122 protein-coding genes and 4 tRNA genes (2 of these 126 cut by a window edge) are annotated in these 115,015 nt (G+C 49.5%); 62 read left to right on the top strand and 64 right to left on the bottom strand.

Annotated elements, in window-relative coordinates; genetic code table 11:
- From J0M34_01185 to ykgO, 13 genes are all read left to right on the top strand, one after another.
- A protein-coding gene (locus J0M34_01185) for a uracil-DNA glycosylase (GenBank protein MBN8542859.1) crosses the window boundary here: on the top strand, positions 1–212 show its 3' end. 628 nt of this gene lie to the left of the window's left edge; the window shows 212 of its 840 coding nt (coding positions 629–840); its start codon lies off the left edge, out of view; its stop codon occupies positions 210–212.
- Positions 213–324: 112 nt separating this feature from the next.
- Positions 325–1,863: a lytic transglycosylase domain-containing protein gene (locus J0M34_01180; protein ID MBN8542858.1), complete on the top strand. Its 1,539-nt coding sequence runs from the start codon at positions 325–327 to the stop codon at positions 1,861–1,863.
- Positions 1,863–2,477: a ribonuclease HII gene (locus J0M34_01175; protein MBN8542857.1), complete on the top strand. Its 615-nt coding sequence runs from the start codon at positions 1,863–1,865 to the stop codon at positions 2,475–2,477. The genes J0M34_01180 and J0M34_01175 overlap by 1 nt, the downstream gene beginning before the upstream one ends.
- Entirely contained in the window at positions 2,474–2,848 is a 375-nt protein-coding gene (locus J0M34_01170; protein ID MBN8542856.1) for a DUF721 domain-containing protein, read from the top strand. The genes J0M34_01175 and J0M34_01170 overlap by 4 nt, the downstream gene beginning before the upstream one ends.
- A 24-nt stretch (positions 2,849–2,872) precedes the next feature.
- Positions 2,873–3,598 carry a DsbA family protein gene (locus tag J0M34_01165; GenBank protein ID MBN8542855.1) on the top strand — a complete coding sequence of 242 codons (726 nt, stop codon included), beginning with the start codon at positions 2,873–2,875 and terminating at the stop codon, positions 3,596–3,598.
- A 57-nt stretch (positions 3,599–3,655) separates the two neighbouring features.
- On the top strand, positions 3,656–3,958 hold the full coding sequence (locus tag J0M34_01160) for an AtpZ/AtpI family protein (GenBank protein ID MBN8542854.1): 303 nt from the start codon (positions 3,656–3,658) through the stop codon (positions 3,956–3,958).
- Positions 3,959–3,966: 8 nt separating this feature from the next.
- Positions 3,967–4,713, top strand: coding sequence for a F0F1 ATP synthase subunit A (locus J0M34_01155; GenBank protein MBN8542853.1), 747 nt, complete (start codon positions 3,967–3,969; stop codon positions 4,711–4,713).
- A 37-nt stretch (positions 4,714–4,750) separates the two neighbouring features.
- On the top strand, positions 4,751–4,972 hold the full coding sequence (locus J0M34_01150; protein MBN8542852.1) for a F0F1 ATP synthase subunit C: 222 nt from the start codon (positions 4,751–4,753) through the stop codon (positions 4,970–4,972).
- 1 nt (position 4,973) lies between these two features.
- Positions 4,974–5,522 (top strand): hypothetical protein, encoded by a 549-nt coding sequence (locus J0M34_01145; GenBank protein MBN8542851.1) that lies wholly within the window; start codon positions 4,974–4,976, stop codon positions 5,520–5,522.
- A gap of 1 nt (position 5,523) precedes the next feature.
- A complete protein-coding gene (locus tag J0M34_01140; protein ID MBN8542850.1) occupies positions 5,524–6,012 on the top strand; it encodes a F0F1 ATP synthase subunit B in 489 nt (162 codons plus the stop codon).
- 116 nt (positions 6,013–6,128) lie between these two features.
- A complete protein-coding gene (locus tag J0M34_01135; GenBank protein ID MBN8542849.1) occupies positions 6,129–6,911 on the top strand; it encodes a hypothetical protein in 783 nt (260 codons plus the stop codon).
- Positions 6,911–8,752 (top strand): glycosyltransferase, encoded by a 1,842-nt coding sequence (locus J0M34_01130; protein MBN8542848.1) that lies wholly within the window; start codon positions 6,911–6,913, stop codon positions 8,750–8,752. Before J0M34_01135 ends, J0M34_01130 begins: the two co-directional genes overlap by 1 nt.
- 35 nt (positions 8,753–8,787) lie before the next feature.
- The gene (gene ykgO, locus J0M34_01125) at positions 8,788–8,913 is read left to right on the top strand and encodes a type B 50S ribosomal protein L36 (GenBank protein MBN8542847.1); all 126 of its coding nucleotides are present in this window, start codon (positions 8,788–8,790) and stop codon (positions 8,911–8,913) included.
- Positions 8,914–8,918: 5 nt separating this feature from the next.
- Here the strand turns inward: ykgO and J0M34_01120 are convergent, their stop codons facing one another.
- Positions 8,919–9,299: a hypothetical protein gene (locus J0M34_01120; GenBank protein ID MBN8542846.1), complete on the bottom strand. Its 381-nt coding sequence runs from the start codon at positions 9,297–9,299 to the stop codon at positions 8,919–8,921.
- A gap of 101 nt (positions 9,300–9,400) precedes the next feature.
- Between J0M34_01120 and J0M34_01115 the strand changes: the two genes are divergently transcribed.
- Positions 9,401–9,477 (top strand) — tRNA-Arg (locus J0M34_01115).
- A gap of 459 nt (positions 9,478–9,936) precedes the next feature.
- Positions 9,937–10,287 carry a helix-turn-helix domain-containing protein gene (locus J0M34_01110; protein MBN8542845.1) on the top strand — a complete coding sequence of 117 codons (351 nt, stop codon included), beginning with the start codon at positions 9,937–9,939 and terminating at the stop codon, positions 10,285–10,287.
- Here the strand turns inward: J0M34_01110 and J0M34_01105 are convergent, their stop codons facing one another.
- Both J0M34_01105 and J0M34_01100 read right to left on the bottom strand, forming a co-directional pair.
- Positions 10,288–17,355 carry a hypothetical protein gene (locus J0M34_01105; GenBank protein ID MBN8542844.1) on the bottom strand — a complete coding sequence of 2,356 codons (7,068 nt, stop codon included), beginning with the start codon at positions 17,353–17,355 and terminating at the stop codon, positions 10,288–10,290.
- 111 nt (positions 17,356–17,466) lie between these two features.
- Complete coding sequence (locus J0M34_01100; protein ID MBN8542843.1) at positions 17,467–18,663, bottom strand: site-specific integrase; 1,197 nt, start codon at positions 18,661–18,663, stop codon at positions 17,467–17,469.
- Between the two features lie 149 nt (positions 18,664–18,812).
- On the opposite strand from J0M34_01100, the gene J0M34_01095 reads away from it, so the two are divergent.
- Positions 18,813–18,886 (top strand) — tRNA-Ser (locus J0M34_01095).
- A gap of 150 nt (positions 18,887–19,036) precedes the next feature.
- On the opposite strand, the gene greB is transcribed toward J0M34_01095, so the two are convergent.
- Both greB and J0M34_01085 read right to left on the bottom strand, forming a co-directional pair.
- Positions 19,037–19,600, bottom strand: a complete 564-nt coding sequence (gene greB / locus J0M34_01090) for a transcription elongation factor GreB (GenBank protein ID MBN8542842.1) — start codon at positions 19,598–19,600, stop codon at positions 19,037–19,039.
- Positions 19,600–20,517 carry a DMT family transporter gene (locus J0M34_01085; GenBank protein ID MBN8542841.1) on the bottom strand — a complete coding sequence of 306 codons (918 nt, stop codon included), beginning with the start codon at positions 20,515–20,517 and terminating at the stop codon, positions 19,600–19,602. The genes greB and J0M34_01085 overlap by 1 nt, the downstream gene beginning before the upstream one ends.
- 75 nt (positions 20,518–20,592) lie before the next feature.
- Between J0M34_01085 and J0M34_01080 the strand changes: the two genes are divergently transcribed.
- From J0M34_01080 to J0M34_01030, 11 genes are all read left to right on the top strand, one after another.
- Entirely contained in the window at positions 20,593–21,000 is a 408-nt protein-coding gene (locus tag J0M34_01080; protein ID MBN8542840.1) for a YcgN family cysteine cluster protein, read from the top strand.
- Positions 21,001–21,077: 77 nt separating this feature from the next.
- Positions 21,078–21,710, top strand: a complete 633-nt coding sequence (locus tag J0M34_01075) for a hypothetical protein (protein ID MBN8542839.1) — start codon at positions 21,078–21,080, stop codon at positions 21,708–21,710.
- 2 nt (positions 21,711–21,712) lie between these two features.
- Positions 21,713–22,663 carry a M48 family metalloprotease gene (locus J0M34_01070; GenBank protein MBN8542838.1) on the top strand — a complete coding sequence of 317 codons (951 nt, stop codon included), beginning with the start codon at positions 21,713–21,715 and terminating at the stop codon, positions 22,661–22,663.
- A 6-nt stretch (positions 22,664–22,669) separates the two neighbouring features.
- Positions 22,670–23,452, top strand: a complete 783-nt coding sequence (locus tag J0M34_01065; protein ID MBN8542837.1) for a rhodanese-related sulfurtransferase — start codon at positions 22,670–22,672, stop codon at positions 23,450–23,452.
- Between the two features lies 1 nt (position 23,453).
- The gene (gene yacG, locus J0M34_01060) at positions 23,454–23,645 is read left to right on the top strand and encodes a DNA gyrase inhibitor YacG (protein MBN8542836.1); all 192 of its coding nucleotides are present in this window, start codon (positions 23,454–23,456) and stop codon (positions 23,643–23,645) included.
- Between the two features lie 139 nt (positions 23,646–23,784).
- Positions 23,785–25,644, top strand: a complete 1,860-nt coding sequence (locus J0M34_01055) for a hypothetical protein (protein MBN8542835.1) — start codon at positions 23,785–23,787, stop codon at positions 25,642–25,644.
- Positions 25,644–26,054 (top strand): DUF393 domain-containing protein, encoded by a 411-nt coding sequence (locus J0M34_01050; protein MBN8542834.1) that lies wholly within the window; start codon positions 25,644–25,646, stop codon positions 26,052–26,054. Before J0M34_01055 ends, J0M34_01050 begins: the two co-directional genes overlap by 1 nt.
- Positions 26,055–26,393: 339 nt before the next feature.
- A complete protein-coding gene (locus tag J0M34_01045; GenBank protein ID MBN8542833.1) occupies positions 26,394–26,882 on the top strand; it encodes a toxin-activating lysine-acyltransferase in 489 nt (162 codons plus the stop codon).
- Positions 26,883–27,109: 227 nt separating this feature from the next.
- Positions 27,110–27,535, top strand: a complete 426-nt coding sequence (locus J0M34_01040) for a hypothetical protein (GenBank protein MBN8542832.1) — start codon at positions 27,110–27,112, stop codon at positions 27,533–27,535.
- A gap of 242 nt (positions 27,536–27,777) precedes the next feature.
- On the top strand, positions 27,778–35,649 hold the full coding sequence (locus J0M34_01035; GenBank protein ID MBN8542831.1) for a hypothetical protein: 7,872 nt from the start codon (positions 27,778–27,780) through the stop codon (positions 35,647–35,649).
- Positions 35,650–35,656: 7 nt separating this feature from the next.
- On the top strand, positions 35,657–35,986 hold the full coding sequence (locus J0M34_01030) for a hypothetical protein (protein ID MBN8542830.1): 330 nt from the start codon (positions 35,657–35,659) through the stop codon (positions 35,984–35,986).
- A 287-nt stretch (positions 35,987–36,273) separates the two neighbouring features.
- Here the strand turns inward: J0M34_01030 and J0M34_01025 are convergent, their stop codons facing one another.
- The 4 genes from J0M34_01025 to J0M34_01010 form a co-directional block, all read right to left on the bottom strand.
- A complete protein-coding gene (locus J0M34_01025; GenBank protein MBN8542829.1) occupies positions 36,274–36,495 on the bottom strand; it encodes an AlpA family phage regulatory protein in 222 nt (73 codons plus the stop codon).
- An 89-nt stretch (positions 36,496–36,584) separates the two neighbouring features.
- Positions 36,585–37,220, bottom strand: coding sequence for a hypothetical protein (locus J0M34_01020; GenBank protein MBN8542828.1), 636 nt, complete (start codon positions 37,218–37,220; stop codon positions 36,585–36,587).
- Positions 37,162–38,382 carry an integrase arm-type DNA-binding domain-containing protein gene (locus tag J0M34_01015; protein MBN8542827.1) on the bottom strand — a complete coding sequence of 407 codons (1,221 nt, stop codon included), beginning with the start codon at positions 38,380–38,382 and terminating at the stop codon, positions 37,162–37,164. Before J0M34_01015 ends, J0M34_01020 begins: the two co-directional genes overlap by 59 nt.
- A gap of 161 nt (positions 38,383–38,543) precedes the next feature.
- Positions 38,544–38,619: transfer RNA gene (locus tag J0M34_01010), tRNA-Phe, on the bottom strand.
- Positions 38,620–38,755: 136 nt separating this feature from the next.
- On the opposite strand from J0M34_01010, the gene J0M34_01005 reads away from it, so the two are divergent.
- From J0M34_01005 to J0M34_00980, 6 genes are all read left to right on the top strand, one after another.
- On the top strand, positions 38,756–39,580 hold the full coding sequence (locus J0M34_01005) for a hypothetical protein (protein MBN8542826.1): 825 nt from the start codon (positions 38,756–38,758) through the stop codon (positions 39,578–39,580).
- A gap of 72 nt (positions 39,581–39,652) precedes the next feature.
- Positions 39,653–40,210, top strand: a complete 558-nt coding sequence (locus J0M34_01000) for a hypothetical protein (GenBank protein ID MBN8542825.1) — start codon at positions 39,653–39,655, stop codon at positions 40,208–40,210.
- Between the two features lie 59 nt (positions 40,211–40,269).
- Positions 40,270–40,671, top strand: coding sequence for a hypothetical protein (locus J0M34_00995; GenBank protein ID MBN8542824.1), 402 nt, complete (start codon positions 40,270–40,272; stop codon positions 40,669–40,671).
- A 227-nt stretch (positions 40,672–40,898) separates the two neighbouring features.
- Positions 40,899–41,159 (top strand): hypothetical protein, encoded by a 261-nt coding sequence (locus J0M34_00990; protein ID MBN8542823.1) that lies wholly within the window; start codon positions 40,899–40,901, stop codon positions 41,157–41,159.
- Between the two features lie 55 nt (positions 41,160–41,214).
- The gene (locus J0M34_00985; protein ID MBN8542822.1) at positions 41,215–41,568 is read left to right on the top strand and encodes a hypothetical protein; all 354 of its coding nucleotides are present in this window, start codon (positions 41,215–41,217) and stop codon (positions 41,566–41,568) included.
- Positions 41,543–41,884 carry a hypothetical protein gene (locus J0M34_00980; protein MBN8542821.1) on the top strand — a complete coding sequence of 114 codons (342 nt, stop codon included), beginning with the start codon at positions 41,543–41,545 and terminating at the stop codon, positions 41,882–41,884. Before J0M34_00985 ends, J0M34_00980 begins: the two co-directional genes overlap by 26 nt.
- Here J0M34_00980 and J0M34_00975 read toward each other — a convergent pair.
- From J0M34_00975 to J0M34_00945, 7 genes are all read right to left on the bottom strand, one after another.
- Positions 41,881–42,147 carry a hypothetical protein gene (locus tag J0M34_00975; GenBank protein MBN8542820.1) on the bottom strand — a complete coding sequence of 89 codons (267 nt, stop codon included), beginning with the start codon at positions 42,145–42,147 and terminating at the stop codon, positions 41,881–41,883. The genes J0M34_00980 and J0M34_00975 overlap by 4 nt on opposite strands.
- A gap of 5 nt (positions 42,148–42,152) precedes the next feature.
- Positions 42,153–42,743: a hypothetical protein gene (locus J0M34_00970; GenBank protein MBN8542819.1), complete on the bottom strand. Its 591-nt coding sequence runs from the start codon at positions 42,741–42,743 to the stop codon at positions 42,153–42,155.
- Positions 42,744–42,840: 97 nt separating this feature from the next.
- The gene (locus tag J0M34_00965) at positions 42,841–43,158 is read right to left on the bottom strand and encodes a winged helix-turn-helix transcriptional regulator (GenBank protein ID MBN8542818.1); all 318 of its coding nucleotides are present in this window, start codon (positions 43,156–43,158) and stop codon (positions 42,841–42,843) included.
- Positions 43,159–43,376: 218 nt separating this feature from the next.
- Positions 43,377–45,776 (bottom strand): endopeptidase La, encoded by a 2,400-nt coding sequence (gene lon, locus J0M34_00960; GenBank protein MBN8542817.1) that lies wholly within the window; start codon positions 45,774–45,776, stop codon positions 43,377–43,379.
- A gap of 105 nt (positions 45,777–45,881) precedes the next feature.
- Positions 45,882–47,147 carry an ATP-dependent Clp protease ATP-binding subunit ClpX gene (clpX, locus tag J0M34_00955; protein ID MBN8542816.1) on the bottom strand — a complete coding sequence of 422 codons (1,266 nt, stop codon included), beginning with the start codon at positions 47,145–47,147 and terminating at the stop codon, positions 45,882–45,884.
- Between the two features lie 140 nt (positions 47,148–47,287).
- Complete coding sequence (gene clpP / locus J0M34_00950) at positions 47,288–47,941, bottom strand: ATP-dependent Clp endopeptidase proteolytic subunit ClpP (GenBank protein ID MBN8542815.1); 654 nt, start codon at positions 47,939–47,941, stop codon at positions 47,288–47,290.
- A 120-nt stretch (positions 47,942–48,061) separates the two neighbouring features.
- A complete protein-coding gene (locus tag J0M34_00945) occupies positions 48,062–49,414 on the bottom strand; it encodes a trigger factor (GenBank protein ID MBN8542814.1) in 1,353 nt (450 codons plus the stop codon).
- A gap of 110 nt (positions 49,415–49,524) precedes the next feature.
- Between J0M34_00945 and J0M34_00940 the strand changes: the two genes are divergently transcribed.
- Positions 49,525–49,609 (top strand) — tRNA-Leu (locus J0M34_00940).
- A gap of 145 nt (positions 49,610–49,754) precedes the next feature.
- Here the strand turns inward: J0M34_00940 and J0M34_00935 are convergent.
- A complete protein-coding gene (locus J0M34_00935; GenBank protein ID MBN8542813.1) occupies positions 49,755–50,738 on the bottom strand; it encodes a sodium-dependent bicarbonate transport family permease in 984 nt (327 codons plus the stop codon).
- Between the two features lie 106 nt (positions 50,739–50,844).
- Between J0M34_00935 and J0M34_00930 the strand changes: the two genes are divergently transcribed.
- The 5 genes from J0M34_00930 (at position 50,845) to hflX (ending at position 57,256) form a co-directional block, all read left to right on the top strand.
- Complete coding sequence (locus J0M34_00930; protein ID MBN8542812.1) at positions 50,845–51,714, top strand: LysR family transcriptional regulator; 870 nt, start codon at positions 50,845–50,847, stop codon at positions 51,712–51,714.
- A gap of 202 nt (positions 51,715–51,916) precedes the next feature.
- Positions 51,917–52,663, top strand: coding sequence for an ankyrin repeat domain-containing protein (locus tag J0M34_00925; protein ID MBN8542811.1), 747 nt, complete (start codon positions 51,917–51,919; stop codon positions 52,661–52,663).
- Between the two features lie 160 nt (positions 52,664–52,823).
- The gene (valS, locus tag J0M34_00920; GenBank protein ID MBN8542810.1) at positions 52,824–55,436 is read left to right on the top strand and encodes a valine--tRNA ligase; all 2,613 of its coding nucleotides are present in this window, start codon (positions 52,824–52,826) and stop codon (positions 55,434–55,436) included.
- Positions 55,437–55,726: 290 nt separating this feature from the next.
- Positions 55,727–55,993 (top strand): RNA chaperone Hfq, encoded by a 267-nt coding sequence (gene hfq / locus J0M34_00915; GenBank protein MBN8542809.1) that lies wholly within the window; start codon positions 55,727–55,729, stop codon positions 55,991–55,993.
- 3 nt (positions 55,994–55,996) lie between these two features.
- Entirely contained in the window at positions 55,997–57,256 is a 1,260-nt protein-coding gene (hflX, locus tag J0M34_00910) for a GTPase HflX (protein MBN8542808.1), read from the top strand.
- Here hflX and J0M34_00905 read toward each other — a convergent pair.
- Both J0M34_00905 and J0M34_00900 read right to left on the bottom strand, forming a co-directional pair.
- Positions 57,249–57,932 (bottom strand): hypothetical protein, encoded by a 684-nt coding sequence (locus J0M34_00905; protein MBN8542807.1) that lies wholly within the window; start codon positions 57,930–57,932, stop codon positions 57,249–57,251. The genes hflX and J0M34_00905 overlap by 8 nt on opposite strands.
- A 91-nt stretch (positions 57,933–58,023) precedes the next feature.
- Positions 58,024–58,398, bottom strand: a complete 375-nt coding sequence (locus tag J0M34_00900) for a lysozyme (GenBank protein ID MBN8542806.1) — start codon at positions 58,396–58,398, stop codon at positions 58,024–58,026.
- A gap of 52 nt (positions 58,399–58,450) precedes the next feature.
- Here J0M34_00900 and J0M34_00895 point away from each other — a divergent pair, with 52 nt between their 5' ends.
- Positions 58,451–59,026 carry a PH domain-containing protein gene (locus J0M34_00895; GenBank protein MBN8542805.1) on the top strand — a complete coding sequence of 192 codons (576 nt, stop codon included), beginning with the start codon at positions 58,451–58,453 and terminating at the stop codon, positions 59,024–59,026.
- Here J0M34_00895 and J0M34_00890 read toward each other — a convergent pair.
- Entirely contained in the window at positions 59,023–59,439 is a 417-nt protein-coding gene (locus tag J0M34_00890; GenBank protein MBN8542804.1) for a hypothetical protein, read from the bottom strand. The two genes, J0M34_00895 and J0M34_00890, sit on opposite strands and share 4 nt — an antisense overlap.
- A 41-nt stretch (positions 59,440–59,480) precedes the next feature.
- Positions 59,481–59,774 (bottom strand): hypothetical protein, encoded by a 294-nt coding sequence (locus tag J0M34_00885; GenBank protein MBN8542803.1) that lies wholly within the window; start codon positions 59,772–59,774, stop codon positions 59,481–59,483.
- A 51-nt stretch (positions 59,775–59,825) separates the two neighbouring features.
- On the opposite strand from J0M34_00885, the gene J0M34_00880 reads away from it, so the two are divergent.
- Positions 59,826–60,197, top strand: a complete 372-nt coding sequence (locus J0M34_00880) for a hypothetical protein (protein ID MBN8542802.1) — start codon at positions 59,826–59,828, stop codon at positions 60,195–60,197.
- A 132-nt stretch (positions 60,198–60,329) separates the two neighbouring features.
- On the opposite strand, the gene J0M34_00875 is transcribed toward J0M34_00880, so the two are convergent.
- The 3 genes from J0M34_00875 to J0M34_00865 all read right to left on the bottom strand — a co-directional run bounded on the left by J0M34_00875 (position 60,330) and on the right by J0M34_00865 (position 65,122).
- Positions 60,330–61,217: a hypothetical protein gene (locus tag J0M34_00875; GenBank protein ID MBN8542801.1), complete on the bottom strand. Its 888-nt coding sequence runs from the start codon at positions 61,215–61,217 to the stop codon at positions 60,330–60,332.
- Between the two features lie 95 nt (positions 61,218–61,312).
- A complete protein-coding gene (locus tag J0M34_00870; protein ID MBN8542800.1) occupies positions 61,313–63,187 on the bottom strand; it encodes a hypothetical protein in 1,875 nt (624 codons plus the stop codon).
- Positions 63,188–63,268: 81 nt separating this feature from the next.
- A complete protein-coding gene (locus J0M34_00865; GenBank protein ID MBN8542799.1) occupies positions 63,269–65,122 on the bottom strand; it encodes a hypothetical protein in 1,854 nt (617 codons plus the stop codon).
- Positions 65,123–65,295: 173 nt separating this feature from the next.
- Here J0M34_00865 and J0M34_00860 point away from each other — a divergent pair, with 173 nt between their 5' ends.
- Together J0M34_00860 and J0M34_00855 are read left to right on the top strand one after the other, a co-directional pair.
- Entirely contained in the window at positions 65,296–65,760 is a 465-nt protein-coding gene (locus tag J0M34_00860) for a hypothetical protein (protein ID MBN8542798.1), read from the top strand.
- Complete coding sequence (locus J0M34_00855) at positions 65,760–66,275, top strand: hypothetical protein (GenBank protein MBN8542797.1); 516 nt, start codon at positions 65,760–65,762, stop codon at positions 66,273–66,275. Before J0M34_00860 ends, J0M34_00855 begins: the two co-directional genes overlap by 1 nt.
- On the opposite strand, the gene J0M34_00850 is transcribed toward J0M34_00855, so the two are convergent.
- The 6 genes from J0M34_00850 to J0M34_00825 form a co-directional block, all read right to left on the bottom strand.
- Complete coding sequence (locus J0M34_00850; protein ID MBN8542796.1) at positions 66,262–66,672, bottom strand: hypothetical protein; 411 nt, start codon at positions 66,670–66,672, stop codon at positions 66,262–66,264. The two genes, J0M34_00855 and J0M34_00850, sit on opposite strands and share 14 nt — an antisense overlap.
- Entirely contained in the window at positions 66,669–67,076 is a 408-nt protein-coding gene (locus J0M34_00845) for a DUF3168 domain-containing protein (protein ID MBN8542795.1), read from the bottom strand. The genes J0M34_00850 and J0M34_00845 overlap by 4 nt, the downstream gene beginning before the upstream one ends.
- A complete protein-coding gene (locus J0M34_00840; protein MBN8542794.1) occupies positions 67,073–67,414 on the bottom strand; it encodes a phage head closure protein in 342 nt (113 codons plus the stop codon). The genes J0M34_00845 and J0M34_00840 overlap by 4 nt, the downstream gene beginning before the upstream one ends.
- Positions 67,411–67,959 (bottom strand): phage head-tail connector protein, encoded by a 549-nt coding sequence (locus J0M34_00835; GenBank protein ID MBN8542793.1) that lies wholly within the window; start codon positions 67,957–67,959, stop codon positions 67,411–67,413. Before J0M34_00835 ends, J0M34_00840 begins: the two co-directional genes overlap by 4 nt.
- Before the next feature lie 207 nt (positions 67,960–68,166).
- Positions 68,167–68,520 (bottom strand): hypothetical protein, encoded by a 354-nt coding sequence (locus J0M34_00830; protein MBN8542792.1) that lies wholly within the window; start codon positions 68,518–68,520, stop codon positions 68,167–68,169.
- A gap of 215 nt (positions 68,521–68,735) precedes the next feature.
- The gene (locus J0M34_00825) at positions 68,736–69,926 is read right to left on the bottom strand and encodes a phage major capsid protein (protein MBN8542791.1); all 1,191 of its coding nucleotides are present in this window, start codon (positions 69,924–69,926) and stop codon (positions 68,736–68,738) included.
- 320 nt (positions 69,927–70,246) lie between these two features.
- Here J0M34_00825 and J0M34_00820 point away from each other — a divergent pair, with 320 nt between their 5' ends.
- Positions 70,247–70,705: a hypothetical protein gene (locus J0M34_00820; protein ID MBN8542790.1), complete on the top strand. Its 459-nt coding sequence runs from the start codon at positions 70,247–70,249 to the stop codon at positions 70,703–70,705.
- On the opposite strand, the gene J0M34_00815 is transcribed toward J0M34_00820, so the two are convergent.
- The 4 genes from J0M34_00815 to terL form a co-directional block, all read right to left on the bottom strand.
- Complete coding sequence (locus J0M34_00815; protein MBN8542789.1) at positions 70,706–71,248, bottom strand: HK97 family phage prohead protease; 543 nt, start codon at positions 71,246–71,248, stop codon at positions 70,706–70,708.
- The gene (locus J0M34_00810; GenBank protein ID MBN8542788.1) at positions 71,241–72,353 is read right to left on the bottom strand and encodes a phage portal protein; all 1,113 of its coding nucleotides are present in this window, start codon (positions 72,351–72,353) and stop codon (positions 71,241–71,243) included. Before J0M34_00810 ends, J0M34_00815 begins: the two co-directional genes overlap by 8 nt.
- Before the next feature lie 186 nt (positions 72,354–72,539).
- Entirely contained in the window at positions 72,540–72,944 is a 405-nt protein-coding gene (locus J0M34_00805) for a hypothetical protein (protein MBN8542787.1), read from the bottom strand.
- 87 nt (positions 72,945–73,031) lie between these two features.
- Positions 73,032–73,526, bottom strand: coding sequence for a phage terminase large subunit (gene terL, locus J0M34_00800; GenBank protein MBN8542786.1), 495 nt, complete (start codon positions 73,524–73,526; stop codon positions 73,032–73,034).
- A gap of 436 nt (positions 73,527–73,962) precedes the next feature.
- On the opposite strand from terL, the gene J0M34_00795 reads away from it, so the two are divergent.
- A complete protein-coding gene (locus tag J0M34_00795; GenBank protein ID MBN8542785.1) occupies positions 73,963–75,249 on the top strand; it encodes a hypothetical protein in 1,287 nt (428 codons plus the stop codon).
- On the opposite strand, the gene J0M34_00790 is transcribed toward J0M34_00795, so the two are convergent.
- Positions 75,246–76,142, bottom strand: coding sequence for a hypothetical protein (locus J0M34_00790; GenBank protein MBN8542784.1), 897 nt, complete (start codon positions 76,140–76,142; stop codon positions 75,246–75,248). The genes J0M34_00795 and J0M34_00790 overlap by 4 nt on opposite strands.
- A 44-nt stretch (positions 76,143–76,186) precedes the next feature.
- Here J0M34_00790 and J0M34_00785 point away from each other — a divergent pair, with 44 nt between their 5' ends.
- The 3 genes from J0M34_00785 (at position 76,187) to J0M34_00775 (ending at position 78,134) form a co-directional block, all read left to right on the top strand.
- Entirely contained in the window at positions 76,187–76,984 is a 798-nt protein-coding gene (locus J0M34_00785) for a hypothetical protein (protein MBN8542783.1), read from the top strand.
- A gap of 86 nt (positions 76,985–77,070) precedes the next feature.
- Positions 77,071–77,343: a hypothetical protein gene (locus J0M34_00780; protein MBN8542782.1), complete on the top strand. Its 273-nt coding sequence runs from the start codon at positions 77,071–77,073 to the stop codon at positions 77,341–77,343.
- A gap of 53 nt (positions 77,344–77,396) precedes the next feature.
- Positions 77,397–78,134, top strand: a complete 738-nt coding sequence (locus tag J0M34_00775; GenBank protein MBN8542781.1) for a hypothetical protein — start codon at positions 77,397–77,399, stop codon at positions 78,132–78,134.
- On the opposite strand, the gene J0M34_00770 is transcribed toward J0M34_00775, so the two are convergent.
- Positions 78,118–78,426 carry a hypothetical protein gene (locus J0M34_00770; protein MBN8542780.1) on the bottom strand — a complete coding sequence of 103 codons (309 nt, stop codon included), beginning with the start codon at positions 78,424–78,426 and terminating at the stop codon, positions 78,118–78,120. The two genes, J0M34_00775 and J0M34_00770, sit on opposite strands and share 17 nt — an antisense overlap.
- A gap of 745 nt (positions 78,427–79,171) precedes the next feature.
- Here J0M34_00770 and J0M34_00765 point away from each other — a divergent pair.
- The 4 genes from J0M34_00765 to J0M34_00750 all read left to right on the top strand — a co-directional run bounded on the left by J0M34_00765 (position 79,172) and on the right by J0M34_00750 (position 80,757).
- Positions 79,172–79,708: a hypothetical protein gene (locus J0M34_00765; GenBank protein MBN8542779.1), complete on the top strand. Its 537-nt coding sequence runs from the start codon at positions 79,172–79,174 to the stop codon at positions 79,706–79,708.
- 128 nt (positions 79,709–79,836) lie between these two features.
- On the top strand, positions 79,837–80,010 hold the full coding sequence (locus J0M34_00760) for a Flp family type IVb pilin (GenBank protein ID MBN8542778.1): 174 nt from the start codon (positions 79,837–79,839) through the stop codon (positions 80,008–80,010).
- 61 nt (positions 80,011–80,071) lie between these two features.
- Complete coding sequence (locus J0M34_00755; protein MBN8542777.1) at positions 80,072–80,242, top strand: Flp family type IVb pilin; 171 nt, start codon at positions 80,072–80,074, stop codon at positions 80,240–80,242.
- A 17-nt stretch (positions 80,243–80,259) separates the two neighbouring features.
- Positions 80,260–80,757 (top strand): GNAT family N-acetyltransferase, encoded by a 498-nt coding sequence (locus tag J0M34_00750; GenBank protein MBN8542776.1) that lies wholly within the window; start codon positions 80,260–80,262, stop codon positions 80,755–80,757.
- Here J0M34_00750 and J0M34_00745 read toward each other — a convergent pair.
- Entirely contained in the window at positions 80,732–81,511 is a 780-nt protein-coding gene (locus tag J0M34_00745; GenBank protein MBN8542775.1) for a hypothetical protein, read from the bottom strand. The two genes, J0M34_00750 and J0M34_00745, sit on opposite strands and share 26 nt — an antisense overlap.
- A gap of 253 nt (positions 81,512–81,764) precedes the next feature.
- Here J0M34_00745 and J0M34_00740 point away from each other — a divergent pair, with 253 nt between their 5' ends.
- From J0M34_00740 to J0M34_00730, 3 genes are all read left to right on the top strand, one after another.
- Positions 81,765–83,414: a calcium-binding protein gene (locus J0M34_00740; GenBank protein ID MBN8542774.1), complete on the top strand. Its 1,650-nt coding sequence runs from the start codon at positions 81,765–81,767 to the stop codon at positions 83,412–83,414.
- A gap of 108 nt (positions 83,415–83,522) precedes the next feature.
- Positions 83,523–84,914, top strand: a complete 1,392-nt coding sequence (gene rimK, locus J0M34_00735; GenBank protein MBN8542773.1) for a 30S ribosomal protein S6--L-glutamate ligase — start codon at positions 83,523–83,525, stop codon at positions 84,912–84,914.
- Between the two features lie 114 nt (positions 84,915–85,028).
- Positions 85,029–85,640 carry an OmpA family protein gene (locus tag J0M34_00730; protein MBN8542772.1) on the top strand — a complete coding sequence of 204 codons (612 nt, stop codon included), beginning with the start codon at positions 85,029–85,031 and terminating at the stop codon, positions 85,638–85,640.
- Positions 85,641–85,687: 47 nt separating this feature from the next.
- On the opposite strand, the gene J0M34_00725 is transcribed toward J0M34_00730, so the two are convergent.
- Genes J0M34_00725 through J0M34_00715 form a run of 3 tightly spaced genes read right to left on the bottom strand, consistent with a single transcriptional unit; the run spans position 85,688 to position 89,309 of the window.
- On the bottom strand, positions 85,688–86,899 hold the full coding sequence (locus tag J0M34_00725; GenBank protein MBN8542771.1) for a hypothetical protein: 1,212 nt from the start codon (positions 86,897–86,899) through the stop codon (positions 85,688–85,690).
- Positions 86,896–88,068: a hypothetical protein gene (locus J0M34_00720; protein MBN8542770.1), complete on the bottom strand. Its 1,173-nt coding sequence runs from the start codon at positions 88,066–88,068 to the stop codon at positions 86,896–86,898. Before J0M34_00720 ends, J0M34_00725 begins: the two co-directional genes overlap by 4 nt.
- A complete protein-coding gene (locus J0M34_00715) occupies positions 88,065–89,309 on the bottom strand; it encodes a hypothetical protein (protein ID MBN8542769.1) in 1,245 nt (414 codons plus the stop codon). Before J0M34_00715 ends, J0M34_00720 begins: the two co-directional genes overlap by 4 nt.
- Before the next feature lie 131 nt (positions 89,310–89,440).
- On the opposite strand from J0M34_00715, the gene J0M34_00710 reads away from it, so the two are divergent.
- From J0M34_00710 to feoB, 3 genes are read left to right on the top strand one after another with little or no spacing between them, the layout of a single operon-like run.
- The gene (locus J0M34_00710; GenBank protein MBN8542768.1) at positions 89,441–89,665 is read left to right on the top strand and encodes a hypothetical protein; all 225 of its coding nucleotides are present in this window, start codon (positions 89,441–89,443) and stop codon (positions 89,663–89,665) included.
- Positions 89,666–89,702: 37 nt separating this feature from the next.
- Positions 89,703–89,936, top strand: a complete 234-nt coding sequence (locus J0M34_00705; protein MBN8542767.1) for a ferrous iron transport protein A — start codon at positions 89,703–89,705, stop codon at positions 89,934–89,936.
- A complete protein-coding gene (gene feoB / locus J0M34_00700; protein ID MBN8542766.1) occupies positions 89,933–91,771 on the top strand; it encodes a ferrous iron transport protein B in 1,839 nt (612 codons plus the stop codon). The genes J0M34_00705 and feoB overlap by 4 nt, the downstream gene beginning before the upstream one ends.
- On the opposite strand, the gene J0M34_00695 is transcribed toward feoB, so the two are convergent.
- From J0M34_00695 to J0M34_00670, 6 genes are all read right to left on the bottom strand, one after another.
- Positions 91,764–92,369 carry a DedA family protein gene (locus J0M34_00695; protein MBN8542765.1) on the bottom strand — a complete coding sequence of 202 codons (606 nt, stop codon included), beginning with the start codon at positions 92,367–92,369 and terminating at the stop codon, positions 91,764–91,766. The genes feoB and J0M34_00695 overlap by 8 nt on opposite strands.
- 105 nt (positions 92,370–92,474) lie before the next feature.
- Positions 92,475–93,128 (bottom strand): hypothetical protein, encoded by a 654-nt coding sequence (locus J0M34_00690; protein MBN8542764.1) that lies wholly within the window; start codon positions 93,126–93,128, stop codon positions 92,475–92,477.
- Positions 93,125–93,346: a hypothetical protein gene (locus J0M34_00685; GenBank protein ID MBN8542763.1), complete on the bottom strand. Its 222-nt coding sequence runs from the start codon at positions 93,344–93,346 to the stop codon at positions 93,125–93,127. The genes J0M34_00690 and J0M34_00685 overlap by 4 nt, the downstream gene beginning before the upstream one ends.
- A 122-nt stretch (positions 93,347–93,468) precedes the next feature.
- A complete protein-coding gene (locus J0M34_00680) occupies positions 93,469–94,629 on the bottom strand; it encodes a calcium-binding protein (GenBank protein MBN8542762.1) in 1,161 nt (386 codons plus the stop codon).
- A gap of 434 nt (positions 94,630–95,063) precedes the next feature.
- Positions 95,064–95,921: a hypothetical protein gene (locus J0M34_00675; GenBank protein MBN8542761.1), complete on the bottom strand. Its 858-nt coding sequence runs from the start codon at positions 95,919–95,921 to the stop codon at positions 95,064–95,066.
- Positions 95,922–95,923: 2 nt separating this feature from the next.
- Positions 95,924–97,930, bottom strand: a complete 2,007-nt coding sequence (locus tag J0M34_00670) for a hypothetical protein (GenBank protein MBN8542760.1) — start codon at positions 97,928–97,930, stop codon at positions 95,924–95,926.
- A 164-nt stretch (positions 97,931–98,094) separates the two neighbouring features.
- Here J0M34_00670 and J0M34_00665 point away from each other — a divergent pair, with 164 nt between their 5' ends.
- A complete protein-coding gene (locus J0M34_00665; GenBank protein MBN8542759.1) occupies positions 98,095–98,709 on the top strand; it encodes a hypothetical protein in 615 nt (204 codons plus the stop codon).
- 360 nt (positions 98,710–99,069) lie between these two features.
- On the opposite strand, the gene arsB is transcribed toward J0M34_00665, so the two are convergent.
- The 5 genes from arsB to J0M34_00640 are packed head-to-tail and all read right to left on the bottom strand — an operon-like array spanning position 99,070 to position 101,954.
- Positions 99,070–100,101, bottom strand: a complete 1,032-nt coding sequence (gene arsB / locus J0M34_00660; protein ID MBN8542758.1) for an ACR3 family arsenite efflux transporter — start codon at positions 100,099–100,101, stop codon at positions 99,070–99,072.
- The gene (locus tag J0M34_00655; GenBank protein ID MBN8542757.1) at positions 100,098–100,679 is read right to left on the bottom strand and encodes a cation transporter; all 582 of its coding nucleotides are present in this window, start codon (positions 100,677–100,679) and stop codon (positions 100,098–100,100) included. Before J0M34_00655 ends, arsB begins: the two co-directional genes overlap by 4 nt.
- Positions 100,676–101,149, bottom strand: a complete 474-nt coding sequence (locus tag J0M34_00650; protein MBN8542756.1) for an arsenate reductase ArsC — start codon at positions 101,147–101,149, stop codon at positions 100,676–100,678. Before J0M34_00650 ends, J0M34_00655 begins: the two co-directional genes overlap by 4 nt.
- Positions 101,149–101,616 (bottom strand): VOC family protein, encoded by a 468-nt coding sequence (locus J0M34_00645; protein ID MBN8542755.1) that lies wholly within the window; start codon positions 101,614–101,616, stop codon positions 101,149–101,151. Before J0M34_00645 ends, J0M34_00650 begins: the two co-directional genes overlap by 1 nt.
- On the bottom strand, positions 101,613–101,954 hold the full coding sequence (locus J0M34_00640) for a helix-turn-helix transcriptional regulator (GenBank protein MBN8542754.1): 342 nt from the start codon (positions 101,952–101,954) through the stop codon (positions 101,613–101,615). The genes J0M34_00645 and J0M34_00640 overlap by 4 nt, the downstream gene beginning before the upstream one ends.
- A gap of 230 nt (positions 101,955–102,184) precedes the next feature.
- Here J0M34_00640 and J0M34_00635 point away from each other — a divergent pair, with 230 nt between their 5' ends.
- From J0M34_00635 to J0M34_00625, 3 genes are read left to right on the top strand one after another with little or no spacing between them, the layout of a single operon-like run.
- A complete protein-coding gene (locus J0M34_00635) occupies positions 102,185–102,544 on the top strand; it encodes a four-helix bundle copper-binding protein (GenBank protein MBN8542753.1) in 360 nt (119 codons plus the stop codon).
- Position 102,545: 1 nt separating this feature from the next.
- Positions 102,546–103,106 (top strand): DUF305 domain-containing protein, encoded by a 561-nt coding sequence (locus J0M34_00630; protein ID MBN8542752.1) that lies wholly within the window; start codon positions 102,546–102,548, stop codon positions 103,104–103,106.
- A gap of 29 nt (positions 103,107–103,135) precedes the next feature.
- Positions 103,136–103,579, top strand: a complete 444-nt coding sequence (locus tag J0M34_00625) for a DUF305 domain-containing protein (GenBank protein MBN8542751.1) — start codon at positions 103,136–103,138, stop codon at positions 103,577–103,579.
- Here J0M34_00625 and J0M34_00620 read toward each other — a convergent pair.
- The 13 genes from J0M34_00620 to J0M34_00560 all read right to left on the bottom strand — a co-directional run.
- On the bottom strand, positions 103,576–105,666 hold the full coding sequence (locus J0M34_00620) for a copper-translocating P-type ATPase (protein ID MBN8542750.1): 2,091 nt from the start codon (positions 105,664–105,666) through the stop codon (positions 103,576–103,578). The genes J0M34_00625 and J0M34_00620 overlap by 4 nt on opposite strands.
- Positions 105,667–105,782: 116 nt before the next feature.
- Positions 105,783–106,040 (bottom strand): DUF2933 domain-containing protein, encoded by a 258-nt coding sequence (locus J0M34_00615; GenBank protein MBN8542749.1) that lies wholly within the window; start codon positions 106,038–106,040, stop codon positions 105,783–105,785.
- Positions 106,041–106,058: 18 nt separating this feature from the next.
- Positions 106,059–106,394: a hypothetical protein gene (locus J0M34_00610; GenBank protein MBN8542748.1), complete on the bottom strand. Its 336-nt coding sequence runs from the start codon at positions 106,392–106,394 to the stop codon at positions 106,059–106,061.
- Between the two features lie 21 nt (positions 106,395–106,415).
- Positions 106,416–106,832, bottom strand: a complete 417-nt coding sequence (locus tag J0M34_00605) for a heavy metal-responsive transcriptional regulator (GenBank protein MBN8542747.1) — start codon at positions 106,830–106,832, stop codon at positions 106,416–106,418.
- A gap of 43 nt (positions 106,833–106,875) precedes the next feature.
- Positions 106,876–107,751 (bottom strand): hypothetical protein, encoded by an 876-nt coding sequence (locus J0M34_00600; protein ID MBN8542746.1) that lies wholly within the window; start codon positions 107,749–107,751, stop codon positions 106,876–106,878.
- Positions 107,752–107,761: 10 nt separating this feature from the next.
- Entirely contained in the window at positions 107,762–108,208 is a 447-nt protein-coding gene (locus tag J0M34_00595; GenBank protein MBN8542745.1) for a hypothetical protein, read from the bottom strand.
- Positions 108,209–108,223: 15 nt separating this feature from the next.
- Positions 108,224–111,346, bottom strand: coding sequence for an efflux RND transporter permease subunit (locus tag J0M34_00590; GenBank protein ID MBN8542744.1), 3,123 nt, complete (start codon positions 111,344–111,346; stop codon positions 108,224–108,226).
- A 2-nt stretch (positions 111,347–111,348) separates the two neighbouring features.
- Complete coding sequence (locus J0M34_00585; protein ID MBN8542743.1) at positions 111,349–112,314, bottom strand: efflux RND transporter periplasmic adaptor subunit; 966 nt, start codon at positions 112,312–112,314, stop codon at positions 111,349–111,351.
- Complete coding sequence (locus tag J0M34_00580) at positions 112,311–113,531, bottom strand: TolC family protein (GenBank protein ID MBN8542742.1); 1,221 nt, start codon at positions 113,529–113,531, stop codon at positions 112,311–112,313. Before J0M34_00580 ends, J0M34_00585 begins: the two co-directional genes overlap by 4 nt.
- A gap of 61 nt (positions 113,532–113,592) precedes the next feature.
- Positions 113,593–114,147: an RNA polymerase sigma factor gene (locus J0M34_00575; GenBank protein MBN8542741.1), complete on the bottom strand. Its 555-nt coding sequence runs from the start codon at positions 114,145–114,147 to the stop codon at positions 113,593–113,595.
- 11 nt (positions 114,148–114,158) lie between these two features.
- Positions 114,159–114,596: a periplasmic heavy metal sensor gene (locus tag J0M34_00570; GenBank protein MBN8542740.1), complete on the bottom strand. Its 438-nt coding sequence runs from the start codon at positions 114,594–114,596 to the stop codon at positions 114,159–114,161.
- Positions 114,593–114,925: a hypothetical protein gene (locus tag J0M34_00565; GenBank protein ID MBN8542739.1), complete on the bottom strand. Its 333-nt coding sequence runs from the start codon at positions 114,923–114,925 to the stop codon at positions 114,593–114,595. The genes J0M34_00570 and J0M34_00565 overlap by 4 nt, the downstream gene beginning before the upstream one ends.
- Positions 114,926–114,976: 51 nt before the next feature.
- Positions 114,977–115,015: the 3' portion of a cation transporter gene (locus J0M34_00560; protein ID MBN8542738.1), read on the bottom strand. Its footprint extends 582 nt past the window's final position; the window shows 39 of its 621 coding nt (coding positions 583–621); its start codon lies beyond the right edge, outside the window — the gene reads right to left on this strand; its stop codon occupies positions 114,977–114,979.

Raw genomic sequence — 115,015 nt, 5'->3', positions numbered from 1 at the left:
AAGCCGTTCTCAACAATAATGTGGGCATCACCCGCTTACGGGGACAGCTATTCTCATATAAGAATAGTTATATGGATAGCGAAGTGCCTGTACATGTCATCTACCACCCCTCTTATTTGCTGCGCCAACCCTCGGCTAAAAAGCAGGCCTGGGCTGACATTTTACAGCTAAAACAGCATCTAAAAGCGATTGGCCACAAGCTAAGCGCTTGATTTTACGTTAACCCATTGATTATTAGTGGAAACCGATTGTTTTTCTGCGTTTTAGGGTTGCATGGGTGCATTGCAACAGCTATATACCGCCCCCAACTATAAAAAAGTGACTATGAACAAAGGCAGAGCAGTAAAAGAAATGGCGCGTTGGCTTAAAGCTAAAAACCGCCTTGTACTCGTGAGCAGTGTTGCAGTGGTAATAGCGGTTTCGCTAGCACTCACACTTCGCGAACCCGTTGCCGCACCTGCGCCTGAGCCAACACCTGTGGTCTACACTGCAACCGCTCATCCAGACCCACTCACCCCGCATGATGAAGGCCTCTACACGGCCATCTACGAAGCACAGGCCGAAGGTGATTTTGCGCTAGCAGACGAGATGATTGCGCGCCTTGATAGCCAGCTATTGCTCGGCCACGTCCTCGCGCAGCGCTACTTGCATGAAGATTATAAAACCGAAGCCAGTGAACTGAAATATTGGCTGCACGCATTCAGCGACCACCCTCAGCGCGCCCGCATTGCAGCGCTAGCGGCACGCAAAGGTGTGCGTACTGAAGTGGCGCAACGTGAAAAGCCATTAAGTGGCGCAGGCTACATTGACCACCTCGGTGCGAAGTCGATGCCAGCAGGCTGGTACCATGGCTTGAGCCTATGGCGCAGCAAGTCATACGACAAAGCGGCTGTGCAGTTCGAGAAAGTCGCAACCACCAGCAGTTTGAACGAATGGCACAAAGCGGCAGCGTATTTCTGGGCGCATCGTTCGTACGAACGCGCTGAGAATGATCGCGCCGAAGACATGCTAGATTTAGCGGCTGAATATCCAACCACCTTCTACGGTATGCTCGCAAACGCGAAGCTCAACCATTCTGGCAATTGGATGGCAGCAGCACCTTACGTTCCTTCTTCACTGCGTCGTCAACCATCTGTCTTGCGCGCTCAGGCACTAGCAAGCATTGGCCGTGAAAACGAAGCAGAGGAAGAGCTGCGTGCAATCTTCAGTACCCTGCCACGCCACGAGCGCAAAGCAATGGTGACACTCGCTAGCGAGTTCAATTTACCGAACCTGCAAGTACGTTTAAGCAAAATGAAAGAGCTGACGGACGAAGAAGCATTATTTGCTTCCTACCCAATGCCAGCAGCAGTGGCTGAAGTGCAAACCACCGTTGATTCCGCCATGATTTTCGCAATCAGCCGTCAAGAATCTGGCTTCCGTCCGAATGTTGCAAGCCACGCAGGTGCCGTAGGCATGATGCAGGTATTGCCATCGACCGCGAACCACATTGCACGCAGCTTGGGCACTGAACTTGCGTCGAGCGATGTTAGCCGCGCAGGTCTGCAAAATGCCGATATAAACGTGCGCTTGGGCGCGGCCTACATCCAAATGCTGATGCGCGAACCGCACATCAATGGTAGCTGGATTCACGCCATCGCATCGTACAATGCTGGCCCTGGCGCCGTTGCTTCGTGGGCGCGCCTAACCCGCAATGTGGATGATCCATTGCTCTACATCGAATCGATTCCCTACAGCGAAACCCGCAACTATGTTGTGCAGGTGCTGGCACATTATTGGGTCTATCAACATCTGATGGGCGAACAATCCATTACCCTGCAGTCTCTTGCTGCAGGCGCGTGGCCACATTACAAACAGAGCTAATGAGCATTACACCTTCGTTTTTTATCGAAGCAGAATGTAACGTCAGCCCCGTCTGCGGGATTGATGAGGCAGGTCGCGGCCCTTGGGCTGGGCCTGTTGTCGCCTCCGCCGTTATTTTCAAAGCACACGAACTCCCTTCTGGGCTTAATGATAGTAAGAAGCTTACCGCCAATGCCCGCGAAGCACTTTACGAAACCATCATGGCGACCTGCCACGTCGGTGTCGGTGAAGCAAGCGTTGAGGAAATTGACCGCCTGAATATTTGGCGCGCAACTGAACTTGCCATGCAGCGCGCAATGGCCGCCCTACCCGTTACCCCGCTTTATGCACTCATTGACGGCAACCGACTTCCTGCACTTGCCATTCCTGCCACTGCGATTGTGAAAGGAGATTCCAAGAGCGCATCAATCGCCGCCGCTTCCGTGATTGCAAAAGTGACGCGTGACCGCATCATGAATGCCTATGCTGAGCAATACCCAGACTACGGGTTTGATACGAACGCAGGCTATGGCACGGCCAAACACCAACAGGCAATTGCTGAGCATGGCATTTTGCCGATTCACCGCCAAAGCTTCGCGCCCATTCGCGCAGCGCTTGCAAAGCGCGCTGTATGACAACGACCAAACCTACCTATCGCAAGCGCCGCCTCTTCCCACGCACGCTGGATGAAGTGGTCAAAGTCACCACAAAACCCATGCTCGATGCGCAAGGAAATTTCACAATAAAACTCATGCGCGATTGGGGTGAAATTGTCGGTCATGACGCTGCAAAATCGATGCAGCCCAAGAAAGTAATTTTCCCGAAAGCTGATGCAACAGGCGGCGTTCTACATTTGAGTGTTGCACCAGAATTAGCGCCAGAAATCACCTATCGCGCCAACGCAATCATCGAACAAATTGCACGCTACACAGGGTTTAAGGCAATTGATCGTATCATTATACACGCAGAAGATATGACGAGTGACAAGTCACATAAACCACTCTAAATTCCGCCACCACAGGAGAAACATATGGCACAAAAATCAAATCGCTTCGTATGGGGTGTAATCATTGCTGTTATCGCATCGGCCGCAGGTATTGGCTATTACAGCAACAGCCTAGAACTGCGCGAAATTGACGCTGCCAACGTGAATGCCAACGCCGCGCAAGCAGAGCCAGATAAAAAAGAGCAGCCAGAAACACCATTTGATGCAAGCGCCCTCACCGTGCGCTCAGATGATATTGTCATCGGCAAGGCAAACGCTGCGAATACCGTTGTCGAATATGCTTCGCTCTCCTGCCCACACTGCGCGCATTTTCACAAAGAAATGCTGCCAGAAATTAAAAAACAACTGATCGATACGGGTAAAATGAAGCATGTATTGCGCTATTTCCCACTTAATCAGCCTGCATTTCGCGCAGCAATGCTCGTGGAATGTGGCGCTAAGGCTGACCGCCTAAAGCTTATGGAAGAGCTCTATGCCAAACAGGACGAATGGGCATTTACCCCCCAGTTCCTTGATAAACTCAAAGAAATCGGTGCAGCCAACGGGATTGATAGTGCCGCATTTGATAGCTGCATCAGCGACGCAGCACTCGAAACCAAGGTACTTGGCAGCCGCAAAGAAGGCATGGAAAAGCTGCATGTTAAGGGAACTCCTAGCTTTTTCCTGAATGGCGCGCCCATGGTCCTCAAAGACGGCCTAACCACTGAAGCCTTCATTAAGGCCGTGGAAGCACCCAAAGAAACGAAATAATTCACAGCGTTAACATGCGCTTGACAGTTGGTGCGTTCCAAGTAGATTGCGCCCGCCATGAGCAAGCCAGATGACGAGCTTCAGGCGCTGGAAGCCAAGATTTCCGCACTGAAAGAGGCGACCGCAGCACCGCAAGGTGCAGGCATCGCTAAAGCCGAGGGTGACGCCATGCGTATTGTCAGCGACTTTGTTGCCGCGACAATCGTAGGGGTGGGACTTGGTTACGCGTTCGACTGGTGGCAAGACACGCTTCCGTGGGGCACCGTCGTCGGTTTGATGATTGGTTCCGCCGCAGGAGTACGGGTCATGTGGCAACGCGAGGGTAACACCTCACGAAAAAAGAAAACGACTAAAACATAGAGGAAGCATTGAGCGCAGCTGAACATAGCCCCATCGCCCAGTTCGAAGTGAAACCACTTTACGAATTAGCGCCGTTTTATGGTCACGATATCAGCTTCACAAACGCTTCGCTATTCATGGTGCTTACCGTTGTAACGGTTTGGCTGTTTTACACGCTCGCTATGCGCAAGCGCGCGATGGTACCAGGCCGCTTACAAGGTCTTGCGGAAGTTACCTTCCAATTCGTGGACGGAATCGTTGTCGAAAATATTGGCCATGGTAGCCGTAAGTATTTCCCATACATCTTTAGCGTATTCATGTTCGTACTGGCCGCAAACCTGCTCGGCATGATTCCATTTTCATTCACCGTTACCAGCCACATCATCGTGACCTTCGCGCTGGGCGCTCTCGTGTTCCTTAGCGTGTTTCTGGTTGGCATTGTAAAACAAGGGCCCGTGAAATTCTTCGCGCACTTCATTCCAGAAGGTTTGCCAATGTGGATTATTCCCGTGGTATTCTTGATCGAGCTTGTCTCGTTCCTCTCGCGCCCATGCAGCTTGGCAATCCGTCTTGCCGCAAACATGATGGCGGGTCACACTCTTCTCAAAGTAATTGCGGGCTTTATTGTGCCGCTCGGTATTTTCGGCATCGCGCCGATGGTTTTCCTCGTATTGCTGACAAGCTTCGAGGTGTTTATCGCCATTCTTCAAGCGTATATTTTCACGCTGCTATCGTGCATGTATCTCGGTGAAGCCGTGCATGAGGAAGCGCATTGAGGAATAGAATTTAATTTTATCAACTTTGGAGTTTGTTATGGAAATGGAAGCATTAAAATTCATCGGTATGGGCCTTGTTGCACTCGGCATGCTCGGTGCAGCGATCGGTGTAGGCCTCGTATTCGGTGGCGCAACACAAGCAATTGGTCGCAACCCAAGCGCGGCTGGTGAAGTTCGTAAAGTAGCGATTCTCGGTGCAGTATTCGCCGAGTTCATGGGTCTGCTTTCGTTCGTACTCGGCATCATGATCGGTGGCTAAGTTGAACGCACGCACCTTCGCATTGATTGCACCGCTCGTGCTGGTAACCACACCAGCACTGGCGGCGCCTATTCCGCAGCTTGACCCCACATGGTTTGCCTCGCAGCTCTTCTGGCTGACGGTGAGCTTTGCGGTGTTGTTGCTCGTTGTGTTGGTACAAATCAACCCAACGATGCGTAAGGTGCTTGATACGCGTGACGACGCTATCCAAAGCGCATTGAAAGAAGCAGAAATGCTTCGTGCGTCTGCGGAAGCAGCAAAAGGTAGCTTTGCCCATGTTGGTGCTGATACGCGCGCTGAAGCCAGCGCGATGATCGCTCAGACATTGGCAGCAGTGAACGCGCAGCTCACGAGCGAGCAAGCCAAGTTGGACGCGACGCTCGCAACCAAATTGGCCGACGCTGAGCGCGCAACCAAAGCGGCAACGCAAAAAGCCCTCACCGAAGCAGCACTGCCAACGGCAGAGCTGGTGCAAGCCATTGCTGGCGCCATCTTGGGTAAGGACATCACAAGCGGTGACGCACAATCTGCTGTGAAGAAGGTAGCGTAATATGTTCGATTGGATCCACGAGCCAAAAAATTGGGTAGCAGTAAGTTTCGTACTGTTTCTCGTTGTATTCGCACGTTATGTATTGCCGCTTATCCTCAAAGGACTCGACGGTCGTTCTGCCGCGATCCGTGCACAGCTTGAGCAAGCAAAGCAACTTCGTGCCGAGGCTGAAGCCCTCCTTGAGAGCTACAAGCAGCAGCAAAAAGAAATGCTCGCGGAAGCTGAAAAGACATTGGCGAATGCAAAAGTTGAAGTTGAGCGCATGAAACAGCGCGCTGAAGTCGATTTGAAGGCAGCAATTACACGCCGTACCGAACAGGCGAATGAAAAAATCGCACGCATGGAAAAAGAAGCCAACGACACAGTGCGTCAGCACATGGTGGACGTTGCAATCAGCGCTACCCGCTTACTGGTTGGCGATCAGCTCAAAGGCGGCAAAGACGACCCGACCATCAGCCGCGCACTGAGCCAAGTCGAAAAACTCCACTAATTCCTCCGCGATTCGCTATGAGTCGCTGGCGCATGGCGCAACCTAAATCCTACTGAATCCCTAAAACGGAAACTTTATCGTTTCTGCATCTGCTGGAATCGATTATCACTGCATCCATGAGATATGTGTGGATTGCAGTGATGCTATTGCCCCTACCCGCTTCTGCGGGCGCATGGCTGCAAGAGGCTGGACGAACACTGCTAAGCAGGCAAGCAACGTTCTACACCACCGATGAATATTTTAACGAAGGCGGCAATGCCACTGCACAGTCACGTTTTAGTAAAGAAGAGCTCAATCTCTATGGCGAATATGGGTGGAGCGATCACCTCACCCTCGGCACGAATCTCTTTCTCAATCGCGTTTCTCAAAGTGGTGAGAGTAATCTGGGTATCGCCGACTCTGAATTTTTTGCGCGACTATTATTGTGGAAAGGAAAACACTCATTAGTATCACTACAACCACTTATTAAACTTCCCAGCCTATATGAGCAATCAGGCAGTCCGCGCGGCGGCACTAACAGTACCGACACCGAGCTCTCCTTACTGATGGGCCATAGTTTCCGCTTACTTAGCGAAACTGACTACATCGACGCACGCTTTGGTTACCGCGAACGTAGTGGACAGAAGGCACAGTGGCGAACCGATATTGCCTATGGCGTGACACTCACCGACCAATGGCAACTTGTATCGGCGATTCGCTCTATTTATGCGGTCGAGTTAGACACCCAATCATTCAGCAATAGCGGCACTTTGGATTATGATTTAGGCAAAGCGGAAATCACGGCGCTTTACCATATTGACTATTGGCAGGACGTGCAGTTTTCCTATTTCTCACATATCGCTGGTAGGCAAACAGGTGGCGGGCAAGGATTTTCACTTGGCCTCACACAGAGGTTCTGATGCAACGATTGGGCGACATTCTGGGTGCAGAACATGCCAGCGCGGTTGCAAAAGCCGTTGCACTGCAAGCACGCTTCAAAACCCGCCTCGGCCATCTGTTGACGCATTATGGATTACTCCCCCAACGCACTATTACCGAAGCCATCGCACGCCAGTATAACTTGCCGCTTGTGTGGCTGGATAACGCACCACGCGCGTACACATTATTGCGCCGTACCGACATTAGCCATTATCGCACGCGGCACTACATACCCTTCGCACTCGAAGGGAATCACCTGACACTGGCTACTTCTGAACCAAGTGAAGAATTAGTTGCATGGGCAACGCGACACTATGCCAAGCATATTACGCTCGCCGTCACCTCGCCGCGCGATATTCGCCATGCACTTGCCACCTACACTTCCACCAGCGCCACACGCAACGCGATACATACCCTGCGCCGTAAATTCAAAAACCTCAGCGCCGACCGCACCATGACACGCAACCAAATCATCAGCACTGCGCTTGCAGTGGCGTTACTGGGCAGCGCACTCTTCATCTCTACCGCTAACCAGCTTTGGTATGTGCTGATCATTCTCTGCAACGGCTTTTATCTCTCCACGCTTGCCTTCAAACTCTATCTCTATCTCATTTGGGCGGAGCTGCCACGCAGTAGGCACGCAATACTAGTGGAAGACGAAGATTTACCCATCTACTCGATTCTCGTGCCCATGTATCGCGAGAGCGAGACCACGATTCGCAATCTATTGCGCGCGATTAATAGCCTCGACTACCCACAGCATTTGCTCGATGTAAAACTGATTTGCGAAGGTGATGATGCTGAAACTATCGCCACCCTAAAAGCGCTTCACCCTGCGGAATATTGTGAGATGGTAATGGTGCCACCATCACACCCACGCACCAAACCCAAGGCCTGCAATGTCGCACTGCCTAGCGTGCGCGGTGAATTCGTGGTGATTTTCGATGCGGAGGATATGCCCGAACCATCTCAGCTTCGTAAGGCAGTGAATCGCTTCCGTGCATTGCCGCACGAAGTCGCCTGCCTGCAAGCACCACTCAATTACTATAATCGCGACGAGAATATGCTCACGCGCCTTTTCGCGATTGAATATAGCGCACTATTCAAACTCATGTTGCCCGCACTTCAGCACATTGGCATTCCAATTCCGTTGGGCGGCACGAGCAATCATCTGCGCACGGAAATACTTCGCGAAGTCGGCGCATGGGATGCATTTAATGTCACCGAAGATGCAGACTTGGGCATTCGCCTTGCCTATTTCGGCTATCGCACGCAAATGCTCGATTCCATGACCTTGGAGGAATCCCCCATCACACTCAACGCATGGTTCAAGCAGCGCGCACGTTGGATTAAAGGCTACCTACAAACATGGCTGGTTTACACGCGCGACCTTCGCAACTTACGCAAACGCCTTGGCCACACTGCTTACTATGGATTTCATTTTTTCATCGGCGCGCCTGCCCTCACCTTTTTGCTCGCGCCAGTCTTTTGGGTGATTTTCGTGATTTCCTTTTTAGGTATTTTCAGCACCCACTTGCCCGACACACTTATGGGTATGTGCATCGTGTCGCTCATCGGGGGCATTGCAAGCCACTGGCTTTATGCGCGCACGGTGATTCGTTATGAAGGCTGGGAGGGTATTGGCATACGCCATGCTGGTGTTGCCTATCCATTTTACTGGTTGCTGCACTCTGCGGCCAGCATTAAGGCATTGAAAGACCTTGTTTTTAGACCCCATCACTGGGAGAAAACCCGCCACGGAGTGAGTACGTTATTAAAAACCACACAAGAGGCTATTGACAGGGCGCGAGCGAGCCATTAGACATGCGCCTCCCGCAAGGGCTAAAGGAGAGATGTATGAAAGTAATGAGCTCACTGAAATCCGCAAAGAAGCGCGATAAAAACTGCCGCGTTGTACGCCGCAAGGGCCGTCTTTACGTCATCAATAAAAAGAACCCACGCATGAAGGCGCGTCAGGGCTAATCAGCCTATCTCACGAATAAATGTATTTCGTCGTATTCGCCGCCACGAACAGGCTGTGCGCGTGTGCTAATGCGGCTTGAGGGCACGCCCATCTCGGTCATGCTTTTCAGAATCGCCTGCGTATTATGGCGCGCGGTGGCTTGCCATTGCGCATCCAGCTTCTCTTGGCCCGTCGTTGGCACGTAGGACACCAAATCAAACATCACCGTTGGCTTCACGCCTACAGCGCGTGAAACGGCTGTGTAGAGCTGCTGTTCGAAGTAAATACGCGGCTGATTAAAGCGAATCACCACCAATGGCTTGCTCTGCGCCTGAGCGTGTGCGGCGACCATCAGAGTGAAGGCCAGCGCCATAGCAACGAAAAAACGTGATTTTGTAAGGACCATAGAGTGGTTTTCGTAGCACGGAGGAAGCTGAGATGCCAAGTAAATTCCTGCTTGAGTTTTGCAATCGACTTGGTTAGGTTGCCGCTCCCCAACGGGACTGCGCACCCGTAGCTCAACTGGATAGAGCACCTGACTACGGATCAGGAGGTTTCAGATTCGAATTCTGACGGGTGCGCCATTATTTCCAAGGCTTTCAGTAAATACATCCAGAAATCCAATCTCAAAAAGTCACCTATAAGTCACCAAACGAACAGCGTTTGATAATAACGCAATACTTAACTACATTCACGCGATGCAAAACATAGCAACAGCAATTAGCGAAAAGGATTATTTAGCAGGATCGCCGCTTGCAAATGCATTATTTGATTATGGTGATAGCGAATTAATTGCGAATTATAGAAATATACTCAATGATTTTTCACCAAATACAAAAAACAAAACCGAAGGTTTCTGGGGCGCATTAGAGGGAATTAGCAACTCACTGCAAAAATATCAAACCGCTAAATATCAGCACGATAAAATTATTACGGAATTAAAAAACCAATTATTACATCGCGTAAAAACAGGTGAATTAATAGTTTACGGATATAAACATCCGCAACATATTGAAGATGCACCCGTAAAAATACCCGTAAATATGTTTATTGCGGGTGAAATAAATTGGGAAAAATCCGAATTAAAATTCAAAAATAATGAATTTACGGGAATTAGAATTTTAGTAAGGTCGCAAAACATTACAAAAAACAGCGAAATAATTACAAAAATAATTCCCGAAAAATGTAGTTTCGCTAAATTGGATTCCGAATTACATATCGACGAAAAACATGCATCTGAATATCTCGGCATTTCCTATCGCACCTTACAAGGCTACCGCACCAAAGGCGGCGGCCCAAAATTCGTAAAAATCGGCAAAAAGACCATTCGCTATAAAGTCAGCGATTTAATCGCGTGGAGTGATGACAATAAGAAGATGAACACTTCAAAATAATTACTGAATACTATTATCTTGAGCCGATTGCTCTCGAATACGCGTTATAGCGGCCTGCAAATCACCCAATGTAAGCGCTGCATTGCCGTCGTCTGATAATGTCTCCAGAGTCCTATTACCCAAAATCGATGGATTATCGCGCAAATATTGCAGAACAATTTCAATATCCGCCGCCTCCAGTTGGTTATCTGCAAGAATTGCAGGAACAGTACGGGCTTCAGTGTCAACATAAGTAACGTTACTAAGCACAGATGAAATAGACTGAATATCAGCAACTAGAGCTGTGGCTTGCACTGAATCAAGGCCCCTGAGCAACTCGTTTTCCTCTAGTTGCGATTGTTGTAACTGCAACGCGTTCTGTTGCGTAACATATGCCTCGGCAATGATTGCATAACCTGCTTCTGAAATAAAGCCTGCACGTCTCGCTTCTTCATAACGATCACCCAGCAATTCCTGCAATGCTCCACGCGTACGGCGGCCAATAATACCGTCCTGCTCCGCTTCAGGAATGCCCGCCATAATCTGTACATGGCGGCCAAGAGTACGCTCTACACTACGCTGTAGCATAGTACCCGCTTCTGGTGTGCCTAGTCCAATTGCTTGGATTTCATCCCACTGGTTACTAGTCAATTGTTCTAGCGCCTCGCTAGTTCTTTGGCCATAAACACCGTCGATTGGCAATTCGCGATTGGCCACTGAAGCCATGCGCTGTAGTTGCATTACAAATTCTCGATTGCCAAGTAACTCAGCATTTCTATGATCACGCGTAGCATCGGCAATCAATTGTTGCCCCTGCTCACTCGCTGGACCTACACGTAAAAACTGTTGCCAACGCTGCTGATCACGCTCAGAAGGCCTATCGCCCAAAATTGCAATACGGAAGGCATTAACAGTCTGCGCATCAACTGTAGTACCCACATTCTCACGACCTATCTGACGGTTAATCTGTAGTGCATAAGCAGGATTAACACGCCAACCTTCAGGCACATTACCACCCAAAGCACTTCGTGCATCGGGGGCAATACTCGCGAACATGGCAGACTCACCAGTAACATCACGAATATTAGTAACATCTACTCCACTCGAGCTCAACAAACTCACGAATTCTTGACCTGTTGGCAATGTTAAACGTGGCGCGTATTCTGGATTAAAAAACTCCATATTACGCAGTTCGCGTATAGGCTGTGGTGGGTCATTTTTAACAATAGTTACTTGCTCGGGGTTGTTTTGCACAAACTCTTCCATCATTTGACGGATTTCTGGGTAAAGCGAGTCATGAATTTGCGACATATTGATAACATAATTGTTACCAACTTGGCGATACGTTGCACCCGTCCCTTCATCAAATATGCCAATTCTCATCATTCTAAAAAGACGTTGGGTCAGAGCGGTCGATTGCCGTGTACCGACTGGAATGACATAAACGTTCTCTTGGTTGGCAGATAGGCGCTCAATTTCTTCTTCACTAAGTCCAGCTTGTCTTTGCAAGTTAGAGTCAGTCAATGCGCGTATAATTGTTGCGCGATTGACTCCCGCACCCATTTGAAAACGATATTGATATTCAAAAACACGGTCGAAGAATTGGCGACCATGCTCTGTTGCCAAAGCATCTTCACTGATATTGGGGCGGCGCTCGTTCGCGCGTTGTTGTAATGCACGACCTTCTAAATCAATAGAGCGCTGAACAGCTGCACTGCCGTAACGGTCATTTAAACGCCCACGATACGCTTCCATCTCTGCAGAGGTTGGAATCGTAAAAGCGTCTGGCAACCCTGAAATGGGAATATTTACAACAGTAGAAGCAATATCTTCACGAGGCGCACGCTCGGTAAGTCTTCGAATTTCTTCTAACGTAAAGCCGCGAGTAATAAGGCGTTGCGTGATAGGCTGCATAACACCCGTGCGCGAAGAGATATCAACATCCGCCATGAATTCCGACCATGTTGCATGCGTAGCAAGGGCCATATTTCTTTGTATTTCTTCTTCGCTAGGTATTCGTGCACGTCGAAGACCTTGATCACGTGAAAGCCTCAAACGTACCTGTTCATGTAGCGCCTCACCACTAAGTCCACGTGTAGCAGTACGTAGCGCAGAGATACGATTAATAGCAGCAAGCGCTTCATCGTGACGCATACCTACAAACCAACGCTGTACATCATCACCGAATGCATCAGCGCTCAATACTGCACCACCAAGACCAGCACCAATACCACCAATAGCGGCTCCCCATGGACCAAATACAGCGCCACCTGCAATACCACCTGCAATACCACCTACCGCACCACCCGCTGCTGCTGCGCCACGTGAACCACTACCTGATTCATAAGCTGCACCCATTTCAAAAGCACTTGCTGCCAGCACTAGCGGAATGGCAGCACTGCCAGCAACACGTAAGACACCTGTACTTGGAATACCTGCACGACCAGCACGTATCCATGCCGCCGCTTCTGCTGCCCCTGCAATACCACCTGTTGCATTGGCAGCCATCGAAGCAGTACCATACGCAAGCTGCTCACCGCCTGCTTCTCTATCAAGCTGGTAAGTAGTCGCATATTGCAATGGTACGAATGCTAAACCAAATGCTGCGCCACCTACGGATGCACCACGAGCTCCTACAGGAATGAAGCCCGAAGGAGCTCGCACAGAATGCTCCAGAACCGATAACAAAGTTCCCCTATTTAATTCAGTTACGGGAATGGCAACGCGATCACCACTGAGAGAAAAGCTGTCTGGATTTACACCAGATCTCGCAAGACTGCTTAGAATTTGACCACGATCAATTGCATTCATGCCTCTAGGGAATGTAACCTCAAATACTTCAGCACCACCTGCATTGTTAAGTGCTAACTGAGTACCGCGCAAAATCTCAGTAAGTGCAGCAGGTGAAACGATTTGAGCATCAGGAGCGATTCTTGGCGGAACAGAACTATCTACCACGCCACCAAGGGGACGACCATCTGTAGGAAAAAGATCTGTGGGTGCAGGACGATGAGCAGCATCTGCCCATGCTTCGCCAACATCAAATGGTATGCGCTGCTCCATATCAACGAATGTTCCGATAGATTCGATAGGTGCGGTTAGTCCCATACGAGCACGCACCTCGCCCAGTTCCATAGGGTTCACCGTATCTATACTATTCCAGTCAATAGCGCTGCCATCACGCTGTCTAAAGTTCTCAACTGCGTAATCATATGCTACAGCACGAGATACGCCGCCTTCGTTTACGACCACGAAGCGTGTTTCATAGAACTGCCGTTGTACACCGCCATCTGTACCTCGATATTCCGCAGGTACACGTACTACATGGAAAGTAATCTTCGCATTCTTACGCCATACATTGCCTTCCACAGGCTCGTGGTTCTTTGGTGTGTTCGTGCCAGGCTCATACATACTCTCGTAGTTCGAACTATAGAGGTCAGGCACAAGACCTTCTCGCGTAAAGTAATTGTGTGCGTCACGCAGCGCACCATCGAACTGCTCGATATTAGCTGTAATCACACCTTCTGCATTAGGCTGACCTAAACGTGCGACCAACATATCATGGAGCTCCTGCACCTGTGAAGTTTCATCCGCAGGTACAATCAAAACGCCATCTGTAAACGGGTAGGTTTGGATATTGTAGTTCGTACCTTCAATCGTGCTCACAACATCATACCCACCGTCTGCACGCTCAGTAAAGTTGACACCCGCACTGTCCTTTGGGTTAATGAAGGTTACAGATTCAAGCGCACCAGTGTTGGGATTACGATTAACACTGGCAATACCCAGCAGCGACGGACGACCATGCGCATCCCTGATCAACCCCGGATTACCGTTGTAGCCAACTACATCCGTTAGATTGATGCGTAGCAACGTACGGCGTGACAGATTTACCGCAGGCACAGGATCAGCAGTCAAGTCATTCGCAATTACCGTGACATTAGAGTGCATGAACGTTCCGATGGATTCGACAGGTGCGGTAAGACCCATACGGGAACGCACATCGGCTAATTCAAGTGGATTCACCGTATCAACAACGTTCCAATCAATTGGGCTGCCATCGCGTTGGGTAAAGTTCTCAACTGCGTAATCATAAGCAACCGCACGTGAAACACCGCCTTCATTCACAACGACAAAGCGGGATTCATAGAACTGGCGTTGAACTCCGCCATCCGTGCCCTGATATTCCGCAGGTACGCGCACTACATGGAACGTAATATTGGCATTTTTGCGCCAAATGCTACCTTCAATCGCCTCATGACGTTTGAAAATGGCTGCTTCCGTATCATACAAATCTGCCATAGTCGAACTATAGAGATCCGCTATAAGACCTTCGCTAGTGAAGTAAGTATGCGCATCGCGTATTGCGCCATCGAACTGTTGAATATTGGCGGTAATAACACCATCCGCATTTGGTTGACCTGTTTGCGCAAAGATCAAATCTTGCAATGCTCGCACTTGGTAAAGTTCGTCTGCAGGAACAATCAATATACCGTCATTAACAGGATAGGTTTGAATATTGTAGTTTGTGCCCACAACGGTATTGACGATGTCATAACCGCCCTCTGGACGCGGGGTAAAACTAACACCTGCACTATCTTTCGGATTAATGAAGGTTACAGATTCAAGCGCACCAGTGTTCGGATTACGATTAACACTGGCGATACCCAACAACGACGGACGACCATGCGCATCTACAATCAAATCAGGATTACCATTAAAGCCCGCAGAGTCAGTTAAATTAATACGCAGTAAGGCACGGCGCGAACGGTTGACCGCAGAAATCGAATTATCTGGCAAATCACTAGCGAGAACCGTAATATTGCCAGTATTTATTGCATCCGCAGCGCTGGACGGCATCGGTACCCTAGCATCAGAATTTAACGCCAATGCTTCTACTGTCTGACCTGCATTTGCAGCAACACGTGCAATCAGCACACCATCAGCTTCAAGGCTTACATGCGAAGCAACCATCGGATGGCGCGCAAGATTCAGCCCCTCATGTGCATAACGCATTTCTGGTAAAAGCTGTGCGGAATCTTCAGGTGTGCCATACCACATCCCTTGAATTTCTGCATTGGCTAGTGGTCCATCTGATTGAAACTGAGCAAATAATCTATGGGCCAGCGTGCGCGCATTATGTTCAACACCATTCACCGTAACTGCAACATCTCGCACTTGCGCCGCATAGTTATGCGTATCAACCGTACCATCCATGACGGCAAAACGCTCTTCGATTTCTAATACACTAAGTACGGCATCAAGCTCAGCTTGTTGCTGTGGATTACGCACAAAATGCCCGAACTCTTCAGCCATCTCGCGACGTAAAGTGATTAGAGGGGTTTCATTACCCTCGCCGCCACCGCCAACCAGACTCAAACCATCGCCCGTGGCAGCATTACGACGCAGAACCACTAAGCGCGATGCTCCATCAGCAGGATGGCTAGGGATCTCAAATGTAGTCGTCGCACCCATTCTTAGTTGAGTTGAGTCTGATTCTGTCAATATAGGATTGATGACACTAGGAAGTACACTGTCTAGATAGTCTAAACCTCGCGGATGTTGCGCTAGTATTTCTTGTAAATGTTTATAACGAAGACGATTAAGTTCGATCGGATCTTGAATATTCTCAAACAATGTTCCAGAATGAGGAATGCCTTCACGACCAAGCAACTCAGCTTCACTGCCACCGAATCGAAATTCAGGATCACCACTTCCAAGATAAATAATTCTCTGGCCATCGACAACTAAACTTACTTCGTGAAAGCCTGATATTTCTCTGCCAAACGCTGTAGTAGTATCGCCATATTTATTGCGCGTAGCTGTTGCCGAGTTTTCACGAATTAATTGTCTCGCATGCTCCACATCTTCAGGAAGCATGGCAAAATAAGTGCCCCCTCTAAATTCTGCAGCAGCGCTCACAACATCTGCTTGTGGTACACTTAAATCTAGGATTTGGTTACGAAATTCAATAGCACTAGTTAGCGTCCGTGAAGAAGAAGGATCACCCACAAAGAACTCGACGCTTGCAACGCCAGCTTCACGAGCAATCGTTCGTCCCATGTATCTAGCAATACTTGCGCGATCTCTTCCAGTAAGAGAATCAGATTCATTTACAGTATAAAACACCGCATACTGTCGGCCGCCACGCTCAATAATCTGATGCGTCATTGGTAGCCCGTGATTGGAGAAGTAACCGTCAATTACAGATTGCACACGCGATGCATCTGCTGCATCAGTTAAGAAAAATTCAGGACGAGAAGGTAACGGCATAATTTCTGCAGCTGTTGGCGATGATTGGCTCAACACCAAAACATCGCGAGCAAATGCAGAGTTATCAATAGCTGCAAGCGATGGGGGTGATTCTACTACACTCGCTACACCCGCTCTAAAATCCACGTTAGCTTGAGATTGCTCACCACCCATCAGACGAACAATTGGATTAATCTCAACACCTGAAGCAATCCGTGCACGCTCAATGGCGGCACCTGCATCCGTCGCAGACACAAGGTTATTGCCACCCCCGATGGCATTGCTTCGAAGTGTTGGCATGTAGAGATTCGTTATACCTGCGGCTTGCGCCGCTCGGAAGGAAGCTTGCGAAGCACTCTCCACCGCAATACGCGCACGCTCCGCCAAAGCAGCTTGTAATTCAGCTGTAGTAGCTGCAGATACTTCCTGCGCTGGCATGAACGTACTAGCAAAAACAATATTGCGGCCATCTACGCGAACAGCTCGCGCCTCACCTAATGGGATTCGTACTTCGATAGAACGGCCATCTGGCATCTCACGAGTACCTACAACGGGTAAATTGCGATAGGCTTCCTCAATAGCATTCGCCAACGATCTCTGTTCCGATGTCAGGTCATAATTCTGACCAGAGACCATGCGAGAAATGTTATTACCAGTTACACCTTCGTAGGTTTGTATTACCACGCCATGCGTAGGGTCCACTGGCATATCGCTTATGATAATTGGTCCATCTTCAAAACGCAGACCAGCAGCGTTATTGGCGGCAGCAGGTGCCGCCGAATTTCTTCCGAAGAAATCCCTAAACCATCCTATGATTCCTGAGCCCTGTGGTGGCATTGCCTAGCCTGATTATTGTTCTATCTCAGGACATTGTGGCTTAAATTAGTTAGAATTTTATTAATATCCGCATTTTTATGCGCGTGCCAAAAAAAAATACAAGCAATTGATTTATAATGATTTTTCCTCTTTTGCCTCGAGCAATTCAATCACGTACTTAGCCCACAAATCTAGGGCTTCACGTTTTTCTTCGAAATAATCGTGGCGATTATAAACCGCAGCAACGCCACTAATAATTCCCGTTTTATGATTTAAAACACTCTCAATCACATGCGGTGCGATTTTTAATCTCGCCATGCCGCTTGCAACTGTGCGACGTAAGTCATGAATCGTCCACGGCTGCATTTCAGGAGGGCGTTTCGCACGCGCTTTATTAATGCGCGCATCAAGCTCAGCCTTATCGCGCGAGAAATTCTCAAACGGGCGAAAACCTGTACTGCTAAATACATAATCGCCAAGATTGATTATTGAATTAAGCACCTCCAACGCTGCATCCGACAACGGCACTTCTTGGCGGCGGTTGGATTTCGTGAATTCTTGCGGAATCGTCCAAATCTTTTCTTTTTTGTCGAAATCACTCCACCGCATCGTCGAAACTTCACCACGACGCTGACCCGTAATTAGTAGAAACTTGATAATCGAGCTAAATGGATAATGCATTTCGTCCACGGCGCCCCAAACTTCGACAATTTCACTATCACTAAGAACACGATCACGGCTTTTTGCACGCGCAGGGCGTTTAATCGCGATAGCAGGCGAATACTCGATTAACCCACGCTCCACACACCACCCGAAATAGCGCTTTAGCGCTGCAAGGGTGCGATTCGCCATAATCCCTGCCCCGCGCTCCATAACATCGTCGAGAATTGTTACCAAATCTTGTCGCTTAACCTCGTCTATTGGCGTTTTACCGATAACAGGTAAAATATCTTTTTGAAAAATACGGTGCGTTTCTTTCCAGTGCTTATTGAAACGTTTCGCATATTTTTCGAGAAACTCGCGATAAACTTTTTCAACAGTGTTTACATTTTTCTTTTTTACGGCCTTACGTGCAAGTAGCGGGTCTTTACCGTCTGCCACCTCCCCTAGCCGCTTACGCGCAATATCCTTAGCTTGGTCAAGTGTAATTTTTCCATATTGACCGATCGTAAGCAGGCGCTTTTTACCATGCTGCCTATAAGACAAAATAAATGCCTTCTTGCCGCTTGGATAAATACGCACGCCGAAGCCAGACATTTCCGCATCCCAGCGAATATCTTTTTTCTCAGACGTTTCAAATGCGAATCCGTCGATTGTCTTTTTTGTCAATTTTATATGCATACTCATCGCTGGTCAGAGAGTTAAAAAGTCACCAATAAGTCACCACGAGAGAACGTAAATGAGCGTATCAAAATTAACAATTAAATTAATAAAATAACATAATTTTACTATTTTTCAGTATTTTAATAAGCACGCGCGCGCACGTGGGAGAACTAGGCTAAACTGACTACGGATCAGGAGGTTTCAGATTCGAATTCTGACGGGTGCGCCATTTAATAAAAAGCCACCCTTGCGGTGGCTTTTTTGTTGAATCGCATGCGTCATCTGAATGTCGAATCTTATTCGACCATACGCTTAACGAGCAAAGCGAGTTTAGCATTGGCGCGCAGGCAACGCCGAGCACATTTTGACGGGTGCGCCATTATTCCTTAATGATTTCATAGTGTATCTTAAGCACTTCGATACTTTCGATACCCACTGGTGTGCGCAACTCCACCATATCACCTATCGTTGATTTCATCAGCGCGCGTGCGACGGGCGATAGCCAACTAATATGCCCGATCTCCGCCTTCGCTTCGTCAACCCCGACAATTTTCACTCTCACCTCGCGCTCGTCTTCGCGCATATAGGTTACTGTCGCGCCGAAAAATACATGCTCTAAATGCTGCTGCCCTTCGGGGTCCACCACCTCCGCACTCTCGATGCGCTTGGTGAGGTAACGCACGCGCTTATCAATCTCACGCAGGCGCTTTTTGCCATAAATATAATCACCATTCTCCGAGCGATCACCATTACCAGCCGCCCATGAAACAATCTCAACTATCTTCGGGCGCTCTTTGTAGAGCAACTCACGCAGCTCTGCCTGCATCGCTGCGAAGCCTGCGGGTGTCATATAATTTTTGGTGCCTCTGGGTAATGCGTCTGCATCGTCCGCATCATCATGCGGTTCGTCGCCATCACCCTCTTTCGTGAATGCTTTGCTCATCAAGAGCTACGTTTACCGATAATCCCCGTCGAGAGCAATACGCCACCCGCAACTAGTGCAATTCCCAGCGCATCGGTCAGTGTGGGGTCTTGTCCCAGAATTGGGATAGCCGTAAGCGTTGCAATCACGGGAATCATGGGAATGAAGGCGCTCGACGCGCTCACACCCAATAGCTCGACGCCACGATTATACGACATCAGTGCAAAGACACTATTGATGATGCCCTGATACACCGCCTGAAACAATGCTGCGTCCCAATTATGAACACTGACATTGATGGGCAAGAACAGAAAATAAATTGGCAGATAAAGCAGCGCGGAATAGACGCAGACTGCTGCCGCAACATGAATGGGGTCAAGCTTCCACGCGCGCATAAAAAGCGCATAAGCCGCCCACATGGAGCCACCAATCAGAAACAGTAAATGCCCCAACGCGATATTGCCCGCCGTAACATCGCTATGCAGAATATCAACGATAACGAGTACGCCGATGATACTAATCGCAATACCAGAAAGTTTGAGTCGCGAGCTTTTCTCACGCAGTAAGAGAATGCCACCAATCGTCATCAATGCGACGCAGGAGCTATTGATAAGCCCCGCCGCGTGCGAAGCAGGTGCGAATTTCATGCCATAAATGGTGATGGTGTTATAGGTTGCACCCATCAGACAGGCTAGCCAAACGCCGCCCCAAATGCCCCATGGCCCAACCCGCCAACCTTTCTTCATCAGTAGCGGCAACATCACCAATCCTGCCGTGCCAAAGCGCAATGCGGTAATGTCATAGGCAGAAAGTGAGCCGCGCACCCCATAGCTGCTCACAATCATCCAGCCACTCCAGACCATGACAGCAAACAGCACGAAGCATATGCCGCGTGTGCGTTGGTCTAAGGCTTGAAATGAGGCTCGGAGCGAATGCATGGTTTTTCATTAACGTGTCGCAGGTTGACCGACAATCAGATTGTTGGAAACATCCTGTTCTACTATCATGCCGCCATGACCCAGCCCGCATTTCTAAAAAAACCGCTTGAAAAAATGACCCCCGCAGAATGGGAATCACTATGCGACGGCTGCGGATTATGCTGCCAAATACGAGTCGAAGACGAGGATACGGGCGAAATCGCGCTCAGTAACGTCGCCTGCAAATATCTATGCTTGAATAGCCACCAATGCACCGACTACGCCAATCGGCAAACAAACGTCGCGGATTGTGTAAAAGTAACCCCCGAAAACGTCGCCGAACTTACCTGGTTGCCACATACCTGTGGCTACCGCCTCGCCTACCTTGGCGAACCTCTCCCAAGCTGGCATCACCTTGTGTGCGGCGATAAAAACCGCGTCCACACTAAGGGCCCGTCAATGAAGGGAAATATCATCAGCGAAGAGGAAGCCGACTGGCAATAATTTCACCAAACTGTCACACTTGAAGTGGCGCAATTTCGATAGACTCAGGGGTGTAGAAAACCGTAAAGGAGCCTGCCATGAGTCAGGAAGCTTTGGCCAAAACCGATGGCGCAGAACCCGTTGCAACGCCAGTTGCAACCACACCGTCCGAGCCGATCGCACTGCCAAAAGTGGAGAATCGTCCACTATTGCTGATGTATCGTGATGCTGACGGAAAACAGCAAGTCATGATTGCTGGCGACGGTAACGGCAGTTGGCTTTTGCCTAAACTCCATGAAATCCCGCGCGACAATCTCGATGCACACCAGCATATGGTCATTCCTAAAGCCAATGTCCAAATCATCGATTTTGGTACCACTAAACCTACTATCTCGCTCGACCATCACGCTGTCTGCTCTTGGGTGCCAATGGATACAGCGCAGAAAATTCTTGGCCGTCAGTGGCAATCCCTTCAAACTGAATCCACCAATCCGAACGAAGCGCTGCAAGCGCGTATCAACCAATTATCTGAAGCGCTCGATGCCGCTATCGCTACGGAAACCAAACCACATGCCTCTTCATGTGGTGGCTGCCATAGCTGCAACGCCGATACGCCAAGCACCACTGCCATGGCGAGTTCTGCGCGCCACTTAGGTTCGAAGACACCAACGCAATCAATGCTAGCAATGCTCTCTGACAAAACACAAACCCAAATTGGTGCCGCATATTAATCATGGCAGGCTTTTTCAGCAATCTGTGGAATGACTTTGCCAAAGCCTATGAAGGCTTTGAAAATCGCATGGAAGATATGTTCCGTGGCAAAGATTTTTCGGGCTATGCGCTGCCACTAGATGCCATCGCCAATGAAATTGACCCTCGCTTTGTACCACGTGTTCCCATGAGCGATGAGCGCATCGATATTCAAAGCAATTTAAGCATGAGCTTTCGCGGCTTCAAACACGCTAAGCTGGTAACCGAACAAACCCATCCCGAATTTTTTGCGCATTGGAAAACGCTATGCAACCGCGCAGGCTTCATTGCGCCTATGCAGCTTATGATTACGGAAAGCGACGTACCTCAGGCTTCGGCTCTGTCAGCAACGGAAATGATGGTAAGCACGGGATTATTGCGCACCCTCACCTACCGCGAAGTCTGCGGCGTATTAGGACATGAGTTGGCCCACGCTAAAAACATGAAACCCCACCGCGACCAAAATGCGGCAACTGCATTGGGTGTGGGAGCAACCGCAGCCATTCTACCATTTCTGGGGCGCACGCCTGCAGGTGCCCGTATTTGGGGACATGTCGCATCGCGCGTCGTAGGCAGTAGCATAAGCGGCGTAGTCGGCGGACGTGCGGCTGAAAAAATTAATGGCTACTCCAGTGAATTGCAGGCTGATTTTGAAGGCGCCATTATTAGCGGTGACCCCGATGCCTTAGCAAACGCACTGATTAAACTTGATAAGACCAAGCCAAAACTTCCGTTCTGGAAAGAAGCACAAAAGCAAATTAACGCGATTCACCCTGAAGTTTCAGAACGCGTAAAATGGCTCAACGAAGTCAAGCAAGAGCTGCAAGCCGCAACATCCAACCCTACCGTTACCAGCACGCCTGCCTTGCGCATCAGCACCGAGCAAAGCAGCGCCGAAAGAGTATCGACAAATCTGCTTGAAGCCGCTATTTAGCGGCATATGAGCACTATTGCCGTAAGCACATTCTATCATTTTGCGCCACTCAGTGAACCAAACGCACTGCGCACACCACTACTTGCGCGCATGAAAGAGCTTGGCATCAAGGGCACAATCACCATCGCGCCCGAAGGCATCAATGCTACGATTTCAGGTGCTAAAGAAGCCGTGGAAGGTATGGTCGAGCATCTGCGTGCCATGCCGCAATTCAAAACGCTCAATCATCGCATCAGCTATTTCACCAACCCGCCTTTTGGCCGCAGCAAGGTGAAAGTGAAGCGCGAGCTGATTTCACTCGGCGCCGAAGCCAACCCATCCGTATGTGTGGGAAAATACATCGCGCCAAAAGACTGGAATGCCATTATCACTGCGCCTGACGTAGTGACCATCGATACACGCAATGATTATGAATTCGACATCGGGCACTTCAAAGGCGCGATCAATCCCGCCACCAAAAATTTCAAGGAAATGGTGAAATTCACTAAAGAACATCTCGACCCGAAAAAGAACAAGCGCGTCGCCATGTACTGCACGGGTGGTATTCGCTGTGAAAAATATTCTGCTTATCTGCTGACGCAAGGCTTTGAGGAGGTCTACCACCTCGAAGGCGGAATATTGGCCTACTTAGAACAAATGCCCAAGACCGAGAGCTTATGGGAGGGACATTGCTACGTATTCGATGAACGTGTCGCCGTTGGACACGGCCTTACCAAGTCCGAAGGTGTGGTAATGTGTATGGGTTGTGGCCGCGCCTTGTTCAAAGACCAAACCTGCCCGAAGTGCTAGCATGACCTGCCCAACGTGCAAAAAGCCTAGCGCTGCTGATTTCAAGCCATTTTGCTCGAAACGCTGCCGCGAGGTAGACCTGAATCGCTGGTTCACGGAATCCTATGCCGTTCCCGCCGTGGAGCTGGATGATATCGACGATGACGCGATGGAAGAAGCACTCCGCACAGCAGACAAAAACCTAAGCGATTGACTTGTATTAATCATCTATGCAACTACTACTGGTTTCATGCACCTTCAAGTATGGAGCCTTTATGGCGCGTATTGCACAACTCTTGGCACACCCCAACGTACATAAAAACAGACAGAGACTACTGAACGCATTTCGTTTTGTGTTTGGTTTTGACTCACAGTGGCGTGACTCACGCCCTTCAGAGCGATCCATTGGCCTTGTGCGAATTGGGCTTTTTATTGCTGTGGGCTGGGTGAACTTGATTGTGCACGACGCAATGTTGAATGGAAATATCGTCGAATTTGCACGCCTTCGCGCAGAAGGGAATTATACGCCTTTTGGTCTGCTGATGCTATTTGGTGATACACCACCCGCAGCAACCTTCTGGTTAGTGGTACAAGCTATTTCATGGGTCAGCACATTCATGGCCATTATCGGTCTTGCCACTCGCCCCGCCATGATACTCAGCACTCTATCGGTACTTTTTCTGGTATTATTGGACGCATCCCGTTTCATCGCCTGGTCCCATCCATATAATGTCATTTTTCTGTGCGCCATTCCCTTTATGTTCGCCAATGCTGGAAAATCACTCTCGCTTGATAAATGGCTGGCCTCTAGAAAACCCAACTATTACTTTGCGCCGAAAAATACGCCCGTCCTGTGGTCGGTGCTGGCTGTACAATATAGTGCCGCGCTTTTCTATTTTGGAGCATTTTGGGCAAAGTTAGTCGTAACCAATGGCGGCTGGGATTACGTATTTTCCGATAGCATGAGGCACATACTAGCCATCACGTGGTATGGTTACGTTGAAATGTCCGTGCCTGCACATGTTGTGGCACTTGGCTCCATCCCATGGTTATGGCAGCTTATTGCTGCCATCCACTTGTTGATGCAGGCTATCGTTCTGAGCGTGATATTCTCGGTACATCGCCCCAATGCTAGACTGTTCGAGGGCGTAGTCTTTGCGCTGAGTTGCATAGGCCTGTATGCGCTGATGAGCGTGAGTGACCCGTGGTGGTTACTGCTTATTATTTCCTTTATTGACTGGGATTATTATCTGCCAAAATTACGGCAATGGGCGCTCATAAAACTAGACGCCACCTCGCACCAAACATCACACGCACCTATCCCACAGCAAGCGGCTGCCCGCCCCAGAATTTTAATGGCATGGCTTGCTGCTTTCTATGGAGTGTATGCGGCTGGATTCTTATCACAAAAAGCAGACGAGCTTGGTATTTATCCGTTTTCCGACATGAACATGTACGCGGCTATCTATGCCTTGAAACCGTATGATCAGCACCTGCCATATGTCGACATTATGCGCGGGAACATTACCATTGAGCTACCTTCAAAAGAATGGAGCATGAACATGGAAAATGGTCGCTGGATACGCACCGATCAGATGAGCCCAATGATACGCCAGCAGATGCTGCCTCGTATCTCAAGAAAGACAACGCGGGAAGACCCTGTATTGATATCCAAAGATGGTGCCACCCTTCGTTTCTTGAATATACCTGATAGCTACCCGCTACTGGCAAGGGAAACTGATCTTGAAAAACTCGAATACAGTATGAAAGAGTTTTTGAATTGGCTCAGCCCTCTGCCACAATTACCTAAAGAATCTATGTTAGTCTTGCGTCAGCAGACCGTAGCATTTAGCGCCTACCCGCAGCCACTGGGAGAAAAATCGATATTCCATTCTGGTATACGGGCCGTGTATGAAATTGGCAGTGGCCGCTTTGTCGGTGCTTCCCCTACGTTCGATGTGGCAATGCGAAGAATATACCTCAACGGCGTCGGCATTACGGATGTAGGGCCTGTCGAAGTGAGTGCAGGCGTGCTTGAAGTGCCGTCACCATTGCCTTATGTAACTGCTAAAGGGCACTGGGTAGATGGTAATACGTTTGAAATTGATAAAGATTTCTACAAGTCATTTGAAGGCAAGCTCGTGAATATATTGATACATGCTAAAACAGACTTAGGGCCTCAGGTTATTGATGGTCCGTTAGTGCGGTGGTAATGAGCGCAACCCTCGATTACTTCAACACGACCTATGGCGATGCTGCCATCATCGCCTATGATGGCGATTGCCCGATGTGCAAGCGTTACGTACGCTGGGTGCGCCTCAAACAATTGGCCAAACAGTTGCACATGGTCAATCTACGCGACCTTCCCACCGATGTTCTGTCGGCCATTAGCAACGAATATAATCTCGATGACGGCATGCTCTTTGTCATGGATGGCAATGTATATTACGGGCAGGACGCCGTACATCGCCTCGCCTTACTTTCCAGTGGCAGCAGCCTGTTTAATCGTGTGAACCGTTCGATCTTTAAGCATGAGCTTCTTTCCAAAGCCATTTACCCATGGCTCGTGCGCGGACGCATCGTGCTGCTTAGGTTACTGGGTCGTAAGATGATTAATGAGTAAAATGGTGGCCAGAGACGGGATTGGCGCGCTACGCTTGCCTTACCTCGGCCTGTTGGCCTCGGGTTGAACAACGTTCGCTCCCGAACTATTCATTATTTCCAAAAAACAAAAGGGCGCTGCTGCGCCCAACCTTTGTTTTTTTTGGAAATGGTGGCAGAGACACTACCGAATGCAACTGGCAACCGTTTGTTATATAATAATATTTATTTATTCGACAATTCTATGTACCCAGATATGTACCCATATCAATTCACCATGCCCTCCTGCCCTTACAAATCAGCCTCTTCCTTTTAAGGAATTTTTCAGGCATCTGTGGTGCAACCACCTAAACAGGCGCGTATGCCCAATAAAGCACCCAAACCTCAATTCCCCAAAGGCCAGTTGGCGAAGATGACGCCGCAGAAGCTGCATCTGCTGATTGGTGAGATCACGAGCCTCATGCTCGTGTCCAAAGTTCACCGCCAATATCAGGTGCGCGATATTGCGGATATTATTCTGCCCGCCATCAACCTCGGCCAATACCGCATTTACCGCAACAAGAAGCGTGAACCTATCGCTCTCGTCACATGGGCGATGCTATCAGCAGAAGTTGAGAAGCAATATATCGGCGGCAAGATGGTGTTGAGTGAAAAAGAGCGCACAAGTGGTGATAGTCTCTACTTCACGGACTTCATCGCGCCTTATGGACATATGAAGCAAGTGAAGCAGGATATTGAAACGAATCTCTTCCCCAACTCAGCGGGAAAATCTCTAAGGTTTGTGGAGGGAAAGAAAGAGCCAAAGCTGCTCAAATTCCACGGCGTGAATTACCGCAAACCTATGAACTGAGCGCATAGTCACTATGCACGCAACACCTGTTTATAATTGATTGTTTATTCTTGCCCTCAGATTGAGTGCCTGCTTTTCTGCGCACGCAACTTATTCTGGGTTGGCATGTCACAGCACGCATCACCATCTAACCATAAGACTTCCCCACTATTCACTCGTATGACGAGCGGTAACGCTTCAGCACTACGCGCAGCGAATGATAATTGGCTGGCAGAAAAGAGGGCGGGATGATTGGCCTCAAAACATTCGTTCAGGATATTGTAATTATTTTGGCGTTCTTGGGTATTTATACTGGATTCCAGTTTGACTTAATCAACGACGAATACGCTATTAGCAAATTCATAAGGGCAACTCTTCTTTATATGATACTTTTTGGCATTCCGATGTATTTGTGCTTTGCATTTTCTATACGTTTGCTGCGATCTAACATTTTGCTTTTATTGCTGTCTTGCATGATTGTTTTAGGAAATGTTTTTCTTAGCATGTATGCTGCTTCTGAGCAGGGAATGGATTATACGCTAGGCGGTAAAGTTATTTATGCCGATGGGAAAATAACGCTTTATGGTTTTTTGCATAAATTAGTTTCGCCTTTTTTATTCTTGGTATTTTATGCAATTTTTAGACTTGTGAAATTTAGATTCTCTGAGAATTAGAGGAGAAATTTATGGCGAGCGTTACAATCAATTCTGCTAATACTGGTATAATTTATACAACAGTGAATAATCAGCAAGTCGAAGTGATTATACCAAATTTCTCTTCACTCGGTATCAATCCAGCTATAAATACGGGTCCAAATAGATTTCATTATTATAATGAAACTGGGAAAGTATCTTTTTCTGATACTATTCCGAATCCAAACATCATAATTAATAATTTCTTTGAACAACCATTCCCTATGTTGGGGCCTTTTGGTAGTAATGGCACGCCTGTTACAAATGGCGGAACTTATAGTATACCATTACTAGGAGATATTAAGACATATTTACCTTCGGGTGGGTATATTGTGGTGAATGTGACTCAGCCCAACCACTTGTTGGGTCCAGGGCTGGTAGTAAGAGAATTGCACCCCGTCTCAGGTGATGGCTATCACATTAATACTATAGGAATTGGAAATGGCCCAGAAGCAGACTTAAACGAGAGACTTGCTGATTGGTTGTGGGATGATAACGCGCACGACATTGGCCTCGAATCTCTTAGAGAATACATTCAGAACCCAGAAGATAATTCTCGCAGCACATACATAAACAAAGGTGATGCTAATGCGATTAAAAATGATACAAACGCTACTATAAATGGAAATTACGAAGTTCTCGAAGGACCGAACGGAGTTAAGATAACTCTACTTTCTCACAGCGCCACGATGACTGTGGGTGAAGAAGTAAATCCTTTATACAAAGTCATGCAAGGATTTAGCGACGCTGCCGATGCCGTTACTGAATTCGTCAGCAACCAAGCTGGAGCGTATTGGGATAATCTGACGGACACCTATAATATTCACCAGTCAATGGTGAGCTTCTTCGGACAGTATGGTCAGGATTTAGTGGCTGGCAACGTATCAGTTGCGGATGCGCTGAAGTATTTCGTAATTGAGATGGCGGAGAATGCTCTGTCGGATACGGTCGCACAAAATCTCATGTCACCTGCGATGGTTGCGCTGCGCGATCAGATTCGCAATAACCAGACACCATTGCCATGGCAAGTGAGTGACGTTGAAGCGCAAGACTCGCTGGTGAAAATTCTCGATTATATGGGCGTGAAAGAGCCCATCGGTTTGGCGAGTGGTGTGTATGATGTATTAGGCCGCATGGCGGTGGATTTCGCGCTGCATTCGAGTGGCTGGAACAGTGCGGATTATATCCGTGCGGGCAGCTCGGTGATCACGGGTGTGGCAATTCAACATATTGTACATGCGGAATGGGGCATTGATGGTGCAGTAGGTGGTGGCACCGCAGCCGCACTTACCAGCCTCGCGCATGGTATTATTAATGGTAATCTCGATTCTTCGGGTTGGGCGAACCTAGCTGCATCCACGGCGGTATCCTTCGGCTCGATGTATGTTGCGGCATCGCTTGTCAGCTCCGTGTCTGGTTACTCTGCGCTGGTTGCCTCCACCTATGGGCCTGTGCAACCTCTATCTGCATATTTGAGCGCGCAATTCGGATTGGTGAGCGGAGCGATTGTTCCCGTCGTTGGTTTAGTCATAGGTGCATTGGCTGGTAAAGTGATTAGCGGCTTATTCGGCTCTGTCAAACTCGGTGCTGGTGAGTTCCAGACGGCGGCGGGGGTTATGAACAGCATCTACCAGGTGCAGACGATTACGGTGAATGGGCAGTCGGTTCCTGCGCTCGTTGCCGTCAATGCGGAAGGCTCGACCATTCTCGCTTCAGGCACGGGCATTGGTTACATCCTCGGCAATGTCGGTGCAGATGTGCTGGTGGGTGATAACAACGTGCAGACCATTTCGGCCAATGGCGGCGCGGATTATCTCGAAGCGCGTGGCGGTAACGACAACCTGCTCGGCGGCACGGGTAGCGACCACCTGAATGGCGGCGACGGCAATGACGTACTGCAAGGCGACGCGGGTGAGGATATATTGTTCGGTGAAGATGGAGCGGACACCGCACTCGGCGGTGCGGGTCAGGATTTCATACACATGGGCAGTGGTGATGATGTCGCCGCAGGTGGCACGGGCAATGATTACATCCTCGCAGGTGGTGGCGCGGATGCCGTGGCGGGTGATGCGGGCAATGACACGCTGGATGGTGGCTATGGTGATGATTCGATCGACGGGGGCGAAGGCAACGACCTCGTGCTGGGTAATTTGGGCAATGATTATATTGATGGTGGCGATGGCTCCGACACACTGTTTGGCGATGTTGGAAATGACCAGATTTACGGCGGTAATGGCAATGACTTCATCGATGGTGGAGATGGTATTGATATTCTGCATGGCGACGCGGGACGTGATTTGATCGTCGGTGGCGCGGGGGATGATTTCGCAGAAGGCGGACTGGGGGATGATAACATCCTCGGCGGCGCGGGCAATGATGTGATGCTCGGCGGGCTGGATGATGATTACCTGCGTGGTGATGAGGGCGATGATTCCATCACGGGTGGGTTTGGTAATGATATTATGGTGGGCGGCGTGGGCAGCAACACGCTCACGGGTGAGGATGGCTCGGATGTGTATGTCATTGGCTCGGATGTGAATGAACATCACAACGTGATTGTCGATAGCGGTGCGACGGCGGGGGAAGTGGACACGATGCTGCTTTCGTGGATGAGCAGTGCGAACGCGAATACGGGTCTCAGCTTGCTTAAGCAGGGCGATGATTTGCAGGTGAGTTATAATAGCCGTGTGCTGGCGACGATTACTGATCAGTTCGTCGCGGGCAATGGGTTGGAGCGGATTGAGTTATCGAATGGTGATGCGATTGATCTTTCGACAGTGACCTATGACCCTGTGACGCATCTGGGGACGTTTACGGTCGGCAGTGCGCCACTGGATAGTGTGCTGAGCACGGTCAATGCGCGTGAGGCGGAAACGAGTGAGAATATCCTCAGCAAGCAGCTTTACTGGAATAATACCTTCCTCAATAAACTGTCGCAGATTGCGTATGACGAACAGTTGGCCGACCAGACGGTCTATACTTATTATAACGGCACGCAGATTGAAGCGTCCAAACGCGCGCGCGGAAAATTCGGTGGGCATTATTCGGTCTATAAACTCGCGCAGCCTGGGAATATCGAGGGCACGGAGTTTGTGCGTCTTGAATATGTAGTGCTGGATACGGAAGATCAAACGGCTGCAACACCTTTTGGTAACCATGAAGCGGGTATGGCTGGGCCATATGAGACATTCTATAACGGCGCACAGGTGATTTACAGTACCTTTGGCGGCAAAAATATCCAAGATATTGTGCTGAATGGCACGGTGCTTTCTACCAAAGTGGAAGGCGAATCCACGCTCTATACGGCTGGGCAAACCGTGTATGGCGCGACCTTCGCGCAGCGCCAAGCGGCAGGCACGACTGCGACGACCGACATCGCTGTTAAAGAATTTGGTAGTGATTTGCTGGTCGGCGCTTATTGGAACGAAACCCTCAACGGTAAATCAGGGGATGACGTACTTGTCGGAAATAACGGCGATGATGTGTTGGTTGGTGGGGATGGTAATGACTGGGCTTTCGGCGGCGAGGGCAACGATACGATTTACGGTGATGCAGGAGACGATGTGCTGTTCGGGGGTGAAGGCTATGACACCATCTATGGCGGTACAGGGGATGACGTAATTCTTGGTGGCGAAGGTAATGATTCACTCGACGGTGGTGCAGGAAACGACTGGATCGACGCGGATGGTGATTATGATACCGTCAATGGTGGCGATGGTAATGACGTAATCCTTGGTGGTGCGGGAGATGACTCGCTCAATGGTGGTGCGGGAGATGATATTATTCATGGGGATGATGGAAATGATATCCTCAATGGTGGCGATGGTAACGATACGCTTATTGGTGGATTAGGTAGTGATACCATCAATGGTGGTGGAGGAAACGACGTTATCAATGGTGATGGTGGCGCATTGTTTCTCGATGGTGGTTCTGGCCAAGACACGATTGTATTCAGCAATGCGACGTCTGGTGTCGTGGCAAACCTGCAGAATAACACCTATGGCGGTAGTGCCGCTGGTTTAAGTGTTACGAACTTTGAGAATATCACAGGTTCGAATTTCAATGATTTATTCTATGCCAGTGATGTTGCGAATGCGATGGATGGTGCGGGTGGCACTGATACGGTCTCTTACACGGACTCTTCTGCTGCGGTAACCGTTAATCTTACGTCGGGCATTCATTCGGACGGCTACGCGCAAGGCGATACGCTTCTTAATGTCGAGAACGTCACGGGTTCAATTTGGAACGATTCCATTACTGGAAGTGCCAGCAACAACCTGCTTGATGGTGGCAGTGGCAATGATACGCTGAATGGCGCTCTAGGCACAGATACACTGACGGGTGGTGCAGGTAGTAATCGTTTTGTGATTCATAGCCGTGCGACCACTGCGGTTGTTACGGACTACACGGATGGCAATGACACTATTGATGTGAGCGGCTTCCTGTATGCGACTGGCTTCTCTGACCTTACGGTAGCACAAGCGGGTGCAGATACGACTGTAAGCATTGTACGACCAGGTGGTACATTCACGCTTACCTTGCAGAACGTTGCAGCTAATACGCTTGGTGCTGGTGATTTCATCTTCAACCCGAATCCTCACTATGTCTTGAATGGTACGGGCGCTGCGGATGTGTTCACGGTGAACACCAACGAGATTTATTCGGCGCGCGTGAGCGGGTTTAACTTCTCGCAAGGTGATAGACTTGATGTGGCGGCCTTTGGCGCAAGCGTGGACGACATTTCGGATATTAGTATTGAACAAATTGGTTCAGATAGCGTTCTTACCTTCCCACAAATCAACGGTAATGTTGCGACTATCGTGCTGCAGGGGATTACAGCAACCAATATCACAAACAGCTATTTCCTGAGCAACCATATCACTTATGGTTCTGGTTCTACCTATAATGGTACGGGCAGCGCCGAAACAATCAACGGTAGCGTGGGTGCTGATCTTATCTATGGTTATGCGGGTAACGACACCATCAATGGCGGCCTTGGTAACGATTATATCCTTGGCGGGGATAACAATGACAGTCTCCAAGGATTCTACGGTAATGATGAACTTGATGGCGGTAATGGCGCAGATACACTCAATGGTGGCTCAGGTGTTGATATTGCAACCTATGTCTATTCAAGCGCGGCAGTGAACGTCAATCTTGCAACGGGCACCCATAGTGGTGGTCAGGCGGCAGGTGATGTTTTGATCGATATTGAGCGCGTCTATGGCTCGCAATATAACGATACGCTCACAGGCAGCACGGGTAATGACTATCTCTGGGGTTATAATGGCAGCGATAGCATTAGTGCAGGGGATGGTAATGATACCATCGAATCCGATGCAGGATCAGACACCATCAATGGTGGTAATGGCATCGATACGATTGATTATAAATATTCTGCTGCGGTGAGCGTAAACCTTGCGACTAATACCCATAGTGGTGGCGAAGCGGCTGGCGATAATCTCAGCAATATCGAGAATGTGAATGGTTCCGCCAACAATGATACCATCACAGGTGATGGCAATGATAACACGCTGCGTGGAGTCGCGGGCAATGATAGCTTAAGCGGTGGCGCGGGTGCAGACACGCTTGATGGTGGTACGGGTAACGACACCATGGTCGGCGGCCTAGGCAATGATGTATTCATTGTCGATTCAACATTGGACGTCGTAACCGAAGCTGCAGCCGAAGGTGCAGACACGATTCAATCTTCTGTCACTTATACGCTTGGCAGCAATATTGAGAATCTAACACTGACTGGCAGTGGCAGCATTAATGGCACGGGTAATAGTCTCGATAATATCATTCTTGGTAACAACGCCAGCAACACCATTAACGCAGGCGATGGTAATGATAGCATCAGCGGTGGCGATGGTAACGATACACTCGAAGGCAGCGCGGGCAATGATACGATTGATGCGGGCACAGGAGCTGACACGATTCGCACTGGCTTAGGTAGTGACGTAGTGACAACAGGTGCAGGTAATGATCTCATTGTCGTGGATTACGCTGCCACGGCGCTGACTATCACTGACTTTGAGCGCGGTTCAGATCGCATTGACCTCAGAGCCTTCCCACATACGGACGTGGATACACTCAGTGACATGACTATTACGCAAGTAGGCCAAGATACTACCATCAGTGTTCCACGCGCCGTTGGTGGTCCTATCGTGATTACACTTACCAATTTTGTGGCGAGCACATTGTCGGATAATGACTTCTACCTCAATTTCACACACCAGACACTTAACGGTAGCACCGAGAATGATATTCTTACAGGCGCTGGTGGTAATGACACTATTACTGGCTATGAAGGTGACGACAGCTTGGTTGGAGGATTGGGTAACGATTCGCTACTTGGTGGTGATGGAAATGATACCCTTAGAGGCGGCATGGGTGCTGACTATCTTCATGCAAGCGATGGATACGATTTTATCTCCTATGTTGACTCTTTCGGCGGGGTAAATGTCAACTTCTTGAGCGGCACGTTATCGGGTGGTGATGCGAATGGCGACACCATGGTTGGTTTTGAAGGTGTAACTGGTTCTGCTGCTAATGATACAATTAGCGGCGATGGATGGACAAATGCACTCTATGGTCTCGCAGGCAACGATTACATCTTCGGCGATGCCGCTAATGACACGCTCAGTGGTGGTGCGGGTGCAGATACGCTCGATGGTGGTAGTGGTGCAGACTATATTGATTATGCGAGCTCAACGGCTGCTATCAGCATCAATCTTGCGACAGGTTCGGTAAGTGGTGGCGATGCTGCGGGTGACGTAATTTCTAACGTTGAGAATATCATCGCTTCTAACTTTAACGATACGTTGGCGGGCACATTATCTGGCAATATCTTCTACGGTCTGAACGGTATTGATACGGTTACATATATTAGCTCCAGTGCTGCGGTGAACGTCAATCTAGCGACTGGCACGCATACAGGTGGTCACGCTGCAGGTGATACGTTCAATAGTATTGAGAATATCTCTGGTTCTATCTATGCCGATACGATTGCTGGTGATGCAGGTAATAACTATCTAAGCGGTATTGATGGTAATGACAGCCTCAGTGGTAACGAGGGTGATGATACGCTCGATGGTGGTATCGGCGCAGACACACTGAATGGCGGTAACGATGCCGATATACTGAACGGTGGCAATGATGCTGACACCCTCAATGGTGGCGCTGGCAATGACACGCTCAATGGTGGTGATGGAAATGACAGCCTAAGCGGTGGTGACGGTAACGACATCTTAAATGGCGGTAATGGTGCGGATACACTGGATGGTGGTAATGGCATCGACACGGCTATTTATACCAACGCCAATGCGGGCATCTATGTCGATCTGGGTACGGGGCTTGGCTATTACTATAGCGAAGGCGCGGGGGATGCGATTCTTTCCAATGTTGAAAACGTCAATGGCTCCTCGTTTAATGACAGCATCTATGGCGGTTCTGGCGACAACTATTTGTTCGGTGACGCAGGTAGTGACCAGTTAAGAAGCGGCCTAGGAGCAGACACGGTAGATGGTGGCGATGGTTGGGATCATATCGATTATTACCACTCCAATGCTGCGGTGAACGTCAATCTCTCAACCAACACCCACACAGGGGGCCACGCTGCAGGCGATAGTCTCCTCAATATCGAAGGTGTTTCAGGCTCCAACTCCTATAACGACACACTCATTGGTGGAAATAATAACGACTATCTACGTGGCTATGGCGGGAATGACAGCATCGATGGTGGTGCGGGTAATGATGAACTGGATGGTAGCGATGGCAACGATACGATAATCGGTGGCGCAGGTGCAGATAGTCTGACAGGTGGTGCGGGTATTGACACATTTGTGTTCGCAGCCCTTTCGGATTCGACGAATGCGAGTTTCGATACCATCAGTGGTTTTACTGCTGGTACCGATAAGATCGACGTGCGTGGCTTGGGCTTCACAGCACTACAAAGCACCGCAACCCCTTCGGCTGGCAATCTGGGTTTCTACACTAGTGGAGGCAATACCTTCGTTACCGATGGCATCAACTTCAATATCAAGCTGGTGGGCAACCTCACTCTTACCAATACGGATTTTATTTATAGCTGATAATATAATGGAAGTTGAATGGCGCAAACCGTTTATTGCCGATCCGCGCCCTGAAGCTCAGGATGAAGTGGTATGGGTGGATGTAAGCAAAATTGATTGCGCTTGGCGAGAGGCAGAAGAAAATTATATTCACCCTTATAATTGGGGTGCCCAACCTTCTCCCAAATACGATAAGTTTGGTATGTGGTTTGTTACTAGAACAGAAGCGGTAAAAATGCCTGAGATATGCCTGCGATCTGACAATACACCAAATCGTGTTGGTATTCCTAAACTTGCTATATCCTTATTTGACATCGACTATCCTTTATTCTTTCTGACGCTCACAAACCATTGGTGAGACTCTTTGTTTTGGCATAGCTCACCCATCCCCAGCAGAGCCGAGGATGGAGCTAACCTCACGATTTCCAAGTGACTCAAACCATCGGAGCCGACCCATCGCTTGGCCTCCGCGATTGGAATGACCATCGTGGAGTTGGTTGCCGCTTGACGTTCGTGTCATTCACGCCGTTGTGCTGGATCTCAACCGTTCGCTCTATCCTGCCCCGTATGCACAAATCCAAAAGTGAGGGCTTAATATATTATTCAACGCTTCCGTCTTGCCCAACCGTTGAACAATCAGATCATTTAGCATTCTGTTTTTACTAATTTGTCCATCCATGCGCGCACATCTTCTGCACGCCATGCCGTGATGCGCTCAGATAGCTTTACAGGGCGTGGGAATTCACCAGATTTAACTTTTCGCCACAGTGTTGCCGCAGAAAATGGAATGATTTCTGGTATCAACTCTGATTGACGTAAAAATCCTGATCTGGGCAGGTCGTATAAATCACTAAGTTTTGTTTGCATTGATGAGTCTCCATAAAGTCATGTGTGACGCTATGGATATAAATGCTTGGCGGTGATGTAGAAAATCCTGCTAACGGTTGCAGTAGTTTTTAAGTGGTGCTTTCTAAGTGTTGAGAAGCAGCTTTATATGCTTCATCATATAACTCTATAAGATTTTGGCTAATGTGATTGTTAGCTGAATTAAGTGGGCACTCACAGATCCAAGCATAGAACGTGTTGTGACTAGCTACCCCCGTCAAATCTTGCATGGCGCATAAAAAAGCTTTCTTATTTTTATAATATATTTCGCCTCTACTCCAACGATCTAAATGTTCGAAAAAAACTTTCTTTTCTTTTGAATAGCGCGGTTTGCTTTTCTTCCCCCTCATTGATTGAACATAGGACTCGGCTTCATTCTGCAACACTTGTTCTCTTACAAGCCCCATAACCGATATAACCACTAGACGGCTAACTGGTGGCCCTGAGGCAAAAGTCTCAAGATCAGTTTCTTTAGCCAGTTTAATAAGAGCATGCGCCACATCATCAGATTTTTTATAATCCGCATTAGTGTAAGCAACCTTCACTACTATTTCCGTTGCTTCTTTTTGGGCTATTTTATCACCATTGTTCAATTCTTTGGATAAATGACCCAAAAGCCCACCACTATTTTTATACTCTCTGATTAGATTACGCGATTTTTTTGATTTTACTGACATCGCTAGTGACTTTCTTGCTGGCTTTTTCAATATAATCTCCCCACCACTGCATCATGGTGATGCGCTCTTGAAGGTACTCGCCGCGATTATAGGGCTTGCGGCTATTGTTTTCTTCGATATGAGCGAGTTGCGCTTCAATCACATCGGGACGAAACAGCGCGCTCTCATTAAGCACTGTTGAGGCGATCGCTCGAAAGCCATGCGCCACCTGCCTATCTTTATACCCCATCTTTTTCAGCACCATGTTGATGGTGTTTTCGGACATAACGGGATGCTTGCGTCGCTGCTGCGAGGGGAACATATAGCGGCCATAACCACTGATTTTATGAAGTTCTTTAAGTAGTTTCATCGCTTGCTTAGAGAGCGGCACAATATGCGCGCGGCGCTTTTTCATGCGCTCAGGCGGGATATTCCAGAGCCGATTATCCCAATCAATATCCGACCATAGGCCGTTACGCAGCTCCCCAGGGCGTAGAAATGTCAAAAGCAGTAAGCGCGTTGCCAGCTTGTTGATAGGGCTTGTTTCTACAATTTCTAGTTTCTCAAGCAATTCGGGCAACTCAGAGGGGTGAATCGCTGCAAAATGCTTTTTCTGTACGGGCGCAACGACACCGCGCAAATCTGCCGCAGGATTTTGTTCAATAATACCGCTATGCACAGCGTAACGAAAAATGACGTTTAGCACCTGAGCCAATCTTCCCGCCGTTTCTGGTGAGCCTTTTTTCTCAAGGTTACGCAATAATGGTATCAATTCAGGTGTACGGATGCTGGTAATTGGGCGATCACCAAGCTCGGGAAAGCCGTGCAACTCCAGCCTACGCCATAAACGATGGGCATGATCGGCTGTCCATTTCGACTTATTGGTTTTATGCCAATCAGCAGCCACGGCGCGGAGGGAGTTTTTTGCATCCAGCATAACGCGCTGCTTATCTTCACGCTTCTTCGCATTCGGATCAATACCACTGGCCAGCAACTTACGGGCTTGCAGCCGCTTTTCGCGAGCCTCTGCTAACGACACTTCAGGGTATGTACCCAATGCCAGCACATTCTCTTTGCCATAGAAAAAGTAGCGCAACCGCCAGTATTTGGCTTTGGAGGGGTGAACTTGAAGGAATAACCCATCCCCATCTTTAAGGCGGTATAGCTTGCTTTTGGGCTTGGCATTACGCACGGCAGTTTCAGAAAGGAACATGATTCACCTGCTGGGTACCTTCAAAATGTACCCAGATTTGTACCCAGATATGGGTGATATGTCACGATTTATTATGAAATGACGTGATTTGAAAAATCGGCCATTAGCCTAAGTTTTATAAGGATATTTGATGTTTGGTGAGATGAAGCGAAATGAGGAAATGGTGGCCAGAGACGGGATCGAACCGCCGACACGGGGATTTTCAATCCCCTGCTCTACCATCTGAGCTATCTGGCCATTCCTGAACGGAAGCGACTCTATAGCCAAAGCGCAAAGGCTTGGCAAGCCTATAGATTTGGCGGAAATTGGCGCTTTTTAAGCTGTCACATAATCTTCATTGTACTTATTGCGAATCTTTCGCAATAAATTGCATATGAGCTCAACCACTTCATTACCACCGCATAAGCGGCAAAAACTCGTGCGTGAAACCACCGCCCTTGCTCGCGCCTATCTAGCGGCTGGCAAAACCGTGAATGAAGCAGTCGCACATACGACTGAAGTACACGAAGCACTGCATCAAGCGATCGACCCAAATGGGAAATTCACACATCTATTCGCGGTTGAGATCGAGAAGGAATGGAACAAACTTCTACCTCTCTATCCGCTACCACATGCTGAGGCCACGCGTTGTGCGCGTAATATTCTGACGAATCGCGCCGCCGAAGAAGCGGCATATGTCGCACTCCTCAAATCGCCTGATTTCACGACTCAAGAAGTTGAACAGGCACTTGCCAATAATACTGTCATGCATCAAGGCAACGTGATGCCAGAAGGCAAAATCAAAGAAATCGCTGGGCGTTTGGTTCAAGAATCTGACCCACACGGCCCTGAAGGTGCAACCCACGTTGCAGCAGGCGCACTCGGCCAACGCGTAATGCACGAAGCACTCGCAGCAGCGTTTACGCCCAATGGCACACTGGCACAGGCACTGATTGGCAAGCTGCAACCACATCTGCCAAACGCTAGCCCAGATACGTTGCTCTCGATTGCCAATGGCTGGCTGGAAGATCGTTACCGCCCTGCGAAAGCTGTCGCGGAAGCCATGCAGTTTGATGGAGCTGCCTACCAAATCGCTGCAAAACGCGCCGATGAACTGCAGCAGGCAAAAATCACTACGCCCCCTGCAAAACAGGGCTTTACTGACCGCATTAAAGCGCAGGCCATTGCTGCTAAGGAAATCGCCTTAGACAGCCTCTAATTCCCCCATTTCTTCACAAAACTGTCATGTTTCTTGGGCATCTAGGCGCTATAATAAACCTAGAGAATACATATGGCACATGGTCAACACAGTCCGAATAGCGAGACATTAGGCGTTGCAGCAACCCCGCTGATGCGCAAGCAAACCCAAGCCTATGTCGAGAATCAGAAGAAAGCGGATTTTAGCCGTAATATATCTCAATACATGTTTTGGGGTGCGACCTCCATTCTAGGCGCTTTGGCAGCTACCATTGGTCTTGGTGGGGGCTTAGGCGCTTTGGCAACCATTGGCTGGCCAGTCGTGATTGGAGCATTAGCTGTTTCAGGCGTTACATTTATAGGAAGCTTGATTTTCTCCAACCGCGCCACGGAAATTTCTGAGCGCAGCAATGTGCTTTATTCGGATATTGATTCGCAGAACCAAGCACATCGCATGGTGCAAGCATTTGCGAAGGCACAAACCCAAGGTCGCGTGCAGGCCGATAATTCTGCACCGATGACATCTACCGCACCAAGCTTTGTTGAACGCTATGCGAGTTCTGGCCCATCGCAAGCAGATAGCTGGCAGGCACGTGTAACGGCACAAGCATCGCTTGAAGAAGCGCAGTCGCTTGCTAATACACGCGGTTAACCCTCCCCCTTCCTGATAACGCGAAATCATGCCTAACTCTTCCATCATAGGAGAGACACATGACACGATCACGCTTAACTGCTGCCGAACGCGCCGAACGCGAGCAAAAACGGCTGATGGATTCGATACGTAATGAATTGCGCAGGACATTAGAGCGCGACACGCAAAAACTATTGAGTGACGCACGCCAACAACTCACCAAAGAACTGCAATCTCTCGTGACAAAATCCGCGCGCCAGAACAACGCGAGTAACACAAGTAATGCATTTGGTAGCGTGGGAAATTTATCGCGCATCGTGACCAGTATTGTGCAACTTGCTTCACGACCACGCATGAGCTCCTCCACCAATTCAGTTGAAAGTGCGCGCTCACAAGATGCGGCAAATCAGTTTCGCGTCAGCCGAGGACAGCTCATGGCGGATAGTTACGCGGAATTAAGTGATGGCGAGAAGAATTTATAGTCTACCAGCAAAAAGCCCCGCCAGTTTCCTGACGGGGCAAATCTGCGAGACATACAATCAACGTATGCCGCAGTTATAAAGGCGAAGCGGATGAGCGAGTATTGCGAAGATTGCATAGCCCATATGCATCCGCACACCGAGCCTGTGGATAACTTCGATAAAACCATACGTTTTCATAAAAATGTCATACAGAAATCAGCAGAAATTTGTTACATTCTGTAGGTGCTATGAGTCACAATGAACCGGAATATACGATGTTTAATCCGCATGATTACATTGAATTGATCGACGGGGGCTTTGCCCAGTGCGTCAATCCTATGGCGGATGGCGGGCTTTCTGCAATCACCGTCAATACGACGTTATTCGGCGATGCGCTGCGCAATTTTGAATCCAGCGTGAAGCGCATGGTCCTGCAAAAACTGGTATCGCCCAAATTCGGTGAAGTCATCTTAACTGCAACACGCATTGGCAGCTCGCAAGTAGCCTAGCTGTTTTTCCCCTAAGAATCTTGAAACACACGCCCAAGACTGCTATCAGCGCTGGATGACCCAGAAATCCTACGAAAAATTTGGCATCCAGATCGAAGAGCAAGGCCAAACCACTCACGTGTTCAAAAACGGCACGTTGATTGGCTCTTTCACTATTGATGTGGTCAATAAAACGCTCAAGTTCAATTTCCCAGGGCACAAGTTTTTCAACTATTTTGCTTACATCGCCAGCGACCGCCCATCTAACCGCGTCAAATGGGTAAATGAAAATCTAGGCGGCGATACGATGGATAATCTCCAAGCGGGTGTGGCGTTTTTGGGGTTCTCCAAATTCGAAGAGTTCATGGCACTTGCCATGGTGACACCTGAGGGGGGCGCGACCAATGAGCACAAACCCGCCATCCATTAAACCCTCCGACGACGCCGAAGACATCCGCACCCTGCCGACCTTCGAGGAAATGGATCAAATGTCGCACGAGGATTTGGCCGAGGCGCTAAGCCAGCTAGCCGAAACCGTCATCACCAATCCGCTAGAATATAAGCTTACCTACGGGCTACAGACACTCGATCCCAAAATGCTCGACGAGGTGGACGTAAGCACCCCTGAAGGCCGCAAGAAGCTTGCTGCATTGCTGAAAATGCTGGCGCGCATGGTCATGCGTAGCAAAGAGCAGTATCTAGGAACCGTCAAAGAAACGGGAAAAGACCAAAGTCGCGGGCGTTAAGAAACTATTTCTTCTTGATACATACCATATTTTTCACGCAGCATCGCCTTTAGCCCGTCTTCAGGCTCATTCCAGCCTCGGTGAATAATATCGCCGTAATCCTCTAGTCGAAACCCTGCATCCTTCTCAACTGCGTGCAAAAAGGCAGTGCGTTTGGCAGGTGAAACTTTCACTATAAAATAACGCTTCTCGCCATTAACCATCGCTCGCAAATCGTAGACTAGTGCCTTCTCGCGGGTAATCTGCTGTGCATATATCTTCATCGCTATTATTTCTCCACTTGCTGCTGGGCGGCAAGCGTTGCAGGACTGCCATCTACAATCTGCGCCTCTGCACCTGCTGGTATCACAGTGTTGCTATTCAATTCAGGGTATAGCGATGTATACAACGCATCGATTTCTGCACCTAAATCGCTGGTAGCGACGGCATGTAACCGTGTAGCCACTTCAGTAGCTGCAAAACCACCTCTCACAATCGCATTCAATTTATCCTGACGCGTATAGATTGCGTCGATTGCTTCGGCGATATGCGCCCCCGCGCCATTAAGCATACTGGACAGGCTTTTCGCATCGAACGTGCCAGCATCGACCATTCCTTTCAGCTTGTCTTTATTCGCGACTAGCGCCTCAATGCCCGTGGCAATATGCGCCCCAGCGCCATGAAGCATACTGGACAGGCTTTTCGCATCGAACCCCGTTGCTTCCATCAGCGCAGCTAAATCATCTGCCCTTGCGGTGAGCGTCTCACGAATAAGTTGCAGTGTTTTAGGCGAGTTTCTTTTGCCCCGCCCAACGATGCTGGAGATGTTCTTTTCAGTGAAGCCTAAGCGCTTCAATATGTCATCTGCGGATTCTGTCACAACATGCTCATTAGTTGAGCAATGATTATATCCCATTAATCATGACAGTATGATGACAATTAAGTAAGTTAGAGGGTATTGGAGACTGGGGCGTTAATTACGCCTGTAGTTTATCGCGAGTTGGCGCAGATTGCGGAACGAAATCCACCATCACTTTTAATAGGCTGAGCACGCTTGGGTCGTTGATGGTGTAATAAATCTGGCGACGGTCACGACGAAACGAAACAATCCCAGCGCGGCGCAATTTGGAAAGATGCTGCGACAAAGCGGGCTGGCTCACTGAAACATGTTCATTGATCTCAGTCACGTTCTTCTCGCCCGAAATCAATAAATCGACGATTTGCAAACGATAGTAGTTTCCAAGCACTTTAAGGAAGTTTGAGGCGTTTTTGATGGTCTGTTGGTTATGTAACATGGGTACTCTTGAGGTCTGTTCTAGCTAGAATTTAATTAATGATTCTTAAGGGTCATGTAGGTGCAGTACTGGCCTATGTCAAGGTGCGTTAACATGCGGAATGTCTTATAAAATAGGCAAGCAGCGAATGTGCAAACTTATGCGAAAGTAATGCGGAAAACGCACCATCAATGGTTGCAAACAAGCGATATGAAAATTGGTTTAGAAGTACACGTCGATTAATGCGGTCTTACGCTAGTATCTTCGTCTTCGTCTGACTTCTTGAGGACATTTGCATCCTCAACCTCTACCCAATCTTTAATAGGCTCCGGCATGCGCACTAATGCATGTTTCAAGACTTCATCCACATGCTTCACGGCTATAATCTCAAGACCCTTTTTCACATTATCAGGAATCTCTTCGAGATCTTTGACGTTCTCATGCGGGATGAGCACTTTAGTAATGCCGCCACGCAACGCCGCCAACAACTTCTCTTTGAGGCCGCCAATAGGCAATACTGTGCCACGCAACGTTACTTCACCTGTCATCGCCACGTTCTTGCTCACAGGAATGCCTGTCAGCACCGAGACAATCGTCGTGCACATTGCAATACCTGCGGACGGACCATCTTTAGGTGTCGCGCCTTCTGGCACGTGCACGTGAATATCGGTTTGCTTGAATACTGGCGGCTTAATACCGAAATCCAACGCACGCGAGCGCACATAACTCGACGCCGCTTCCACAGACTCCTTCATCACGTCACCGAGTTTACCCGTGACGGTGAATTTACCTCTGCCTGGCATCACCACTGATTCAATCACCAGCAGGTCACCACCCGTTTCGGTCCATGCAAGACCCGTCGTTACGCCCACTTGGTCTTTTTCCTCTGCCGCGCCATAGCTGTATTTCTTCACGCCAAGGAATTTACCGAGATTCTTGAGGCTAACGTGAACAGATGTCTTCTTGCCCATCATGATTTCTTTGACAGACTTACGTACCATCTTCGAAATTTCACGCTCTAGGCTGCGTACGCCCGCTTCACGCGTGTAGTAACGAATGGCGCCACGCAACGCGTCTTCGGAAATCGTCCACTCGTCCTTCTTCAAGCCATGGTCTTTGAGGACCTTCGGAATCAAGTGCATCCGCGCGATATTCACCTTCTCGTCTTCAGTGTACCCCGACAGGCGAATGATCTCCATACGATCCAGCAATGGACGTGGCATATCGAGCGAGTTGGCGGTGGTGATGAACATCACGTCCGACAAATCATAATCCACTTCGAGATAATGGTCGTTGAAGTTCTTGTTCTGCTCAGGATCAAGCACCTCCAGCAATGCTGAGGCAGGATCACCACGGAAATCGTGGCCCATTTTATCAATCTCATCCATCAGTATCATTGGATTGGATGATTTTGCCTTCTTCATCGACTGAATGAGTTTGCCCGGCATCGAACCGATATAGGTACGACGATGACCGCGAATCTCAGCTTCGTCACGCACGCCACCCAACGCAATCTTCACGTAATTACGACCCGTTGCCTTCGCAATCGAGCGTGCCAACGATGTTTTACCCACACCTGGAGGGCCAACAAGGCAAAGAATGGGTCCTTTGATTTGCTTGGTGCGCGCCTGCACCGCAAGATATTCCAAGATGCGCTCTTTTACCTTCTCAAGACCATAGTGGTCGTCATCGAGCACTTTTTCGGCAAGCGTCAGGTCAGTCTTGATCTTAGTTGCCTTCTTCCATGGAATCGTCACCATCCAATCGAGATAGTTACGAATCACCGACGCTTCCGCCGACATACTGCTCATCGTGCGTAGCTTCTTAAGCTCAGCTTCACACTTCTCTTTTGCTTCTTTGGAAAGCTTAGTTTTCTTGAGCTTCTCCTCAAGCTCTGCCAATTCGTCACGCCCTTCGTCAAGCTCACCCAATTCTTTCTGAATCGCTTTGAGTTGCTCATTCAAATAATATTCGCGCTGGGTTTTCTCCATCTGGCGCTTCACGCGGCCACGAATACGCTTTTCCGTGTTGAGCACGCCGATTTCCGACTCCATCAGCGCATAGACATGCTCTAAACGCTCAGCGATCTTGGTGAATTCAAGAATTTCCTGCTTTTGCGGAATATCAATCGCCATGTGCGCTGCTACCGTGTCAGCCAACACAGACGGCGAGGTAATTTTAGAAACTGCGCCCAATGTCTCGGGCTGGATCTTTTTGTTGAGCTTCACATATTCTTCGAACTTCGCAATGACCGAACGGAACATGGCTTCCGTCTCGACTGGGTCGCCCAAGAACTCTTCCATTTCCTCAGCAGCCACTTCATAATATTCTGCGTTGTCTTTGAATTCTAAGACTTTTGCGCGGCTAACACCTTCAACCAAAACTTTAACTGTACCATCTGGCAGGCGCAACAATTGTAGCACGGTAGCAATCGTACCCACGCGGTAAAGGTCTTCTTGGGTAGGAATATCCTGCGAGCCATTACGCTGCGACACGAGCAAAATCTTGTTGTTGGATTTAACAACCGCTTCAAGCGCTTTCACGGATTTTTCACGACCAACAAAAAGTGGCACCACCATGCCAGGGAATACAACGATATCACGCAGTGGGAGTACGGGGTAAAGGCTTGGTGTGCTCATAAGACCTTGGGGTTTCGGGTGCGAAGGAAGTCAGAAGAGATATAGGATTAGTTTACGCGAATAAAAGGGGATGTGAAGGAAAATCAGTGCCTAAAATTTAGCCTTTTAGGCGCCTTTTTTGCCCGTCGTCTTCTTACCACCATCATGCACAATGACAGGCTGAGCCTTGCCATTCACTGCATCGGCGTTGATGACCACCTCCGAGATATCCTCGGCACCTGGTACGTCATACATCAGATCGAGCAAGATTTCTTCCAAGATAGCCCTAAGACCGCGTGCACCTGTTTTACGCGCAATAGCTTTTGCAGCAATCGCACTGAGCGCATCGTCTGTGAACTTGAGTTCGACATTTTCCATCTCGAACATCTTCTTGTACTGCTTCACCAGCGCGTTCTTTGGCTCGGTCAGAATGTTGATGAGCGCTGCCTCGTCAAGGTCATCGAGCGTTGCAATCACTGGCAAACGACCGATAAACTCGGGGATAAGGCCAAACTTCAACAGATCTTCAGGCTCAAGCAACTTAAACATTTCGCCAGGCTTCGCCTCGTCCGTATTACGAACGTCAGCACCGAAACCGATGGACGAACCTTTTTGACGACGCGCGATAATCTTTTCGATTCCCGCAAACGCACCACCACACACGAAGAGGATGTTGCTGGTATCAACCTGCAAGAATTCCTGTTGTGGATGCTTACGACCACCCTGCGGCGGAACCGAAGCTACCGTGCCTTCCATGATTTTCAGCAAGGCCTGTTGCACACCCTCACCCGACACGTCACGGGTGATAGATGGGTTTTCAGACTTGCGCGAGATTTTATCAACCTCATCGATATACACGATACCTTTTTGCGCACGCTCAACGTTGTAATCAGCCGCCTGCAGCAAACGCAGGATGATGTTTTCAACGTCTTCACCCACGTAACCTGCTTCGGTCAGCGTGGTAGCGTCCGCCATCGTGAACGGTACGTCAAGAATGCGAGCCAAGGTCTGCGCGAGCAAGGTTTTACCCGAACCCGTAGGACCAACAATCAAGATGTTCGACTTGGCAATCTCGATTTCTTTGGATTTCTCCATAATCGAAATGCGCTTATAGTGGTTGTGAACTGCCACCGAGAGCACTTTCTTCGCGCGCTCTTGGCCGATCACGTAATCATCCAGCACCTTGCGAATCTGCTGCGGTGACGCAACTTCTTCAGGCGACTCAGTCGTTACGGTCGATTTGTCGGCGGTGCGGATAATATCAACGCAGAGCTCAACGCACTCGTCGCAAATAAAGACCGTTGGGCCCGCAATCAATTTGCGGACTTCATGTTCGCTCTTTCCACAGAACGAGCAGTAACGGGTGGTTTTCGATTCGCGAGGTTTGCTCATAACACGCTTCCTTTTGCCCTACTCTAACGACCTTCATGGCACATCTGGTAGTAGCATTGATTCATATTAGACACGAAATGGTTAAAAAATCGTATCCTGTTGCCACCGCGCCGCAACATCATCCTGCGGTGCGGCAATCCTTATTTTTTCACCTTTTTCTCAGCATCGCCGCGATTCGTGACGATTTCGTCGATCAGACCGAACTTCAGCGCCTCTTCTGCACTCATGAAATTATCACGATCCATCGCTTTTTCGATGGATGGCAGCTTCTGGCCCGTATGCTTCACATACATATCATTCAAACGACGACGCAGATTCAAAATCTCCTGCGCGTGAATCTCAATGTCAGATGCCTGACCACGGAAACCGCCGCTTGGCTGGTGAATCATGATACGTGCATTAGGCGTTGCATAACGCATGCCAGCCGCACCGGCGGTCAGCAGCAAGGAACCCATCGAGCATGCTTGGCCAATGCAAAGCGTTGCTACTTTTGGTTTAATATATTGCATCGTGTCATAAACCGACAGACCCGCCGTCACCACACCACCAGGTGAGTTGATGTACATAAAGATTTCTTTATCGGGATTTTCCGATTCCAAGAACAGCAACTGCGCCACAATGAGCGAGCACATATGGTCTTCGACTTCGCCCGTAAGGAAAATAATACGCTCTTTAAGCAGGCGCGAATAAATATCGTAGGCGCGTTCACCTCGGCTGGATTGCTCTACCACCATTGGCACGAGGCTGGCGGTTTCATGATAGCTGTCGAGCATATCGTTCGTATTGAATCGCATGAGTATCTCCCTGAATGATTATCTGAGCCTAGACCGTTTATAACCAGTTGGTCAAGACAGCTATCAGCAGAAAGATAGGAAACAGAGCGTGCGAAAAAAAGAGGTGCGCCTTTTAAGCCACTACTTTTTCTTCTTCTTTGACTTGGCGCCTTCGCCTTCAGCGCTCTCATCGCCCATCAGATCATCAAGCGTCACTTTCTTTTCGGTGCGCTTCACTTTCTCTAAGATGAAATCCACTGCCTTCTCTTCAAGGATTGGGCCCTTGAGATCATCCAGCGCTGCTGGATTCGAGCGGTAATATTCGAACACCTTATCTTCTTGGCCTGGGAATTGACGTGCATGCTGCATCACGGCTGCGGAAAGTTCCTCTTTGGTGATTTGCAGTTTATTGATGCGGCCAATTTCCGAAAGAATGATGCCAAGACGCACGCGACGCTCAGCAATCTTTTCGTATTCTTTTTTCAGCTCAGCATCGGACTTGCCTTCAAGTTCCTTGTCGCCTTGCTTTTTCGCTTCTTCAATTTGCTTCCAGATGCTGTCGAATTCGCTGCTCAGCATTTTCTTTGGCACCTCGAAATCAACTTTCTCATCGAGAATATCAAAGAGCTGCTTCTTCGACTTCTCACGACCCGCGCGGCCAGCTTCTTGCGCCATTTGGGTTTTCACTGCATCGGTGAGCTCAGCAAGGGTTTTGAAGCCAAAACCTTCTGCCAATTTGTCGTTCACATCTGGCGTGTGCACGCGGTGAACTTCATGTACCGTTACTTCGAATACAGTTGGCTTACCCGCCAAGTCTTTGCTGTGATAATCTTTAGGGAAGCTTAGCTTCACATCTACTTTATCACCCGCTTTGGTGCCAATCAGTTGGTCTTCAAAACCTGGGATGAATTGGTTCGAGCCAAGCTCCAACATGTGGCCTTGTGCCGCACCGCCTGGGAATGCCACGCCGTCAATCTTGCCCAAGAAGTCAATCTTTACGACAGAACCTTTCGCTGCCGCTTTGCCTGCCTCTTCTATATGTAAATGCTTACGGGTTTCTGCAAGGCGCGTCAGGCTCTGCATTACTTCTTCTTCGCTGATTTCCACGTTGTACTGATCCACCGTGAATTTCTCGAACTTAATTTCGGGAACTTCTGGCATCACTTCCACGTCGATATCAAATTGCAAATCACCGCCTTCTTTGAATTCAGTGATTTTGATGTCTGGCTGAAGCGCTGGGCGTAGCTTGTTTTTCTCAACCACTTCTTTCGTCGCTTTATTCACTGCGAGCTGCAGCACATCGCCCATCACGTCTTTTGCATAACGCTGCTTGAGTACGTTCATTGGAACTTTACCAGGACGGAAGCCAGGGATTTTCACTTTCTGGCCGAGGCTTTGCAGCTCGCTTTCCATATGTGTTTCGAGTTGTGCGGCAGGAACCGTCACGCTGTAGCTGTAGTTAAGTCCCTTATGTGCCTTGGCTGTTACTTGCATGGTCTTCTCTATGGTTGGAATGATTGAGCGCGCTAAAAAGCACAAGAGTCCACTACCAGCAAGTAAAAAACCTTGCTAAAGTGGATACCACTCTATAATGCAGAGTCTGCGCGGATGTGGCGAAATTGGCAGACGCACCAGATTTAGGTTCTGGCGCCGCAAGGCGTGAAGGTTCAAGTCCTTTCATCCGCACCATTTTACACTCGGCCCCCAATACGGCAAAATCAATAAAAATCAATTAATTAAGCCTATTATTCTGGTGCGTGGAGCAAAGAGGCAAACGCTGAATCTCGATCTATCGTGATGGTCTTCGTTATAGTTTGTCCCTTTACGTAAGTGATTAAGTAAGAAGTCTCTCAGCCAACGCAAAGTAGAGCGGTATGCCCAGCGTCACATTGAAGGGGAATGTAATAGAAAGGCTCATCGGCACGTAAATCGCAGCTCTAGCTTCTGGTAGCGCAAGGCGCATGGCGGCAGGCACAGCGATATAAGACGCACTGGCACATAGCACGGTGAACAAAGTTCCTGTGCCCACATCCAGCCCTATCAAACGACTGGCGACTAAGCCGATGCCCGCACCAATAAGCGGCATATAAATTCCGAACAGCGCCAGCGACCAAGTGAAGCTTCTCAGTTGGTGGAGGTTTCGCGCCACTAACAAACCCATATCCAACAGGAATAAGCAGAGAATCCCCTGAAACGGCGCATCTAAGAAGCCAGCCACCTTATTCATGCCTGGCTGACCTGTAATCCAGCCGACAAGGAATGCGCCAGTCAGAAGCAGAATGGCACCATTAGTGAATATCTCGCGACTAAACAGTCTCTTTTCTTCGCGTGCATGCTTGGTCTGTGGTGACGCACGGTGAGCAATGAATAATCCAGAGATAATGGCAGGTGCTTCCATCAACGCTAGAACAGCAACGATATAACCCGCATAGACAACTTCGTTGGCTTTAAGAAACGTGGCGGCAGTTACAAATGTCACCATGCTAATCGAGCCATAATGCGCAGCGACTGCGGCAGCAGTTGGGCTGTCCAACTTGGAGGTTAGACGCAACAAACCATAGGCAAGAAAGGGTTGTAGAAAACCAATGAGCAAACCCGCACCGATCGCGGCAATCACCTCGCCGTTAAGGTCATGCGTATTGGCAATCGCTACACCACCTTTGAAGCCAATCGCCATCATGAGATAAAGCGACAAGTAGCGGCTGATGCTGTCTGGTACTTCCAAATCGGATTTTAGAAAACCCGCTATAATACCCAGCGCAAAAAACAGGATGGCGGGCGAAAGTACGTTTTGTGATATGAGTTCCAAAAATTCCATAAGTTTCCTTGCTGTGTGTATTGGTGTGCTGCCAATACGATAAATATATTTATATTGAAAATTGATAGTTATTATATATTCTATAAGAATTACTTATAGGTAAGCGATGCCATTTCACATCGACACACATGTTCTCAAAAGCTTTATATCAATTGCTGAAACAGGCACATTCAGCAGCGCCGCAGAGAGTATTGGGCGCACACAATCTGCACTTAGTTTGCAAATAAAGAAGCTTGAAGAAAGCTTGGGATGCCAACTCTTTGACCGCTCTAAACGCAAAGTGCAACTCACCGAGCATGGTGAAATCTTCCTTGGATACGCGAAGCGCATCATGCAGTTACATTGGGAAGCATATAGCCGCCTTAAAGAGCCAGACATAGAGGGTGACATTCGCCTTGGCACGCCCGAGGATTTCGCGACACATTACCTACCTGACGTGCTTTCCACTTTTCGCCAACATCATCCACGCGTGAAGTTGAATGTGTCGTGCGACCTAACACTGAACCTCATAGAGGGTTTTCGTCGCGGTCATTACGATGTTGTGCTGGTTAAGCGTGATCCCAAGGCGGCAAAGGGCGGTACTAAAGTTTGGCGCGAGCCTCTAGTCTGGGCAGCGGCAGATCACCACAAAGTCGAAGAGCCTCTTTCGTTGGTATTATCACCTCAACCATGCATCTATCGCGCGCGAGCACTAGCGGCGCTGGATAAAATTAAGAAGCCATGGCGTATTAGTTATACCAGCCCGAGTCTCGCTGGTACAATTGCAGCAGTGAAAGCTGGATTGGGCGTCACCGTTTTGCCCGCCAATATGTTGCCTAGTGGCATTCATCAGATTCGCAAAGAAATAAAATTGCCAGAACTCGCTGATGCAGAAATCGCCCTCCTGAAACGTGACAACTTATCTAAGGCTTCAGAAATGCTGGCCGAGCATATCGTACACAGCTTAGAAAGCGCACAATTAAGTCTCGCGCGCTGAATAGTGCATGAACTCTCCATTTTCCCAGAAGTAAAAAAACCGCTTGCTTGACTTAGGTCAATTGCTTGCACTCAAACTTATATATACAACCTGTAATTAATAAAAATTTAATTTTAAAATTATTAGTTGCATATTTAGTGAGCGAAGAATACAACCCTAGATGGTATCCAGCTCAATAACACAACCCAAAACAGGTGGTCAAATGACCTTACTGGAACATGGAAGACCCTCGAAAGATGCCACAAACCAAGCCTATGCGTGGTTCAGTGCCGTAACCACTGCTGACTGGAATACGATGCGCAGCCTCCACGATGGTGGGCTGCCGATCGACGTTTCGCACCCCCTTCGTCAGACAACCGCTCTGATGGAGGCTACTCGTCAGAGGCGGGCGAAAGTGGTGGAGTGGTTGCTCCATCATGGTGCCTCCCCTGTCCTTTTAGCAGGTACACGCGCCACTACTGCACTCCACATCGCATTGAAGATGGAACATCTGCAAATCGCTGATCGCCTATTGCTAGCCTCGCCCAGCGCTGCAAGCTGTGATTATGCAGGCCACACGACGCTGCACTTGCTCTGCGCCAACATCATGACCGAACCGCGCCAAATCAGCCTTGCCACAAAAATCGCAGAAATCATTCTCATGAAAGGTTGCCACATTGATGCGCTGGATAACGAGGGCATCAGCGCACTACATTATTGTGTTATCAATGGCCTCTACGCGCTTGCAAAACTCCTGCTTAACCATGGCGCAAATCCCAATATCATGTCACCTGAAAGCAAGGTGACCCCCCTCACTATCGCAGCGCTTGAGCGCCAGCGCGACATGGTTGAATTGCTGATACATTATGGGGCCAATCCCAACATTTGCACGCAAGACGGCAAATCACCACTCGAACTCATGCCAGAAATTCAGCAGTGGGTAGCCCAACCCGCCTCGCAAATGAATTAGAGGAACTGTGAATGGGTACACTGCGTAGCGCCGTAGCTGCGCGAGCCGCTTGCGGCGAGGGAGCGTAGCGGGGGCAAAGCGCCCCCCGTGCCGAAGGCACAAAAATCATAGAGGCGAAGGGGTTGCACCTACCTGTAAAACCATTTACACATCACGCCCCATGAGCACCTACACACATAAAATGACTCCCCTGCCCGAACAATACGACACGGCAGCAATCGAGAAAAAATGGCAGCAGCATTGGCTGAACCATAAAACCTACGCGTGGGACGCGAATGAATCGCGCGCGAATTCCTACGTCATCGATACCCCTCCGCCAACGGTGAGCGGCACGCTGCACATGGGGCACGTATTCAGCTACACGCAGGCGGATTTCATCGCCCGCTTCCAACGCATGACAGGTAAAAACGTCTTCTACCCCATGGGGTTTGACGATAACGGGCTGCCCACCGAGCGCTTGGTCGAGAAAACGAAAAAAATCCGCGCCGTGGATATGTCGCGCGAAGACTTCATCAATGTGTGTCTTGGTGTTTCTGAAGAAGCGCGTAAAGAATTCCGCGCGCTGTTCGAGAGCATCGCCCTCTCCGTTGATTGGGCGCAAGAGTATCACACCATATCCGACGACTCGCGCCGCCTGTCGCAACTTTCGTTCTTGGATTTAGTTCAAAAAGGCCATTGCTACCGCGCCCTGCGCCCGTTTTATTGGGACCCTGTTGATCAAACCGCCATCGCGCAAGCCGAAATCGTCGATAAAGAAATGGCAAGCCACCAGAACATTATTTTGTTCGAAGTCGATGGTGCGAAAGTCCCTGTCATGACCACACGACCAGAGCTGCTACCCGCTTGCGTCGCGCTCATGTATCACCCCGATGATGCGGCGAAATACAAAGGCAAAACCGCACGCACGCCACTCTTCAATATCGAAGTTCCCATGGTGGCGGACGAAAAAGTCGATAAAGAAAAAGGCACTGGCCTCGTTATGTGCTGTACCTTCGGCGACGACACCGACAAAGAATGGTGGGACAAGCATAAGCTGCAAACCCGCGTGATTCTCAATAAATACGGCAAGCTCGACCCCGCGCTTCTCAAAGCTGCAGGCATCGCCGATGCGCAGATTGAATTAATTCAAAATAAAAAGACATCCAACCCAGACCCAAAAAATCTGGGCGCGCGCGAAACCATCATCGCGCTGCTGAAAGATGCTGGCTTGCTGACCGAGCAAAAACCAATCACCCATGCCGTGAAATGCGCTGAACGTTCGGGCGCGCCGCTGGAGATTCTACCAAGCGAACAATGGTTCGTGCGCGTGATGGACAAAAAAGATGCGCTGACCGCAAAAGCAAAAGAGTGTAATTGGAATCCAGAGTGGATGCGCGTGCGCATGGAGCAATGGATTGAAGGCCTGTCGCAAGACTGGTGCATCTCGCGCCAACGCTACTTCGGCGTGCCGTTCCCTGTGTGGTATGAATTGGGTGTAGATGATCTCGAAGCATTCGCACAACCAATCAAATTAGTTTACGCTTCGTCAGAACAATTACCCGTGAACCCGCTAGTGGATTCACCAAGCGGTTATCAAAAAATTTCCGATGCCGAGGCCGCTTCTAGAGGACATAAAGTTTCAGGAAATTTTCATGGAAAAATCCATATCAATCCCGAAGGCAAGCTAGTTGCACTATTTCCCGATATGGACGTGATGGATACATGGGCGACATCGTCGATTTCGCCGCAACTTTCTGCGCATGCGATTGGTGGTGATAGTGACCGCTTCGCGAAACTGTTCCCCGCTGATTTGCGCCCACAAGCGCACGAGATTATCCGCACATGGGCATTCTACACCGTGGTGAAGGCGCATCTACATAGCGATAGCGTGCCATGGCACAATCTCATGATTTCAGGCTGGTGCTTGGCCGAAGATAAATCGAAAATGTCAAAATCTAAAGGTAACGTGGTAACGCCCGTTGCACTCATCGAAGAAAAAGGAACGGACGCGGTGCGCTACTGGGCAGCGACCTCGCGCCTCGGGCAAGACACGGCCTTCTCACCCGACCTGCTGAAAATCGGCAAAAAACTCGTCGGCAAACTGTGGAACGCGACTGCATTCGCCGCGATTCATTTGAACAAAATGACCGACGCACCAAAGACTGCCGCAACGGATAAAGCGATTACCGAAGTGCTCGACCAATGGATTCTCTCGCGCTTAAGCGAAACCGTGACCGCCGCAACCGAAGCCTTCGCGCGTTACGAATATGCCGACGCGCTCGATAAAACCAACGCATTCTTCTGGGCAGACTTCTGCGACAATTATTTGGAGCTGATTAAAAAGCGCGTGTACAACGAAGATGGTTCGTTCACCGCTGCGCAGCAGCAATCGGCTATCCGCGCACTGTATTATTGTTTGAACACCATTCTCAAACTCTATGCGCCCTTCGTTCCACACGTGACCGAAGAGCTTTATTCCCACATCTTCGCCGATGATTACGCTGCCAAAGGTTCACTCCATGCTCGCGGCACATGGCCAAGCAAGAAAGACTTCAGCGTGAAAGCCGAGGCACTTGATGCAGGCAAACAAGCACTCGAAGTGCTCACCAGCATCCGCGACGCTAAATCAAAGGCAAACGTATCGATTAAATTCCCTGTGAAACTACTGACCGTAGCCAGCGCATTCAAACCCGATGCTTGGATTGGCGATGTGTGCGGTGCAGGTAACGTGAGTGAGTGGAAATCAGGCGCCTCGACCACAGTCGAGCTAGCCGAACAATCCGATGCGGCCTAAAAAAAGTGGGTACCATTTTCATGGTACCCCAAGCTCTCCTCGCACAGAAGAAATCATGTATTTCGTATAGGGTGTTGTTAACTTCCTATGTTCTGACTATAGCAAAGGAACGGGTTAATTTGTGTTAAGATATGGTTAAGGTTTTAGGGTGTCCCCCTAGGCCTAGAGCCAAAAATGGGTAAAACACGCTTCCCCTATTGCCTTTTTAATCGGGTTTTGTATGGTGCCCCCAGTCTCGCGGTGCGAGCTAGCCACTAATAACAACAGCAAAACCAAAAGGAATAAGAACCATGGCAAGCGAAAAAAATCAGAATATTCAAGACGTTTTCCTCAATACCCTGCGTAAAGAAAAAGTCGCCGTTACGGTGTTTTTGACCTCTGGCGTGAAGCTTCAGGGCAATATCTCGGGCTTCGACAATTTCTGCGTCGTTCTGCGCCGCTCACCGCAAGTGCAGCTGGTGTATAAGCACGCAATTGCCACCATCGTTCCTGGCCAACCCATCAGCCTCTATAAAGGCGAAGATGATGGCGACGATGCAGCACCTGCTCAAGAGTAGTATCTGACGCTACGAACCTTAGTTATCCACCCCGTCACCACCAAATCCGACGACGAGCGGAGCTTACTCGCACGTCTTGAAGAGGGCGTGGGCCTCGCTTCGGCCATCGATTTGCAGGTGGTGGGCGCGCATATCGCCAAGCTGCGCTCCATAACTCCCGCAACGTTACTCGGCAAAGGCAAGGTTGAAGAATTCGCAGCAATCGTCGAATCGGATGACATTGGTTTAGTGGTGATGGATTGCGCATTAACGCCCATCCAACAACGCAATTTGGAAACGAATCTGGGTTGCAAAGTCATTGACCGCACCGCGCTGATTCTCGAAATCTTCGGTGCCCGCGCACGCACGAACGAGGGAAAGCTGCAAGTCGAACTCGCCTCGCTTACCTATCAAAAATCACGCCTCGTGCGTAGTTGGACACACCTTGAGCGCCAACGCGGTGGCTTCGGATTTTTGGGCGGTCCGGGTGAATCGCAGATTGAAATTGACCGCCGCCTCATCAGCGAGCGCATCGATAAAATCAAAAAACAGTTGGAAAAAGTCGTGCGCACGCGCGAACTGCACCGCGCCAAACGGCGCGATATTCCCTATCCGGTGGTCGCTCTTGTTGGCTATACGAACGCGGGCAAATCCACGCTCTTTAATCGGCTCACGCAATCTGCCGTCATCGCGCAAGACCAGCTATTTGCAACGCTCGATCCCACCATTCGCTCCCTCACCTTGCCTTCAGGTTTGAAGGTCATGCTATCCGACACGGTGGGTTTCATTTCCAATCTTCCAACGGAGCTGGTCGCCGCTTTCCGCGCAACGCTCGAAGAAGTATTGGAAGCCGATGTATTGATTCACGTGCGCGATATTAGTTGCGAAGATACACTCGCGCAAAAACATGATGTCGAGAAAGTGATGAAGAATTTATTCGGCAATGAAAGCTATTTTGAACATCTCATCGAGGCACATAATAAAGTCGACAAGCTCGACCCATTGGCAGCAGCCGAAGATACCACATTGCCCATCGTGCGTGTTTCTGCATTGAGCGGCGAAGGTTGCGCAGAACTACTCGAACGCATCGAGGCGATGCTATCCGAACACCTTATGGAAGCACATCATTTCACGCTAGACCCAACGAATGGCAAAGCGCTTGCATGGCTCTACGCGCATGGGCAAGTCACCAATCGCAAAGATGAAGAAGAGAAAATCCACGTTCACGTGCATCTATCAAATGCTGATGCAGAACGCTTCAAACGAATCATTCAGATTAACTGATTGCTGCAGCAGCCTTAGTAGCATTTTGTAGGTGTGCTCTGCCAAGCAACAAGGCAGCAGCAGTACCAAGCGTGAAAATGGCAATCTGACCACCGCGCATCAAGATACTGCGGTCTTCACCATCTTTGGTTTTTGAGTTGGTAATACCATTCACAGCACCCACAGCACACAGCGCCGTAGCACCCATGCGAGCAAATGCAACTGGACCATTCTTCGGATTAAGATTTTTAACAGCAGCGCCCACCAAACCTTCGGTTTGCACCATACCTGTCATACCTTTTAGCGCTTTACCAAGACCAGCAATCTTGTCCGCCGAACCTTTTTGGCCTTGTAGCAAACTATGAGATTCATTCAAACGCGCAAGCTTTGCTGCATCATCACCTAAATCAACACCTTCTTTCGCAGCAAAAACACCATCTGTCTCAACGATTTTATTGCCCAGTTCTTTCTGAAGTTTTACGAAATCGTGCGCAGCGTCTTTTACATCATCCGAAAGGCCTTTGAATTCCTCTACCGAAAGCTTAAACTTATCATTAAGCTTACCTTTGAAATCATCTGCAAACACACTGTATGGCTGAATGGGATTGCCCTTAGCATCTTTTGCACCACGCGGATCAAGCTCCACAATGGCTTGTGCCATTTCACCAATCGTTGCTGCTTTTTTTTCTTTTGCCATACACGGCTCCCGTTATTTCCTACTCACATCATAGCAAAATGAGCGTGTATGTATGTGACAGTTTTATGAAAATTTGCCGTGCCCGCAATGGCTATAACACGCTGTTTTTCATATAAAGTTTACCTTCGGCCTGCCGCCTCCTAACCAAGCCTGAGAGCCGCTTTCCGCCCGCAAATACCCATTTCGAGAATTCACGCGCAGCCGCTTCATGCTCGCCTCGATTTATTTTACGGCGCAACGTCGAACGCTGTAATGCGCCAGAACCCAGATTAAACGTAAAACTCACGAGCGCATCAAATTGGTTTTGCGTCAGTGGCACATGGATAAGGCGCATCACTGCTTGTTCTGCAACGCGCAGATCTTTGCGCAGCGCATCGATGCGGTAAAAAGCCTCATTCACCGTTACTTCCTTTTGCGCCTGTGACTGCTCGAGCAACGTCATGCTTAAATGTGGCGTATTCGCCATGTGGTCCTCCGTTAGTGTTTGGTTTGTGTGAGAAGAATGCTAGAATCATCGAATGCCGACGATTGATCAGATCTGGAAACAAATTAACGGGCTGCCGCACCGCTACGTATTTTATACGAAGAAAGAAATTCGCTATCTGCCTGAAGTCCTTGCGGAGGGTGAACGTATCCTTGCACTCACCTCTGGCTACATGAACACGTCAACGTGGCTCTGTGTCTGCACCGATCGCCGTGTTTTGTTCCTTGATCGCGGCATGTTCTTTGGGCTGCGTCAGGTACAAATGTCGCTTGATCGCATTCAGTCGATTGATTCGAGCTACACCATCTTCTTCGGTGCTCTACGGTTTTGGGACGGCGCATCCTCCATCACCATTAAAATGGTTTTGAAATCCAGCATTCACCCCTTTGTAAAAACTGTCCAAGAGGCGATGGACATCTATAAACGCCAGATGGTCTATGATTTGGCGGCAAGCGCCACCAGCGCCCATCGCACGGCGCAATCGAGCGGAACTTTGAATGCTACTGTCGATTTAACGAGTGAGTTAGAACGCCTTGGAAAACTGCGCGATGCAGGTCACCTCAGTGACGCCGAGTTCCAACAAGCAAAATCCAAATTATTGCAAAATTAGTGCGTGTGATTCAGTAACGAGGTCACACGTGCGCGCAGGTTGATATCCAACGACTTCATCGCCTCAGGATAGAGGTGATCAAGCTTATTCACATACGCTGAGAAGCTAATCTCATTCGCTTCCACCAAATGCACCAAGCTATCAAGAATCACTTGTGTACGCGTATCACCAATACGCATACCCAAACTAAGCGCCAACTGACGCGCGGTATTATCGCGAATCTTTCGCTCAATATCAAAAGAGCTCGTTTTCTGCACTAATTGCGAAAGCGCCTGCTTTGTAATCATCGGCGCATGATATTCGTGCGGAGCTTGGGGTAATGTTTCCATCCAGCCTCGCCATTTCTTGCTACCAGCAAATAAGCTGGTGATACGACGGGTCAAATCAGCAGTGGATACGTTCTGGAAGTTCATATCTCCACTATACCCACCAATTCTTAACAAACCGTTACTGATTAGAGGATTGTTTCAGCAACCTGTCCGCGCCCAACCAATGACGAAAGTTGATAAATCCTGACCGTAAAATCACTAGGAATACTGCCAAAATCAGACGTTTGTTCTGCTGACGTATAAAGCTGTGTTGGCACATTCACTCGCCAACTTCTTATAACATTTCCGCTATAGATAATTTCCACATCATATTGTTCGGTTGTTTCCATGAGTGGCACGTCTACTTCAGCGCGCCATTCACCGCCGTGGCACCCACTTTCATATTGCAGTGCACGGCTATCTGGCAAAACAGCCAGCATAGCGCGCAATAGTTAACGAATCCTTAACGAATCTTGAGTTATATTGAACGCATGTATAGGCCGATTCATGCAAACGCTGGGCCAGCCTTGCCAATATCGAATAAAGGAATCACGATTGGCGGGTTGCTCGCCGCAACCTTTTTTCTCCCCGCCTGCGGCATGATGGACCTCTCCATCAAACATTTGAACTTCGACAAGACGAAGGCAAAATCGGGTCAGCTCGCCGTCTTGGATATCGACTACGACCAAGATGAATTCACCGAACCTTATCAGCTAGAACTTGTCCGCTTGCGCGGCTCTCGCAAGGGTTACGCTTTACGTGCGCCACTTTACGTCGAAGAAAAAGGCGGCGTTCATTTCATGGTGGCTAAGCAAAAAGAATTTAAGTGGTTTGTTGGCTTACAAGGTCGCTGGGAATTCTAAAGACCTGATCAAACAGCTCTGGCCATTTTTTATAAAAACTATTCTGGCCCACCCGATGAGCCATAACTAATATCGCTCGGGAATTGCGTTTCCACGAAACTCATTGACGACTCCTGAAACTAAATTGAAAAACTAAACGACGCGGCCTTGCGTAGGTGCAGTAGCACGTTGTGAATTGACTTGCTGTGCCCAGCTACCTTGGCGACCACCACGCGAACCATGACGAGCAGTAAACTGCCCAAATGCTTGTTGCTGTTGGCCAGGCGATACCATAATTAAATCTTGATGCTTAAGGCGACCAGTATTTACTGCCTGCGCATCACGATCCGCCAACTGATACAAATCAGGCATCGCAGCTAATACAGAACGCTGCTCTACTTCGTTCATTTTATGCAGTGGCTTCTTAAATTGCTTTTGGATTTCTTCTTGCAGACCTTCATCTTGCGCAATACGCAACAGCATCACATCAACAGCTTCGATTGGCGCACCTTGTGCGGTCTTTTCATCAATCACTGAAACCACATCTTGTACGGTCAGCGTATCCTTGTTGAAAAGCATCGAAGCAAAACCACCAGCAACACCGCTCACTGCTTCTGTTACACCTTTTGCAGCAAGTCCAGATCCTGGAATAATCCCGCCAAACGTTGCTACTTTTGCCGCACCGTTGCTCATATGACTTGCGCGATCAGCGCGCTCTTTTTCTAGATCAACCTTGCGTACCAATTTTGCAAAAGCAGGATTGGTCTTTGCCGCCATATCCAATTCGCGATGGCCAACACTGTTAGGATCAATTCCAAGCTCAGCAGCGATTTGCGAGCGATAATATTTTGCTAAAACTTTTTTCTGATCTTTAGCGACTTCAGCATTGCGATAAAGATCAACGCCCCACGAAAGGAACAATCCAGCAGGTATCAACGCAACAGCAAAACCAGCGACCGACAAAGCAATCGCTTTCGGACTCCAATTCTTGCCATCAATCTTTTTACCAAGATTGCCGACTGCTGCGATAGTTGACGCCATAATATTACAATTCCTCAGCCTTTATTTTAACATACTGAGTAGTAAGGATTATGAACCTTTTGTGACATTTGGCCCTTTAGATGGGCTGCCCTAGCTTAGTGTGCTTGGGCCTTCTGGCGGGTTTCCACCATACCTTCATGCGATGCTTCGGCCATGCTTACCTGCTTAGCAGGTGCCGCAGCCATCTGCATGGAAGGCAATTCTTTGGTCTTTGGATGATCAGCTTCCGGTGCTGCATTCTTCTTGGTTTCTGGCGCTGCATCCTTCTTGGCTGCGGCCACTCTTTTGGCTTCCTCGGCCTTCTTAGCAAGCGCCTCGGTTGCCTCACGTGCCAGCGCAGTCATCTGTTCTGGGTTAGCAATCGCCTGTAGCGTTTGGCGCGCATTCAACCCCTTGCTCACCAACGCTTCTGCCATTGGCTCCACAAGGCGGTTATCTACGCCCATATTCTTAGCAATGCCAGGAATGCTGGCAATCATGAAGCGAACAAGTCCAACGCGCTGCTCAGGCGCTAATTGCACCTTACCAGCATCGGCATCCTTTAAGTGTTGATATGCCTTGATCGAGCTATTCTCGCCAATCAGCATATTGTGCGACAATTGTTCCAAACCAGGCATATTAGGCGCGCCATACCAAGGCATCGCCGCCACACCTGCCATACCTAACCCCTTCATGGTTGATACGTTCAGGATTTCAAAGCCCGTATTCAATGCACCATAAATGCCGCGTCCACCTTTTGCTTTAAGCGCCGTCTCAGCCGCCTGCTTAACAAGCGGGTGCGCATCTTTGCCCAACATCATCTCTTTAGTAACCTGCTCGGCAGAGACACCATATACATCCGCCGCAAATTCTTTTACCAAGCTCTTCTCAAGCTTCGTATCACGGCTCAAATCCATCAACTTAGCGCCAGCCGTTAAGGTAGCACCCACACCAAAGAGCACATGGAAAATGCTCGCGCGTCCCAAACCTTTTGGCAGTGCGCGCATCGTTCTGGCAATCGCGCTACCACCTTCAGCACCAATATCTTTCCAACCTGCTGCTGCCGTTGCCGCCGTTGCACCGTGACGAAGCTGAACGCGCACCTTGTGATAATTCGAATGCTCAAGCCCACCAAGCGCTGCATCTGCAACCGTCTTGTTTGCCGTGTGGCGCACGCCATCAATACCTTCATGCAGCGCGGTTTCTAATGCACGCGGATCGTGTATATCCTTGAGCTTTACAATGCCTTCTTTCAGCACATCATATTGTGTAGCCGTGGAAACGGCACTTTTGCCCATCAAATTCTTACCAATGAATCCAGGCTCCTTCGTTGCAGTACCCGTCATCAAATCTGGCAATTCCACAACTTGCTTATGCGCCGCATCGACCAATCGTTTTGCGCGCCAATTCGCAAATTTTCTTACCTGATCATCGAGCCACTTAAGCGGACCTTTTTCCACCAGCTTGCCCGCTTTGTTCTCAAGTGCCTGACCAAACGAGCTACCAGCAACCTTGCCGTCTTTAATTTTGAGGTGCTTGCCTGTTTGTTCATACCACGCATCAAGCTTTGCATTCTCAACACCTTGGCGCATGTTGAATTCATGGCGCTTGAGTTGAACGCGATTACCAAAATTTTTCCAGTCACGCAGTTCCGTATCTTTGAGTGCACGAATCGGCGCGCGCAACACGCCGTTCACTTTTGCTTCCCACGAACCTTTAATTAATCCATTCAGCGTCAGTGCTTTTGCAAGCAACGCAGTTCCCAAGTCCATGAACATGGGAATAGACAAAATTCCACCAACCGTTTGCACGGTTCCAATGAATGCGCGATCTTTCTGATCTTCTTTCTCGAATGCCTTTGTTACGTGCTGGGCAGCGATAATAGGCGCAGGGTGCGGCACATGAAAATCACGCATAGCCGACGTGCCAGCAACGCTCGACTGCGTCACACGCGCACCACCAGATCCATGAATATCCGCAAACTCTTGCATAACAATTCCTCACGCTAATTCTAACAAATCAACGTATTAGGAAGTGTGAAGGTTTAATGAAGGTTAGTATAAGCAGGCTAGCTAAATTGCCTTTTCTTGGCTCTCACCACTCGCATCGCGGCGGGAAGCTTCCTTCTCGGCATGACTCGCGGTTTTAGCGCCACCATTCAATGGCTTAGCAGCATCATCGACAGGCGTTTCAGTCGCCGCAACTTTAGCAGGCGAGCCCTTAGACATTACTTTACCCAGATATCCCGCTTCACCCACATGGATACGATCAAGCGCTGCGGTAGCCAATACGCGCTCAATGCCAACTGGATTGGTGGGGTTGTGTGAAAGTTTTTGCAAGGCCTCAGCGCCACCAGAGCGAATCTGATCAGCCGCATCACGAATCTGCTTAATTTCCTCTTTCGCAAGCCCCATATCCTGAAGGGCCTTATCATCCTCAGCCGCCATACCCGTCACTAGCTTGCTAAGCTGGTCTTTATATCGGCCTAGCGTTGCATCACGGATGTCTTTAATTTCTTTTTCTCCCACACCCACTTCGGCAAGCACCGAGTCTGGGAACATCGCCGCAAAGAAAAGTCTTTCATCACCCTTCAGCGCATCAAGCGCTTCTTTGACTTCTTTCTTATTAAATGCAGCATCTGCAAAATATTCTTTAGGATCAAGACGCATGTAGGATGCGGTATTCACGCCAATTTCTTGTAGTCGCTTTTGAATATCAGAAGGCTTAGCTAATGCGCGCCCATGGTTCCGCACAACATGCCCTTCACCAATGAGTCGAATAAGCGCCAGCGTGCTGATTTCACCGTTTTTAATGGCCTCTGCAATCGGTTTGGCAACTTCACGTAATTGCTCGTCAAACGCCTTACGAAGCGGAACATATTCTGCATCCAATGCTGCCATATCAAGCTGGTGGGCTTTGATAATTTCGACAACATAATCCGTCAAATTCGCCGAGCTACGCCCACTACCCTTCGGTAGCGCATAATCTCTTAAGTCTGAGCCAGAAGCGCTAATCTGGCGCTCTAATTCAATCACCATATCCGTCGCGGTAACAGAACGCGCCTTACGCTTGAATCTGCGCTCGTTTGCTTTCTTGAACAAATCAAGAATAGGAATAACCGCCGCCGAAGAACCCGCGCTCCAACCAGCAATTTTTGCTGCTATACTTGATTGGTGAGCATCTGCCGCCGCCCCGCCAGCAGCAGCAATAGAAGCATTGGCCGTATTATTATTTCTTAGATTGCGCGCATTCACACCAGCCAGAACAACCGATGGCGTAACACTCAGCATAGAAATAAAATTATTCGTATGCGTTAGCTGAGCCGCAGCTTGCTTGTGCTTGCGGTAAGCATAAATCATTTCGTTCTGCTCTGCCTTAATCGTCATGAGCGAGCTCAACGAATGCTTGCCCGTAATATCATCGAGTACTGGAGCAATATACTTTGCAGCATCTACTAGCTTCTTACGCTCATCCTTATAGCCATTCATCATCGCAGAAATTGGCTGCCATGCCAAAGGCAACACCATCGATGCAACACCAACACTTAAAGCTGCTGTTTGAATCGTCTTAGGGTTAGCGTTCTTGATGCCAACCATTCCTAACGACTTACTGAATAAACCGTCTTTCTTCGTGATGAAATTGTAGGAGTGCTCTTGTGCGGATGGCAGCACCATACCCAGCAAACCGCCCCAAATCATTTCGGCTTGCGCAACCATGTACCCAGGCATCGGAATGATGCCGAGGAATTTTTCTTCCCGTTCTTCTTCGCCTTGGTGCGTGCGTTCATACTCCTCGGCGGCGCGGTCAGCGTCAGCTACCAACTTCGAGGTATTACGTTTCAATTCCGATATGCGCTGGCGCTCTTCATACGAAAGCGCGCTCAGATCCTCACCAGAATTTCCCGAACTGTACGAACTATAAGCCAATTAATACCCACTACTATTAGTGTATTTCACCTTGCATTATAGCGAATTGGCTAGCCTAAAGTGTGACAATTCGATGAAGCTTCACTCTATATATGTAGCCTTGTCATCAAACTGTCATATTCGATTTGCCTGCATAAAAAAACAGGCTTAAGATGCGGCTTATGCGTGGAAAAATGCGAATTCATATTATGGCAATCGGGGCGATTACCGCTATGGTAACGATCATGTACGTCCTATTCGGCCCAAGTACCGAGAAACCACAAGAAGCCGTTTTTGCAGGCAGTGACTATGTACAAATCAGCAGTGCTACATGGGGCATGAATTGCAACCCACACGTCGCACACGCCATCGAGCGCGCACGTATTGAGCGCGCGCAACTTCCGCCCGAGAAACGCGACAGCATCCCCATCCCAAAGCACATCACGCGCAACAATGCCCTCACCCACATCAGCACGCTATGTAATGGTAAAGCTATCTGCACGTTCCTAACAGAAGCCGATATTGTGGGATTCGATCCCATCTATTCATGCTTCAAGGAGCTGGAAGTCAGTTATCGCTGCTACGATATTGACCGCCTGCGTCATGCAAAGTTCCGCCAAGGCGAAATGACCCGCCTTGATTGTAGTGCCGCACGATAATGGCCGCCTATCTTTCAGGACGTTATTGGTGGTTAGGCATCGCAGCGATAGTCGTTTTCACATTATTACTTTTTCATGCGCTCAACAAAACGGTTACCTCGCCGCCATCGTCTAAAAAACCCGTACAAATAGTAGCGCCCAAACCCATTACCAAGCCTGCTATACCTACACATCCAGTGTTAGATTTATTTAATCCAAGCAGCGCATCCATCAGCCAAGCACAAGCGATTAGTCGCACGCGTGGTCAGTTGGAGCAGCTACTGGTCATCAGCATTATCCTGCACCAATGCGGCCTTATTTCCGACGGTGAAAAAACCAATATTTCCAACGCAGCCCAAGCTTACGCTGTACGCAGCAAACTGTTCAACGACACCAATCTGCTCATGCATGAACTGAATGCATCAGCACAAAAAACCTACGAATTGGTCTATGCCAATACCAAGTGCGATGAGCCATCACTTGAGCAACTCAAATCGCAAACACTGGCGTGGCAATCAAATTTTATGGCTCCGTAATACTCACTAAGCCTGTAGAAGTAAGCCCCACCTCAACCTCTAGCCCATCATCGTCGCTAACAAATTCTTCATAGCGCTCAATTTGCATATTACCTTCAAGAATTGCGCCACTAGCTAGAGTCAGCTTGGCGCGAACTTTCCCATCATTCAGCGCTGCTGTGCGCAGGCGCGCTTGCGCCGTGTGTGAGGAGCCGTAGAGCTCTAATGTCATGTGCCAGCGCCGCAACTGTGTTTCACTGAATCGCGCCCAATTATCACTAGCAATGACGTCTACGTCACGCACATCATGTTCTAATCTAAAGCGGCAACTACGAATGGCCTTGAGTGCAGCAAATCTCGGCGTTTCCAGCACTTCGCTGATTGCAACGCTTATCCCATTTCCTGCATAGAATGTCATACAATCTCCTGCATCAAGAGAATGGTCACACGCATGCTGCCCCGCAGAGTTACTGCATCGATTAGCGTTTCGGTCTCAGCGCGCGAGCAGCGTGAAATAATACATTCATACCCAGAAACCGTCAGAACACTCTGGTGCAGCAAAGCATAAAGACGTTCCAGAATCAGCAGTACCTCCTTGCGGCCTTTGCTGCGGCTGAATACCTCAATATCTAGCGAACAGCGAACCGATATCGTATCCGAGGCAGGCACATCATTCTGGTCGCCATCACCAATAACAACGTAGGGAAAGCTTGTATTTTGTGGCACGCTGTCATGAATTCCCTGAATCATACTCATGAGTAGCGCATCACCATTAAGACGCGCGAATAGTGCCTGCTGTAACTGATAAAGTGGCAAGCTCATGCCTCACCTCCCTCATAAGCGATCATTTCAATCGCGCTTAAACTCGGCACAACACCGTGAATATGTAAGATTCTTCCCTGCCATTGCAGGCGCATCTGCGTGTTCACATCACTGCGCTTTCGCATAACAATGCGATACGCATTCCGCGCTTCGCGTTGCGCGGCAATCACTTGCTCGCGCGCAGACCCAGATAGCGCAATCACTTGCGCAAATACCGTTGCCAGATCCGTCCAGCTCTCGCTATTACCACCCAGCCCATCACTTGTAAGTGTACGCGATTGAATCACCACACGCTCACGCAGTCGTGAAGCCAGCCCGCTAGTTTCATCGCGTATCATAAGCTAATTTCCTTGTAAGGGTGATAGGCCTGCAGCGCCATTGCAGGCATAGGAACGCTCATCTCGCGCTGCTCATACATTGCCGCTACATGCTGTAAGATACCTTGTCGAATCAGCCCTGGCATTAAGCTGGCTGTCGCACCATATCCCGCATCATAGGTAATTTCGAAATGAAAGCCCGTGCGTGGTGAAACTATATGTACGGCGCGCTTATCAATCGACAAACGATAGGCACTCGTATCGAGTGTTGTGCTGCCGCCTGCTTCAGTTTTTTCAACGATACTGACAATACTCTGCACCAATCCATAACGTAACGTCACACGCTCAGGCAGCCCATCTTCAAGTGTCATTTTCCAACGCTGTGTAATGAACGACGTGCCTAAATACGCCTCCGCCGCTTCACGCGCCGCCACAATCATTAATGTGATGAGCGCATCATCCGTTGTATGTTCGACGCGCAGATAATTCTTCGTTTCAGCAAGCGTAACTGGTTCACTTGCAGGCGGCGTAATACGCTCAATAGCATGAGTAATAGATGTGCTCATGATGTATCCTTTCATGTCGTGAGTGTGCAAAGTTGCAAGTCGTGCAAAGAGTAAGAATCGCGCGATAGGCGCAGGAACACAGGCAATTTCATCCGCATAGAAACGGCGCAGCCCTATACCACGCTGCCAGCAAACACTGTCATGCGTGAGTCGTACGTAATACATGGGAGTACACTCGCTCGAAGCTAAGCAGTACTATTCAGCGTACTAGGCGTCGTAGGGTTTTTTTGTGGCCAACGATTTTGTGAGTTCAGACGCCACTTCTTGTGCGCTCTCACTATCAGGAATAGTCAGCATTGATTCGTGATTGAATCCATACTCGGTTTCCATCCGCGCTTTAACTTCATCGGTAGGTTCACCCGTTCCCGCTTCAACAATGATGCCATATTCTTCAGGATAGAAAATACCGCTTTTCTGCGCAGCCATGAATTCTTCCAAACGGTCAGCACGCACGGCAACATAGGCATAAATAGGCTGACCATCAGGGTCTTCCCCGCGCACCAACAGCACGCAGACAGTTTTCTCTGCCAGTAGTTTTTCCGAACGCGTTAAATCGCTCACGAAGTTACTCCATGTTGAGGCATCCTAGCTTTCCAGCCATTTAGCGTCAATCGAGTGCGTTCGCAAGGCATGAATCCTTGGTTATTCCAAGCCCCCTGTGGCTTTGAAGTCTCGGGGTGAGCCATAGCCCACCCCGCCAATCCGCATTGAGAACCTACCTGTATGGGGGATAATACACGGCGGTTGCGGTTTGGATGCTTAAGCGATGGCCGAGATTAGACAGCCAGCTTCAAGAGCTTCACTGCTTCCGTGTTTACCACTTCGCCACCAACACGTTTCGTCGCGTAGAACTTCACGAATGGCTTAGCCGTGTACGGATCACGCAGCAAACGCACGCCCACACGGTCAACAATCAAGTAAGCCGATTGGAAATCCGCAATCGCGACCGAGAGCGAGCTAGCCGCAGGCGCAGGCATATCGCTTGCCAGTGCCACAGGCACACCAAGCAGCGTATCAGGCGTGCCTGCCGCAAGGCCAGGCTGCCAGAGATATTGGTTGGTGGTTGCTTCTTTCAGCAGACGTACAGCCTGAACCGTCGTGCGGTGCATCAGGAATGTTGCACGCTTCGCATGATCATCCTTGAGCGCATAGTATAGTTTGATCAAGCCATCCGCCGTTACCACAGCCGACGTACCTGAATTGATTTGCTCAATCTCGCCAAAGTTGGCGCCTGCAGTGTAGCTCAGGATACCTTTTGGCTTGCCCGAACCATCGCCTGAAACGAACGCCGTTGCTTCCAAACGTGCGAACTTCTCAGCAATGCGCTGCGCAACCCACGCTTCAATATCAATCGATGCATCATCAATCAGCTTTTGAGTTGCCTGTGGCTGTGCATACATTTCATGCACTTCAATGCTGTTCTTGCCAATCGCAGGCGTGTTGGTTTCAGAGCGCGCCGCCGTTTCCGCAACCCATGCGGCAGACATTTCGCTCGTGTCCTCAATCACGTCCAGACTATCACTCGAGATAGTTTCCACACGCGCAAGCGCACGTAGCGGCGAAGTTTCTTTTATCGTCGCCATAATGCTTTCCGACATCTGGTTCGTTACCAGATAGCCGCCATCTGCATCCGTACCAACCGAGAGCGCCTTCAATTGAATTTGCTCTAAGCCTGCGTCCATACCCTTGCGCAAGTAGTTACGAAATGCTGACTTGTACTCCGACGCATCTTCGAATGACTTGCCCGAAACATCGCCACCCAAACGACCATGCACCGTTTCAATCTGATCCATGCGGCGCTTATTATTATCGAGTGCATCACTGATTCGGCGTAGGTGTTCTTCGTAGAGCGGATCAGCATGGCCCTTGCGTTCGATTTCTTTCAAGCGCGCATCATTCACCTGCTTGAATTGTTCCCACGCGTTGCCAAGCGAATGCACGCGTTCGGTGATTTCTTGAATACTCATATCTCTTCCTTTCGATTAAATTGGTATCCACAGCCAGAAAATCGGCCGTTTTTTCGGATAAAAACTTTGGATACAAATGGTTAAACACAGACACAAATATTAATAAAATTTGAGCAAATTTTAATTTGTGTTAATTTTATGGCTATGTTACGGTCAAATTAAGTTAACGTTTGGTAACTAATTTGTTCAGCGTTAGTTCCGCCGTTAACGAGGTGCTAAAAAAAGTTGCATTAGCGTCTTTTCTTAGCGTAGTCTTATCCGCCCTTCTTCTAGGGTAGATAACAACAAGGCTGTAAGGCCAACATCGGTGTTAAAGCTGTATGCAAGAATTCTCGCTACCGTCTGGAAAAACGATTCGCGCTGTCTCTAGCTCCAATCCCGAATTTCGCAATCAAATCGCCGAGCATGTCGCGCGTGCCTACTATAACATACACGGTCTGAACATTACCTCGGCCGATCCTCAATGGACTAATACCATCATCGCCGCTTGCATGCAGCTCTGCATGGAAGATCGCGCGCATGGCCTCACCTCACGCGAACTCATCAATCTTTTCCAGAACGTCATTCGCATCAGCGAAGAGCACGTACGTGAATCAAAGCGCCATGCTGCAATGGCAACCAACGTATTCTACCTCAAAGAGACGGCGTTAGATTCTGCACTCTACGAACAATCGCTTGCATCACATTATCAACGCGCGACCACTATGGTAGTGGGCATGCAAGTTTCGCATTCTGGTCGTGTGCGCCTCGCACCTGCCGATGCTGACGACGCAGCATAGTCACTTCAAAACACGCAAGCTATAATCCAACGCATCAGCGAGTTTTATCAACGCACCACTGCGTATAAGCGCCGCCGCATCTGATTTAACAACTGTAACTTGCGCTGCCGCATTCGCGGGGGTTGTGACTAAACTAATTTCCCATAAGTCTACGCTTTGCAGGTGTCGTACGCCCGTGTCGGGGTCGTGTTTCCAGCGTCCTGGTGTATATCCAATACTCAATCCTTTGACCACACCCGCTTTGAGCAACGCATAGGCTTCTTTAGCGCGGGCGATCTCCATCAATAATTGGCCTTCAATATAAAGTCCGCGCGCATCTTCAAAGATGGTCGTCAACACACCAATCGGCTCGTCCCATAGATGTTGCCAAAGCAATTTGATTTGACCAGCGCGCTTTTCAAGTGTGAATGCAAATGCACCAGGCATCACCATATCATGCTGGCTATCCACCACACCGAACACACTCGCATATCCAGCAAACGCACCCGCTTCGCTGAGTGTTTTAATTTCCAATACAGCATGCAGTCGATGATGATTACGCATCGCCATCTCCCAACCCCAAGATTCTACGTTTCTCCGCATCACTCAAGAAGGAGGCATTGCTCACACGCGTCCAAAGCGCGTCGCGCTTAGCTGCAATCGCGGGAATTGCTTCAGCATCATAACCAACACTGAGCGTGTTTGAGAACATCGGCGTCAGCCAGTTGTTTAATGCATCCACTAAGTGCTGCAACGTTGGCAAAATGGTCTGCTCCCAAAGCGCCATCCGCGCCTCCACCATATTCGCATAGGTGTTATCACCTGGAATCCCGAGCAGTTGCGGCGGCACACCAAACGCCAACGCAATATCACGTGCACTTGAATGTTTGATTTGGATAAAATCCATATCACGTGGCGAAAGGCTCATTTCTTTCCATTCCAGACCACCTTCAAGTAGCAATGGTCTGCCAGCATTTGCTGCGCCCGAGAATTGTTCATCAAGCTGCTGCTTGAGTCTTACATACTGCGGTTCACTTAAATGGCCCGTGCCACCATCACCTGCTTTTACCATAAGCGCACCTGTTGGACGCGCACCATTTTGCAAAAGCGTCTGATTCCACGCTCCGCATTGGTTATGCTGGTCAATACTATAGGCGGCTGCCTCTACCGAAGACATGCCATACCAATCATCCAGTGGATGGAATTGCTTGAGGTGCAGAATACGCGATTGCCCAGTTACCCTATCGACGGGGAAATCAACATGCGTTTGCCCGACCGTATAACGGTAAGCTTTTGGAATGCCGCCCTGCCCCGCGATGATCGCGACACGGTCGGGTCTGAGTGCATAAAGCTCAAGGGGCGCTTCACCTTTTGGTCCCACCGCATGCAGGTACGCATTCCCTGCAATCAATTTATGCGTGATGATCGCTTCCACTAACTCAGCACCACCCTGCATCGGATTCGGGCGGTTCAGTAACGTCAGTAGCGGGTGCTTATCCAACAACCTTGTGCGCGCACGGCCGCGCTCACTCACTTGCCATGGCACACCTGCAATCGCCGTTGCGATCATGTTGCACGCTCGGTGCGCAATCACATTTCGTTTATACCCTTCCTCTGCGAAGCGCCCATAATCACGGCGCATCCACACAGGCTGCGATGGTGAAATCATGAATGAATGATGAGAAGAAAAAGACTTTTGCGCATGCGATGAGCGCGCGCGAAAACTTGAAGCCAATGCTGAAAGAAGCTTTGCCATAACACCTACATTTGAATGGGGGGAGATACAGAAATCTCAGTCTATATTTTGTTTGTACGCGACGATGAAATGATCCGGAAGGGGGTGTGTCGCAAAAAATTACACGGCTTTATCAAGTGACGCCGTTTTCACAGGCCCCTGATGCTCTACATGCTGTGCACGTGTGTGGGGAGAATGAGTTACATGTGGCGCAGAGAAATCAGCATCAATAGGAATGCGCCCTTGCTCCGATTTCATTTTTTCTTTTACCTGCGCGCGCATGGAGGAATAGCTGGCCACGCCGCCAAAAAACACGCCACCCAATACCATTCCAAGCAATGAACTAAGACCGCGATAACCCATATCGCTATTCATCTCACCGAACTTGCCTACCTGCCGCCCGATGAATGCGCCAACCAGTGCAAACAGAGCTGTGCTGATAAGCACCGACGCGTCCGGCCGAGCAAATGCTGGGTCACGATGAATCGCCTTCGTCTTAACCTCATGTTCTTTCAGTTCTGCCATAGCCTTCGCTAATCAGATGATTCCACTTTGGATTCTAGCAACATTTAGTGCCCTGAAATGTGAACATTATGTGACGATTTCAATAACCTACAAACTGCGAATCCGCACATCTCCTTGCATATGCTTGTCGCGTACCCAGTTTAGGTACTGACTAAAAGCATCCACCTGATCATCATGCGGCACGTTGGGAAATGCGGTGATTTCACGCTCAAAATCCGCCAGCCACGCCGCATGGTGTGGTAGCGCAACCTTACCTGCCTCAATCATCGCACTGACCCGCGCAAGTCGTGCAATCTTGTCCCCTTTAGGCTGAATCGCCAGCACTGGCCAATGGGTTTCCACGCGCAAATCCTGAACAAGCGACTGACCACTGGCCTTATCTTCTACCAAGATAACTTCTGGTAAAAACTGCTCGGCATGGCTGATAATGAGCCGCTTTAAGGCAGGATATTCCAGCCGCACTACCCGCATATCCAAAAGATAATGAATGCCATTTTTCTCACGGAAAGTGGCGCAGGCACTAGCATCATTGCCCTGCCCAGCCTTAATCGCCGTATCCCAAGATTGTACGATTTCAGACATTATGTGCCTCAAATTAAGGTTTTTTTAAGAGGTGGCTGGCAGGATAAGAAAAAATATAGAGGATTTATGGTAGTACCAGCGCATATTCTAGCAACAATAGAAAACATCTTGGCGTCCGAGGGGTAATTACTCCGAACGTGACAGAGATGGTTTGCCCGCACTACACGGCATCACTGCACAAACATGGATGGAGTGGGTCAACGAACATAATCTAGCTCGAGATCCAGCGACAGGCCGCCAGAGGGATATCACAAGAGCGGAGGCCGCATCAGACCTTACAACAATATGGCAAAACAGAAATGCTAGCGGTGGTGGAAGATTCACCGGCATATCAGCAAGTGATTTTCGATCTGTATACTTCCCTGAAATAACCTATCAAACATATTTCGTAGATGCTGGGCTAACAGAGCTAAACAGCAACTACATTGAACAATACATGACAGAAATTGCCTACCATCGTGGTGTTGGTTCGGCAAAATGGTCAATGCTGTATGCGACTGGCACTGTGCCACGTCATGCCGACCCCTTGCTGGATAGAAACCTCGACATTCGCGGAATTTCAATGGGTGATGCGGTGGATTTAGCAAATGGCTTTCTAGCCTCAGGCGCGAATAGAACTACAGTGGACGGAGCAGCGCCAATTGATAGACAAGCATTGTCGCGTTTATATGGGCGATTACGTGTCGCTAAAATGATGCAAGAATCACATTTTGTCTCTGACGGCGAAGCTGGGGAACGTGCTTACGGTCTGTTTAGACGAGCATTTGAATTTCCATGGCCGCCTAACCTAAGCATCGATAATCCAGGATTAGATCCAGAATTAGATCGTCACTGGCTCAGTGCGTATAATCGCTTTAGAGAACTCTATCAGGGCCGAGAGAACGGTACATTATCACGTGCCGAATTTAACCGCCAAATCCGTGAATTCTCTGACAACTTGATGCGTGATCCAAATTCACCTTTAAACCAAGGAATTACTGTTGCAACGCTGCCTAGTAATATCGCCGTCTGGGATGGAACACAGCGCCCATCGCCTCCTCCCACCATTACTGCTCAAGCACCCCAAGATCGCGTACCACCAACATCACCTCGCTTACCACCAACATCAACGGCACAACCGTTTGTTGTAAGCCAGACAGATCCAACAGTTACTACCGCACCTACATTAGACACACGAAGCAGAGCGTTAGTGAATGACCTCCTTGAAAATATACATGGCATGCCGCCGCAAACAGCAGGCTATCAAGAACATCTCGCAGTTATTGGACGAGTATTTGCCGAGCGTAATGTCAATATCATCACCATTGATGAGACATTGCCACAAGGATCAACCCCAGTAGGCGATGCATTTGTGCTATCCGATATTATTCCAGCAGTCTCAGATTATGGAAATGTAACCGTCAATAATGATCACTGGCTTTATACAGATACAGGCGCTGGCGGAGCATTAGTCAATGAGTTTGGAGCTCCTATCACGCGAGAAAATAGTGGTAGCGATACTGAAACCGCATTAATGCGAGCCTTCGAACAATTCTATCGCCAGAATCCTGGTGGAATCATCGACAGAAGTTCTGCAATACCCGCACGTAATATTGAGATTCAAATGTACCAAGGTCCTGATGGGGAAAGAATCGCCATAGTGACGCCTCTTTCTCGTGCAGAAGTCGTTAGCAGAGCAGATGACATTGTATACAATAACGATACCGCACCACGCCGCCGCTAAAACCTAGCAAACCATGCTAGCTTAATCATACCATCATCTTCACCAACAGGTGCTTGCTGATATTGCGCATTGAAGTTCGCACTGCCTAATTCGCATTTTACCTGCTCCAACATTTCGGCATCTTCTCGCGCGGCATGCAGCACCTCGCCAACCTCACGCGTTTTTGTAAAACGCCCACAGGTGATGGTAGTTCGCGCCGTCGAGATAGCTGGTAACGACAGCACTTCCCATCCCCCTCTTTGCATGAGATACCCACTCAAATCTTCCGCATGCAGGCGCTGCATCACCACCACAATCGCACCGCGCTTTTTATCATCAAGACGGCTTGCAAATGTGTGATCAAACCACTGGTTTGCCGCTTCACGCATGGTGCGTTGCTGTGCTTGCAACGGGTTTAGCGGGTCATCCACAATCAGGATATTTCCACCCTCCCCCGTCGCCGCGCCACCGACCGACGTAGCAATGCGGTGCCCACGCCGCGTAGTTACAAACTTGTCTTTTTCATTTTGATCATAGGCAAGTTCTGTGTGCGGGAATATCGCGCGATACCACGCGGACTGCATCACTAATCTACAATCCGTCGAGTGCTTAATGCTTGGCGATTGCGCATAACTTGCCACCATGAGTCGCGTGCGCGCATCTTGCCCTAATAACCAAGCCGGCCAAGCAACCGACACCGTAATCGATTTCAGCATACGTGGCGGCATATTGATAATCAGGCGTCGTATCTCGCCCCGCGCACAGGCATCTAGGTGAGCAGCAATTGCATCAATATGCCAATTATGCTGGTAACGTGCAGCAGGCGATACGGTGGCTATAACCATCCGCAAGAAGCTGCTAAAATCGCTACGTGCGGCAAGGCGCAACAATTTCTGTGAAACGTGAATTGTCATAAAAACGTCATATTATCCCTAAAAACCCTGATTATAATGCCCTCATGACACGCACCCCCATCACTGACCCACGCCATGTTGCGCCGACCGAGCGCCCTAAACATGGGCTGCCGCGCGACAATGAAGACATTGTCGAGGAGATGTTCGCCATCTCGCGCGAACTCGTTGTGCCTATCACGGGTGATGATAGCGCCATCAAACGCGCCGAAGAAAAACTGACGCAAAAAAACTGGGCCGAGCGCACGGAGTGGAGCGAGTTGGGCCAACTCACCCTTGATAGCAAGACCACTAATTCGTCTAGCGACGGCTCAGGTTCAACCACTACTCGCAGTATTCAACTAGGCGGCAACACCAGTATTTCTGAGGTACGCAATCGTGGCTTCTTCAATTTGCAAGCCGCATTTGAGCGTGGTCTAAAAACTGAATTCGAAGCCGAACTCGACGCAACCAAAGAAGTCATCGAGGCAGCGCAAGCAGCAGCACGCGAAGCACTCGCTGCTATATTACCGCCACAAGCATTCTTGTTCATCCCGCCAGATGAACTATTTCGTGCCCAGCAAGAAGCCGAGCGTCTAGCGCGTGAATTCGCCAAAGAGTCACTCAATGTTCAGAAAGCGCCCGACAAAGACGCCATGAGCAAAGGTGGAAAGACGGGTGATCTCAAACGCAGCCTAAGTAAAAAATTACGCGGGTTGAGCCTTCGCCATGACGGGCGGATGCACATTTATCCATTCAACGAACAATATGCGCCAGAGACAGGCATTACCCCCGTCGCTAAGATTGAAAGTCGTCACCAATCCATCGTTGGTGGCCATGGCCGCGCCCAGATGGGAACGGGCTAATCGCGTTGAACATGCTAATGTGCTTGAAATATGAAGAACTTATCACTACACTCATTGAAAATTAGAATACGAGAGACAGAAGGCCGATGACCGATACGAAACGAACATTCGTTGACCAGATTATCGCCAAAAAAGGTCATTTAATTCATAAGCTAAAGGCGAAAGACACCACAGGTCGCTGGGCCTATTATTTCGTGCTGGTCGAAGCTCCTCGCGAGCAGGCATTCCTGAAATCGATCGAGGGTGATGGCATCATTGATCTTGAAGATTACGGTAAGGTTATTGCCTCCTGCTACGGCGAGGAGCCCAACCAAGAAATCAAGGACTTTCTCAAAGAAAAATACGGATTTGAAGTCTAATAATCTGCGTATCCTTGTTTGAATTTATTCCCCCAGCGTGATAGAATTAGCACATGCAGCCATGGCCCAATGCGTATGACTTTGAAACCTTACTCGCGCATTTCTTCGAGTTGCACCCACTACATGGTCCTCATCGCAAGAAGCTAACAGAACTCGTCCGCAAGCACGCGCACGGCATTCTTGAACACCCAGATGTAAAATACATGCCTGCCTTCAAAGTCATGGATTTGATTTCCGAGATGGTCACCCATGCTGCCGATATCGACGCAGAAAAGCAGTTGCGTGAAATCGAAGCCGTTAAATGCCTGGAAGCAGAGTTTGCCACCAACGCGCCGCTTCTGCGCAGCTTTGTGCTCGAGGCCGCACTAGAGCGTGCACGTTACGAACCTCTCATGTTGATTGGCGCATTCGATGATGCCACCACCCACCGCGCCAGTCTTCTAGACCGCAGGTGGCGTGCCATGCGCGAAGCTCATACCCATGTTCACCCGCTTCCAGAGGCGTGGCTACACGCACTCGATAATGCGGTAACGCTAGTCATTAGCGCTTCTACATTCCGCGAATATCGTGTTGGGCCATTACTTCAAATGTTTGCTGAAATGCTGCAATATGCACGTCAACTCCATGAGCACCACATGCCGATTGAAACACTCGCTTCTCACATCGACGAGAAGAGTTCACTCTGGAAACGCTATAAGCTCAAAGCAAAGCGCTTCCGCGAAACAGAAGCCTCGCAAGCGTTTGATACTATCCCCACACAAAACCTAAATTTCCCTAAGCACCTTCAGTAGGTTTTTGCTTTTCTAACCACGCTTCCAGCATCTCAAGCTCATGCGCTTCAATACGCGTTATGTCTGCTACATCAGCCTCGGGCGCATCGTGAAAGTGCTGCCGTAACTCAATCAGCAGCGCGACTAGCTTTTGTAAATTCGCAACCGCCGAGTCCTTCGTACCAAACAAGCGCTCCCAATGTTCAGGCATCGTCGCGGGCGAGTCGATACCTTTTGCTAGTGTTTCCAAAAGCGCTTTCACCGACTTACGTGTGCTCTGCCATACCTCCTCCATTTCGGGCGAAGGCTGCATAGTTTTTTTGCGGCTCGTGATTTTCTTAGTAGGCGTCTTTCTGGTAGATTTTCGAGGTGCCATAATACCTTTCAACAATGCCACTTCCTGAAAAGTGCATGTGGGCCATACGGTGGATAAGCTGGGGATTACCTGTGAAGGCAGACTATATTATTGATTCTAGATTAGCTGAATAACATCTGGAAGTCCCTGAAAGCAAAATTTTTCCTATTTCTGGTTGAGTAAACATTGGTTAAATACAACCATCAATTGTATGTCGTAAGAACATACACAACTCGGCAAGGCATATCGTGGAATTATTGACTTCACAGGCTTCTGCTCTGCGGCCCACTCTTGGGACGCCAACATCCATTTATTCACGTCACTTACCACCCCAAGGAGGCATTATGTTTGCATTCGATTCGCTTTCGCATGTTCCGCATTCGGCAATGGATTATTCGCCGTCACTTCCTTTTTCAGATCACGAACCATCCTTATGGAAGGCGGTTATCACCCAAGCGTTAATGGATGCAGCAAGCAACTCGCATAAAGATGATGCGGGGCGTGCCAAGCGTGATGCAATTGCATGGTTACTGAATGACTCACCCGATTTCGAATATGTCTGCGACAATGCAGGACTCGACCCATCTTATGTTCGCCGTAAAGCAATTGAAGCAATAGGCCGCAATTGCCGTTGGCGCTTACCCGCAGGCGAAGGCTGGCGCAGTAAACAGCGCGCGCCAACTCGAACTGACGGCAGGTTAGTATGGCATTTACCACGAAGCGAGGGCGCCCCAAAACGGAGCGCCCAGCAACCGATATGGGCACACCAGAATTACAATTTAAGCGCGCCCATGGCGTCACGGATGAGGCAATTGATCTTTGCTTGCAAAAAAATATCATCAGCGAGGAGCAACATTGGTGTGGCTTACATTTACGTTGGCTCTATACACTGCGTTATGGCGCACCAAGCATTAGCTCAACGCTGCGCACGCTTTATGATGGCGCCACCATTCGCCCCGATGATCCCACATGGCGTAGCGCGCGTGAAGCCGAATTCGCCGATGCAGTTACCATGCTACATGCGCGCGCATGCTATGCTCCTGTCGCATCGCTCGCTATCTTTAATGAGCGACCACGATTCCTCAATGCAGCCTACCGCGAGGCTTTGCTAAAAAAATCTGATTTGCGCACGGCGATATTAGATGAATATCAGCGCATAATCGAAGGCCTCACACTACTGCAAACCCATTGGAAACTGCCACAAATTCAAGGTGCTGTTACACGAGCGCAACAACCCTAAATATATTGTATTTTATAGTTATTTTAGATTCTATTTGTTTGCAAGTCGCCCCTGATTTTGCTATAAGGTTCGTAGCTGGCATATCAGCGTAACCGTCCGCAAGGACTATCTCTTAAGGGAGCCTACTTATGTTAAAATTCTTCCGTTCTTTCGCACAGAACCAATCAGGCGCGACCGCAATTGAATACGGTCTGATCGCTGCATTGATTGCAGTAGCTGCAATCGTTGCTATGACTCAGATTGGTGACAACCTTGAAGGCACCTTTACCAACGTAGCAGACGAGCTCGCGAAAGGCTCATAATCTGCCTAATGCCTGCCCGCCCCTTTCATAAAGGGGCGGGCACAACCAATAAGCAGACCACATGAATTATTTAAAAAACAAATCTGGTGCCACGCAAATTGAATACGCCTTTATCTGTGCACTAGTTATTCTTGCCGCAATCGCTGGCTTCCTCGCATTAGGCGATAGCTCTACTGCTGTAATTGACGGCGTAGAAAAAGATGTTACCCCCGTCTTGAAACGCGCTAGCTAAATCATATATACGAGGGCATGACGCTCTCAATTCTTCCATACAAACCTGATTACCAACCTTACTTCGACCGCTATAATCGCGCGTGGATTGCCAAGTATTTCTTTGTCGAGCCGATTGACGAGCTCGTCCTCAGCAATCCCGATGAGCACATCATTCAGAAAGGTGGCGAACTGTGGTTTGCGGAGATGAATGGCAAGATTGTGGGCTGCTATGCAATGATCGCGCGTGATGATGGCAATTTTGAATTCAGCAAACTCGGTATCGCGCCAGAAGCAAAGGGCCAAAAGCTCGGACAAAAATTATTGCATCACGCCTATGCGCGCGCCAAAGAACGCGGTGCAGAGAGATTGATTATCTACACGCATTCCAGCCTTAAAACTGCCTGTGAACTTTACGAGCAAGAAGGCTTTGTGCCAATGCAGGTCTGCGCTAGCGAAAAGAATCGCTATGCGCGTTGCGATACGCTCTTGGAGCGCACTCTAGGCAACACTACCGTATTTGCTGAATCTGCTTAATCGCCGCAATAATTTGCGCTTTAATATCTTCAGGCGACGCGCCCAAACCATCCAGCATTTGTTGCGAAGCAGGTGAATTACTGGTTTGCAAAGCATTAAGTGATTTCAGCGCCTGATTGTAGTACACCGCCGCCGCCGCATTTTGCCCACTACCAGCATACACGTTACCAAGCGAAAGCTGCGAGGGTAATCCAAACGCACCCATCGAAGCACCCTTTTGCATCCACTCCATACTTAGTGCTGGCTGCGAGCGCATGAGTTGTTGCGAGATCGCGAAACTATCGAGCGCTCCTTTCAGCATTCCCATTTCACCACCACCCGTTGGTATGCTGGAAGGTCCTGTTTGCATCAACGAATCAAGTGTGGGCTGGCCACTTACCAATCCACTCTGCGTCAGTGATTCTTTTGCAGCGTCGACTTGCTCCGTGAGATTCACCAAACCCATACGTGTTTCGCTGTTAGCCCACTGCTCGTCAAAAGCTTGCTCGGCGTCAGAAAACCAGTTGCCAATACCACCACCAAACCCTTCAAGGCTTCGGTCCACGCTGCCCATAAAATTTGTAACAGCGCCGCAAATACTTTGCCCACTGACTCCCACGCTATTCGTCACAGAATAACAAGCGCTACCCGCATTTTTGACATGGTCCCAAACAGTTGGCAGCACGCCCGTAGCGTATAATGCGCCTCCAATGAGGATTAGGCCAAACAACCCACCACCACTCGAACGCTTACGTGATTTGAAAAAAATGCCCATGAGATGTTGAGTATACTGATAAAAAAGCAAAATTCGAGAAGTCTTGCATTTAAGCTAAATGCACCCAGATTTTAACCAATAATTAACCACTATTTTTCATCTGTTTTTATTATTATAAATCAATGGATTAAAACCGTAACAAAAGCTTCACATCTCTCTGGTTGAAGAATGTCTAAAATTGTAGTAATTAATAATTATTAATAAACCAACATGGGCACAGCAGGAATAAAGCCCGAACAGGACAGAGGAATTTATGGCTATCATTTTCGGTAACGATGAGAATAACGCACTGAACCAGCTCGGTGGCCCAAATCTGATGTGGCAAACATGGTTTAGCACTTCTGGCCTCACTGCCGCTAACCGCCCTAGCAATACCCTGCTCGGCGCAGCATTAGCACATCAAACCCCTCCTGCTCCTACGGGTGTTAACACAATTAACGCACCAACTGGTACAGTTGAAGGCGTATTCCTCCCATCCACCACTACCGACGTGGATGGCACCGCAAATACCCCAGTAACGGTTAATGCCTACGGTGGCAGCAACGAAGCTGAAATCATCAATGCTACGGGCACTGGCATCGTAGTATTCGCAAATGGCGGTAACGACTACATCACCAGCAACGCAACCTATTCAAACGTGTATGCAGGTGAAGGCAACGACACCGTAGTATCAACGGGCGCAGCAACCTACATCACGGGTGATAATGGTAGCGACCTTATCTACTCAACGGGCGGTTATAATACCAACACCACCCAGGCAGAATTCCGCTACAACACTTGGGGCGGCTTCGGTAACGACACAATCGTTGGCGGTGAGCTCAGTGATTACCTCGCAGGTGGCGAAGGTGATGACGTACTCATCGGTAATGGTGGCAACGACGTTCTTCATGGCGGCCTTGGCAACAACCTGTTCGATGGCGGCGACGGCAACGACACCGTTTACGCTGGCAGCGACGTAAACCAAAGCAGCACGATTTACGGTGGTAACGGCAACGACCTCATCGGCGCAGGCCTCGGCAACGACCTCGTTTATGGTGGCACAGGCCACGATACGATTTATGGCGCAATCGGTAACGATACTATCTTCGGTGACGATGGTAATGACGTAATCGGCGGCGACGAAGGTAACGACTCGCTCAATGGCGGTGCGGGTGAAGATGCGATTTATGGTTGGACTGGCAATGACACCATCTACGGTGGCGCAGGTTCAGATACCATCGGTGGTGACCAAGATGATGACCGTATCTTCGGCGAAGATGGCAACGACTTCCTCTACGGCGGTGATGGTAACGACTCTATCGTTGGCGCAGAGGGCGACGATTTCATCTCTGCTGAAGCAGGTAACGACACGATTTGGGCAGACACAGAAGGTAGCGAGAATGGCGGCATCGGTCGCGACAGCGTCTTCGGTTACGGCGGCGATGACGTGATTTACGGTGGCGGCGGTAACGACGTACTGTTCGGCGGCTCAGGCGCTGATACCGTTTACGGTGGCGATGGTGACGATTACGTATACGGTGCACGCGCTCAGCTTAGCGACGGTGGCCAAAGCGATGTTCTCGATTTCGGCAACGACTTCCTCTACGGCGGCAATGGTATCGACTGGCTGCAAGGCGGTGGTGGCGACGACCAAATGTGGGGTGGCGCAGGTAACGACCTCTTCCTGTTCCGTAAAACCGATGCTACGGTTCCAGCAAGCGGCAACGACATCATTCATGACTTCACCATTGGCCAAGATAAAGTTTACCTTGATGGCTATGGACTCAACTTCAACGCCCTGATGAACCAAACCCAGAATATCGCTGGTGGCGTAATGATTACGCTCGATGCAAATACTACCATCACCTTGGTGGGCATCACCAAAGCACAATTAGCAGCAACCAGCTTCTTGTTCTTCCAATAGACAATACTTAATAAAGACCATAAGGGCGGCCCATTTTAATTACTGGCCGCCCTTTTCTTTTGCCTAAAACCTGCTATAGCCGTGGCTCCCTGAGCGAGGTAACACATGCTGATCACACAAAAATCCGTCATCGGAAAAGAAGAATGGTGCGCCCTACCTGAAATGCACCTTCCAGCTATTAAGGCACGTATCGACTCAGGCGCACGCACCTCTGCACTTCACGCTGAGAATATTCATATCTACAAATCACGTGGCGAAGATTGGGTGAGATTCGACATTAACCCACTGCAAAAAGACCGCCGCACCATCGTGCATTGCCGTGCGAAACTTGTCGAAGAACGCGATGTGAAATCTTCCAGTGGCCATACGGAGCGTCGCCCCGTTATCGAAGCAACTCTTAAACTCGGTGAAGTAGTGCAGACCATTCAGCTCACTCTCACCAACCGCGACTCAATGGGTTATCGCATGTTGCTAGGGCGTGAAGCCATGCAAGGCCGCATGCTGATCGACCCCGAGAAATCCTTCCTGCAAGGCATGCTATCAGAAATCGAAGCTAAAGAATTTTATCGCGGCAAATCTTCAGGTAGCGAAGAAGGCCTACGCATTGCTGTACTGGCTTCCAATCCAGATCTCTATTCCAACCAACGCATCATGGAAGCCGGACGCGAGCGCGGCCACACTATGAGCTTCGTGAACATTCAACACTGCTACATCAACATCAGTTCCGAAGAACCAGAGATCCACTATCGCGGCGGTGAAATCCTCGCGCCGTTCGATGCAGTGATTCCCCGCATCCGACCCGCCATTACTTTTTATGGCTGCTCCGTATTGCGCCAATTTGAGATGACAGGCGCTTTTTGCCAAAACGGCTCCATCGGCATTGGTCGCTCGCGTGATAAACTCCGCTCGTTGCAGATGCTCGCCAGCAAAGGCGTGCCGATGCCAGTGACTTCGTTCGCGCATTCACCACAGGAGACAGAAGAACTCATTAAAATGGTCGGCGGCGCGCCGCTCGTAGTGAAGCTACTACAAGGTACGCAAGGTGTTGGTGTCGTATTGGCAGAGACCAGTAAAGCTGCTGAATCACTCATCAACGCATTCAAATCGGTGAAGGCTGATATTCTTGTGCAGGAATTCGTGCGCGAGGCCGACGGAAAAGACATTCGCTGCTTCGTGATTGACGATAAAGTCGTCGCAAGCATGCAGCGTATTGCACCTAAAGGTGAATTCCGTGCGAACATCCATCTTGGTGGCTCTGCAGTTGACATCAAGATTACCGCCGAAGAACGCAAGATAGCCATCCAATCTGCTAAAATCATGGGCTTAAAAGTCGCAGGTGTTGATATCATACGCTCCGCTTCAGGCCCCAAAGTGCTAGAGATTAATTCTTCACCAGGGCTAGAAGGCATCGAATCCGTAAGCGGAATGGATATCGCCGGCATGATGATTGAATCGATTGAAAAATCGGTAGTCAAACAACGCCTTAAGGCTGCAGCTTAGCCCTGATTACTTATTCTTAAAGCAGCAAGAGTACAAAGTAGCGCCTTGCCTCTTTTGACATTTGCTCTATGGTGTCGGCTTCTCGGTTAATTCACAAAAACAATAGGAGGCTCTATGCGCCACTTTCTTCTCGCTACCAGCACGATCATGCTGTTTTCTGCTTCTGCGGCATTCGCTATCGATCAAGATGCAGCATTTACCAAAACCAAATCTTTTGTCGGTGATACAAACGGCGAATGCGTTCGCACCAAATGGATGAACGCAGGCGACCCTTGCGCACCATACGTTCCACCACCAGAGCCTAAACCTGCTCCTGTTGCGGCACCAGCGCCCGCACCAGCACCAGCATTACCTGTTGTCACCTTGGAGCAGCGCACCATCTATTTCGATTTCGATAGCGACAAGATAACGATGGAAGCAGCAACGAAGTTGGATGACTTGAGTGCTATCATCAATGCTTCCAAAGCAATCGCCGATGTAAGCGTACATGGCTTCACCGATCAGTTCGGCAAAGACGACTACAACCTCGATCTTGCCAATCGTCGCGCTGCAGCCGTCAAAGCCTACCTCGATGGCAAATCACGCCTCAGCAGTACACTGGCTGAAGTAAAAGGCCTCGGCAAGTCAGCACCAGAAGCTGGCTGCGACACAGGCACGCGTGATGCTAAGATCGCCTGCATGTTCAAAGAACGCCGTGTAGAGATTGAATTCAAAGCAGAGAATTAATCTTTGTGAGAATCAGGAATGAAAGGGCGCCGCTTGGCGCCCTTTTTTTATAGTGCTCGTAATTCCTGATGCGGCGCAACGACAGAAACATCAATCTCTTTTCCTGTCATCACCTTGCTATTTGGTTTATCACTTGTTTTAGTATCACCGTTGGCGATTTTCTCACGAATCGAAGCGTGATTTTCTACCGTACCATCTTTGCTTTTGTTGGCACTTCCCACTAACGCAGAGAAGGTATTGGAAATCACAAAGCCTGTTTGACCGCCCGTATACCAGTTAGCCTTCACATCATAATTCGCGTACTTGCTGTAAACGGCCCAAGGTAAGGTAACCGTACGAGCTAGCATGATAGAACCATACCGCGACCAACCCTGATCGTCATCTCCCGCAAGCAGCAAATTAGCGCCCGCCAAGGCAGTAATGATACCACCATAGGCGTGGCCACGATTAAAGAAATACTTCTGATTGCTAGGAATACTCTTGCTAATCGATGTATCAATCGCCTTCACGTTACGGAAGCCCGAGAGGAATGAGAATACACCACTAATCGTCAAGCCAAGACCGGCGAACTCGCGCTTATGGCCGCCAGCTTGCTCACGGCTTTCCTTCGATACGATCGAGCCGACCGCCTCTACTGGAAAGCGGAACGCATTGCCAACGCGTTCACCCAAATACCCCAGAGGATTCGCTTGCGCCATTTGCGCCATACGCTGAACATCCTGAGGATTCTCCTTGGACTCAGGCACCAGTCCAGAGAGCAATACAGAACTAAAACCAAAGAATGTGGAACGCGAAGACCAGCGATTGATCAGTGGGCCCTTGAGCCTATCCATATCGCTCGCGCGGTTCCAATCCAATAGATTGCGGGCAGAATCCACATAGAAAGACGGACGCACCAAATCACGGAACGTAGCGGTGGTTCCCGACGACCCAAACACCGATTTTACAATGCTAACAGGCGGCTCAGTAATATAGCGCCACCATGTGCCACGGTGATGTTCAGGCACAAACGTCGTATTATTGCCCTTGAACATCATCAGCTCACTGGCGACGTGGCCTAATGCGAAAATATTAGTCGAGTTATTGACAATCCCGCTAGGCAGCGCGCGAATCACCCCATCACGCGTTTCATTCCATTCGTGTTGTGCGCGGCGAATATCATCCGAAAACGGTTTGGGTAAGTTGATGCCCATCCACTGAACAGGCTCTTGCGATACGCGCTCGGAAGACTCTTGGCTGTTGTTCGGTTTCTGAATCATACAGAGTGCCTCTGCACTGATTTTTCTTCAGAAACACGTGATACATGCTTAGTCTCACTTACAGAGTGCGCAGGCGAGTCTTCAGTATGCTTGCCTTCACGCTCTTCCTTTTTTCTACGTTTTTCTTCGAGCGCTTTTTGTTTGGCTTCCTTTTTAGTTTCAGCATGGTCAACAATAGTACCATCGTCCTTCTTTTCAGCACCACCCGCCAAAAATGCAACCGTATTACTCGTCTGGAAAGTTGCATGTGCCAACGAATACCAATTCGCATTCGGATCACCATTCGTATAGCGATTCATGATGCTGTTTGGCAGCACGAACATGCGCGCCCATAGCGTTGAACCATACTGCGACCAGCCCGATTGATTATCCACCGCCAACATCAGTTGCGCGCCAGCGAGTGCCGTAATCGTACCACCAATCGCGTGGGCTGGGTTAGCACCAAAGCCATTCACACGCGGGTTACGGAAACCAGCAATAACAGTAAATGCACCAGCAGCGATTTTTGCAAGACCCGCAAGTTGGCGCTTGTGATCTCCCCACCCAAAGGGATTAATAGCCTGCACAAACCGCGTTCCTACATAACCGACGGGATTTCTGACAGCCATCTCCGTCATGGCTTCAACATCCTTTTCTTCGTCAGTAGGGTTTGGCAGAATAGAGACAAGTGCAAACGGTATAATGCTAGATGCAGTCGCCCGCGCCTGCCAACGATTCACAAATTTTGGCGCACCTGTTTTGGGGTCAAGGTTTTTAAGCGCGTTCGGCAATTCGCGTTTTGCTGCTGCCTCAAGATCAGTGAGGCGGTCCCAAAGCTTATCAGGCCGTAATGCTTGGTACCACTTCTCACCTGGATTTGTAGTGAACTTAGCGTCGCCAAACACCACGCTCATAACGCTTTTGGCTGGCTCGATAACATAGTTAATCAGGTTGCCCTTCTTATCAGCAGGCACCAGAATTTTTCCGTTTGATTTAAACATCGCCAACTCAGCAGCGACTTCCATACCAGCAACGATACTGGCTGTATTATTCACGACCAATGGGTGAAGAAACTGTAACGTGCTCTGACGGTAGTCCGTCAATTCATGCTTAATTTTTAGCCACTCGCGAATCACTGGATCATCGTCGTCTCGTCTATTATGATCGGGATGTTGCGTTACAGTGGTCATAGCGATAATTTCTGCGCCTCCGTTCCCACCACGCGTTGGCTTGCGCGCGCACCAACTACTTTAGTGTCGGGTGTAACGTCTTCCGCCTCTGCAGAACGCTTCACTTTCTCTGCCGCCATTTTATGCTTAGCTTCTAATTTAATGGCCTTCTGATCCATGATCGTGCCGTCTTCAGCTTTTTGTGCGCCTCCGATTAAGAAGCCTGCCGTATTCTGCGTTTGGAACAGCGCATGCGCGCCGACATAATACCAACGGTTTTCATCCATCATGCCAGTGCTTTTAATCGTAAAACGCTTGGCAATATTCGCAGGCAGCAATGGAATCTTACCCATCATAATCGTACCAAAATTGCGGTACGAATCTTCCTTAGTAACACCAAGCAGCGCAGCAGCACCCGCCATAATAGTAAGGGACCCTTGGAACGCATAAGCGCTGTTCATGTAGTATTTCTGCATGCCGCCGCCCGATTTAATCCCGCGCCATGCGGCGAGCGTAGAGCAGATACCACCAATCAATACTGAACCACCCGTGAGCTGAGCCTTGTTATCGCTCCAATGCGTAAAATCGACTGCTTGCCACATGCGCGTGCCGACATAGCCAAGTGGGTTCTCCTTGGCCATACGTGTCATGCGTTCAATTTCTTCTGGATTCTCTCTATTCTCGGGCAGGATCATGCTTAATCCCCAGCCCACAATACCCAAACCTGTTGCGCGCGTTTGCCAACGATTAATCAGTCGCGGCTCAAGAGGCTTTCCATCCTTACCGACTTTTCCTAGCACCGCTTTCTTTGCGGCTTCCCAATCTTTGGCAGAAGATTTTTCGACATCAAAGAATGAGGTAACTTCTTTAACAATTGTTGGCTCCGTGCGCTTAAAGCCAGACTCGCTAATAATCGCCTTGAACACGCTCTTCGGCGGTTCAGTCAAATAATGATACCACTGCCGCTCATTCGCTGCAGTCGTCATGTATTTAATATTCGCTGATTTCAGCATCAGCACTTCAGCAGCCATGTGAAGTGCGCCGAGTGCGTTACTAGAATGATTGATTATAAAACCAGGTAGGAAATTGATGGCCGCTTTTCGCCATTCATCGGTTTCATTTTTGATGCGCGCATACTCGACAACAAGAGCATCATTTAAAAGCTCACGTTGCTTTTTTTCTTTCTTATTCAACGCCTCTTCCTCACGCGCCTTGTCTTCTTCGCGTGATACGTCGCTGTTGATGGCCGAGCTTTCGGTCATTCAAAATCCTTTCCTATCACTTTCCACACTGCCACACCAATGTGACAGCCTTATGACAATCGTGAGGTTTTTTAGGCACTTTTCGCACCGCAATGCAGATTTTTTCGTGGCTGTCGTTTAAGATAAATTGCATGAAAATTACTATTATTGACCAGTCCAGCAATACCATCCACGAACTGGCTGAAAGCCCTCCGCCACCTGCTCAAGGCGATAGCTTTACGTGGTTTGACCCACAGCTAGAAGCTGCACCCTTTGCCCCAGAAACCCCTGAAATATGCCCTTCTGCTGCCGTACGGTTTCCCGACGGACGGGTCATAGAAGTTGACCAAATAACTGGAGAATTAGCAGCAGTTTAGGCTTGCACATGCGAATGATTTGCAGTAGCGAACGGGCATGTCCATACCACTAACACAACTTAAGAAGTCTATCCGCGCCCGCATCACCGCCATTGCCAGCGATGAATCGATGAAACAAAAAATCATCGAGATGGGACTTTGCGAGGGGCTTGAAGTCACATTGCTGCATGAAGGCCCCTTCGGGCGCGACCCTATCGCTGTTTTGGTTGAAGGTCATGTTGTGGCTATGCGTCGCAGCGAAGCAGCAACCGTCACAGTTGAAATCTTATGATCGAAAAATCCTACCCCACTATCATTCTTGCAGGCTGCCCTAATGCGGGTAAGTCGGCGCTATTCAATCGCTTGACTGGCAGCCGCCAAAAAGTCGCCAACTATCCAGGCGTCACCGTAGAGTATAAAGAGGGCACGACCCATACAGCCAACGGCAACCCTGTTCGCATCATCGATTTGCCAGGCACCTATTCCCTTCGCGCGCACAGCCCCGACGAAGTAGTCGCACGCGATGTGATTTTAGGCCGCCTACCTTCCGTTGGCATTGCCGACCTCATCATCTGCGTTGCTGACGCAACCAATCTGAAACTCCATTTGCGTTTTGCGCTCGAACTGAAATCGCTCGGCATCCCGATGATTCTTGCCGTAAACATGGTGGATATTGCTGAGCGTCGCGGCTTTAAGATTGATTGCGCAGCACTTTCCAAGACCCTTGGCATCACCGTTGTACCAACGGTTGCCGTGCGTCGTGGGCAAATCGAAGGCTTACTAGAAGCTATAGATACAACGCTCGCAAGCGGCCACAAAAAACCCGAAACCGTCTGCGCAACCATTCCAACCAATAACGAAATGCGCGACCTGCACCGTCAAACCCTAGTACATCTCGACCAAGCAGGCGTTGCCTATGGGCTTCCGGCTGTCACCAGCTTTGCAATTGACCGCCTCTTGCTTCACCCCGTTGCTGGCCTTGCCATTCTGGTTGGTCTCATGTTCCTCGTTTTCCAGGCGGTCTTTAGCTGGTCTGCTTGGCCAATGGACCAAATCGACGCAGGCGTGATGTGGGTTGCAGAGTGGGTAAACGCAACGCTTCCTGACGGTTACCTCAAAAGCTTATTGGCTGATGGTATCATCGCCGGCATCGGCAGCGTAGTTATCTTCTTACCGCAAATTCTAGTGTTGTTCTTTTTCATCCTCATACTCGAAGATTCAGGCTACATGGCGCGCGCCGCCTTCCTGCTTGACCGCATGATGGGTGGCGTAGGTCTACATGGTCGCGCCTTCATTCCCCTGCTCTCCTCTTTCGCGTGCGCCATCCCTGGCATCATGGCTACCCGCACCATTAAAGCAGAGCACGACCGCTTACTGACCATTCTCATCGCGCCTCTCATGACCTGCTCAGCGCGCATTCCCGTTTACACGCTCATCATCGCCGCATTCATTCCAGACCGCGCTGTGGGCTGGTTCAACCTACAAGGTCTTGTCATGTTCGGCTTATACGCAGCAGGCCTCATCTCAGGCCTGATTGTCGCCTACATCCTAAAACGCCTCACGTTCCAAAACGTGATGGATAGCTTCGTGATGGAGCTACCCAGCTATAAAATCCCCACATGGCGCAACATCGTCTTCGGCTTACTAGAGCGTACTAAGATCTTCTTGCGCCGCGCGGGTACAACCATTTTCATCATCATGGTCATCATCTGGATTCTCTCCACCTTCCCAGAGCAGCCTATCGAAAAATCCTATGCGGGTATCATTGGCCAGTTCCTAGCACCACTCTTCGCGCCGATTGGCTTTAACTGGCAAATGGTCATCGCGCTGATTCCAGGCATGGCTGCACGTGAAGTAGCGGTTGCTGTGCTGGGTGCCGTCTATGCGATTAGCGATGCAAATCTTGAATCTTCACTGGCCGAGACGTTGCGTAATGCATGGTCGTTGCCTACGGCTCTGTCATTTTTGGCATGGTATATCTTTGCACCACAATGCATTGCCACGCTTGCCGTTATCAAGCGCGAGACCAGCCGTAAAACCATGTGGATTAGCTTCTTCTACCTTACAGCGCTTGCCTATGTCGCAGCACTAGCTACGTACCACATAGCATCGGCAGTGCTTAGTTAGATTGTTCTGATTTATTGTGACGCCAAATATAAATGGCTGCACCAAGTACCAAGATAGAAATCATGATGATTTTGATACGCGGCAGGTAATGCGTCATGAGCTCTTTATTCTCGCCAATATAATAGCCCAACAGCAGCAACACCGTCATCCAGATTGCACCACCAAGCGCGGTGTATGCCACGAATTTTTTTACATCCATTTTGGCCAGACCCGCAGGGAACGAAATATAGTGGCGAATACCAGGCAGCAAACGACCAGTGAATGTTGAAATCACGCCATGCTTAGCAAAGAAACGCTCAAGCTTCTCCAGCTTTTCTGGCGTCATCATCAAGTATTTGCCGTAGCGAATGAACAAATCACGTCCATAACGCTTAGCGAGCCAGTAATTGAAGTATGCGCCACCCACTGTTCCAATAATGCTCGATGCGAGAACGATCCAAAAATTCATCTCACCCTGTTGCACTAGGTAGCCTGCGGGTATCATGGTGACTTCGGCAGGAATCGGCACAAAGGTCGATTCGACAAAAGTCATGATAAAAATGCCAAAATATCCTAGATGATGCACAAATTGCACCAGCAAATCCGCGATATGGTGCAACCATTCCGTAAAGCTATCCACGCGCAACCCCCGAACTCAATGACCTAGTCAGTTATTAGGCCAAGACTATGTAGTGTCTTTATAGAGCAAGGGCAAGGGGAAGAATCAGACAACAGGTCCACCAGACTCACGCGTGTGGTCACCTAGGCGCTCTACCCAATCCGGTGCTTCTTCACTACGCGTTTTTTGAATGGCTTGAGGAGTCTTATTGACAGGAAGATGCGGCACCTGTACACGGCGCCATCCTTCTCTCCCGCACGCATTCTCAAATGCATCTAATGAGCGGCCGATAATCGTTCCTACAATTCTGAAAGCATCTTTTTTGGCCAGCCCATCTTTTGGGTCAACCTGCTGGCCTATATCACAACCATAATTTGGGGATATTAATCTCTCATAGCACTTGTTATTCCAAAGTATGAGGTCGTAATCTGCATCACCCAGTGAAACATCTAAGTCAGCCAGTGAAATGTCCAACTCAGCATTATTAGGGTTCAGTTTCTTTTGTTTGGCGAGTTTTGCTTGTTCTTTGACGAGTTCTGCTTTGTGCTTATATAGCACAAAATAACCATCGCGTATTTCTCGTATCGCTTGCTGTAATAGTGGGTCACCCTTAACATCATGCCCACCATTCTCAAAATCAGGATCCGTACCATCACGGTCCATAAGGCCTGCCGCACGCTTCCTCCAATGCTCTAGCAAACTCGAACATTGAATAGGCTTAAAATGTTCTTGAAGTATTTTAGAGGGCGTTTCGCTCATACTTCCGTGCCCATAGTCAGCGCTTGTTCATACATCTGGAATGTTAAATCGATGACACTATCGCTAATCACCGTTGGCGCATGCACCTTATTGACACGGCGCTTATCCGCCTCTTCACAGAATGTTCGGATGCGCGCCTTAAGCTGAGTCTCGTTTTCACCCAAGCTCTTTGCTTCGCTATACCATGCAGGCACAATAAAATGCGACATATCAGCCATAATACTCAACCTATCTGCAAAACAGGATAACATAGATTGGTTTATATTTGGTTTACATAAACCATAAAATACGCTGATTAAATACCAAATCAGCCCGATTACAGCCTACTCACAGCCAAGAACTAGCCGAAATTGAAATCACTACTCGTGAGCGTCTGTGTCACGCCCGCTAGTGTGATGGTATGGCCCGTAGCAATCGTAATCAAAGCTGTAGAATTGAGCGTGTCATAACTGATGCGTGATGCAAATGCCGAGGTGAAGCTTGAGAAACCAGCACCGCTAAGGTGAATCACATCACCCTGCCCCCAGCTACCACTGAAATCGGTGATAGTATCCGCACCAAAGCTCTTGCCAGAGAAGTAGAACGTATCCGCCCCCTCACCACCTGCCAGCGCGTCATTTCCTTTACCGCCGACAATCCAGTCATTACCCTCACCGCCGAAGATACTGTCATTGCCATCTTCGCCCATCAGGCTGTCGTTACCGAAACCGCCATCGAGCACGTCATTACCTTGGGCACCCCAGACGGTATCATTGTCACCGCCCGCATAGACAGTATCATTCCCTTCGCCAGCACGCACGCTGTCGTTGCCATCACCGCCGTCAATCACGTCATTGCCGCGATAGGCATGAATCGTATCATTGCCCGCGCCGCCATAAACGAGGTCATCATCATTGCCGCCATGAACAATATCATCGCCTTCAGCTGCGTAGATCGTGTCGGCCCCCTCACCGCCATGAATACTGTCGTTACCCGCGCCACCATCAATGACATCATTGCCTTGGCCGCCATGCAGCGTATCGTTACCGATGCCACCATACATAAGGTCATCGCCCTTACCGCCATGCGCCCAATCATCACCCTCGTCGGATAAAATTAGATCATTACCGTCACCGCCATTCAGGCTGTCATTTCCTTCACCCGCATCGAGCGTGTCATTGCCCGCACCACCATGCAGCGTGTCGTTGCCCAGCTCGGTGTAAATCAGGTCATCACCATTTCCAGCACTCACCCAATCATCACCATCGGCTGCATAAACCGTGTCATTACCGTCGCCTGCGTGAATGCGGTCATTGCCCTCGCCGCCATCAATTACATCATCGCCGCTTCCGCCATGAATCGTGTCGTTGCCCGCGCCACCAAAAATTAAATCATTGCCATGACCACCATGAATCACATCATGTCCTGCGGCTGCATAAATCGTGTCATTTCCATTACCACCGCGAACACTATCATCCCCGTCCGCAGCATCGAGCACATCATCACCATCATTACCGTGCATCGTATCATTCCCCGCGCCACCAAAAATAATGTCATTCACTTTTGTGCCGCGCTGGTTATCGTTGTTATCGGTACCGAAGATGGTGTTGGTCATAGATGTGTCCTTTTGTAAGGTTGTTTTTGAAGTAGTCTAGTCTACGTGGTCTATGCAAGAAGCTTGCCAGAGCAGAACCCCCACCAAGCCATCCAAATTAGATAAAATGTACCATAAATTTTGTTAAAAAACTATTAAGAAACAAAATGGAATGTTTCAAAATGTTTCAAATAACAAACCTATAAAGGGAATTTGGTGGTGTGATATGACTAGTCGCAACAGTACGCTCAGTATTGGCACTGATGCCCACACAATTAAGGGAGAACTAGCAGAATTACTACAAAAATAGCCGTGCAGATACCAAGAAGTGGCTGCACTCAGCAAGCTTTGGGTCGGTAAATCTACTCGTGATTATGACGGATACCGCCGCCCTCTTTAGCGCGGACTTTGGGTTTAAAGGTAGTAGGCGTCGTGCGCTCAACAGATTCAACCACGAAGTAATCGATGAATGGAATCGTGGTATTGATATCAGAAGCTGGGTCTACCATGCGCAATCGTATGCGGATGCGTCCGAGAATATCTGTCGGCAAGTCAGGGCTGGTCAGTTGAATATTAGGCGTACCTGCCACTTGCCGTGTCACATTACGTAAGGGACGCCATAATGTATTTTGGCTTGTGCCAGTATCGGCGGATATTTCCCACACGGCTCGCAGGATGCCTGTACCGTTCACAAACAGATTCGCTACCGCGCGCAACGGCGCGCCTTGTGCTACCGACTGATAGGAACTGCCGTCACTAAAGGTAAGTGATTGGCTGGAAAGCGCTACCGCACCTGCAGCATTACCAGTAATATGTAAGTCAATCTCTCCTTGTTGGAAGACAACGTTATCGTCCGTGAATTCACGCATGTAGCTGAACGCGGCATCTTGCTGCTGTGCACGGGTAATGACGCTACGCGGTACAGCCACCGTTTCCATAATAAGCGGGAGTACTCCGCCAGCCGGATTATTGACAAATGTTCGCGACAACGTGCGCGTGGTCGCAACCGTGACACCACCGATACGAAACTCACCTGGCGCTGAGGTGATGGTGACTGCACCTGCGGGGGGTGTAATATCTATCCGCCAGCCAACGGTTATGTTAGTCATACGCGTGAAAGGTACTTCTTTGCGTTCGGGTACCGCATCAGCAGACAAAACATCGGCATGCGCTGTGGTGAGGCTCATCATGCAGGCAATCACAACTATAAGAATGCGCATAGCTACCATCCGTAAGGGGCGTTGATTTTAAAGGAAACGTACGTCGTGAATTGCTCGCCTGCATCAAAGCGGAAGGTATTCGCGCTCTCTTCGACGCGCTGATAATTAGCGCTCCAGCTTATACCATAGCCGATATGGTTTTTATCTGCCTGTCGAATGTTCCAATAAAGCTCCGTCGAGGCATTATATTGTCTGTCTTCATCACCTGAATCGTTTAGCTGCACCGAGCCATAACTATGGTTCGTCAATGTATCTGGAATGAGTATATAGTTCATATCCACCGCCGCAAAATAATTGCTGCGGTCGCCCAACGTTTTGAAATGCTGGCGCTCATGTTGCAAGGAAGGCGTCATGCTGAAACGTTCATTCGGCGTGTAGGTAATGGCTAACTCGGAAAGCCCTGAATCTTGGTCGTTATCTGTAGTCACATCGTCGGTGAATTTGCTGTAGCTGTGCGATAGGTTCAGCGTCAGTTCTTCACCAAACGCCGTGCTCCAACCCGCATTGCCACCAGAAATATGCTGCTGCATATCCAGACCATTAAATGTTGCGGGTGTCTGCTTGCGGTCTTGTTGTGTACTATAGGCACCCGCATTGAAGCTACTGTAGGTGAACCAATCGTTCTTTTCCCATGCGCTACCGAAATACTCTGGTGATACGCTTAGCTGGACGGATGCGCTATTGGAGCGATCTGTGGGAATGGTGCTGATACTGTTGACGTTATTGTCGGATGTTGAGAGGTCGCCCGTGATGGACAAACTCTCATGGAAAAAATTGCTGGTGACGCCATAGCGATCTTGATCGGCAGCGTAATTACTATTGGCCATAGAGTGGAAGAAACTACCAACTTTTTGACGATCAAGCGTAAGCGACCAGCCCATGGCATCAAACGTGCGCGGGTCAAGGTCGCCAATCAGCGCAATGATGCTGCGTCCGCGCACGGCATCGTCGTTAATAGCACTAAGGTCGTTTGCTTCCCCATCATAATCAAAATCGGTGTTGGCGAATTCACCGCGTAGATTTAATTGGTCTTTTAGGCCTTGCCACTCACTACCTACCATCCAGCCACGGCCTTTGCTCTGGGTGGCATCAAACAGCGCATCACCATACCCGCCATATTCACGACCCTGACCATAGGTATAAGCAGATTCGACAAAGAAATGTGTTTCTTCACCCAGCGGATAATACTGTGCATGAAATCCGCTGACGCGTTGGTTGCCATCTTGCACGCCTGTGAGATTATTGTCGCCGATAGCATAAGCTGGGTCTTGCGAGAATGCCGTAAGTTTGAGAGACTTAAGCGCATCAATCTGTAACGAACCGCCGCGCCGGTTGAATTGATCGATGAGTAGATTGGAGATACCTGTATTGTGGTTACCCAAACGCAAGGTCGCCGTCATATCCTCAGTGAACGTACGCCCGGTGAGTAAGTACTCGCCAAGCTGCCCACGCTCTTTGTCGAGGTTCAACTGCTCATTGGTATCATAATTTCCGGTGAGACGCATGCTTGCATCCCAATTCTGGCCACCAGCAACGGCATTGCTTTCTAGGTATCCCGAACCGCTATGTGGGTCTACGCCTGTGATGCCCGTATATTTTGGTTCAAGATCGTCATGCAGCAAGTAATTATATTGCGCGCTCGCTGTTCCCCAGACTTGTGCGTCTTTAGCGCCGTTGCCACGCACGCGCACGACAAACCGTTGTACTTCGTTATAGTGTTCGTCACCAACATGTTCAAAAATACGCACGATGTGATCGCCAATGGGTAAGCGACTTTCGGGGCGATAGCTAACACGCCTACCATCAAGCGATACTTCGGGAGTGATATCCGCTCCGTTCAACTCAATGAACAGATTATTTAGGCGCTCATCGGAAACGTGTGTGTGGATGTCGATGGCAAGGGGTGCATCTGGCATGAGGGGGGCGTTATTAGGCAATGACGCAACGTCAGCAGCATACGCTGCAGCACCATAAAAAAACACACCTGCAACGACCGAAGCTCGCACCATTTCTCCACGATAATGCCCTCTCAGCGGGCTTCCTGAACGCATTAGGAGAAAAGAATGGTTTTTGCAACCACTCTTGGGCGATAGGGATATATAAGGGAATTGTTTTGACAGTTTTATCGGCGCAGTTATAGTTTTCCCATCACAAACCGCTAATGAGGTAACCCATGAAAAAGCTTCTGCTGACATCTTCCTGCATCGCACTAGTTATGGCTAGTACGGCCTTTGCGCAAATCAACGCCCCAGCCGTTAACAAGTCCGGCGCAAACGCAGTGCGCGGTACCAACGTAGGCAGTGGCCTGGATAAGAACATCAAGATACAGGGCGGCATGAAAAAGGGTGATGCGGTGAGCGCAGGCGTCGGCGGTGTCGGCGGCGGTAATCCACACGGCGATACGGGCAGTAGCAGTTCTTCGGGTGGAAATTATGGCGGCTCGTCTTCAAGCGGCAGCTCTTCGGGTGGGGGCTTTGATACCGAAACCAGCGGTGGCGGCTCTTCCTCTTCTTCCTCCGGCGGTGATTATGGCGGTTCTTCTTCTAGTGGCAGTTCTTCAGGTGGCGGCTTTGACACCGAAACGGGTGGCGGCGGTTCCTCTTCAGGTGGCGATGACTCGTCTTCTGGCGGCGGCGGTCCCGATGGTAAGATTATGCAAAAAATGAAGCCTGGCGAAGAAGTGATGCATAAAGGCAAAGCCGTTGGTTTCACACCACAGCAAAATAAAGGCTTGGATGCCGCAAAAGCTAAGGGCTTGGGCACTCAAAAAGGCATCGGCGCCAAGTAATCCTGATGCATGTTTCAATCATCGTTGAAACATCATAAGCGTCTATCGGTCGAGAGAACCCACTGAAGCCCGCAGAATGCGGCTGGAGAGAGGGGAATCTAACTTTGGAGATTGGTGGTGGTGGCAGTCTGTAGCGAACCAGTCTCCGTGTCAAATTCCCTGATACCTAGGGAAAATACAGGGAATTTGGCAGCTTAAGGCCAGTCCAAACCAATAGTAAGCGCATGAAAGCGGCCGTGAACCTAGAAAATGAGTCATTTTTCGACATTTAATAACAGGGAATTTTCTCCGTGTTATCAGGGAATATAAGTACGGCTCTTCTGGACTTCATCCCAAACCCCGATGTCAGCGACACGCTATTTAAGCATTAAAACGATGTTGAGTGCGGTTGGCGATGGCTACGAGCCAGAGCATTGCAGGCACTTCCACCAATACACCAACCACAGTGGCTCGTGCCGCGCCGGAGTGCAGACCGAACAGGCTGATGGCTACCGCCACGGCCAGCTCAAAAAAGTTGGAGCCGCCGATGAGCGCGGCGGGTGCGGCTACATTATGCGGGATACGGCTTTTGCACATCCATATATAAGTCAGCGCGAACATTAGCACGCTTTGCAGGAGGATAGGCACGGCGATCATGCCGATGACCAGTGGCTTTTGCAGCAGCGTTTCGGCTTGAAAACCAAACAGCAATACGACGGTGGCAAGCAGCCCGATGACGGAATAGGGCTTCAGGTGATCGAGGAAGGAGGTAAGATGCGCTTCATCTTCTGCAAGCAGGCGTCTGCGGGTGATGTATCCTGCCACAATCGGGATGATGACATAAAGCGCCACGGAAAGCAGCAACGTTTCCCACGGCACAGCAATGTCAGAAATGCCCAGCAATAACGCGGCAACGGGCGCATAGGCGAATATCATCACAAGGTCATTCAGCGACACCTGCACCAGCGTGTAGTTGGCGTTTCCGTTTACTAGGCGACTCCACACAAACACCATTGCAGTGCATGGAGCCGTGCCGAGCAGGATGAGTCCTGCGATATATTGCTTGGCATCTTCCGCCGGGATGAATGGCGCAAAGACATATTGGAGGAACAACACACCGAGTGCTGCCATACTGAAGGGTTTGACAAACCAGTTGATGAAGAAGGTAATCAGTAGCCCTTTCGGGCTTTTGCGCACCTCACCGATGGTAGAGAAATCCACATTCACCATCATCGGATAAATCATTACCCAAATCAGAACCGCCACCACTAGATTAACGCTAGCATATTCTATGTGCGCTACGGCTTGAAACACTGAAGGGATTAAATGGCCAAGCCCAACACCAGCGGCAATACAGAGTGCCACCCATATGGAAAGGTAGCGTTCAAAGAAGCCAAGGGGAGAATTGGTCATGAATGCGCCTCCACATGCTCTTTGCGTGCAGCTTCCCAAACTTCTTTAGCCGCATCGGCATTCATTACGGCAATGACAAGACCTACAGCTAAATCTGGCCATGCCGAATGCCAGAATATTGTAATGAGTCCAGCGGCGATAATACCAATATTGGCGTAGGCATCATTGCGTGCTGAATAAAAGGCGGCTTTGGTAAGGCTTCCGCTTTCATGGCGGAGCTTAGCCAGCATATAGGCGCAAGTGAGGTTGACCAGCAATGCCCCTGTGCCTGTGATGGAAAGCAGCGTCGGCTCTGGCGGGGCAAGCGTAGTAAATTTCTGCCATACCATCCAAAGTGTGGCGAGTGCAGGCCACATCAACATACAGGCTAGTACCATACCCAGCCGCGCCCTCGCTTTGAGTGACCAGCCTAGCGCAAGCAGGATAAGAAAATTAACAGACGCATCTTCCAGAAAATCAACGCTGTCAGCAAATAGCGATACTGAGCCAATGTGCAATGCCACTGCGAATTCAACAAAGAAATATGCGAGGTTGGCAAGGGCGACAAAAATTATAGCTCTACGGAGTGATTTGTTCATAACGCGCCTATTTCATTCAGTTTTTGCAGGAGTTCTTCCTGAGTCATTTTGTCGAAGGGCAAGCGCAGAAAGGCCTTCACGCGCTTTTCCAGTATAGTGAATACGCGATCAAATTCTGCTTCAATCTCAGCCTGTGTGCCTTTGAAGTGTGTGGGGTCTGGTGTGCCCCAATGCGTTTTGATGGGCTTGCTAGGGAATATCGGGCAGACTTCGCCAGCGGCGTTGTCACAAACAGTAATCAGGATGTCGATGGGCTGGTCTATAAACTCATCCCACGACTTGCTGCGATAGCCTTGGTCATTGATGCCGTTGCGCTTGATCGTAGCAAGGCTCATCGGGTGTACTGTGCCTGTAGGAAAGCTCCCTGCGCTGAAGGCTAGGACTTTATCTTGGCTATAATGATTCAGAAGCCCTTCGGCCATAACGCTACGGCAGCTGTTGCCAGTACAGAGAACGAGAATTTTTAGCATCAACAGCAACCCGATTTAGGAGCGCAGGAAGCGGCTATTGGCTTAGCTTCAACCTTCGGCGCACAACATGTTGTGCCTTCTTTCGCGGGCGCTTCGTTGAAGAATTCTACATCGCTCATCGTATGGTAGGCTTCCCATGCGATGCCGCTGGGGTCTTTAAGCCATGATTTATCGGATTTGGCGTAGCAGCAGGTGGTTTCGCCTTCATCGAACACACCGAGATCGGCGCGCTTCATATTTTCGCGCAAGTCTTCCAGTTCTTCGGGCGTATCAACCTGAATACCCAAATGATCGAGGCCTGATTTTGCGCCACGTGATGAAATAGCAAAATTGACACGCGGGTCATCGAGCAGCCATTTGGCATAATCAGTTTTCTGCTTGATGGGCTTCGCGCCAAACAGGGTGCAATAAAAGCCGATGGATTTTTCCAAGTCGTCAACAGCGACATGGATATGAAGACGTTTCATTTTCTGCCTCTCTCTTTTGGTTTCGGGTTGCAATCGGTGGCGCACTCAGTGCTTTCGCGGATGCAGCAGTTTTCATTCAGATACGCGATCATTTCCTGAATGGTATCGTTATTGGCCGCGTAAATGACCGAGCGCCCCTGCTTGCGGGAAGTCACCAGCCCTGCGTAGTTCAACTGCGCCAGATGAAACGAAAGCGAATTGTGTGGAATTTCCAGCTGGTCACTGAGCGCACCAGCTGGCGCACCATCACGCCCGTATTCGATCAAAAGTTTAAGCACCCGCAAACGGGTCTCTTGAGAAATTGCAGAAAACGCGATGAGTGCGGTGTCTAGGTTCATATGTCCAAAATAATGGACATATTAATTATGTCAAGACTTATGGACATATAAGTAGAAAAGTAAAAAGCCAAATACCACCGAGTGCAGAACATAATCGCACCGACAAGAAGATGCGCGGAGGGTTAAGTAGCCTGCCACCGTTTATCAACTTTTTACAAATATTTTGTAAATCCGCACGGCATTATTATTTATCTTCAGTATGGTTGGCCACTTAATACAGGAGGAATTTTATGCATCATATCAATGAACGAATGCGCGAATGTATCCAGCTTTGCTGGGAATTTCGTAGTGAATGCCAGGAAATGCTGTTTAGCCATTGCCTAGAGATGGGCGGCAAGCATGTTGAGAAAGAGCATGTGAAGCTGATGGCCGATTGTATTCAGGCTTGCCAAACCGCTGCCGATTTCATGACCCGTGACTCTCAACTGCACGCTTCAACCTGCGAAGCATGTGCCGACGTATGTGACGCATGCGCCGAATCTTGTGAACGCATCGGTGGCGAGGAAATGAAGCGCTGTGCAGAAATTTGCCGCCGCTGTGCGGAAAGCTGCCGTGAAATGTCAAAAACCAAAAACAAGAAGGCGGGTTAATATGAAACAACTTTTCACCGTATCCGCGCTGGCTTTAACCCTCGCACTTTCCCCCGCTGTCTATGCCGCAAATGACACGAGCAGGGCTTCCAAAACCACTCAGGCCGCTAAAGCACCTTACGATGTGCAATTTCTCGATACGATGAGCGAGCATCACCGCGACGGCATTAAGATGATGGAGCTTGCGGTAGATAAGGCACAAAGCGCTGATATTAAACAAATGGGCCAAAAAGGCATCGATGATCAAACCAAGGAAATTGACGAGCTAAAGTCCATGCGTAATTCGGATGCCTCCGAAGCCGTTAATATGAAACTTCCAGGCATGATGCCGAAAGCTAAAATGGAACAGGATATAGCGAAGCTGGAAAAAGCATCCGGCAGCGACTTTAATAAACATTTCCTGCAAACCATGATTAAGCACCACGGAGGTGCAGTGAAAATGTCAGATGACGCGATGGCAAAGGCAAAACGTGATGATGTAAAAGCCAAAGCGCAGGAAATCCACGATAAGCAAAAAAGCGAAATTTCCGACATGCAGGAGATGCTTAAGGGGATGAAATGAAGCATTCCCATGAGCATCAACACCATTCCATGAAATCGCCTTATAAGCATTTGGCGGTGATGACGCTCGTGCATATTGCCATCATGTATGTGGCGATGTTTGCGATGATTAATCGCGGCTCGTATTTCTACAATAACACTAACATGTTTTATATGGCGGTGCTGATGGCCGCGCCGGTGACGTTATTCATGCTTATTTCGATGCGACATATGTACCCGAATCAAAAACTGAATGTCGCTCTTTGCATCGGTTTTGCTTTCCTCACTCTGGCCTCGTACGGTGCTATTCGCACGCAAGCGGCGGTGGGCGATAAGCAATTTCTAAGGGCGATGATTCCGCATCATTCCGGCGCAATCCTGATGTGCCGAGAAGCTGACATTAAGGATGCGGAAATTGTAACGCTATGCAAAGGCATCATCGAATCACAACAACGCGAAATCGATCAGATGGAAGGTATTCTGAAGCGGCTCTAAAGCTGTATATTCCGAAGTCGTAGGCTATTCACGATCACCGATACCGAGCTTAAGGCCATTGCAGCACTTGCAATGACAGGGCTTAGGAGTAAGCCAAAGAACGGATAGAGAATGCCCGCTGCCACCGGAACACCTAGCGCATTATAGATAAAGGCGAAAAACAGGTTTTGGCGGATATTTCGCATGGTCGCATGGCTTAAGCGGCGGGCGCGGACAATGCCGATCAAGTCACCTTTTACGAGCGTCACACCTGCGCTTTCCATTGCAACATCCGTGCCGGTTCCCATTGCAATGCCCACTTGCGCCTGCGCCAGTGCTGGCGCGTCATTCACCCCATCACCTGCCATTGCCACTTTGCGGCCTTGCTGCTGCAACTGTCGCACTACCTCGCTCTTGCGTTCCGGCAGCACTTCCGCTTCCAGTTCATCAATGCCAAGCTGTTTGGCGATTGCCTCAGCCGTTGCCTTACTGTCGCCAGTTAGCATAACAATACGCAAGCCTTCAGCTTTCAGCTGCTTCAACGCTTCCGGTGTGGTGGGCTTGATTGGATCGGCTACGCTGATAACGGCAGCCGCGTTGCCATCAATGGCGGCGAACATAGCGGTTTGGCCTTTGGCGCGTAGTTGCTCGGCATTGGCACTAAGGGGTGCAGAATCAATCCCCAGCGACGACAGAAGTGTTTTATTGCCAAGCACCAGGCTATGGCCATCAATCGTGCCTTTAACGCCTTTGCCGGTGATAGAAGCAAAATCCTGCACGGAGGCAAGCACGATCCCGCGATCTTCCGCGCCCTTCACAATAGCAGAAGCCAGCGGATGTTCGCTGCCTCTTTCTAAACTGGCAACCAGCCGCAGCGTTTCGTTTTGATCGAAACCGGAAACCGTCACCACTTCCATGAGCTTTGGTTTGCCTTCGGTCAGTGTGCCGGTTTTGTCGATAATCAGCGTATCGACTTTCTCCATGATCTCTAAGGCTTCGGCGTTTTTAATCAACACACCTGCATGTGCGCCTCGGCCTGTACCCGCGATAATCGACATGGGCGTTGCCAATCCCAAGGCGCACGGACAAGCAATAATCAGCACGGCTACCGCATTAACGATGGCGTAAGCCAGTTTCGGCTCCGGCCCCCATACTCCCCAAATCATCGCCGTTACAATGGCAATCAACATAACTACCGGCACAAAATAGCCTGATACAGTATCAGCCATGCGCTGAATCGGCGCACGACTGCGTTGGGCTTTAGCAACCATATCTACGATTTGCGCCAGCATGGTTTCATTACCAACCCGCTCGGCACGCATGGTGAAACCACCTGTTCCGTTAAGCGTCGCGCCTATCACCTTGTCACCGGTATTCTTTTCCACCGGCACGGATTCACCCGTGACCATCGATTGATCGATGCTGCTGTGGCCTTCCACCACCATACCGTCCACCGGCACTTTCTCACCGGGACGCACGCGCAGTAAATCTCCTTTATGCACTTGGCTTAAATGCACATCTTCTTCTTTCCCATCGGCGCGAATAATCCGTGCCATTTTCGGCGCGAGGTCAAGTAACGCACGCATGGCATTGCGGGCTTGATTGCGGGCTTTGAGTTCTAGCACTTGGCCCAACAAAACCAGTGCAGTAATCACCGATGCGGCTTCAAAATAGATATCAAGCATTTGTCCGCCCGCGAAGCGCATTGCGGCTTCGGGAAATACTGTGATAAGCACGCTATAAATATACGCTACGCCCACCCCTAGCGCGATCAGCGTAAACATATTCAGGCTTTTATGTCTTACCGATTCCGCTGCACGCTCAAAGAACGGCCAGCCAGCCCATAGCACCACAGGTGTTGCCATGAGCATCTGAATCCACTTCGCTAGTTGGGAATCCAAAAACTCATGAGATAAACCGGGAATCAGGTGCGCGCCCATTACAACCAATGCCAGCGGGAATGACAACACCGCCGCCACCCAAAATCGGCGTGTCATATCTACCAGTTCCGGGTCTAGGCCTTCATCCAGTGACACGGTTTCAGGTTCAAGTGCCATACCGCAGATCGGGCAGTTGCCCGGCTGCTTTTGCCGCACCTGAGGGTGCATCGGGCAAGTGTAAATTACGCCCGCTTTCTCAGATGCGGCAGTTGCAGCTGCTTCGGTAGGTTGATGCTTATGGTGTGAGCAATGCCCACCGTGATGGGATTCCTGTGGGTGATTCATCAATGACAACCGCCTTTATGTTCGTTCTTATCATCCTTAGTCTGCTCACCTCCCTTAGAATGGTCATTATGGTTATGACCACCGTGCATGAAAAAATGCATGAGCGGGCAAAGCAGAATAAACAGAAATGGCAATGCTCCAAGCAAGTGCTGCTGATGCCATACAATCAAGTACACACCAAGTGCAGCAAGCGCGATCAGTATTGCAATACCCTTCGGGCTTTTCCACCAAGGGCATGTGGGACGTAATTTTTCCATACGTTTTATCCTTCAATTTTAATGGTGTGCAGTGTGGTCTGTCGCGGGTGTTGACTGCTTAACGGCTGGGCTTGGAGATTTTCCCTGCTTCATTTTCGCGCACATCTGGCATTGTTCACCCTCTTTCATGGAAGACATGCCTTCCATTTTACCCATGCACATTTTACACATGCCGTCCTTACAGCATTTGCATTCACCAGATTTGCAGCATTCACCGCATTTTCCGTCTTTGCAGCACTCACATTTTTCACAACACGGCATCTTCATATCCATACCAGACATTGAACCCCCTTGCGTGTTGGCGCAGGCGGTAACAAAAACAAGCATGATGACAGGTAATAATCTCTTAAACATGGTAGCCTCCTATAGATTGGTTTATCGGTTGATATGCCCCAAAATGGGGCAAGAACTTACTGAGGTGTCATCAGCTGGGCATTGCTCGACCAAGGCACTCAGTATTCTTTTAACTTCTTTAAGCTCACGAATCTTCTGCTCGGCTTCGATGATTTTGCCAGTAGTGTGTTTCAGCACTTCCGCGCAAGTTGCCTTGTCAGAACGATTCAACGTGAGCAGTTGGCGTATTTCTTCTAGTGTGAAGTTGAGGGTTTTTGCACCCTTGATGAATTGTAGGATGCGCTCGGCATCTTCTCCATAAATCCGGTAGCCAGACTGAGAACGGCTGGCTGCTTTAATCAACCCCATTTTTTCGTAATAGCGGAGCGTATCGGGGCTAACTCCTGTACGCTCCGCTAATCGTCCAACCGTCAGTAATTTTGTTTCTTTACCTTTCATACTACCGATCCTACACCTTGGAGCATACTCCAAGGTCAAGAGGTTATTTGACCATCACGCCAAATGGCGCGAATACATCCTTTCCGCTGATTCTCACCTGCGCGAATAACTTCACAAAACCCGCTTTTTCTGGTTCGATGTGGAATTCCAGCTTGGGTCCGCCGCGCTCGGTGTCGCTCGTGGGTTCTTTACCCATCGGATGGATATGCAGGACGGAATTATAATCTTCCGTGAATCCCACCACATGCGCGAACGCACCCATCACTGGCTCTAATTGATTGAAGGGCTTTCCATCTTTGGTAATGGTGATATTGCCCATCACTGCGCTACCCGCTTTAGGTTCGCCATCCAATGCAAGGGTGAAGGTGTATCCGTCCACCGCACTGGTCATAACGGTGGTTTTACTGATGGTGGCTTTTTCCTTTGCTGCGCTCCCCATATCCGCCATCACATACTCCTGCTTGCCGGTGGCAACTGGAATCACATCCGCCCATACGCGGTAGCTGTCATTTTTCTTCGGCGTGAAATCAAACACGAATTCACCCGCATTTTTACCGGCGACAGGGTGGATATGGTGATAATCGGTGAGTGATGGGTCAACGATCAGCAAATGTAGTTTCTTGGTATGCGCCTCTTTAAGGTCATCAAAAGAGATAGGCTTGCCATCTGCCGCAGCATTGAGCTTCACAACCACTTGAGTAGCCTTACCCGCTTGAAATGGGGCTGCTGTTTCCAAAGCAAGTTTTACAGTGTTCTTGGCAGCCATTTCATCGTGTGCGCCGCCGCCATGCCCCATCGCATCATGCGAGGTGGCGGTAGGCTGGGCTTGGCTGTGACCGCCAGCATGATCGCCAACAGCAAAAGCAGCTGTGCCAGTGGTTAAAATGGTGCTGATAAGCAGTGCGTGAAGTGGTTTCATGGTATCACCTTTATTTTACGTTAGATTCAACAAGTTTAAGCGCACCTTCAGCCTTTTTGAATTCGGCTTTGGTTTTCTCTGCGTCTTTGGCATCAGCCGCACTATGTACCTTGCCCAGTTGGGTGCTCAGTTGCTTAAGCGAAGCCTCAAGACGGGTTTTCTGATCGCCTTCCGACCCTGTTTTTTCCTTTAGTGCCTTAATGCTGGCTTCGATCTTTTCAATTTCATCGTGCATGGCATCGTGCTTGTTCTCACTGATCTGCGTGCTGATGGTTTTCATGCCCGCCTGTATTTCCATCAACGCGCCCTTAGCATCGGTTGCTGTGACAGCGGCTTTTGAATCAACGGCAGGGGCTTCTGTATGCTGCCCTTCGTGTTTTTCATCACCATGCGCCAGTGCAGGTTGCTGGAAACCTATCGTCGCCAGTATCGCTGTGGTAAGTAGCAGTTTTTTCATATCATTCTCCTTGGGTTAATGAGTGATTGCCGCTGGCAGTAAGCTGGCGACAGGTTTTTTGCCGAATTTCCAGAACACCAGCGGACGCACGGTGAGGTCGAGCAAAGTGCTGGAAAACAGCCCGCAGAAAATCACCACCGCGACAGGATGCAGTATTTCACGTCCCGGCTCATCGGCGGCGATAATCAGCGGAATCAGGGCAAGCGAAGCGGTAAGCGCAGTCATCAACACGGGGATAATCCGTTCCGATGTGCCGCGATAAATCATGGCAAGGTCAAAGCGTTCGCCCTCATGCTCCATCAGATGCAGATAGTGCGCGATCATCATAATGCCGTTACGCGCCGCAATGCCGGTGAGCGTCACAAAACCCACCATTGTCGCAATCGAGAATACGCCGCCGGAGAGCCACACACCGATCACCGCGCCGATAAAGGCAAGCGGAATGGATACCATCACCTGAAGCGCAAGGTTGGCACTCTTAAAATGCACGAATAACACCATAAACATGCCAGCCAGCGAGAACAGGCTTAACACGGCAATCAGGCGCGAGGCAGTGGCTTGGCTTTCAAACTGCCCACCATAGGTGACGTAATAACCTTGTGGCAGATGCACCTTACTATCTATCGCCGCTTGTACCTTCTTCACCACGCCCACCAGATCACGCTCGGCAACGTTGGCCTGAATTACGATGCGCCGCTGGGCGTTTTCGCGGTTAATGATATTCGGCCCTTTGGCATCCTGCACATTGGCAATCGCTTGCAGCGGAACAACATTACCGTCCTTGGTATCCACGGGAATTTGCTTAATCGCTTCGATGTCACTGCGCGAGGCATCGGAAAGGCGCATCACAATGTCATAGGTGCGCTGGCCATCCAGCACTTGCCCCACAGCTTTACCCTGCATGGCAAGCTCGGCATATTCCGCCGCTTCGCCAGAAAGGAGGCCATAGGTGGCGGCTTTCTCACGATCAAACAGCACATGCACCTGCGGGATAAGCACCTGCTTTTCCACCGACAGATCCACCACACCTTCTACTTCACTCATGGCCACACGGATTTCTTCGGCTTTCGCACGAAGCACATCCAGATCAGTGCCGAATAGCTTGATAGCAATTTGCGCCCGAACACCGCTCATCATGTGGTCAATCCGGTGTGAAATAGGCTGGCCGATATTGATCGCAATGCCTGGGATTTCATCCAAGCGGGTGCGAATGTCCGCCAGAATTACGGCGCGGGAACGCTTCGATTCCTTCAACTCTACCTCAATCTCACTGGAATGCACGCCTTCCGCATGGTCGTCGCGTTCGGCACGTCCTGTGCGTCTTCCGGTTTCAGTGGCTTCGGGTACTTGGCGAATCAGGTTTTCTGCAATCGTGCCTATACGGTTGGATTCAGCAAGGCTGGTTCCGGGCGGGGTCAGTATATTGATCGTCACCGAGCCTTCATTGAATTGCGGCAGGAATTCTTTACCGAAAAATGGCACCATCGCCAGCACGGTGAAAGTCAGAACCGCAACTGCCGTGAGTACGGTTTTGCTGTTCGGAAAGGCAAAGTTTAGCACGCGAGTCTGAATGCCCTTGATTTTGCGTAGCAGCCAGCCATCATGCTCCGCACTCATGCGTTTCATGTTTGGCAACAGGTAAGAGCAAAGGGCTGGTGTCAGCGTGAGCGATACGAACAGTGAAGCAATGATAGACGTGATATAAGCAATGCCGAGTGGAAGGAAGATTTTACCTTCAATACCGCCCATCGCAAACAGCGGAATGAACACCAGCACCACAATAATCGTGGCGAATACGATAGAGTTTCGCACCTCGCTGGATGCCTCGTAGATCACTTGCAGCGGATTGCGCGGCTTTTCTGCATGACGGTTTTCACGCAAGCGGCGGAATACATTTTCCACGTCCACAATCGCATCGTCCACCAATTCCCCAATCGCCACAGCCAAGCCGCCCAGCGTCATGGTGTTAATGCTCATGCCAAACATTTTGAACACAATCGCTGTGAGTACAAAAGAAAGTGGTATGGCGGTGAGCGTGATGAAGGTGGTGCGAAAGTTAAGCAGGAATAGGAACAGCACGATGGCAACCAGTATCGCCCCATCGCGCAAGGCTTCTTCGACGTTCTTGATAGCGCGTTCGATGAAACTGCCTTGTTTGAAAATATCACCGTGGATTTTTACGCCTTCGGGCAAGTTTTTCTGAATGCTGGCAAGCTCGGCCTCAATCGCCTTGGTGAGCTTAATCGTATCTGCTCCGGGCTGCTTCTGAACCGAGAGAATCACCGCAGGGCTGCCGTTGACGCTGGCATCGCCGCGTTTTGCCAGAGGGCCACCCAGCTTAATATCCGCCACCTGATCGAGCGTCAGCGGCGTTGGGCTGCCGTTATCTTTCGGCAATGGCGATTTTGCCAAATCATCCAGCGTTTTTACTCTGGCGATATTGCGAATTAACCCTTCCTGATAATCAGAAAGCAGGAAGCCACCCGTCGCGTTGATATTGGAACCGGCAATCGTGGCTTCCACGTCATGAAGCGTCACGCCGTAGTTCTTGAGTTTCAGAGGGTCAACCAACACCTGATACTGCTTCAAATCCCCGCCGATGACCGATACTTGCGAAATGCCGGAAATAGAAAGCAAGCGGTTCCTGATATCCCACTCCGCTATGGTGCGTAAATCCATGTTGCCAATCTCAGGATTTTCGCTGGTCAATCCCACCAGCATGATCTCACCCATAATGGAGGAAATCGGCCCCATCACAGGCCGCGCATCCTGCGGCAAGGTTTCCTGCGCTTGTTGCAGCTTTTCTGCGACAATCTGGCGGGCGGTGTAAATATCCGTATCCCAGCCGAATTCCACCCACACAATTGAAAGCCCGATAGCCGAAGCAGAGCGCACGCGCTCTACACCCGTGGAGCCGTTTACCGCCGTTTCAATCGGCCATGTTACCAACGCTTCCACTTCCTCCGGCGCAAGCCCTTCAGCTTCGGTGAAGATGGTCACGGTGGGACGGTTTAGGTCAGGGAACACATCCACCGGCAGTTTGCTGATGACGAACACGCCATACACCAGCAGCATGGCGGAAGCCGCTACAACCAGAAGCCTGTTTTTCAGTGAGAATTGAATGATCGCGTTGAGCATGGCTATTCCTTATGCTCTTCTTTATGTTCATCCTTCTTCGGCTCGGAAGACTTGGCAAATTGCAGCTGATAATTCCCTACGGTCACAACTTCCTCATCAGGGAACACGCCTTCCAATACCTCGCGGTCATTGCCGAATTTTGCACCCAGCTTCACACTGCGCCGCTCGAAGTCGTTGCCGCTGCGAACAAAGACAAATTGTTCACCGCTATCGCCCAATATTGCTTTCACCGGCACGGTGAGAATATCGGTGGGCGTAGTGATCTCAATCGACAGCACCACTTGCATATTCGCCAGCAACTTGCGCTCCGGGTTATTCACCAGCGCATAGACATTGAAGGTACGGCTTCCGCGATCATACGCGCCATCCATGCGTTGCACCTTGCCAAGCAAGGAGTCGCTTCCAAGCAAGCTGCTGGTGACGCGCACATTTTGACCAACCTGTATCTTGGTAACATCGGGCGTTTCATACATCACGCCGCGCACCAGCACTTCGCTGGAATCGCCCACCTCCATTAAAGCCGCTTCCGGCGTAACGGACTGGCCAAGCACCACACTCTGCTTAGTAACATAGCCCGTGATGGGAGATGGAATTGAAACCGGAGAACTTCCCACAAAAATAGGCTGTATTGTGAGCAAGCTCTGGCCTTTTTTTACCATCTCTCCCACCTTAATGTGAATTTCCGACACGCGGCCAGCAGCGCGGGAAGTCACGATGGCTTGGCGTTCTGGCAGGAATTCGATAATTCCATTCACGTCCACCGAAGCAGCGCGAGGCGCGATAACGGCCTTCATTGTCTGAATACCAAGGTTATTGATCGCGGTAGCGGAAAGCGTCACCGTGCTAACGACACCGGCACCACCTTCTGTGCCGGGTGCTTCGGCGTGATCTTCTCCCTCATGAGCAAATGCCTGATTAAACAGGCCAAGCCCTACGATAAGAATGACTGTGGCTATCGTTTTCTTCATTTGATTTCCTCTAGTTTTCCGCCAAGCTCCAGTTCCAGTGCGCCGCGTGCATTTACCGCTTGTGCCAACGCATCGAGAGCCTCGTTCTCGGATGCAAGTAATTTCTCACGCACCTGCCACACTTCCAGCGCATCCGCTTGGCCTTGGCGGAACATGCTGCGGGTGAGTTCATACGATTTGCGATATCCGGGCAGGATGCTCTCAAAATAGCTATCGGCACGGTCTTGCAAGGCGGCGGCACTCTGCTGCAATTCATCAATTAAGTCTTTTTGCGGGAGGTTTACGAATAAATCTGCTTCGGACTTTGCTTGGCGCAATTCCGCATTGGCACGCTTGCGCTCGGCATCATTCTGATTCCATAAGGGGATACGCAGGGCAATGCCCACGCCATAGGATTTTTCATCGCCATCCGGCGAGCGCGAATAAATCAGTCGCGGCCCGATTTCCGGCAGCGCGGCATCTTGCTCCGCTACACTTAGGCGGCGTTCGGCGGCATCAATTCGGCTTTTTACAACATTACGCAGGTTGGATTGCTCTTTAGCAAAAGTCAGTAGCTTCTCGGTGTCCTGCGGCACGGCTACAAAAGCAGGGCGTTGCAGTTCTGCCATCTGGTAGCTTCGTCCCGTCAATCGTGCCAAATCGCTACGCACCTGCCGCAATTCCGCTTGGACTGCGTTGGCATCGGCGCGAAGTTTCGCGGCATCTGAGGAAAAGAGGTGTGAGGCGGCGGGGCTGGTTTGTCCTTGCCCTGCGGACGCGCCTACCAGTTTCTTCATTTTCTCTGCATCATCGGCATAACTCTCATAGAGCTTTTTGCGCTCGGAAAGCAGCCAAACCTGCGTGTAAAGCACGGTAGTTTCGTTGATGACTTTTAGAATTTCATATTTCTGTTCGGTGCTGGCGACATTAGATAACGCACTTGCATAGCCATAGCGTGCGCCGGAAAGCTGGGAGAATTTCAAAGGCTGTGTAAGCTCAATGTCTGTGCCTGTGCCGTTCTCACCGCTGGCGCGGGTTGCGTCGATATTGAATTCTGGATTATCCAGCAGTTTAGTTTCCGTGGCAGTTGCCAGCTTGTCTTCATATTCCCGTTGCACACGGAACAGGCTGGTATTTTTCTGCAAGCTCTCCTTGATAACCTGATCGAGCGTGATGGATTCAGCCATTGCCTGAACGGGCAATATCGCCAGTGTCGCTATAAGTAATAATCGCTTCACGCCATCCTCCGCTAATGTTCAGAGGTAATACGAAGCAAAACCAGCCATCCCTCAAAAAATATCATCGTTTTTTGAAGATTTTTTCTTCCAATAGCTTACGGGCGCGATAGACGCGGGTTTCAACGGTTTTTGCTGTTACTCCAAGCAATTCCGCGCATTCTTCCTGCGTGCGGTCTTCCAGCGCAAAAAGTATTAACGCAGTCTTAAGTTTATGCGGCAGTGATTCAACGGATTGGTTGATATGCCGCACGGCCTGATTCGATTGCGCGATAGCTTCGGGGTCTGGTGCGGCATCGGCAAAATCAAAGCCGGAATTATCGTCATCCATTGAGAAGAAATGCACCAGCTTCTTCTTACGTCCATGATCGCGGCAAAGATTGAGGGCGATCTGGAAAAGCCATGTCGAGAATTTGTATTCAGATTTGTAGGTGCTGGCAGAAAAATAGAGTTTGGTAAAAGTTTCCTGCACCAGATCATAGGCCACGTCTTCATTGCCAACATAACAGCGTATAAATGCAAAAACGCGGTGTTTATACCGCGCCATCAGTTCATTGAGGGCGGGATTCTCTCCGTCCTGCAACTTCTCAATGAGTTCTTGATCTGTGCATTCCTTCATGCCGCCGCGCTTTATGGGTTATGAGTGAGCGCGTCAGTCGTAAGGCTATTCAACTTCTTTCGCTGTTCTGGTGTCAGCACGCTGTGCATTTCAAACAAATGCTCAAGCGTCACTTTTTGTAATTCGCCCATCGCTGTATGGATTTTATCGACCGATTGCTGCACGCGTGGGGAATAGTTGCCATCCTCGTTAATGGCTGTAGCCAGTTCGCGGTTGGCTTGATGAATTTCTGCTTCCAGTGTCTTTTTGCGCTCTGCAAATCTTGCCTCAATCGGTTCCAGATTTTTGTCTTGCTCTGCCGTTATATTGAGTTGTTCATGTAGCCATTGATGCGGGTCATGAGATGTTTTACCATGTCCCATAAATGAATTTCCCACCATCCAGCACGCGCTGAAGGCTAAAGCTGCGACAATCAGGCTGAGGCGGAGATCACGGTAAAATCGTTTCATAAACGCTCATAATTGGGAGTGATAGAAGCCAAAGCAATAATCTTCGGCTTAAAAACTTTGAAATTCAGCATTTCCGCCGCATCTGGCGCAGGGGATTGCAATGTGCCAAGGCCGATGACAACGCCAAACACAGCGGCTATCATCACTGGTGCAAAACGGTGCTGCCTTGGAAAAAGAGATGCTACCAGCCCCTCAAGGAAGCCTACCGGCTGCTCAGATTTTTCCGCCACAATTCGCGCCCATACATCACTTTCCAGATGTTTTAGGTGGTTGCTGGCTGGCGCTTCTTTTTTCAGAAAAGCCAGTATATTATCAATTTGTTTGGTCATAAATACCTCGCTGTTATCTATACCCTAATACGAACGAGTTATCCATATCCCTTAAGAATGTTCGTTCATTTCCTGCTTTGCTAATTTTAT

It is taken from the genome of Alphaproteobacteria bacterium (genome assembly GCA_017302575.1).
Taxonomy (GTDB): domain Bacteria; phylum Pseudomonadota; class Alphaproteobacteria; order Rickettsiales; family UBA3002; genus JAFLDD01.
The sequence above is the reverse complement of the archived record's forward strand: the minus strand, read 5'-3'. Positions and strand labels throughout refer to the sequence as shown.

What these genes read in the sequence shown, in the direction of transcription:
- J0M34_00965 (MBN8542818.1), bottom strand. Translation starts at nt 43,158, where the DNA reads ATGTTACATAACCAACAGACCATCAAAAACGCCTCAAACTTCCTTAAA.
- J0M34_00820 (MBN8542790.1), top strand. Translation starts at nt 70,247, where the DNA reads ATGCAAGAATTCTCGCTACCGTCTGGAAAAACGATTCGCGCTGTCTCT.
- J0M34_00815 (MBN8542789.1), bottom strand. Translation starts at nt 71,248, where the DNA reads ATGCGTAATCATCATCGACTGCATGCTGTATTGGAAATTAAAACACTC.
- J0M34_00875 (MBN8542801.1), bottom strand. Translation starts at nt 61,217, where the DNA reads ATGGCGTCAACTATCGCAGCAGTCGGCAATCTTGGTAAAAAGATTGAT.
- J0M34_00945 (MBN8542814.1), bottom strand. Translation starts at nt 49,414, where the DNA reads ATGCAAGTAACAGCCAAGGCACATAAGGGACTTAACTACAGCTACAGC.
- J0M34_00715 (MBN8542769.1), bottom strand. Translation starts at nt 89,309, where the DNA reads ATGACCGAAAGCTCGGCCATCAACAGCGACGTATCACGCGAAGAAGAC.
- J0M34_00895 (MBN8542805.1), top strand. Translation starts at nt 58,451, where the DNA reads ATGCCGACGATTGATCAGATCTGGAAACAAATTAACGGGCTGCCGCAC.
- J0M34_01015 (MBN8542827.1), bottom strand. Translation starts at nt 38,382, where the DNA reads ATGTTCCTTTCTGAAACTGCCGTGCGTAATGCCAAGCCCAAAAGCAAG.
- J0M34_00870 (MBN8542800.1), bottom strand. Translation starts at nt 63,187, where the DNA reads ATGCAAGAGTTTGCGGATATTCATGGATCTGGTGGTGCGCGTGTGACG.
- ykgO (MBN8542847.1), top strand. Translation starts at nt 8,788, where the DNA reads ATGAAAGTAATGAGCTCACTGAAATCCGCAAAGAAGCGCGATAAAAAC.
- J0M34_00930 (MBN8542812.1), top strand. Translation starts at nt 50,845, where the DNA reads ATGCCATTTCACATCGACACACATGTTCTCAAAAGCTTTATATCAATT.
- J0M34_01175 (MBN8542857.1), top strand. Translation starts at nt 1,863, where the DNA reads ATGAGCATTACACCTTCGTTTTTTATCGAAGCAGAATGTAACGTCAGC.
- J0M34_01140 (MBN8542850.1), top strand. Translation starts at nt 5,524, where the DNA reads ATGTTCGATTGGATCCACGAGCCAAAAAATTGGGTAGCAGTAAGTTTC.
- J0M34_00630 (MBN8542752.1), top strand. Translation starts at nt 102,546, where the DNA reads ATGAAACAACTTTTCACCGTATCCGCGCTGGCTTTAACCCTCGCACTT.
- J0M34_00785 (MBN8542783.1), top strand. Translation starts at nt 76,187, where the DNA reads ATGACACGCACCCCCATCACTGACCCACGCCATGTTGCGCCGACCGAG.
- greB (MBN8542842.1), bottom strand. Translation starts at nt 19,600, where the DNA reads ATGAGCAAAGCATTCACGAAAGAGGGTGATGGCGACGAACCGCATGAT.
- J0M34_00890 (MBN8542804.1), bottom strand. Translation starts at nt 59,439, where the DNA reads ATGAACTTCCAGAACGTATCCACTGCTGATTTGACCCGTCGTATCACC.
- J0M34_00750 (MBN8542776.1), top strand. Translation starts at nt 80,260, where the DNA reads ATGACGCTCTCAATTCTTCCATACAAACCTGATTACCAACCTTACTTC.
- J0M34_01065 (MBN8542837.1), top strand. Translation starts at nt 22,670, where the DNA reads ATGAGCACTATTGCCGTAAGCACATTCTATCATTTTGCGCCACTCAGT.
- J0M34_00730 (MBN8542772.1), top strand. Translation starts at nt 85,029, where the DNA reads ATGCGCCACTTTCTTCTCGCTACCAGCACGATCATGCTGTTTTCTGCT.
- J0M34_00835 (MBN8542793.1), bottom strand. Translation starts at nt 67,959, where the DNA reads ATGAGCACATCTATTACTCATGCTATTGAGCGTATTACGCCGCCTGCA.
- J0M34_01180 (MBN8542858.1), top strand. Translation starts at nt 325, where the DNA reads ATGAACAAAGGCAGAGCAGTAAAAGAAATGGCGCGTTGGCTTAAAGCT.
- J0M34_01170 (MBN8542856.1), top strand. Translation starts at nt 2,474, where the DNA reads ATGACAACGACCAAACCTACCTATCGCAAGCGCCGCCTCTTCCCACGC.
- J0M34_00790 (MBN8542784.1), bottom strand. Translation starts at nt 76,142, where the DNA reads ATGACAATTCACGTTTCACAGAAATTGTTGCGCCTTGCCGCACGTAGC.
- J0M34_00640 (MBN8542754.1), bottom strand. Translation starts at nt 101,954, where the DNA reads ATGAACCTAGACACCGCACTCATCGCGTTTTCTGCAATTTCTCAAGAG.
- J0M34_00885 (MBN8542803.1), bottom strand. Translation starts at nt 59,774, where the DNA reads ATGCTGGCTGTTTTGCCAGATAGCCGTGCACTGCAATATGAAAGTGGG.
- J0M34_00680 (MBN8542762.1), bottom strand. Translation starts at nt 94,629, where the DNA reads ATGCACGGTAATGATGGTGATGATGTGCTCGATGCTGCGGACGGGGAT.
- J0M34_00590 (MBN8542744.1), bottom strand. Translation starts at nt 111,346, where the DNA reads ATGCTCAACGCGATCATTCAATTCTCACTGAAAAACAGGCTTCTGGTT.
- J0M34_01085 (MBN8542841.1), bottom strand. Translation starts at nt 20,517, where the DNA reads ATGCATTCGCTCCGAGCCTCATTTCAAGCCTTAGACCAACGCACACGC.
- valS (MBN8542810.1), top strand. Translation starts at nt 52,824, where the DNA reads ATGAGCACCTACACACATAAAATGACTCCCCTGCCCGAACAATACGAC.
- J0M34_00575 (MBN8542741.1), bottom strand. Translation starts at nt 114,147, where the DNA reads ATGAAGGAATGCACAGATCAAGAACTCATTGAGAAGTTGCAGGACGGA.
- J0M34_00775 (MBN8542781.1), top strand. Translation starts at nt 77,397, where the DNA reads ATGCAGCCATGGCCCAATGCGTATGACTTTGAAACCTTACTCGCGCAT.
- J0M34_00860 (MBN8542798.1), top strand. Translation starts at nt 65,296, where the DNA reads ATGCGAATTCATATTATGGCAATCGGGGCGATTACCGCTATGGTAACG.
- J0M34_01120 (MBN8542846.1), bottom strand. Translation starts at nt 9,299, where the DNA reads ATGGTCCTTACAAAATCACGTTTTTTCGTTGCTATGGCGCTGGCCTTC.
- J0M34_00645 (MBN8542755.1), bottom strand. Translation starts at nt 101,616, where the DNA reads ATGAAACGTCTTCATATCCATGTCGCTGTTGACGACTTGGAAAAATCC.
- J0M34_01165 (MBN8542855.1), top strand. Translation starts at nt 2,873, where the DNA reads ATGGCACAAAAATCAAATCGCTTCGTATGGGGTGTAATCATTGCTGTT.
- J0M34_00610 (MBN8542748.1), bottom strand. Translation starts at nt 106,394, where the DNA reads ATGTTTAAGAGATTATTACCTGTCATCATGCTTGTTTTTGTTACCGCC.
- J0M34_00570 (MBN8542740.1), bottom strand. Translation starts at nt 114,596, where the DNA reads ATGAAACGATTTTACCGTGATCTCCGCCTCAGCCTGATTGTCGCAGCT.
- J0M34_00595 (MBN8542745.1), bottom strand. Translation starts at nt 108,208, where the DNA reads ATGAAAAAACTGCTACTTACCACAGCGATACTGGCGACGATAGGTTTC.
- J0M34_00625 (MBN8542751.1), top strand. Translation starts at nt 103,136, where the DNA reads ATGAAATCGCCTTATAAGCATTTGGCGGTGATGACGCTCGTGCATATT.
- J0M34_00650 (MBN8542756.1), bottom strand. Translation starts at nt 101,149, where the DNA reads ATGCTAAAAATTCTCGTTCTCTGTACTGGCAACAGCTGCCGTAGCGTT.
- J0M34_00935 (MBN8542813.1), bottom strand. Translation starts at nt 50,738, where the DNA reads ATGGAATTTTTGGAACTCATATCACAAAACGTACTTTCGCCCGCCATC.
- J0M34_01005 (MBN8542826.1), top strand. Translation starts at nt 38,756, where the DNA reads ATGAGCTCAACCACTTCATTACCACCGCATAAGCGGCAAAAACTCGTG.
- J0M34_01150 (MBN8542852.1), top strand. Translation starts at nt 4,751, where the DNA reads ATGGAAATGGAAGCATTAAAATTCATCGGTATGGGCCTTGTTGCACTC.
- J0M34_00585 (MBN8542743.1), bottom strand. Translation starts at nt 112,314, where the DNA reads ATGAAGAAAACGATAGCCACAGTCATTCTTATCGTAGGGCTTGGCCTG.
- J0M34_00675 (MBN8542761.1), bottom strand. Translation starts at nt 95,921, where the DNA reads ATGCGCATTCTTATAGTTGTGATTGCCTGCATGATGAGCCTCACCACA.
- J0M34_00655 (MBN8542757.1), bottom strand. Translation starts at nt 100,679, where the DNA reads ATGAACAAATCACTCCGTAGAGCTATAATTTTTGTCGCCCTTGCCAAC.
- clpX (MBN8542816.1), bottom strand. Translation starts at nt 47,147, where the DNA reads ATGAGCAAACCTCGCGAATCGAAAACCACCCGTTACTGCTCGTTCTGT.
- terL (MBN8542786.1), bottom strand. Translation starts at nt 73,526, where the DNA reads ATGTCTGAAATCGTACAATCTTGGGATACGGCGATTAAGGCTGGGCAG.
- J0M34_01070 (MBN8542838.1), top strand. Translation starts at nt 21,713, where the DNA reads ATGGCAGGCTTTTTCAGCAATCTGTGGAATGACTTTGCCAAAGCCTAT.
- lon (MBN8542817.1), bottom strand. Translation starts at nt 45,776, where the DNA reads ATGAGCACACCAAGCCTTTACCCCGTACTCCCACTGCGTGATATCGTT.
- J0M34_00905 (MBN8542807.1), bottom strand. Translation starts at nt 57,932, where the DNA reads ATGGCAAAAGAAAAAAAAGCAGCAACGATTGGTGAAATGGCACAAGCC.
- J0M34_00805 (MBN8542787.1), bottom strand. Translation starts at nt 72,944, where the DNA reads ATGGCAGAACTGAAAGAACATGAGGTTAAGACGAAGGCGATTCATCGT.
- J0M34_00995 (MBN8542824.1), top strand. Translation starts at nt 40,270, where the DNA reads ATGACACGATCACGCTTAACTGCTGCCGAACGCGCCGAACGCGAGCAA.
- J0M34_00635 (MBN8542753.1), top strand. Translation starts at nt 102,185, where the DNA reads ATGCATCATATCAATGAACGAATGCGCGAATGTATCCAGCTTTGCTGG.
- J0M34_00710 (MBN8542768.1), top strand. Translation starts at nt 89,441, where the DNA reads ATGAAAATTACTATTATTGACCAGTCCAGCAATACCATCCACGAACTG.
- J0M34_01105 (MBN8542844.1), bottom strand. Translation starts at nt 17,355, where the DNA reads ATGCCACCACAGGGCTCAGGAATCATAGGATGGTTTAGGGATTTCTTC.
- J0M34_00615 (MBN8542749.1), bottom strand. Translation starts at nt 106,040, where the DNA reads ATGGAAAAATTACGTCCCACATGCCCTTGGTGGAAAAGCCCGAAGGGT.
- J0M34_00990 (MBN8542823.1), top strand. Translation starts at nt 40,899, where the DNA reads ATGAGTCACAATGAACCGGAATATACGATGTTTAATCCGCATGATTAC.
- J0M34_01025 (MBN8542829.1), bottom strand. Translation starts at nt 36,495, where the DNA reads ATGCAAACAAAACTTAGTGATTTATACGACCTGCCCAGATCAGGATTT.
- J0M34_01045 (MBN8542833.1), top strand. Translation starts at nt 26,394, where the DNA reads ATGCCCAATAAAGCACCCAAACCTCAATTCCCCAAAGGCCAGTTGGCG.
- J0M34_01160 (MBN8542854.1), top strand. Translation starts at nt 3,656, where the DNA reads ATGAGCAAGCCAGATGACGAGCTTCAGGCGCTGGAAGCCAAGATTTCC.
- J0M34_00620 (MBN8542750.1), bottom strand. Translation starts at nt 105,666, where the DNA reads ATGCACCCTCAGGTGCGGCAAAAGCAGCCGGGCAACTGCCCGATCTGC.
- yacG (MBN8542836.1), top strand. Translation starts at nt 23,454, where the DNA reads ATGACCTGCCCAACGTGCAAAAAGCCTAGCGCTGCTGATTTCAAGCCA.
- hfq (MBN8542809.1), top strand. Translation starts at nt 55,727, where the DNA reads ATGGCAAGCGAAAAAAATCAGAATATTCAAGACGTTTTCCTCAATACC.
- J0M34_00900 (MBN8542806.1), bottom strand. Translation starts at nt 58,398, where the DNA reads ATGGCGAATACGCCACATTTAAGCATGACGTTGCTCGAGCAGTCACAG.
- J0M34_00845 (MBN8542795.1), bottom strand. Translation starts at nt 67,076, where the DNA reads ATGAGCTTGCCACTTTATCAGTTACAGCAGGCACTATTCGCGCGTCTT.
- J0M34_01040 (MBN8542832.1), top strand. Translation starts at nt 27,110, where the DNA reads ATGATTGGCCTCAAAACATTCGTTCAGGATATTGTAATTATTTTGGCG.
- J0M34_00840 (MBN8542794.1), bottom strand. Translation starts at nt 67,414, where the DNA reads ATGATACGCGATGAAACTAGCGGGCTGGCTTCACGACTGCGTGAGCGT.
- J0M34_00855 (MBN8542797.1), top strand. Translation starts at nt 65,760, where the DNA reads ATGGCCGCCTATCTTTCAGGACGTTATTGGTGGTTAGGCATCGCAGCG.
- J0M34_00810 (MBN8542788.1), bottom strand. Translation starts at nt 72,353, where the DNA reads ATGATTTCACCATCGCAGCCTGTGTGGATGCGCCGTGATTATGGGCGC.
- J0M34_00770 (MBN8542780.1), bottom strand. Translation starts at nt 78,426, where the DNA reads ATGCAGCCTTCGCCCGAAATGGAGGAGGTATGGCAGAGCACACGTAAG.
- arsB (MBN8542758.1), bottom strand. Translation starts at nt 100,101, where the DNA reads ATGACCAATTCTCCCCTTGGCTTCTTTGAACGCTACCTTTCCATATGG.
- clpP (MBN8542815.1), bottom strand. Translation starts at nt 47,941, where the DNA reads ATGCGATTCAATACGAACGATATGCTCGACAGCTATCATGAAACCGCC.
- J0M34_00720 (MBN8542770.1), bottom strand. Translation starts at nt 88,068, where the DNA reads ATGACCACTGTAACGCAACATCCCGATCATAATAGACGAGACGACGAT.
- J0M34_01000 (MBN8542825.1), top strand. Translation starts at nt 39,653, where the DNA reads ATGGCACATGGTCAACACAGTCCGAATAGCGAGACATTAGGCGTTGCA.
- J0M34_00745 (MBN8542775.1), bottom strand. Translation starts at nt 81,511, where the DNA reads ATGGGCATTTTTTTCAAATCACGTAAGCGTTCGAGTGGTGGTGGGTTG.
- J0M34_00795 (MBN8542785.1), top strand. Translation starts at nt 73,963, where the DNA reads ATGACAGAAATTGCCTACCATCGTGGTGTTGGTTCGGCAAAATGGTCA.
- J0M34_01080 (MBN8542840.1), top strand. Translation starts at nt 20,593, where the DNA reads ATGACCCAGCCCGCATTTCTAAAAAAACCGCTTGAAAAAATGACCCCC.
- J0M34_01035 (MBN8542831.1), top strand. Translation starts at nt 27,778, where the DNA reads ATGTTGGGGCCTTTTGGTAGTAATGGCACGCCTGTTACAAATGGCGGA.
- J0M34_00925 (MBN8542811.1), top strand. Translation starts at nt 51,917, where the DNA reads ATGACCTTACTGGAACATGGAAGACCCTCGAAAGATGCCACAAACCAA.
- J0M34_00755 (MBN8542777.1), top strand. Translation starts at nt 80,072, where the DNA reads ATGAATTATTTAAAAAACAAATCTGGTGCCACGCAAATTGAATACGCC.
- J0M34_00605 (MBN8542747.1), bottom strand. Translation starts at nt 106,832, where the DNA reads ATGAAAGGTAAAGAAACAAAATTACTGACGGTTGGACGATTAGCGGAG.
- J0M34_01050 (MBN8542834.1), top strand. Translation starts at nt 25,644, where the DNA reads ATGAGCGCAACCCTCGATTACTTCAACACGACCTATGGCGATGCTGCC.
- J0M34_00600 (MBN8542746.1), bottom strand. Translation starts at nt 107,751, where the DNA reads ATGAAACCACTTCACGCACTGCTTATCAGCACCATTTTAACCACTGGC.
- J0M34_00725 (MBN8542771.1), bottom strand. Translation starts at nt 86,899, where the DNA reads ATGATTCAGAAACCGAACAACAGCCAAGAGTCTTCCGAGCGCGTATCG.
- J0M34_01030 (MBN8542830.1), top strand. Translation starts at nt 35,657, where the DNA reads ATGGAAGTTGAATGGCGCAAACCGTTTATTGCCGATCCGCGCCCTGAA.
- J0M34_00565 (MBN8542739.1), bottom strand. Translation starts at nt 114,925, where the DNA reads ATGACCAAACAAATTGATAATATACTGGCTTTTCTGAAAAAAGAAGCG.
- J0M34_01110 (MBN8542845.1), top strand. Translation starts at nt 9,937, where the DNA reads ATGTTTATTGCGGGTGAAATAAATTGGGAAAAATCCGAATTAAAATTC.
- J0M34_00825 (MBN8542791.1), bottom strand. Translation starts at nt 69,926, where the DNA reads ATGAGTATTCAAGAAATCACCGAACGCGTGCATTCGCTTGGCAACGCG.
- J0M34_00765 (MBN8542779.1), top strand. Translation starts at nt 79,172, where the DNA reads ATGGCATTTACCACGAAGCGAGGGCGCCCCAAAACGGAGCGCCCAGCA.
- J0M34_00980 (MBN8542821.1), top strand. Translation starts at nt 41,543, where the DNA reads ATGAGCACAAACCCGCCATCCATTAAACCCTCCGACGACGCCGAAGAC.
- J0M34_00705 (MBN8542767.1), top strand. Translation starts at nt 89,703, where the DNA reads ATGTCCATACCACTAACACAACTTAAGAAGTCTATCCGCGCCCGCATC.
- J0M34_01130 (MBN8542848.1), top strand. Translation starts at nt 6,911, where the DNA reads ATGCAACGATTGGGCGACATTCTGGGTGCAGAACATGCCAGCGCGGTT.
- feoB (MBN8542766.1), top strand. Translation starts at nt 89,933, where the DNA reads ATGATCGAAAAATCCTACCCCACTATCATTCTTGCAGGCTGCCCTAAT.
- J0M34_01135 (MBN8542849.1), top strand. Translation starts at nt 6,129, where the DNA reads ATGAGATATGTGTGGATTGCAGTGATGCTATTGCCCCTACCCGCTTCT.
- J0M34_00985 (MBN8542822.1), top strand. Translation starts at nt 41,215, where the DNA reads ATGACCCAGAAATCCTACGAAAAATTTGGCATCCAGATCGAAGAGCAA.
- J0M34_00850 (MBN8542796.1), bottom strand. Translation starts at nt 66,672, where the DNA reads ATGACATTCTATGCAGGAAATGGGATAAGCGTTGCAATCAGCGAAGTG.
- J0M34_01075 (MBN8542839.1), top strand. Translation starts at nt 21,078, where the DNA reads ATGAGTCAGGAAGCTTTGGCCAAAACCGATGGCGCAGAACCCGTTGCA.
- J0M34_00780 (MBN8542782.1), top strand. Translation starts at nt 77,071, where the DNA reads ATGACCGATACGAAACGAACATTCGTTGACCAGATTATCGCCAAAAAA.
- J0M34_00740 (MBN8542774.1), top strand. Translation starts at nt 81,765, where the DNA reads ATGGCTATCATTTTCGGTAACGATGAGAATAACGCACTGAACCAGCTC.
- J0M34_00665 (MBN8542759.1), top strand. Translation starts at nt 98,095, where the DNA reads ATGAAAAAGCTTCTGCTGACATCTTCCTGCATCGCACTAGTTATGGCT.
- J0M34_00760 (MBN8542778.1), top strand. Translation starts at nt 79,837, where the DNA reads ATGTTAAAATTCTTCCGTTCTTTCGCACAGAACCAATCAGGCGCGACC.
- J0M34_00690 (MBN8542764.1), bottom strand. Translation starts at nt 93,128, where the DNA reads ATGAGCGAAACGCCCTCTAAAATACTTCAAGAACATTTTAAGCCTATT.
- J0M34_00975 (MBN8542820.1), bottom strand. Translation starts at nt 42,147, where the DNA reads ATGAAGATATATGCACAGCAGATTACCCGCGAGAAGGCACTAGTCTAC.
- J0M34_00880 (MBN8542802.1), top strand. Translation starts at nt 59,826, where the DNA reads ATGTATAGGCCGATTCATGCAAACGCTGGGCCAGCCTTGCCAATATCG.
- J0M34_00670 (MBN8542760.1), bottom strand. Translation starts at nt 97,930, where the DNA reads ATGGTGCGAGCTTCGGTCGTTGCAGGTGTGTTTTTTTATGGTGCTGCA.
- J0M34_00685 (MBN8542763.1), bottom strand. Translation starts at nt 93,346, where the DNA reads ATGGCTGATATGTCGCATTTTATTGTGCCTGCATGGTATAGCGAAGCA.